At 71.8% G+C, this 114,341-nt stretch carries 103 protein-coding genes and 1 tRNA gene (1 of these 104 cut by a window edge); 71 read left to right on the top strand and 33 right to left on the bottom strand.

The window, feature by feature from the left end; all coding sequences use genetic code 11:
* Positions 1–13: 13 nt before the first annotated feature.
* Complete coding sequence (locus tag ACH4XV_RS08220) at positions 14–790, bottom strand: DUF4097 family beta strand repeat-containing protein (RefSeq protein WP_395787657.1); 777 nt, start codon at positions 788–790, stop codon at positions 14–16.
* Positions 791–1,057: 267 nt separating this feature from the next.
* Here ACH4XV_RS08220 and ACH4XV_RS08225 point away from each other — a divergent pair, with 267 nt between their 5' ends.
* A complete protein-coding gene (locus ACH4XV_RS08225) occupies positions 1,058–1,573 on the top strand; it encodes a DUF2231 domain-containing protein (RefSeq protein WP_395787659.1) in 516 nt (171 codons plus the stop codon).
* A gap of 26 nt (positions 1,574–1,599) precedes the next feature.
* Here the strand turns inward: ACH4XV_RS08225 and rsgA are convergent, their stop codons facing one another.
* Complete coding sequence (gene rsgA / locus ACH4XV_RS08230; protein ID WP_395787661.1) at positions 1,600–2,655, bottom strand: ribosome small subunit-dependent GTPase A; 1,056 nt, start codon at positions 2,653–2,655, stop codon at positions 1,600–1,602.
* Positions 2,656–2,668: 13 nt separating this feature from the next.
* Positions 2,669–3,946: a 3-phosphoshikimate 1-carboxyvinyltransferase gene (gene aroA / locus ACH4XV_RS08235; protein WP_395788640.1), complete on the bottom strand. Its 1,278-nt coding sequence runs from the start codon at positions 3,944–3,946 to the stop codon at positions 2,669–2,671.
* 69 nt (positions 3,947–4,015) lie between these two features.
* Between aroA and ACH4XV_RS08240 the strand changes: the two genes are divergently transcribed.
* From ACH4XV_RS08240 to ACH4XV_RS08265, 6 genes are all read left to right on the top strand, one after another.
* Positions 4,016–4,786, top strand: a complete 771-nt coding sequence (locus ACH4XV_RS08240; RefSeq protein WP_395787663.1) for an SOS response-associated peptidase — start codon at positions 4,016–4,018, stop codon at positions 4,784–4,786.
* Positions 4,787–4,811: 25 nt separating this feature from the next.
* On the top strand, positions 4,812–5,468 hold the full coding sequence (locus ACH4XV_RS08245) for an alpha/beta family hydrolase (RefSeq protein WP_395787665.1): 657 nt from the start codon (positions 4,812–4,814) through the stop codon (positions 5,466–5,468).
* Between the two features lie 58 nt (positions 5,469–5,526).
* On the top strand, positions 5,527–6,252 hold the full coding sequence (locus ACH4XV_RS08250; RefSeq protein ID WP_235618548.1) for a sigma-70 family RNA polymerase sigma factor: 726 nt from the start codon (positions 5,527–5,529) through the stop codon (positions 6,250–6,252).
* Positions 6,249–6,566, top strand: a complete 318-nt coding sequence (rsrA, locus tag ACH4XV_RS08255) for a mycothiol system anti-sigma-R factor (RefSeq protein WP_379994774.1) — start codon at positions 6,249–6,251, stop codon at positions 6,564–6,566. The genes ACH4XV_RS08250 and rsrA overlap by 4 nt, the downstream gene beginning before the upstream one ends.
* A 180-nt stretch (positions 6,567–6,746) precedes the next feature.
* On the top strand, positions 6,747–8,150 hold the full coding sequence (locus tag ACH4XV_RS08260; RefSeq protein ID WP_395787668.1) for an HD-GYP domain-containing protein: 1,404 nt from the start codon (positions 6,747–6,749) through the stop codon (positions 8,148–8,150).
* A complete protein-coding gene (locus tag ACH4XV_RS08265; RefSeq protein WP_395787670.1) occupies positions 8,147–9,502 on the top strand; it encodes an HD-GYP domain-containing protein in 1,356 nt (451 codons plus the stop codon). The genes ACH4XV_RS08260 and ACH4XV_RS08265 overlap by 4 nt, the downstream gene beginning before the upstream one ends.
* Before the next feature lie 233 nt (positions 9,503–9,735).
* Here the strand turns inward: ACH4XV_RS08265 and ACH4XV_RS08270 are convergent, their stop codons facing one another.
* The 6 genes from ACH4XV_RS08270 to ACH4XV_RS08295 all read right to left on the bottom strand — a co-directional run bounded on the left by ACH4XV_RS08270 (position 9,736) and on the right by ACH4XV_RS08295 (position 15,190).
* Positions 9,736–9,930: a hypothetical protein gene (locus ACH4XV_RS08270; protein ID WP_379994780.1), complete on the bottom strand. Its 195-nt coding sequence runs from the start codon at positions 9,928–9,930 to the stop codon at positions 9,736–9,738.
* A gap of 68 nt (positions 9,931–9,998) precedes the next feature.
* Positions 9,999–10,562, bottom strand: coding sequence for a GNAT family N-acetyltransferase (locus ACH4XV_RS08275; protein WP_395787672.1), 564 nt, complete (start codon positions 10,560–10,562; stop codon positions 9,999–10,001).
* Between the two features lie 23 nt (positions 10,563–10,585).
* Positions 10,586–12,277, bottom strand: a complete 1,692-nt coding sequence (locus ACH4XV_RS08280) for an acetolactate synthase (RefSeq protein WP_395787674.1) — start codon at positions 12,275–12,277, stop codon at positions 10,586–10,588.
* 138 nt (positions 12,278–12,415) lie between these two features.
* A complete protein-coding gene (bioB, locus tag ACH4XV_RS08285) occupies positions 12,416–13,459 on the bottom strand; it encodes a biotin synthase BioB (RefSeq protein ID WP_380042695.1) in 1,044 nt (347 codons plus the stop codon).
* 5 nt (positions 13,460–13,464) lie between these two features.
* Positions 13,465–14,190 (bottom strand): dethiobiotin synthase, encoded by a 726-nt coding sequence (gene bioD, locus ACH4XV_RS08290; protein WP_395787676.1) that lies wholly within the window; start codon positions 14,188–14,190, stop codon positions 13,465–13,467.
* 256 nt (positions 14,191–14,446) lie between these two features.
* Positions 14,447–15,190, bottom strand: coding sequence for a GntR family transcriptional regulator (locus tag ACH4XV_RS08295; protein ID WP_395788642.1), 744 nt, complete (start codon positions 15,188–15,190; stop codon positions 14,447–14,449).
* Positions 15,191–15,557: 367 nt separating this feature from the next.
* On the opposite strand from ACH4XV_RS08295, the gene ACH4XV_RS08300 reads away from it, so the two are divergent.
* The 5 genes from ACH4XV_RS08300 (at position 15,558) to ACH4XV_RS08320 (ending at position 21,656) form a co-directional block, all read left to right on the top strand.
* Positions 15,558–16,859, top strand: coding sequence for an extracellular solute-binding protein (locus ACH4XV_RS08300; RefSeq protein WP_395787678.1), 1,302 nt, complete (start codon positions 15,558–15,560; stop codon positions 16,857–16,859).
* 220 nt (positions 16,860–17,079) lie between these two features.
* A complete protein-coding gene (locus ACH4XV_RS08305) occupies positions 17,080–18,084 on the top strand; it encodes a carbohydrate ABC transporter permease (RefSeq protein ID WP_395787680.1) in 1,005 nt (334 codons plus the stop codon).
* Positions 18,081–18,914 carry a carbohydrate ABC transporter permease gene (locus ACH4XV_RS08310; protein ID WP_395787682.1) on the top strand — a complete coding sequence of 278 codons (834 nt, stop codon included), beginning with the start codon at positions 18,081–18,083 and terminating at the stop codon, positions 18,912–18,914. The genes ACH4XV_RS08305 and ACH4XV_RS08310 overlap by 4 nt, the downstream gene beginning before the upstream one ends.
* 6 nt (positions 18,915–18,920) lie before the next feature.
* Complete coding sequence (locus ACH4XV_RS08315) at positions 18,921–20,387, top strand: glycoside hydrolase family 3 protein (RefSeq protein ID WP_395787684.1); 1,467 nt, start codon at positions 18,921–18,923, stop codon at positions 20,385–20,387.
* Positions 20,388–20,585: 198 nt separating this feature from the next.
* Complete coding sequence (locus tag ACH4XV_RS08320; protein WP_395788644.1) at positions 20,586–21,656, top strand: SIS domain-containing protein; 1,071 nt, start codon at positions 20,586–20,588, stop codon at positions 21,654–21,656.
* Between the two features lie 145 nt (positions 21,657–21,801).
* Here the strand turns inward: ACH4XV_RS08320 and nagA are convergent, their stop codons facing one another.
* Positions 21,802–22,935: an N-acetylglucosamine-6-phosphate deacetylase gene (nagA, locus tag ACH4XV_RS08325; RefSeq protein ID WP_395787685.1), complete on the bottom strand. Its 1,134-nt coding sequence runs from the start codon at positions 22,933–22,935 to the stop codon at positions 21,802–21,804.
* A 179-nt stretch (positions 22,936–23,114) separates the two neighbouring features.
* Positions 23,115–24,293 carry an 8-amino-7-oxononanoate synthase gene (locus tag ACH4XV_RS08330; protein WP_395787687.1) on the bottom strand — a complete coding sequence of 393 codons (1,179 nt, stop codon included), beginning with the start codon at positions 24,291–24,293 and terminating at the stop codon, positions 23,115–23,117.
* Positions 24,294–24,371: 78 nt separating this feature from the next.
* Between ACH4XV_RS08330 and ACH4XV_RS08335 the strand changes: the two genes are divergently transcribed.
* Positions 24,372–25,841, top strand: coding sequence for a histidine kinase N-terminal domain-containing protein (locus tag ACH4XV_RS08335; protein ID WP_395788646.1), 1,470 nt, complete (start codon positions 24,372–24,374; stop codon positions 25,839–25,841).
* A gap of 173 nt (positions 25,842–26,014) precedes the next feature.
* Here ACH4XV_RS08335 and ACH4XV_RS08340 read toward each other — a convergent pair whose 3' ends face one another.
* Positions 26,015–26,269: a WhiB family transcriptional regulator gene (locus ACH4XV_RS08340; RefSeq protein WP_020557388.1), complete on the bottom strand. Its 255-nt coding sequence runs from the start codon at positions 26,267–26,269 to the stop codon at positions 26,015–26,017.
* A 315-nt stretch (positions 26,270–26,584) separates the two neighbouring features.
* A complete protein-coding gene (locus ACH4XV_RS08345) occupies positions 26,585–27,514 on the bottom strand; it encodes a diacylglycerol/lipid kinase family protein (protein ID WP_395787689.1) in 930 nt (309 codons plus the stop codon).
* A gap of 73 nt (positions 27,515–27,587) precedes the next feature.
* On the opposite strand from ACH4XV_RS08345, the gene ACH4XV_RS08350 reads away from it, so the two are divergent.
* Positions 27,588–28,022, top strand: a complete 435-nt coding sequence (locus ACH4XV_RS08350) for a hypothetical protein (RefSeq protein WP_379994807.1) — start codon at positions 27,588–27,590, stop codon at positions 28,020–28,022.
* A 109-nt stretch (positions 28,023–28,131) separates the two neighbouring features.
* Here ACH4XV_RS08350 and ACH4XV_RS08355 read toward each other — a convergent pair whose 3' ends face one another.
* The 3 genes from ACH4XV_RS08355 to ACH4XV_RS08365 form a co-directional block, all read right to left on the bottom strand.
* On the bottom strand, positions 28,132–29,016 hold the full coding sequence (locus ACH4XV_RS08355) for an RNA polymerase sigma factor SigF (RefSeq protein ID WP_395788648.1): 885 nt from the start codon (positions 29,014–29,016) through the stop codon (positions 28,132–28,134).
* Between the two features lie 92 nt (positions 29,017–29,108).
* Entirely contained in the window at positions 29,109–29,552 is a 444-nt protein-coding gene (locus ACH4XV_RS08360; protein WP_379994809.1) for an anti-sigma regulatory factor, read from the bottom strand.
* A 258-nt stretch (positions 29,553–29,810) separates the two neighbouring features.
* A complete protein-coding gene (locus ACH4XV_RS08365; protein WP_395787691.1) occupies positions 29,811–30,377 on the bottom strand; it encodes a CGNR zinc finger domain-containing protein in 567 nt (188 codons plus the stop codon).
* A gap of 377 nt (positions 30,378–30,754) precedes the next feature.
* On the opposite strand from ACH4XV_RS08365, the gene ACH4XV_RS08370 reads away from it, so the two are divergent.
* The 4 genes from ACH4XV_RS08370 (at position 30,755) to ACH4XV_RS08385 (ending at position 35,508) form a co-directional block, all read left to right on the top strand.
* Positions 30,755–31,918: an NADP-dependent malic enzyme gene (locus ACH4XV_RS08370; protein WP_395788650.1), complete on the top strand. Its 1,164-nt coding sequence runs from the start codon at positions 30,755–30,757 to the stop codon at positions 31,916–31,918.
* A 145-nt stretch (positions 31,919–32,063) separates the two neighbouring features.
* A complete protein-coding gene (locus ACH4XV_RS08375; protein ID WP_395787693.1) occupies positions 32,064–33,026 on the top strand; it encodes a zinc-binding dehydrogenase in 963 nt (320 codons plus the stop codon).
* Between the two features lie 79 nt (positions 33,027–33,105).
* Positions 33,106–34,704 carry an ABC transporter substrate-binding protein gene (locus tag ACH4XV_RS08380; RefSeq protein ID WP_395787695.1) on the top strand — a complete coding sequence of 533 codons (1,599 nt, stop codon included), beginning with the start codon at positions 33,106–33,108 and terminating at the stop codon, positions 34,702–34,704.
* Between the two features lie 630 nt (positions 34,705–35,334).
* Complete coding sequence (locus tag ACH4XV_RS08385; protein WP_395787697.1) at positions 35,335–35,508, top strand: hypothetical protein; 174 nt, start codon at positions 35,335–35,337, stop codon at positions 35,506–35,508.
* Positions 35,509–35,683: 175 nt separating this feature from the next.
* Here ACH4XV_RS08385 and ACH4XV_RS08390 read toward each other — a convergent pair whose 3' ends face one another.
* A complete protein-coding gene (locus ACH4XV_RS08390) occupies positions 35,684–36,577 on the bottom strand; it encodes a phosphatase PAP2 family protein (RefSeq protein ID WP_395787699.1) in 894 nt (297 codons plus the stop codon).
* A 315-nt stretch (positions 36,578–36,892) separates the two neighbouring features.
* On the opposite strand from ACH4XV_RS08390, the gene ACH4XV_RS08395 reads away from it, so the two are divergent.
* The 4 genes from ACH4XV_RS08395 to ACH4XV_RS08410 all read left to right on the top strand — a co-directional run bounded on the left by ACH4XV_RS08395 (position 36,893) and on the right by ACH4XV_RS08410 (position 43,028).
* A complete protein-coding gene (locus tag ACH4XV_RS08395) occupies positions 36,893–37,603 on the top strand; it encodes a response regulator transcription factor (RefSeq protein WP_078975482.1) in 711 nt (236 codons plus the stop codon).
* A gap of 20 nt (positions 37,604–37,623) precedes the next feature.
* Positions 37,624–38,661: an ATP-binding protein gene (locus tag ACH4XV_RS08400; RefSeq protein WP_395787701.1), complete on the top strand. Its 1,038-nt coding sequence runs from the start codon at positions 37,624–37,626 to the stop codon at positions 38,659–38,661.
* A gap of 239 nt (positions 38,662–38,900) precedes the next feature.
* On the top strand, positions 38,901–42,734 hold the full coding sequence (locus ACH4XV_RS08405) for a multifunctional oxoglutarate decarboxylase/oxoglutarate dehydrogenase thiamine pyrophosphate-binding subunit/dihydrolipoyllysine-residue succinyltransferase subunit (RefSeq protein ID WP_395787703.1): 3,834 nt from the start codon (positions 38,901–38,903) through the stop codon (positions 42,732–42,734).
* A 111-nt stretch (positions 42,735–42,845) separates the two neighbouring features.
* The gene (locus ACH4XV_RS08410) at positions 42,846–43,028 is read left to right on the top strand and encodes a DUF6104 family protein (RefSeq protein ID WP_078979233.1); all 183 of its coding nucleotides are present in this window, start codon (positions 42,846–42,848) and stop codon (positions 43,026–43,028) included.
* A 9-nt stretch (positions 43,029–43,037) separates the two neighbouring features.
* Here the strand turns inward: ACH4XV_RS08410 and ACH4XV_RS08415 are convergent, their stop codons facing one another.
* Positions 43,038–43,925 (bottom strand): DUF4184 family protein, encoded by an 888-nt coding sequence (locus ACH4XV_RS08415; protein ID WP_395787705.1) that lies wholly within the window; start codon positions 43,923–43,925, stop codon positions 43,038–43,040.
* A gap of 203 nt (positions 43,926–44,128) precedes the next feature.
* On the opposite strand from ACH4XV_RS08415, the gene ACH4XV_RS08420 reads away from it, so the two are divergent.
* The 10 genes from ACH4XV_RS08420 (at position 44,129) to ACH4XV_RS08465 (ending at position 55,019) form a co-directional block, all read left to right on the top strand.
* Complete coding sequence (locus tag ACH4XV_RS08420) at positions 44,129–44,995, top strand: DUF4097 family beta strand repeat-containing protein (protein WP_395787707.1); 867 nt, start codon at positions 44,129–44,131, stop codon at positions 44,993–44,995.
* Complete coding sequence (locus ACH4XV_RS08425) at positions 44,992–45,876, top strand: PadR family transcriptional regulator (protein ID WP_395787709.1); 885 nt, start codon at positions 44,992–44,994, stop codon at positions 45,874–45,876. The genes ACH4XV_RS08420 and ACH4XV_RS08425 overlap by 4 nt, the downstream gene beginning before the upstream one ends.
* 200 nt (positions 45,877–46,076) lie before the next feature.
* Positions 46,077–47,615, top strand: a complete 1,539-nt coding sequence (locus ACH4XV_RS08430) for an MFS transporter (protein WP_395787711.1) — start codon at positions 46,077–46,079, stop codon at positions 47,613–47,615.
* Positions 47,616–47,678: 63 nt separating this feature from the next.
* A complete protein-coding gene (locus ACH4XV_RS08435) occupies positions 47,679–48,497 on the top strand; it encodes an enoyl-CoA hydratase/isomerase family protein (RefSeq protein WP_395788652.1) in 819 nt (272 codons plus the stop codon).
* Positions 48,498–48,632: 135 nt separating this feature from the next.
* Entirely contained in the window at positions 48,633–49,832 is a 1,200-nt protein-coding gene (locus ACH4XV_RS08440; RefSeq protein ID WP_395787713.1) for a PucR family transcriptional regulator, read from the top strand.
* Positions 49,833–49,994: 162 nt separating this feature from the next.
* Entirely contained in the window at positions 49,995–50,804 is an 810-nt protein-coding gene (locus ACH4XV_RS08445; RefSeq protein WP_395787715.1) for an ABC transporter ATP-binding protein, read from the top strand.
* Positions 50,801–51,655 (top strand): ABC transporter ATP-binding protein, encoded by an 855-nt coding sequence (locus tag ACH4XV_RS08450; protein WP_395787717.1) that lies wholly within the window; start codon positions 50,801–50,803, stop codon positions 51,653–51,655. The genes ACH4XV_RS08445 and ACH4XV_RS08450 overlap by 4 nt, the downstream gene beginning before the upstream one ends.
* The gene (locus tag ACH4XV_RS08455) at positions 51,652–52,542 is read left to right on the top strand and encodes a branched-chain amino acid ABC transporter permease (RefSeq protein ID WP_395787719.1); all 891 of its coding nucleotides are present in this window, start codon (positions 51,652–51,654) and stop codon (positions 52,540–52,542) included. Before ACH4XV_RS08450 ends, ACH4XV_RS08455 begins: the two co-directional genes overlap by 4 nt.
* Before the next feature lie 37 nt (positions 52,543–52,579).
* A complete protein-coding gene (locus tag ACH4XV_RS08460) occupies positions 52,580–53,752 on the top strand; it encodes a branched-chain amino acid ABC transporter permease (protein ID WP_379997240.1) in 1,173 nt (390 codons plus the stop codon).
* A 4-nt stretch (positions 53,753–53,756) separates the two neighbouring features.
* Entirely contained in the window at positions 53,757–55,019 is a 1,263-nt protein-coding gene (locus tag ACH4XV_RS08465) for an ABC transporter substrate-binding protein (RefSeq protein WP_395787721.1), read from the top strand.
* A gap of 9 nt (positions 55,020–55,028) precedes the next feature.
* Here ACH4XV_RS08465 and ACH4XV_RS08470 read toward each other — a convergent pair whose 3' ends face one another.
* The gene (locus tag ACH4XV_RS08470) at positions 55,029–55,601 is read right to left on the bottom strand and encodes a hypothetical protein (protein ID WP_395787723.1); all 573 of its coding nucleotides are present in this window, start codon (positions 55,599–55,601) and stop codon (positions 55,029–55,031) included.
* Between the two features lie 127 nt (positions 55,602–55,728).
* Here ACH4XV_RS08470 and ACH4XV_RS08475 point away from each other — a divergent pair, with 127 nt between their 5' ends.
* The 3 genes from ACH4XV_RS08475 (at position 55,729) to ACH4XV_RS08485 (ending at position 58,626) form a co-directional block, all read left to right on the top strand.
* Positions 55,729–56,187 carry a MarR family winged helix-turn-helix transcriptional regulator gene (locus tag ACH4XV_RS08475; RefSeq protein WP_395787725.1) on the top strand — a complete coding sequence of 153 codons (459 nt, stop codon included), beginning with the start codon at positions 55,729–55,731 and terminating at the stop codon, positions 56,185–56,187.
* Between the two features lie 79 nt (positions 56,188–56,266).
* Positions 56,267–57,559 carry an acyl-CoA dehydrogenase family protein gene (locus ACH4XV_RS08480; protein WP_395787727.1) on the top strand — a complete coding sequence of 431 codons (1,293 nt, stop codon included), beginning with the start codon at positions 56,267–56,269 and terminating at the stop codon, positions 57,557–57,559.
* Positions 57,556–58,626, top strand: coding sequence for a phosphotransferase family protein (locus ACH4XV_RS08485; RefSeq protein ID WP_395787729.1), 1,071 nt, complete (start codon positions 57,556–57,558; stop codon positions 58,624–58,626). The genes ACH4XV_RS08480 and ACH4XV_RS08485 overlap by 4 nt, the downstream gene beginning before the upstream one ends.
* 226 nt (positions 58,627–58,852) lie before the next feature.
* Here ACH4XV_RS08485 and ACH4XV_RS08490 read toward each other — a convergent pair whose 3' ends face one another.
* The 4 genes from ACH4XV_RS08490 to ACH4XV_RS08505 form a co-directional block, all read right to left on the bottom strand.
* Positions 58,853–60,112, bottom strand: a complete 1,260-nt coding sequence (locus tag ACH4XV_RS08490) for an ABC transporter substrate-binding protein (RefSeq protein ID WP_395787731.1) — start codon at positions 60,110–60,112, stop codon at positions 58,853–58,855.
* Positions 60,109–61,491, bottom strand: coding sequence for a hypothetical protein (locus tag ACH4XV_RS08495; RefSeq protein WP_395787733.1), 1,383 nt, complete (start codon positions 61,489–61,491; stop codon positions 60,109–60,111). Before ACH4XV_RS08495 ends, ACH4XV_RS08490 begins: the two co-directional genes overlap by 4 nt.
* Positions 61,492–61,647: 156 nt before the next feature.
* The gene (locus tag ACH4XV_RS08500; protein ID WP_395787735.1) at positions 61,648–62,403 is read right to left on the bottom strand and encodes an SDR family NAD(P)-dependent oxidoreductase; all 756 of its coding nucleotides are present in this window, start codon (positions 62,401–62,403) and stop codon (positions 61,648–61,650) included.
* Entirely contained in the window at positions 62,400–63,143 is a 744-nt protein-coding gene (locus tag ACH4XV_RS08505) for an SDR family NAD(P)-dependent oxidoreductase (RefSeq protein WP_395787737.1), read from the bottom strand. Before ACH4XV_RS08505 ends, ACH4XV_RS08500 begins: the two co-directional genes overlap by 4 nt.
* Positions 63,144–63,305: 162 nt before the next feature.
* Here ACH4XV_RS08505 and ACH4XV_RS08510 point away from each other — a divergent pair, with 162 nt between their 5' ends.
* The 6 genes from ACH4XV_RS08510 (at position 63,306) to ACH4XV_RS08535 (ending at position 70,353) form a co-directional block, all read left to right on the top strand.
* Positions 63,306–63,587 carry an FmdB family zinc ribbon protein gene (locus ACH4XV_RS08510; protein ID WP_395787739.1) on the top strand — a complete coding sequence of 94 codons (282 nt, stop codon included), beginning with the start codon at positions 63,306–63,308 and terminating at the stop codon, positions 63,585–63,587.
* Between the two features lie 203 nt (positions 63,588–63,790).
* Positions 63,791–65,053 carry a formamidase gene (gene fmdA, locus ACH4XV_RS08515; RefSeq protein ID WP_395787741.1) on the top strand — a complete coding sequence of 421 codons (1,263 nt, stop codon included), beginning with the start codon at positions 63,791–63,793 and terminating at the stop codon, positions 65,051–65,053.
* A gap of 125 nt (positions 65,054–65,178) precedes the next feature.
* Positions 65,179–66,966 carry a hypothetical protein gene (locus ACH4XV_RS08520; protein WP_395787743.1) on the top strand — a complete coding sequence of 596 codons (1,788 nt, stop codon included), beginning with the start codon at positions 65,179–65,181 and terminating at the stop codon, positions 66,964–66,966.
* Positions 66,967–67,022: 56 nt separating this feature from the next.
* Positions 67,023–68,777, top strand: a complete 1,755-nt coding sequence (locus tag ACH4XV_RS08525) for a hypothetical protein (protein ID WP_395787745.1) — start codon at positions 67,023–67,025, stop codon at positions 68,775–68,777.
* A gap of 87 nt (positions 68,778–68,864) precedes the next feature.
* Positions 68,865–69,446 (top strand): putative glycolipid-binding domain-containing protein, encoded by a 582-nt coding sequence (locus ACH4XV_RS08530; RefSeq protein ID WP_395787747.1) that lies wholly within the window; start codon positions 68,865–68,867, stop codon positions 69,444–69,446.
* 76 nt (positions 69,447–69,522) lie between these two features.
* Complete coding sequence (locus tag ACH4XV_RS08535) at positions 69,523–70,353, top strand: sirohydrochlorin chelatase (RefSeq protein WP_395787749.1); 831 nt, start codon at positions 69,523–69,525, stop codon at positions 70,351–70,353.
* 85 nt (positions 70,354–70,438) lie between these two features.
* On the opposite strand, the gene ACH4XV_RS08540 is transcribed toward ACH4XV_RS08535, so the two are convergent.
* Together ACH4XV_RS08540 and ACH4XV_RS08545 are read right to left on the bottom strand one after the other, a co-directional pair.
* On the bottom strand, positions 70,439–71,293 hold the full coding sequence (locus ACH4XV_RS08540) for an amidohydrolase family protein (RefSeq protein WP_395787751.1): 855 nt from the start codon (positions 71,291–71,293) through the stop codon (positions 70,439–70,441).
* Positions 71,290–72,150, bottom strand: a complete 861-nt coding sequence (locus tag ACH4XV_RS08545; protein WP_395787753.1) for a fumarylacetoacetate hydrolase family protein — start codon at positions 72,148–72,150, stop codon at positions 71,290–71,292. The genes ACH4XV_RS08540 and ACH4XV_RS08545 overlap by 4 nt, the downstream gene beginning before the upstream one ends.
* 225 nt (positions 72,151–72,375) lie before the next feature.
* On the opposite strand from ACH4XV_RS08545, the gene ACH4XV_RS08550 reads away from it, so the two are divergent.
* Positions 72,376–72,687: an L-rhamnose mutarotase gene (locus tag ACH4XV_RS08550; protein ID WP_395787755.1), complete on the top strand. Its 312-nt coding sequence runs from the start codon at positions 72,376–72,378 to the stop codon at positions 72,685–72,687.
* A gap of 69 nt (positions 72,688–72,756) precedes the next feature.
* Positions 72,757–74,004, top strand: a complete 1,248-nt coding sequence (locus ACH4XV_RS08555) for a CapA family protein (RefSeq protein ID WP_395787757.1) — start codon at positions 72,757–72,759, stop codon at positions 74,002–74,004.
* 19 nt (positions 74,005–74,023) lie between these two features.
* Here ACH4XV_RS08555 and ACH4XV_RS08560 read toward each other — a convergent pair whose 3' ends face one another.
* Positions 74,024–74,662 carry a transcriptional regulator gene (locus tag ACH4XV_RS08560; protein ID WP_395787759.1) on the bottom strand — a complete coding sequence of 213 codons (639 nt, stop codon included), beginning with the start codon at positions 74,660–74,662 and terminating at the stop codon, positions 74,024–74,026.
* A gap of 306 nt (positions 74,663–74,968) precedes the next feature.
* On the opposite strand from ACH4XV_RS08560, the gene ACH4XV_RS08565 reads away from it, so the two are divergent.
* Positions 74,969–75,613, top strand: coding sequence for a Crp/Fnr family transcriptional regulator (locus ACH4XV_RS08565; RefSeq protein ID WP_395787761.1), 645 nt, complete (start codon positions 74,969–74,971; stop codon positions 75,611–75,613).
* A gap of 116 nt (positions 75,614–75,729) precedes the next feature.
* A complete protein-coding gene (locus tag ACH4XV_RS08570) occupies positions 75,730–76,428 on the top strand; it encodes a hypothetical protein (protein ID WP_395787763.1) in 699 nt (232 codons plus the stop codon).
* Between the two features lie 251 nt (positions 76,429–76,679).
* Here the strand turns inward: ACH4XV_RS08570 and ACH4XV_RS08575 are convergent, their stop codons facing one another.
* Both ACH4XV_RS08575 and ACH4XV_RS08580 read right to left on the bottom strand, forming a co-directional pair.
* Positions 76,680–77,342 carry a fasciclin domain-containing protein gene (locus ACH4XV_RS08575; protein ID WP_395787765.1) on the bottom strand — a complete coding sequence of 221 codons (663 nt, stop codon included), beginning with the start codon at positions 77,340–77,342 and terminating at the stop codon, positions 76,680–76,682.
* A gap of 112 nt (positions 77,343–77,454) precedes the next feature.
* Positions 77,455–79,047 carry a molybdopterin-dependent oxidoreductase gene (locus tag ACH4XV_RS08580; protein ID WP_395787767.1) on the bottom strand — a complete coding sequence of 531 codons (1,593 nt, stop codon included), beginning with the start codon at positions 79,045–79,047 and terminating at the stop codon, positions 77,455–77,457.
* 250 nt (positions 79,048–79,297) lie between these two features.
* On the opposite strand from ACH4XV_RS08580, the gene ACH4XV_RS08585 reads away from it, so the two are divergent.
* The 3 genes from ACH4XV_RS08585 to ACH4XV_RS08595 all read left to right on the top strand — a co-directional run bounded on the left by ACH4XV_RS08585 (position 79,298) and on the right by ACH4XV_RS08595 (position 81,287).
* On the top strand, positions 79,298–79,882 hold the full coding sequence (locus tag ACH4XV_RS08585; protein ID WP_379994892.1) for a sigma-70 family RNA polymerase sigma factor: 585 nt from the start codon (positions 79,298–79,300) through the stop codon (positions 79,880–79,882).
* Entirely contained in the window at positions 79,879–80,631 is a 753-nt protein-coding gene (locus ACH4XV_RS08590; RefSeq protein ID WP_395787770.1) for an anti-sigma factor domain-containing protein, read from the top strand. Before ACH4XV_RS08585 ends, ACH4XV_RS08590 begins: the two co-directional genes overlap by 4 nt.
* 125 nt (positions 80,632–80,756) lie before the next feature.
* Entirely contained in the window at positions 80,757–81,287 is a 531-nt protein-coding gene (locus ACH4XV_RS08595; protein WP_126637333.1) for a hypothetical protein, read from the top strand.
* A gap of 190 nt (positions 81,288–81,477) precedes the next feature.
* Here the strand turns inward: ACH4XV_RS08595 and recQ are convergent, their stop codons facing one another.
* From recQ to ACH4XV_RS08610, 3 genes are all read right to left on the bottom strand, one after another.
* Positions 81,478–83,565, bottom strand: a complete 2,088-nt coding sequence (gene recQ, locus ACH4XV_RS08600) for a DNA helicase RecQ (protein ID WP_395787772.1) — start codon at positions 83,563–83,565, stop codon at positions 81,478–81,480.
* A gap of 76 nt (positions 83,566–83,641) precedes the next feature.
* Positions 83,642–85,159, bottom strand: coding sequence for an aldehyde dehydrogenase (NADP(+)) (locus ACH4XV_RS08605; RefSeq protein ID WP_395787774.1), 1,518 nt, complete (start codon positions 85,157–85,159; stop codon positions 83,642–83,644).
* 130 nt (positions 85,160–85,289) lie between these two features.
* On the bottom strand, positions 85,290–86,345 hold the full coding sequence (locus ACH4XV_RS08610; RefSeq protein WP_395787776.1) for a LacI family DNA-binding transcriptional regulator: 1,056 nt from the start codon (positions 86,343–86,345) through the stop codon (positions 85,290–85,292).
* Between the two features lie 167 nt (positions 86,346–86,512).
* On the opposite strand from ACH4XV_RS08610, the gene ACH4XV_RS08615 reads away from it, so the two are divergent.
* From ACH4XV_RS08615 to ACH4XV_RS08645, 7 genes are all read left to right on the top strand, one after another.
* Positions 86,513–88,129, top strand: coding sequence for an ABC transporter substrate-binding protein (locus tag ACH4XV_RS08615; protein WP_395787778.1), 1,617 nt, complete (start codon positions 86,513–86,515; stop codon positions 88,127–88,129).
* Positions 88,129–89,079, top strand: a complete 951-nt coding sequence (locus ACH4XV_RS08620) for an ABC transporter permease (RefSeq protein WP_395787779.1) — start codon at positions 88,129–88,131, stop codon at positions 89,077–89,079. Before ACH4XV_RS08615 ends, ACH4XV_RS08620 begins: the two co-directional genes overlap by 1 nt.
* Complete coding sequence (locus tag ACH4XV_RS08625) at positions 89,076–89,963, top strand: ABC transporter permease (protein WP_395787781.1); 888 nt, start codon at positions 89,076–89,078, stop codon at positions 89,961–89,963. The genes ACH4XV_RS08620 and ACH4XV_RS08625 overlap by 4 nt, the downstream gene beginning before the upstream one ends.
* A gap of 7 nt (positions 89,964–89,970) precedes the next feature.
* Complete coding sequence (locus ACH4XV_RS08630) at positions 89,971–90,936, top strand: ABC transporter ATP-binding protein (RefSeq protein ID WP_395787783.1); 966 nt, start codon at positions 89,971–89,973, stop codon at positions 90,934–90,936.
* 98 nt (positions 90,937–91,034) lie between these two features.
* Complete coding sequence (locus ACH4XV_RS08635) at positions 91,035–91,883, top strand: ABC transporter ATP-binding protein (RefSeq protein WP_395787785.1); 849 nt, start codon at positions 91,035–91,037, stop codon at positions 91,881–91,883.
* 141 nt (positions 91,884–92,024) lie between these two features.
* Positions 92,025–93,467 (top strand): amidase, encoded by a 1,443-nt coding sequence (locus ACH4XV_RS08640; protein ID WP_395787787.1) that lies wholly within the window; start codon positions 92,025–92,027, stop codon positions 93,465–93,467.
* Between the two features lie 135 nt (positions 93,468–93,602).
* Positions 93,603–95,261, top strand: coding sequence for an amidohydrolase (locus ACH4XV_RS08645; protein ID WP_395787789.1), 1,659 nt, complete (start codon positions 93,603–93,605; stop codon positions 95,259–95,261).
* Between the two features lie 525 nt (positions 95,262–95,786).
* Here the strand turns inward: ACH4XV_RS08645 and ACH4XV_RS08650 are convergent.
* Positions 95,787–95,939: a hypothetical protein gene (locus ACH4XV_RS08650; protein WP_395787791.1), complete on the bottom strand. Its 153-nt coding sequence runs from the start codon at positions 95,937–95,939 to the stop codon at positions 95,787–95,789.
* Between the two features lie 90 nt (positions 95,940–96,029).
* Between ACH4XV_RS08650 and ACH4XV_RS08655 the strand changes: the two genes are divergently transcribed.
* The 3 genes from ACH4XV_RS08655 (at position 96,030) to ACH4XV_RS08665 (ending at position 98,342) form a co-directional block, all read left to right on the top strand.
* Positions 96,030–96,464 carry a MarR family winged helix-turn-helix transcriptional regulator gene (locus ACH4XV_RS08655; protein WP_395787793.1) on the top strand — a complete coding sequence of 145 codons (435 nt, stop codon included), beginning with the start codon at positions 96,030–96,032 and terminating at the stop codon, positions 96,462–96,464.
* Positions 96,465–96,777: 313 nt separating this feature from the next.
* On the top strand, positions 96,778–97,047 hold the full coding sequence (locus tag ACH4XV_RS08660; RefSeq protein WP_395787795.1) for a hypothetical protein: 270 nt from the start codon (positions 96,778–96,780) through the stop codon (positions 97,045–97,047).
* 1,100 nt (positions 97,048–98,147) lie between these two features.
* On the top strand, positions 98,148–98,342 hold the full coding sequence (locus tag ACH4XV_RS08665) for a hypothetical protein (RefSeq protein WP_395787797.1): 195 nt from the start codon (positions 98,148–98,150) through the stop codon (positions 98,340–98,342).
* Between the two features lie 280 nt (positions 98,343–98,622).
* Here the strand turns inward: ACH4XV_RS08665 and ACH4XV_RS08670 are convergent.
* Positions 98,623–98,694, bottom strand: a tRNA-Arg gene (locus tag ACH4XV_RS08670).
* A gap of 130 nt (positions 98,695–98,824) precedes the next feature.
* Between ACH4XV_RS08670 and ACH4XV_RS08675 the strand changes: the two genes are divergently transcribed.
* The 13 genes from ACH4XV_RS08675 to glyA form a co-directional block, all read left to right on the top strand.
* The gene (locus tag ACH4XV_RS08675; RefSeq protein ID WP_379994952.1) at positions 98,825–99,223 is read left to right on the top strand and encodes a response regulator; all 399 of its coding nucleotides are present in this window, start codon (positions 98,825–98,827) and stop codon (positions 99,221–99,223) included.
* A gap of 52 nt (positions 99,224–99,275) precedes the next feature.
* The gene (argS, locus tag ACH4XV_RS08680) at positions 99,276–100,928 is read left to right on the top strand and encodes an arginine--tRNA ligase (protein ID WP_379994955.1); all 1,653 of its coding nucleotides are present in this window, start codon (positions 99,276–99,278) and stop codon (positions 100,926–100,928) included.
* 127 nt (positions 100,929–101,055) lie between these two features.
* Entirely contained in the window at positions 101,056–102,444 is a 1,389-nt protein-coding gene (gene lysA, locus ACH4XV_RS08685) for a diaminopimelate decarboxylase (protein WP_395787799.1), read from the top strand.
* 241 nt (positions 102,445–102,685) lie between these two features.
* Positions 102,686–103,978 (top strand): homoserine dehydrogenase, encoded by a 1,293-nt coding sequence (locus tag ACH4XV_RS08690; protein ID WP_395787801.1) that lies wholly within the window; start codon positions 102,686–102,688, stop codon positions 103,976–103,978.
* A gap of 6 nt (positions 103,979–103,984) precedes the next feature.
* A complete protein-coding gene (gene thrC, locus ACH4XV_RS08695; protein ID WP_395787803.1) occupies positions 103,985–105,067 on the top strand; it encodes a threonine synthase in 1,083 nt (360 codons plus the stop codon).
* Positions 105,068–105,880: 813 nt separating this feature from the next.
* Positions 105,881–106,795 carry a homoserine kinase gene (gene thrB, locus ACH4XV_RS08700; protein WP_395787805.1) on the top strand — a complete coding sequence of 305 codons (915 nt, stop codon included), beginning with the start codon at positions 105,881–105,883 and terminating at the stop codon, positions 106,793–106,795.
* 574 nt (positions 106,796–107,369) lie between these two features.
* A complete protein-coding gene (rho, locus tag ACH4XV_RS08705; RefSeq protein ID WP_395787807.1) occupies positions 107,370–109,463 on the top strand; it encodes a transcription termination factor Rho in 2,094 nt (697 codons plus the stop codon).
* Between the two features lie 203 nt (positions 109,464–109,666).
* Positions 109,667–109,891, top strand: a complete 225-nt coding sequence (gene rpmE, locus ACH4XV_RS08710) for a 50S ribosomal protein L31 (protein ID WP_078975440.1) — start codon at positions 109,667–109,669, stop codon at positions 109,889–109,891.
* A gap of 180 nt (positions 109,892–110,071) precedes the next feature.
* The gene (gene prfA, locus ACH4XV_RS08715; protein ID WP_078975439.1) at positions 110,072–111,139 is read left to right on the top strand and encodes a peptide chain release factor 1; all 1,068 of its coding nucleotides are present in this window, start codon (positions 110,072–110,074) and stop codon (positions 111,137–111,139) included.
* A 10-nt stretch (positions 111,140–111,149) separates the two neighbouring features.
* Positions 111,150–111,995, top strand: a complete 846-nt coding sequence (gene prmC, locus ACH4XV_RS08720; protein ID WP_395787809.1) for a peptide chain release factor N(5)-glutamine methyltransferase — start codon at positions 111,150–111,152, stop codon at positions 111,993–111,995.
* Positions 111,996–112,122: 127 nt separating this feature from the next.
* The gene (locus ACH4XV_RS08725; protein WP_078975437.1) at positions 112,123–112,770 is read left to right on the top strand and encodes an L-threonylcarbamoyladenylate synthase; all 648 of its coding nucleotides are present in this window, start codon (positions 112,123–112,125) and stop codon (positions 112,768–112,770) included.
* Positions 112,767–113,429, top strand: coding sequence for a low molecular weight phosphatase family protein (locus tag ACH4XV_RS08730; RefSeq protein ID WP_395787811.1), 663 nt, complete (start codon positions 112,767–112,769; stop codon positions 113,427–113,429). The genes ACH4XV_RS08725 and ACH4XV_RS08730 overlap by 4 nt, the downstream gene beginning before the upstream one ends.
* A 138-nt stretch (positions 113,430–113,567) precedes the next feature.
* Positions 113,568–114,341, top strand: the 5' portion of a protein-coding gene (gene glyA / locus ACH4XV_RS08735) for a serine hydroxymethyltransferase (protein ID WP_395787813.1). Its footprint extends 510 nt past the window's final position; only the first 774 of its 1,284 coding nucleotides appear in the window; it begins with the start codon at positions 113,568–113,570; its stop codon lies off the right edge, out of view.

The raw sequence follows: 114,341 nt of genomic DNA on the forward strand, positions 1-114,341 counted from the left end.
CCGCGACCGCGACTCAGCGCGCCGGAGCGCGGTCGACGGTGATGCCGCCGTTGTCGGTGCGGATGTCGATCGAGCGGGTCGCCCGGGGATCGTCGCCGAGTTCGTTGTCGATGCCGCCGTTGCCGGACTTGGCGCTCACCCGGTACGTGTTCTCGTCGCCGGGCACGGTGACCCGCACGCCGCCGTTGTCGGTGGTCACCTTCACCTTCGCCGGCGCGGTGTCCAGGCGCAGCCGTACCCCGCCGTTGTCGGTGTCGACGATGACCGTGTCGGCGCGCACCCGCGACGTGGTCACGCCCCCGTTGTCGGTGGACAGTTGCAGGTTCCCGGTGCTGTCGGACACGTCGATGTGACCGTTGTCCGTGCTGAACTTCATGTTCTGGCGCAGTCCGCTGGCGCTGATCGCGCCGCTGTCCGAGGACACCTCCAGCGGGATGTCGAGCGGAACCTTGATCCGGTAGGACCCGTCGCACTCCACGTTGATGAAGGTCGGGCAGTTCAACCGCAGTTTGAGGCGGTTGCCGATCAGGCTCCAGGACGGTTCCGCGCCGTTGATGCTGTGCGTGATCTTGCTGTCCACGCTGATCGTCCCGGCCGCGCCCGCTTCGATGGTGACTCCGGCGTCGTCGGTGTCGATGATCAGATCACCGGTGGACAACGTGAAGTCGCGGTGGTCGCGGACGTCGTGGCTGGAGAGCAACGTGAGCCCGGTCCACGCGGCCATCAGGATCCCTCCGATGGCGAACAGCCCACCGAAGAAGATCAAAGACGTCCGAAGCGGCCTTTTCATGACACTCTCCCCGACAGGTGATCCGAAGCTGCCCAAACTGTATGAGCGAGCGTCCCGGGGCCGGCATCCGGCGGTCACCCGAACCCGGGGTAGGGCTGTCCCCCCTGCGCGGACGGTGACCGGCCCGTCGGGCGGGTGTTCGACGGCGGCTGAACCCGGGCAGTCTGGAAGCCGTTGATCTGTGCGAGGGTCGATACCTTCCTCCCGAGTGCCCCCACCCGCCCCGCGATTTCCCCGCGATCCCCGACCGTTCAGGAGAACCGCTTCATGTTCGACACCGTCTCCGGCCTGCCCGTTCACGTCCTGGTCGTGCACTTGGCGGTGGTCATCGTGCCGGCGGCGGCGGTCGCGAGCGTGCTCGTGGCGGTCCGGCGGCCCTGGTTGTTGCGCGTCGGCTGGTGGGTGGTCGGGCTGGACGCGGTCGCCGCGCTGACCTGCTTCGTGGCCAAGGAGAGCGGCGAGAAGCTGCTCGCCCGGCTCGACCGGCTCTCCGACGGCCAACGCGCCGCCGCCGTGCAGACGCACGTGGACCGGGGCTCGGACATGCTCTGGTACACCCTCGGTCTGCTCGGCGTCACGCTGGTGCTGCTCCTGGTCGCCCGGCACCGGGCCGCCGCCACCTTCCGGCCGCGGACGATACCGCCGATCGTGGTGCCGATCGTGGCCGTGCTGACCGTCGCCGCCGCAGTGCTCGCGGTGGTGCAGGTGGTGCGGGTGGGCGAGTCGGGCTCCAAGGCGGTGTGGCACGACACGGTGAAGAACAGCAGCGGTCCGCTGCACTGATCGCGCGGGGTCCGGGCAGGCGAGTGTCAGTCGCCCTCGTCGCGCTCGCGGGTGCGCAGCAGCCGGCGCAGCGAGTAGAGCCGGGCCGGGTCCGCGTGCCCGGCCTCGACCCACGCGTCGAGCCCGCAGTCGGGCTCGTCGTGCGAACACGCGCGCGGGCAGCCCTCGGTGCCGGCCGCGAGGTCGGGGAAGGCGTTGATCACCCGCCCGAGGTCGACGTGGTTGAGGCCGAACGAGCGCACGCCGGGGGTGTCGACCACCCAGCCCCGGTCGGCGCCCGGAGCGCTCGTGTCGCCCGCGAACGGGGGCAGCCGCAGGCTCAGCGCCGAGGTGGTGGTGTGCCGCCCGCGCCCGGTCACCTCGTTGACGTGACCGGTGGCGCGCCGGTGGTCCGGCACCAACTCGTTGACCAGGGTGGTCTTTCCGACGCCGCTGTGCCCGACGAAGACGGTGACCTTGCCAGCCAGCCGGGCCCGGATCGGGTCCAGGTCCCACGCGGACTCGCTCTTGGTGACCACGTGCTCCACGCCGAGGGCGCCGTACATCTCCAACAGCGGGTCGGGTGAGGCGAGATCGGCCTTGGTCAGCACCAGCAGCGGTTCCAGGCCCGCGTCGTAGGCGGCGACCAGACAGCGGTCGATCAGGCGCGGGCGCGGCTCGGGGTCGGCCAGCGCGGTGACGATCGCGAGCTGGTCGGCGTTGGCCACGATGATCCGCTCGTACGGGTCGTCGTCGTCGGCGGTGCGGCGCAGCGTGCTGCGGCGCTCCTCGACCCGGACGATCCGGGCCAGCGAGCCCTCCCCGCCGCTGAGGTCGCCGACGATGGCGACCCGGTCGCCGACCACGACGCCCTTGCGGCCCAGTTCGCGGGCCTTCATCGCGGTGATCGAGCGGTCGGGCGCGTCCTCGTCCTCCAGGAGGCAGGTGTAGCGGCCCCGGTCGACGGTGAGCACCCGGCCCTCGCGGGCGTCCTCGTGCTTGGGCCGGGTCCGGGTGCGCGGGCGTGAGCCGTGCTTGCCCGGACGGATCCGGATGTCGTCCTCGTCGAGGTCCCTGCGTCGGTTGGAGCCGAGTCCCGCCATCGTCCCCGGCCTCTCAGCCGCGGCGCGCGCCGAGCATGCGCGTCCACATGCCGGTGAAGTCGGGCAGGGTCTTCGCGGTGGTGGCCACGTTCTCCACCTCCACCCCGGGGACGAGCAGGCCGAGCACCGCCGCGGCGGTGGCCAGCCGATGGTCGTCGTAGGTGTGGAACACCCCGCCGTGCAGCGCGCGCGGCCGGATCTCCAGGCCGTCGTCGATCTCGTTCACGTCGCCGCCGAGGTCGTTGATCTCCTTGACCAGCGCGGCCAGCCGGTCGGTCTCGTGCAGCCGCAGGTGGGCCACGCCGGTCAGCCGGCTGGGGCCGTCGGCCAGCGCCGCCACCGCCGCGATCACCGGCGTCAGCTCGCCGACGTCGTGCAGGTCGGCCTCGATGCCGTGCACCGCGCCGCCGCCGGTCAGGGTCAGTCCCGCCGGGGTGCGCCGGCACGAGCCGCCCATCGCGGTGAAGATCGAGCGCAGCCGGTCGCCGGGCTGCGTGGTGTGCTCGGGCCAGTCGCGCACGGTCACCGAACCGCCGGTGACCAGCGCGGCGGCCAGGAACGGGCCGGCGTTGGACAGGTCCGGCTCGACCACCATGTCGCGGCCGAGCAGCGCGCCCGGGGCGACCCGCCACACGTTCGGCTCGCCGTCGTCGACCCGCGCGCCGGCCGCGCGCAGCATGTCCACGGTCATCGCGATGTGCGTCATCGAGGGCACCGAGGTGCCGGTGTGCCGGACCTCGACGCCGAGGTTGAAGCGCGGCCCGGACAGCAGCAGCGCGCTGACGAACTGGGACGAGGAGGACGCGTCGATGTGCACCACGCCGCCCTCGACCCCGCCGCCGCCCAGCACCGTCATCGGCAGCCGGGCCTCGCCCTCGTCGTCGATCCGGGTGCCCAGGTCGCGCAGCGCGTTGATCACCCCGTCGAGCGGGCGCTCGTAGGAGCGGGGGTCGCCGTCGAAGCGCACCGGCCCCGCGGCGAGCGCGGTCACCGGCGGCAGGAAGCGCATCACCGTGCCGGCGTTGCCGCAGTCCACCACGGCCGGGCCGGCCAGCCGCCCCGGCAGTACGTACCAGTCGTCGCCGCGGTCCTCGATCACCACGCCGAGCGCGCGCAGCCCGGCCGCCATCAGCAGCGTGTCCCGGCTGCGCAGCGGACGACGCACATACCCCGGCCCGCCGGCCAGCGCGGCCAGCACGAGGGCGCGGTTGGTCACCGACTTGGACCCGGGCACCTCGACGGTGGCGGTCACGGGAGCGAAGGCAACAGGGGCGGACCACAGCGCAGACATCACGAACCAAGCCTAGTGCGTTGCCGCCCCACCCCCGATTTCGTTTCGGTACGTGGCACTCTGGACGCCATGTGTGGCCGTTATGCGTCCAGCAAGAGCCCCGACGACCTCGTCGAGATGTTCGAGGTCGATCGTTTCGATCCCGCGGACGAGCTTCCGCCGGACTGGAACATCGCCCCGACCAAGCAGGTGTACGCGGTCCTGGAGCGCCCGGTGGAGTCCGGCGGCGCGCCCACTCGGCAACTGCGGTCGGTCAAGTGGGGCCTGGTGCCGTCCTGGGCCAAGGACCCCGGCATGGGCGCCAAGATGATCAACGCCCGCTCCGAGACGGTGCACGAGAAGCCGGCGTATCGGAAGGCGTTCGCCGCGCGGCGGTGCCTGCTGCCGGCCGACGGCTACTTCGAGTGGCACACCCCGGAGACCGCGCCCGACGGCCCCAAGGGCGGCTCGCGCAAGCAGCCGTACTGGATCCACGCGGCCGACGGCAGCGAGGTCGCCTTCGCCGGGTTGTACGAGTGGTGGCGCGATCGTGGGCGGGCCGAGGACGACCCGCTCGCGTGGTTGTGGACGTGCACGATCCTGACCCTGGACGCCGAGCCCGAGCTGGCCCGGATCCACCCGCGGATGCCGCTGGTGCTGACCCGGGACAAGTGGGACGGGTGGCTGGACCCGGCCTGGACCGAGCCGGAGGAGATACGCGGGCTGCTCGTGCCGCCGCCCGCCGGGTTCATGACGGCGCACCCGGTCTCCACGGACGTGAACAACGTGCGCAACAACGCGCCCCACCTGCTCGACGCGATTCCCCCGGACGAGGTCACCGTTGACGCGACGCTCTTCTGAACCGGCAGGACCCGCCACGGTCGCCGTGCCCGAGGTGTTCGAGGTGGCCACGCCGCCCGGCACCGCGCGGGTGACGCTGCGCCGGGCGACCGTCGCGGCGCGTGCCTGGTTCGTGGCGAGCCACGGCGCGGGTGGCGGGATCGAGGCACGCGACCTGGCGGCGCTGGCCGCCGCGCTGCCCGCTCGCGGGGTGCACGTGGCCCTGGTCGAGCAGCCGTGGCGGGTCGCCGGCCGCCGGCTCGCGCCGGCGCCCAAGACGTTGGACGCGGGCTGGCTTCCGGTGCTGGAGGAGATCGCCCGGCGCAACACCGCCGAGGCGCTGCCCGTGTTCGGGGCCGGCCGCAGTGCCGGCGCCCGGGTGGCCTGCCGCACCGCGGCGCAGACCGGCGTGGCCGGCGTGGTGGCGCTCGCCTTCCCGCTGCACCCGCCCGGTCGACCGGAGCGTTCGCGCTTGGCTGAACTGCTCGGGGCGGGCGTACCGACCCTGGTGGTGCAGGGCGAACGGGACACGTTCGGTGCGCCGAACGAGTTTCCGAAGGACGGTCCGACCGTGCTCCCGGTGCCCTTCGCGGACCACGGATTCGCCGTACCGAAGCGCGCCGAGATCACTCAGGAAGCGGCGTTGGCGCTGATCACGGCCGGTGTGGGCGATTGGTTGACGGTGCCGAGCACCCGGGAATGATCCGCTGCGGCGACGTGTTCCCACCACTGTCAAGCGTCGACGAGTGGAGGTCGCTCCCATGCTCAAGGCCGCCGGTTCGGTTGTCCGAAACGAGGCACCGTTTCTCGCCTGGCCCGAGTGGGGTGCGGGCACCGATCAGCCTCGGGCGATATCGTCGACTCCTGGCCTGAAGGAGGTGGGTCTCGTAACGGAGACCTTGGAGCAGCAAGACGCGCGGTTCGAGCGGGACGCCCTGCCGTTCCTCGATCAGTTGTACTCGGCGGCGCTGCGGATGACCCGTAACCCGGCCGATGCCGAGGACCTGGTCCAGGAGACGTTCGCGAAGGCGTACGCGTCGTTCCACCAGTTCAAAGAGGGCACCAACCTCAAGGCCTGGCTGTATCGCATCCTGACCAACACCTTCATCAACTCCTACCGTAAGAAGCAGCGGCAGCCGCTGGAATCGCATGCGGAGGAAATCGAGGACTGGCAGCTGCACCGCGCCGAGTCGCACATGTCCACCGGACTGCGCTCGGCCGAGGCACAGGCACTCGATCACCTGCCCGACTCCGACGTGAAGACGGCCCTCCAGGCCATTCCCGAGGAGTTCCGGATCGCGGTGTACCTCGCCGACGTCGAGGGTTTCGCGTACAAGGAGATCGCGGACATCATGGGTACTCCCATCGGGACCGTGATGTCGCGCCTGCACCGCGGGCGTCGCCAGCTTCGCGATCTGCTGGCCGACTACGCCCGCGAGCGCGGCCTCGTCCCCGCAGGCACCGACCGGAAAGGCTCGGACTCATGAGCTGCGGTGACCACCACGAGGTGGACTGCTCCGAGATCCTCGGGCACCTGTACGAGTACATCGACAACGAGTTGGCCGACGCGGACTGCACCAGCATCCGCACCCACCTCGACGAGTGCTCGCCGTGTCTGGACAAGTACGGCCTCGAGCAGCAGGTGAAGGAGTTGGTGCACCGCTGCTGCGGCCGCGACGAGGTTCCCTCGGAGCTGCGCAACAAGGTGTTGGAGCGGATCAAGCTGGTGCGCGTCGAAGTCGACGCCCAGCGGGTCTCGGTCGAGGAGTCCTCGATCGAGATGGAGCGACCGGGTCGTTGATCCGAGCGGGCTCGCAAGGCATCGGATCGCCGACCCGAACGGGCTGTCGAGGCGCGCGGATCCACTGACTCCATCGGGCTAAAAATGGGGCGCATGGTCGGGACAAACCGGGCATGCGCCCCTCCGTCGTTCCCGGGGCGGCCTATTCTCGGTGGTCCGAGCGACCAGTCGAGGAGTCGCATGCGCACGCTGCCGCCGAGCGCCCGGATCCACGTCGGGATCGTGGTGGGCGGGTCCGTGTCCGCGCTCGTCCTGCTTCCGTGGACCGGCGCCGAACCCGATCGACTGGGCGCGCTGGCGGTGTTGTTCGTCGTCTTCGGAGCCGTTGCCCGCGCCCGCCTGGGCGGTCTGTGCGGCGCCCCCGACGGGGTGCTCTTCCCGCTGGTGTGCGCGGGCGTGCTGCTGCTGCCCGCCGGGCCCGCCGCGGCCGTTGTGGTGCCCGGCGTGCTGATCGCGCGGTCGCGCACCGCGACCATGGTCACCCGTCTGGCGCACGCCGCCCACCTGGTGCTCGCCGTCGCGGTGGCCGCCCGGGTGTACGAACTCCTGGACGGATCACGGTATCCGTCCGCCGCCGAGCTGCCCGAGGGCTTGGTGCCGCCGGCCGCGGCGGGGGTGGCGCTCTACCTGGTGAGCGGACTGTTCGACACCGTCGCGGTCGGTGTGGCCGAGGGCGCCGTGCGACCGCAGGTGCTGCGCGAGGTGTTCGTGCGCTCGGCCGGCTGGCGACTGGGCTCGGTGCCGATAGCGCTGATGATGGCGGTGCTGTGGCAGCAGCGACTGGGCGTGTTCGCCGCCGTGTTGGTGCTGCTCCCGCTGTATGTGGCCTTTTGGGCCTATGTGCAGCAGGCCTGCGAGCGGGCGGCGCACGAGGCGACGGTGCGCACCCTGGTGCGGGCGGTGGAGATCAAGGACGGCTACACCCGCGGCCACAGTGAACGGGTTTCCCGCGCCTCGGTGTTGATCGGCCGCCGGCTCGGCATGCGCGAGGACCGGGTGCGCTGCCTGCGCTACGCGGGGATCCTGCACGACGTCGGCAAACTGGGGGTATCCACCCGGGTGTTGACCAAGCCGGGGCGGCTGGACCCCGACGAGGTGCGCGAGATGCAGCGGCACCCGGTGACCGGTGCCGCGATGGTGGCCGACCTGACCTTCCTCGGCGAGGCGCGCGCGGGCATCCTGCACCACCACGAACGGATGGACGGACGCGGCTACCCGGCGGGTCTGGCCGGCGCCGAGATCCCCGAGTTCGCGCGGGTGATCGCGGTCGCGGACGCGTTCGACTCGATGACCTCGACCCGGTCGTATCGGCCCGCGCGCGGCGCCGAGGCGGCGATGGCCGAGCTGCGCCGATGCAGCGGGACCCAGTTCGACCCGCGGATGGTCGAGGCGTTGGCCGAGGCGCTGGACCGACACGGTTGGCCGGAGGGGGAGGTGCGGGACCGGGTGCCCGCGCCGCGCGGGAAACCGCGTGCGGAGGGCCGGCCGGGGATCCCCTCGGCGGACACCTCCTCCGACGCCTGCCGGGACGGGGTCTCGGACACCCATTCGGTGGCGCGCGAGCGGGTCGGTGGCGGATCGTGATCGCGGTGACCCGGGTCCGGCGCGCGCCGGGCGGTCCGGCCGCGCGGTTGCGGGCGCATACCCGCACCCTCGTGCTCGGGCTCGGCGCGCTCGCGGCGGTGGCCGCGGTGGCCGGCACCGCGGCCCGGGGCGTGGTGCAGCCCTGGTACGCGCTGGTGTTCTGCGTGGTGATCGCGGTCGGCGAGGCGGCTCGGGTGACGCTGCCCGGCAGCCGGGAGAGCGCTCCACTGGGCGCGGCCGGCGCGCTGGCCTACGCCCTGCTGCCGGATGTGCACGGCACGGTGTCCCGGCATGGTGTGCTCCAGGTGATCGCGGTGGTCGGCGTCGCGCTGCTCGCGGGCGCGCTGCCGCACGTGGCGCGCGGACGGGCGCCGGATCCCGCGTATGTGGCCCGGCGCCTGCTCGCGGCAGTGTTCGCCGCGACGCTGTTCCGGCCGCTGTACGCGGCGGGCGGGCTCGATCCGGTGATGGCGCACGGCTGGGCGTACGGCACGTTCCTGGTCCTGGTGGTGCTGCTGACCGTGCTGTGCGACGCGGTGGTGGTGGCCATGGTCCGGGTGGGCGGCCCGTTCTGTCCCGCGCTGCTGGCCGAACTGCGGGCGCTCGGCGCGGGCCCGGGCACGCGCGGGCGGATCGGGGCGGACGGCGGGGACGGCGGTCGGGCGTCGGGCGGGCCGGCCGGGATCGGCACCGCCGTGGGCGCCACCGGGATGCTGATCGCGCTGTCCACCGGCGCGCTGGGGCTGTGGGCGGTGCCGGTGTTCTGCGTGCCCTCGCTGCTGGTGTTGCTGTCCTTCCGGCGCTGCGCCGCGATCGGGCAGGTGCACCGGCAGACCGTCGACGCGCTGTCCCGGCTGCCCGAGGCGGCGGGGTGCGGCTCGCCCGGACACGCGGCCCGGGTGGGCGAGTTGGCCCACGCGGTCGGGGTGGATCTGGGGCTGGGCGAGGTGGAACTGCGCGAACTGGCCTACGCGGCGCGGATGCACGACATCGGGCAGCTGGCGCTGGCCGACCCGGTGCCCGGCGGCACCACGCTCGACCTGCCCGTCGCCGAACAGCGTCGGATCGCCCGGCTGGGCGCGGAGGTGATCCGGGAGAGCGGCGTCCTGGACCGTGTGGCGACCATCGTGGCCGCGCAGGCCGATCCGTACCGCGACGAGAGCGCCGCGCCGCCGCCGCCCCTGGCCAGTCGGATCATCAAGGTGGCCAACGCCTACGACGACCTGCTCGCGTCCGCCGACGACCTCGGCGCGCGGCGCGAGGTGTTCGCCCGGCTGCGCGCGGACGCGGCCGGGGCCTACGACCCGCGAGTGGTCGAGGCACTGGCGCAGGTGCTCGAACGGGCCGGCTGAGCGCCGGGGCCTCCGGCCGAGTGCCGGCGCCTTTGGCCGAGTGCGCAAGCCGAGCCGCGATGGCCCCCGACCGGACCGAGACGAGTCCCGGTCGGACCGCGATGGGCGTCGGGCGGAGCGAGGCGCACCCGCCGGACCGCGGTGGACAACGGTGGGACCGGGCGAGTCCCGGTCGGGCTGCGGTGCGCACCGTCGGATCGGGGCGGACGTCCTCGGGTCGTGATGGGTGTTGTTCAGATCGCGGTGAGCACTCCGTGTTCGACGCACTTGGCGGTCCAACCGCGCGGGGTCACCTGTACGGTCATCCGCCGCCGGCACTGGCCGCAGTAGCGCGGCGGCTCGAGTTCGCGGCGCCGCACACAGTCGTCGTGCGCGGCGCCGGCAAGCTGCTCGCCGCAGTGGTCGCAGAAGGCTGCAATGGTGGTCACGGCCGTAGATTACGGCCCTGGTCCCGGCGGCCCGACCGGACACCCCCGGCCGCGACGGCCGGCCGCGGTCAGCCCTGCGGGGTCTCGCGCAGGTCCTTGAGGTAGCAGATCAGCTCCACCTCGGGCGCCGGCCACCAGTCCCGCTCGGGCGCGCGGTGGAAGCCCATGCGGCCGTAGAGCCGGTGCGCGGCGCGCATGTCCCACACGGTGGAGATCGCCACGGCGGTGAAGTGGTACTTGCGAGCGCGCTCCAGGCACGCCTCGACGAGCGCCTCGCCGATGCCGCGCCCGCGCGCGGACGGGGCGACCGCGAGCATCCGGAACTCGCCCTCGCCCTCGCGGGAGACCTCCGCGTAGGCGCTGCCGGGCAGGACAAACGCGACGGTGCCCAGGATCTCGCCGGTGCGCTCGTCCACGGCCACGAGCAGTTCGGAGTTCTCCGCGCGGTGCGCGGCCTTGCGCAAGTCGTTGACGTAGTCCTGGTCGGAGGCGACCAGTCCCGCGTAGCCGGCGATGGTCACCTCGCCGACCGCCTCGTACTCCTCCGGACGGGCCTGGCGGATGCGGACGCCGGTCGGCGCGGGGTGATGGTCGTGGGGTCGGGCCGCGGCGGCGGAGCCAGGGGGATTCATAGCCGTCCAGTTTACGCCGCGAATCACACGCCCATGGTCGAGCGTGGGTAGACCGCCTCCGGATCGGTGAGCACGTTCACCAGATAGGGCACCCCGGAGGCGAACGCGCGGCGCAGCGCGGGGGCGATCTGCTCGGGCCGGGCGACCGTCTCGCCCGCGCCGCCCAGCGCCCGCACCACGTCGTCGTAGCGGGTGCTCGGCGCCAGATCGGCGGCCACGTGGTGGCCGTAGAGCATCCGCATCGGGTGCTTCTCCAGGGCCCAGCACCCGTTGTTGCCGACGATCAGCACCACCGGCAGCCGATGCCGGACCAAGGTGTCCACGTCCATCAGCGAAAAGCCCGCCGCGCCGTCCCCGAGCAGCAGCACCACCTGCGCCGAGGGCCGGGCCAGCCGGGCGCCGAGCGCGTAGCCCAGGCCGGTGCCCAGGCAGCCGTAGGGGCCCGCGTCCAGCCAGCCGCCCGGGCGGGCGGGCTCGATGTACTTGCCCGCGTAGGACACGAAGTCGCCGCCGTCGCCGATCACCACCGCGTCCTCGTCGAGCAGGCGCAGCAGTTCGCCGTGCACGCGCGCGGGATGGATCGGTCGGCCGGCGCCGGCGAGCAGCGGCGCGTCGGACTGTGCGGCGGTACGGGCCGCGGCGCGCACGTGGGCGGCCCAGTCGCGGTACATGCCGACCCGCCCGACCCGCTCCCACGCTGCGGTGAGCGCGTCGAACAGGGCGCTCAGGTCGCCGCAGGCGCGTACCGCGCAGTGCCCGTGCCCGGTCGCCTCGGTCGGCGCGTCGGCCAGGTGCACCACCCGGGCGGGCGGCCCGCCGCCCTGCCCGCCGAAGCCGCCGTAGGACAGCCGGAAGTCCAGCGGCGCGCCCGCCACCAGGACCAGGTCGGCGCCGCCGAGCGCGCCGACCCGGGCCCGACCGGCGAGCAGCGGGTGGCCGGCGGGCAATACGCCCCGGCCCATGCCGTTGGCCACCACCGGCAGGCCGATCGTCTCGGCGGCCCGGCGGGCGGCGTGCTCGGCGCCGCCGATCCACACGTCCTGGCCGAGCACCAGGACCGGGCGGGCGGCGCGCACCAGCAGGTCGGCGATCACCGCGACCAGGTCCGGGTCGGGCAGTACGGGCGCGGGCCGCGCGGCGGCCGGCAGCGTCACCTCGGCCCGGTCGTAGAGCACGTCCATCGGCACGTCCAGGAAGACCGGGCCGCGGTGCGGGCTGTTCGCCAGGACCAGCGCGGCGTCCACCTCGGTGGCGATCCGGTCGGTGTCGTGCACGGTCGCCGCGCGTTTCGTGATCGACGCGAGCAGAGGGGGGTGGTCGAGTTCCTGGAGCGCGCCCGAGCCCCAGCGGAACGCCGGCGCCCTGCCGCCCAGGACCAGCATCGGCGAGCCGTTGAACCAGGCGGTGGCCACCGCGCTGATCCCGTTGGTGACGCCGGGGCCCGCGGTGAGCACGGCCAGGCCCGGTCGGCGGGTGAGCTTGGCGGTCGCCTCGGCGGCGAACACGGCGGTCTGCTCGTGCCGTACGTCGATCACCCGCAGCGCCGGCTCCGCGCCGACCGCGCCGTCGTAGAGCGGGAAGACGTGGCCTCCCGACAGGGTGAACATGGTGTCGATCCCGTGTGCCCGGGCGGCGGCGACCGCGAGCGCCCCGCCGTGCCCCTCGACCGTCCCGCTCGCGGGTACCCGGCCCCCGGCCCCTCGTCGTGCGCGCATGCCCGGCCTCCGTCGCCGTAGACGCCGCCACCCTCGTGTGCCGGGGGGAAACCTATCCGCGCGCGCCCGACGGGCAGTAGAGGGGCCGGCGCCGGCGGCCCCCGGGTCGGGGTGGGGGCCGCGGGCGGGGCGAGCCGGCTACAGGGTCTGGTTGAGCGCCTTGACCGGCATGCTCAGTTCGTCGAGCAGGGCCAGGTCGGCGTCGGCGGTGCGGCCCAGGGTGGTGAGGTAGTTGCCCACGATCACCGCGTTGATCCCGCCGAGCAGGCCGTCGCGCGTGCCGAGGTCGCCGAGCGCGATCTCGCGCCCGCCCGCGTAGCGCAGGATGGTCCGGGGCAGGGCGAGCCGGAAGGCGCCGATGATCCGCAGCGCCTCGCGCGGCTCCAGCACCTTCTGGTCGGCGAACGGGGTGCCCGGGCGCGGGTTGAGGAAGTTCAGCGGCACCTCGTCAGGCTCCAGCTCGGCCAGCTGGCCGGCGAACTCGGCGCGCTGCTCGACCGACTCGCCCATGCCGACGATGCCGCCGCAGCACACCTCCATGCCCGCCGCGCGCACCATCCGCAGGGTGTCCCAGCGCTCCTCCCACGTGTGGGTGGTGACCACGTTGGTGAAGTACGACTTCGCCGTCTCCAGGTTGTGGTTGTAGCGGTGGATGCCCATGTCGGCCAGCTCGTCGACCTGCTCCTGGGTGAGCATGCCGAGGGAGGCGGCGATGTTGATGTCGACGACCTCGCGGATCGCCGCGACGCCCTCGCGCATCTGCTTCATCAGGCGTGCGTCGGGGCCGCGCACCGCGGCCACGATGCAGAACTCGGTGGCGCCGGTCGCGGCGGTCTCCTTCGCCGCCTCCACGAGGGAGGGGATGTCGAGCCAGGCGGCCCGCACGGGGGAGGGGAACAGGCCGGACTGCGAGCAGAAGTGGCAGTCCTCGGGGCAGCCGCCGGTCTTGACCGAGACGATGCCCTCGACCTCGACCTCGGGCCCGCAGTGCCGGACCCGGACCTCGTGCGCGAGCTGGAGCAGTTCCTCCAGCCGGTCGTCGGGCAGGGTCAGCACGGCCAGCACCTGTTCGGCGCTCAGGCCGCGGCCCTGCTCCAGGACCTGGTGTCGGGCCACGGCCAGGATGTCGTCGGTCCCGGTCTGCGTACGGTCGTCGAGGGCGGTGTCGAGGGATTCCGTCATGTGGCTCACCTTGCGGTCGGATCCTGTGCGGCGCGGAACGCGGCCGGGTCGAAGGTACCCCCCAGGGCGGGGGCCAGACTCGCGCGGGCCGTGAGCAGGAAGTCGGCCGGGTGCAGCGAACCGGCGCCGGCGGGCAGTACGCCGGCCAGTGGCCGGGCGGCCAGCGTCTCCAGATCCCGGACGTTGCAGCGCATCGCCAGGTCGGGCTCGTTCGGCCAGGCTCCGATCACCACGCCGACCAGGTCGACTCCCCGATGGGCCAACGATTCCAGGGTGAGCGCGGTGTGGTTGAGGGTGCCGAGGTCGGGGCGGGCCACCACGAGCACGCCCGCCCTGAGCTCGTGCGCGAGGTCGGCGATCGTGGTGCCGTCGTCGTCGAAGCGCACGAGCAGGCCGCCCGCGCCCTCGACCACCACGAGGTCGGTCTCCTTGGCCAGCGCGCGGACCCGGTCGGCGACCCCGTACAGGTCCACCGGCGGCAGACCGGAGACCCGGGAGGCGGCGGCGGGGGAGAGCGGGTCGGGGTAGCGGGAGTATTCGTGCAGGTCGGTCACCCCGGCCAGGCGCCGTACGTCGGCGAGGTCGCCCGGCTCGTCGGGCGCCACGCCCGTCTGCGAGGGCTTGACCACCGCGACGGAGCCGCCGCGCACCGCGGCGATGGCGGCGACGGCCGCCGTGACGATCGTCTTGCCCACCCCGGTGTCGGTGCCGGTCACCACGAGAACGCTCATGACGGTCCAGGGTAGGGGGACCTTGGGCCCGCCGTTCGTGGACCTTTGTCGCCGGCCGCGAGGCGCGCCGGCGAGGCATGATCGAAGTGGTGGGTGCGTGGTCCGGCGGGGCCGCGCGCGACACCGTCAGCGGCCCTCTGCACGGGGCTGTGGGAGTGAACGGCAATCCTCCGGCGACCGGCCGGACGGTCCGGGTGGGCCCGGGCCGTCCGGCCGATCGCATGTGTTCGAAGGGGCCGCCGGCGCGCTCACCGGCTCATTCCTGGGGGCGGCGCAGGCGGGCGACGAACTTGTACCGGTCGCCGCGGTAGACGGATCGCACCCATTCGACCGGTTCGCCTTCGGTGTCGAAGCTGTGCCGGGACAGCAGCAGCAGCGGCAGGCCCACGTCGGTACCGAGCAGTCCGGCCTCGCGCGGGGTGGCCATCGCGGTTTCGATGGTCTCCTCGGCCTCGGCGAGATGGACGTCGAAACCGGCCGACAGGGCCCGATACAGCGAGTTGTGCTTGGCCAGGTGCTTGCGCAACCCGGGGAAGCGCTTGGTGGACAGGTGCGTGGTCTCGATCGCCATCGGCTCGGAGTTGGCCAGCCGCAGGCGCTCGATGCGCAACACGCGGTTGCCGGGTCGGATGGCGAGCCGCTCCGCGAGGTGGTCGTCGCAGGTGATGTAGCCGATCTCGATCAGCCGCGAGGTCGGTTCCAGGCCCTGGGCCTGCATGTCCTCGGTGTACGACGTCAGCTGGAGGCTCTGCGCCACCTTGGGCTTGGCGACGAAGGTGCCCCGGCCCTGGGCGCGCTCCAGGCGCCCCTCGATGACCAGCTCCTGAAGCGCCTGGCGCACGGTGGTGCGGGAGATGTCGAACTGCGCCGCGAGGGTGCGCTCGGGTGGCACGGGCGTGCCCGGTGGCTGGGTGTTGGTCAGCTCCTGAAGATGGCGCTTGAGGCGGTAGTACTTGGGCACGCGAGCACTCGGCTCGAGGCCGGCGTCGCCTCCCGCCATCGCACTGTCCGCCGTGGTCGTGATCACGTGTTCCGCCGTCACCGGTGCCCTCCTGACACGTTCGGTCCCCATCGTGGCACGACCACCGATCCCCCCAGGACCAGGAGCGCGGATGTCGGTCCGATAACGGCGTGCCTTCGCCGTCTACGGAACCTTGACACCCCAATTGGTCTATGCCAACCTCCGAAATGGTCTAAACCATTGATGGTCACCGCGCAACCCTCGTCCCTGGGGCGTCGGTGTTTTCCCATTTCGAGTCCCCTCCCCAGTGGGGGACTCGGTCGGTCCGCGCACCTCACGGATCCGACGGGCGAATATCGACGACTTCATACCGAACTGCGGTGCCCGACATCCTGAGGAGGATGTAGTGAAGCGTCGTCTTCTCGTCGCGGCCGGTGTCGCGGCGGCGCTGACCGGTGTTGCCGCCTGTGGGTCCGACAGCAGCAGCGATGACAACAAGAAGGAAACCAAGGCACCGGGCGCGAGCGCGCCGGCCGCGGGCAACGGCAAGACCGTTCGCGTCTGGCTGATGAAGGGCTCCGCCCCCGACGACTACATCGCCGCGCTGAAGACCAAGTTCGAGGCGGACCACCCGGGCGCCAAGCTGGACGTGCAGATCCAGCAATGGAACGGTATCGGTCAGAAGATCACCGGCGCCCTCGCCAGCAACGACGCCCCCGACGTCGTCGAGGCGGGCAACACCCAGATCGCCCAGTACGGCGCCTCGGGCGGTCTGAAGGACCTCAGCTCCAAGGTCAACGAGCTCGGTGGCAAGGACTGGCTGACCGGCCTGTCCGACCCGGGCAAGGTCGACGGCAAGACCTACGGCATCCCGTTCTACGCCGCCAACCGTGTCGTGATCTACAACAAGGACCTCTTCGCGAAGGCCGGCATCACCACGCCGCCGAAGACCCGCGCCGAGTGGCTCGACGTCACCACCCGCCTCAACACCGGCGACCAGCAGGGCATCTACCTGCCCGGTCAGAACTGGTACTTCTACTCGGGTCTGCTCAAGGACGAGGGCGCGGACATCGCGACCAAGTCCGGCAGCGCGTGGAAGGCCAACCTCGACGGCGCCCCGGCCGTGGCCGCCGCCGGCTTCTACAAGCAGCTCCAGGCGCTCGGCAAGGCCGCCAAGGACGGCGACGAGAAGACCCAGCCCGAGGTCCTCGCGGCCGACGGCGGCAAGATCGCCCAGTTCATCGCCGTTCCGGGCGAGGCCGAGACGATCATCAAGTCGAACCCGGCCCTGAAGGACAAGTTCGGCTTCTTCCCGATCCCGGGCAAGGACGCGAGCAAGGCCGGTGCCACCCTCACCGGTGGTTCCGACCTGATGGTCCCCGAGGCGTCGAAGAACCAGGACCTGGCCTACGACGTCATCAAGCTGATCAACAGCGACGAGTGGCAGAGCAAGCTCGCGCAGGCGACCAAGCAGCTCCCGAACAAGACCACGCTCGCCAGCGCGGTCACCGCCGACCCGGGCGGCGCGGCGATGATGGAGGGCGCGAAGAACGGCTTCGCCACCCCCAACTCGCCGAACTGGGCCTCCGTCGAGGAGAACAACCCGATCAAGGCGTACCTCACCAAGGTGATGACCGGTGGCGACGCGGCCGCGGCCGGCAAGGAAGCCAACGCGTCGATCGAGAAGACGCTGAACACCAAGAACTGACCCGCACCACCCGCCCGGACCGCTGAGCGGATCGGGTGATGAACAGTTCGGCCGAACGGTCGGCTCCCGCCGCGGGGTACTCCTCCGCGGCGGGACCGGCCCGGCCCACCCGGCGCGGCCCGCCGGCGGTCCCCCGTCGCCGGCTCCGCGCTCTCGCCACGTCCTGCCACCGGGCCGGACGGGCCGGAGACCCCCGACACCGAACCACGGGAAGGCAGCTGTGTCAGCCTCCAAGGCAGACGCGGTGGTCGCGACACCTACGCAGCCCCCGCGCAAGCAGGCACCATCGGGTGCCAGACGCGCATCGAAGCCCCCACGCAAGCCGTCGGGGATCGTCAAGTCGGTCACCCCATACCTTCTTGTCGCGCCCGCGATTCTCGGGATCGCCTTCCTGCTGTTCTATCCGGTGGTCCGGAACGTCATGTTGTCGTTCCAGCATTACCGCTTCAAGCAGCTGATCTCGCGGTCGGCCGATTATGTCGGCTGGGAGAACTACCAGGCCGTCTTCAAGGACGACGAATTCTGGGAGGTCACCCGGCGGACCTTCTATTTCACCGCGATCAACGTCGTGGCGATCATGGTGATCTCCACGCTGTGCGCGCTGATGCTGATGAAGCTCGGCAAGGCCATGCGCATCGTGGTGCTGATCGGCCTGGTCGCCGCGTGGGCGACCCCGGTGATCGCGGCCACCACGATCTTCAAGTGGCTCTTCCGCTCCGACAACGGCGTGGTCAACTGGGCGCTGGTCAAGCTCGGCTTCGACTACGAGGGCTACACCTGGTTCGCGCACGGAACCTCCACCCTGACCGTGGTCACCCTGCTCATCGTGTGGCAGTCGATTCCCTTCGCGACGCTGACCCTCTACGCCGGGCTGACCACCGTGTCGACCGACGTCTACGAGTCGGCCCGACTCGACGGCGCCGGTCCGGTGCGCATCTTCAGCTCGATCACCTTCCCGATCCTGCGCCCGATCTTCGCGCTGGTGACGTCGCTGGAAGTGATCTGGATCTTCAAGTCGTTCGCCCAGATCTGGGCGATCGCGGGCGAGAACGGGCCGATCAACGACGTCCGCACGCTGCCCGTGTACGCGTACCAGCAGGGCATGTCGCTCAAGTTGTTCGACATGGCCGGCGCGATCTCCACGATCACCGTGCTCATCCTCGTGGTGATGCTCGTCTTCTACTTCCGTCAGATGTTCAAGCAGGAGCGGGAGGCCGACAAGTGAAGGCGCGCACCCTGAAGCGGATTCCGCTCAACATCGCGGCGCTGCTGGTCTTCGCCGTGTCGATCTTCCCCGTCTACTGGATGATCCTCACCGCGTTCAAGCCGGCCAAGGACATCCAGTCGTCGACGCCGAAGTTCCTGCCGAGTTCGATCTCGTTCCACAACTTCGACACCGCGGTCAACACGCCGCACTTCTGGGACTACTGGCGCAACAGCCTGCTGGTCGCGGGCTGCGGCGTGCTCCTGGCGCTGGTCGTGGCGTGCTTCGCCGCGTTCGCGGTGGCGCGTATGCACTGGAAGGGCCGGGCGCCCTTCATCCTCATGGTGTTCATCGCGCAGATGGCGCCGTGGGAGGCGCTGATGATCCCGATGTACCTGATCGCGCGCGACAACGACCTGCTCGACTCGCTGCCGATGCTCACCGCGATCTACTTCGTGATGACGCTGCCCTTCTCGATCGTGACCCTGCGCGGCTTCCTCGGGGGCATCCCGGTGGAGCTGGAGGAGGCCGCCCGGGTGGACGGCTGTTCGCGCTTCACCGCGTTCCGCAAGGTCGTCTTCCCGCTGCTGGCCCCGGGTCTGCTCTCCACCTCGCTGTTCGGCTTCATCACCGCGTGGAACGAGTTCGCGTTCGCCAACGCGCTGCTGCTGAACAAGCCGGAGCAGCGCACGCTGCCGACCTGGCTCAACTCCTTCAGCAACGGGCTCACCATCGACTGGGGCGCCATCATGGCCGCCTCCACCCTCTTCATGCTTCCGGTGCTTGCGATCTTCCTGGTCTTGCAGGGCAAGGTCACCGGCGGGCTCACCTCCGGCGCGGTAAAGGGCTGATCAACCATGTCCGAACGTCTCGAGCGCCTGGCGCTCGCCGTCCTGCAGCCCGGTTTCGACGGCCTGACCGCGCCCGGGTGGCTGCGCCACCGGATCGCCGGCGGGCTGGGCTCGGTGGGCCTGTTCGGTCGCAACGTCGCGACCCCCGAACAGGTCACCGCCCTGACCGAGGAGCTGCGCCGGGAGAACCCCGACCTCATCGTCGCGATCGACGAGGAGGGCGGCGACGTCACCCGGATACACGTGAACACCGGCAGCCGCTGGCCGGGCAACCTGGCGCTGGGCGTGGTGGACGACACCGCGACCACCGAGGCGGTCGCGCGCGGGCTCGGGCGCGAGCTGGCCGCGTGCGGCGTCAACCTCAACTGGGCCCCGTCGGCCGACGTCAACTCCAACCCGGACAACCCGATCATCGGCGTGCGGGCCTTCGGCGCCGAGCCCGACCTGGTCGCGCGGCACACCGCCGCGTACGTCACCGGGCTCCAGGCGGCCGGCGTGGCCGCGTGCGTCAAACACTTCCCCGGACACGGCGACACCGCGATCGACTCGCACCACGGCATGCCGCTGGTGGACGTCTCGCGCGAGACGCTGGCCGCCCGGGAGCTGGTGCCGTTCCACGCGAGTATCGCGGCCGGCACCAAGGCGATCATGAGCGCGCACATCCTGCTGCCCGCGTACGACACCGAACTGCCCGCGACGTTGTCCCGGAAGATCATGACCGGGCTGCTGCGCGAGGAACTGGGCTACACCGGCCTGATCGTCACCGACGCCATCGAGATGGGTGCGATCGCCGACACCTACGGCATAGCCGACGGCACCGTCCGCGCGATCGCGGCCGGTGTCGACGCGGTGTGCGTGGGCGGCGGGCTGTGCGACGAGGACACCGTGCTGCACCTGCGCGACGCGCTGGTGGACGCGGTGCGCGAGGGCCGGCTCGCCGAGGAGCGGCTGGTCGACGCGGCCGGGCGGGTGCACGCGCTGGCCGCGTGGGCCAAGGTCGGCGCGGCCGAGCCGGTCGACTACGCGCTCGGGCTCGACGCGGCCCGCCGCGCGGTCCGGGTGACCGGTACGGTGACCCCGATCGACCGGCCCGCACACGTGGTGGAGCTGTCCCCCACCGCCAACATCGCGGTCGGCGAGCAGACCCCGTGGGGCCTGGCGCCGGTGCTGGCCGAGGCGCTGCCCGGGACCACGGTCACCCGAGCCCGGGCCGCCGAGCCGGGGCTGATCGACGAGGTGCTGCGCGCGGGGGCGGACCGTCCCCTGGTGCTCGTGGTGCGCAACCTGGAGCACCACGTCTGGGCGACCGAGATCGTGGCGGGCCTGCTCGCCGCGCGGCCGGACGCCGTCGTGGTCGAGATGGGCATCCCCGGAGCTGCCACTCCGGGCGCCGCCCATCTCGCCACGCACGGCGCCGCCACCGTGTGCGGGATCGCCGCCGCCGAGATCCTGACCGGCCGTCGGCTCGCCTGACGGCATCCCTCGACCAGGGGGCCGGACGCCCGGTATCCGTTCGACACCGAGCGTCCGGCCTCCGTGAACCCGCCCGACACCGGGAAACCGGACACTGGGGAGGCGGGCGTTCCCGGGCCCCGGCCCGCGGATCCGCCCGACCTCCGCATCCGTATGTGGAAACCGAATCAGCACATGGAATCAACGGAAGGCCGCACCATGTCCGCCACCGACGACCGTGACGTCCTGGCACCGAACCGGGGCACCATCATGTCCGCCGAGATGGCGGAGCAGCCTGCCGTGCTGCGCCGGATCCTGGCCGAGGGCGCGCCCTCGATCCGCGCCGTCGCGGCCGAGATCGCCGCGCGCAACCCGCGGTTCGTGCTGCTGACCGCGCGGGGCACCAGCGACAACGCCGCGTTGTACGCGAAGTACCTGATCGAGGTGCTGCTCGGCAAGCCCGCCGGGCTCACCTCCATGTCCACGACCACGGCGTACGGCGCAGAGCCGGACCTGACCGACTGCCTGGTGATCACCGTCTCCCAGTCGGGCGGCTCGCCCGACCTGGTGGCCTCCACCGAGGCGGCCCGCAAGGCCGGCGCGATCACCCTCGCGGTGACCAACAACGCCGACTCGGCGCTGGCCGCGGTCTCCGAGTTCCACATCGACGTGCTGGCCGGCCCGGAGAAGGCGCTGCCCGCGACCAAGACGTACACCGCGGAACTGCTCGCGCTGTACCTGTTCGTCGAGGGCCTGCGCGGCGGCGACACCTCGCCGGCCGACCAGCTGCCGGCGCTGGCGCAGGACGTGCTGGACCGCCGCGAGGAGGTCGCCGAGCTGGCGCAGCGCTACCGCTTCGCGCAGCGCCTGGTGATCACCTCGCGCGGCTACGGCTACCCGACGGCGCGCGAGGCCGCGCTGAAGATCATGGAGACCAGCTACATCCCGGCCCAGCCGTTCTCCGGGGCGGACCTGCTGCACGGGCCGCTGGCCATGGTCGACAACGTCAGCCCGGTGATCGCGGTGGTGCCGGACGGCAAGGGCGGCGACGCCCTCCAGCCGGTCCTGGAGCGGCTGCGCGGGCGCGGTGCGGACCTGATGGTGATCGGCAACGCGGACCAGGTCGGTCGGGCCTCGGCGGGCTTCGTGCTGCCGGAGGGTGTGGCCGAGGAGGTGCAGCCGATCCTGGAGATCATTCCGCTGCAACTGCTGGCGTACGAGGTCACCATGGCCCGCGGTCTCGACCCGGACGCCCCTCGGGCGCTGGCGAAGGTGACCGAGACGCGCTGACGTCGACGACCGGGGGCGGCCCGGGACGCGCTCGGCGAGGGCGCGTCGCGGGACCGCCCCGGGGCCGGAAAGCGCGGCCCGAACGTGCAAAAGCCCCCGACCCGGACCGGGTCGGGGGCTTTTGCACGTCGCGGGGTGGGGGTGGTCAGGCGGTGGTGGCCTCGTAGGCGACCACTCCGCCGATCCAGGTCTTGAGGATCGTCCACTCGTCGCTCCACCAGACCAGGTCGGCCGTGGCGCCGGGGGCGATGCGGCCGAGGTCGGTGCGGCCCAGGGCGTCGGCCGGGACCCGGGTCGCGGAGGTGAGCACCCGCGCCGGCGGGTTGCCCAGGCCGATCAGGTTGCGCACGGCCAGGTCCAGGGTCAGCGCCGAGCCGGCGATGGTGCCGTCGGGGTTGCGCGGCACGTCGCCCTCGACCAGGGTCACGTCCACGTCGCCGAGCCGGTAGCGGCCGGGCGGCATGCCCGCGGCCGCCATCGCGTCGGTGACCAGCGCGGTGCGCTCGCCCGCCACGCGCAGGACCAGCGAGCAGACCGGGCCCACCACGTGGTGCAGGTCGGCAATCAGGCCGGGGGTCAGGCGCGGGTCGCTCAGCGCCGCGCCGACCACACCCGGCTCGCGGTGGCCCAGGCCGCGCTGGGCGTTGAACAGGTGGGTGACCATGGTCGCGCCCGCGTCCGCGGCGGCGGACATCTCGGCGGCGGTCGCGTCCGTGTGTCCGGCCGAGACTCGGATCCCCGCGGCGACGATGCGTCGAATGGCCTCGAGCGCACCGGGAAGTTCGGGGGCCAGGGTGACCAGCGTCAGCGCCTCGCGGACGGCGTCGTCCAGGAGCAGCCGGTCGATCAGTTCGGGAGTGGGCTCGCGCAGGTACTCCGGCGGGTGGGTGCCGACCCGGGCGGGGGACAGGAACGGCCCCTCCAGGTGCACGCCCAGGTCGCGCGCGATGGGCTCCGTGGCGAGCTTGGCGCGCAACTCCGCGGCCCGTACGAGGGCCGCGGTGAGGGTGTCCAGGTCGCCGGTGATGAAGGTCGGGCAGAAGGCGGTGACCCCGGTCGACGGGAGCCGGGCGGCGACCTCACGCCAGGCGGTCGCGTCCGCGGCCACGAAGTCGTGTCCGAACGCGCCGTTGAGCTGCACGTCGATCAGGCCGGGCGTGAGCACGCCGTGCGGCAGCCGGAGCGTGTCGGGGCGGCCGGGTCCCTCGGTGACGCCGGTGATCCGGCCCTGCTCGACCCCCACCTCGGCCGGGCCCACGAGCTTCCCGTCCACAAGCACGCGAGGTGCCCCTATGCCGGCCACGCGTGCCCTTCCTTCCCTGCGGGACCGCTACGCGGCCGAACGTTCGGCGGCCTCCCGGTGCGGGCCGGGAGGCCGCCGCCCATTTTGGTTCAGACCAATCCCAGTTGTCTAGACCAATGTCGAGGGACATGACACGTATACCGGTTGTTATCGGGTCACGAAGTGGCGTATCGCAGTGCCGTCAGGGCCCGCTCCAGATCGGCCGGCGTCAGGTCCGCGCGGGCCGCGAGACGCAGTCGGGAGATGCCGTCGGGCACCGACGGCGGACGGAAGCAGCCGACCCGGACCCCGGCCTGCGCGCAACGCGCGGCGGTGTCGAACGCGAGCTGAGCCTCGCCGACGAGCACCGACGTCACCGCGCCCTCGGGCTCGGTCGCACGCAGCCCCGCCTCCCGGGCGCCGGCCGCGAGCGCGCGCGCGTTCGCCCGTACCCGCGCGGTCAGATCCGGCTCCGCGCGCAGGATCCGCAGCGCCTCCAGGGCCGCCGCGACGCTCGCCGGAGCCAGCCCGGTGTCGAAGATGAACGACCGGGCCGCGTCGACCAGGTGCTCGACCACCCGGCGCGGACCCAGCACCGCGCCGCCCTGCGCGCCCAGCGCCTTGGACAACGTCGCGGTCAGCACCACGTCGTCGGCCCCCGCGAGCCCGGCCGCGTACACCGCGCCCCGGCCGCCCGCGCCGACCACGCCGAGCCCGTGCGCCTCGTCCACGAGCAGGACGGCGCCATATCGCCGTGTGACGGCCGCGAGCTCCGCGAGCGGGGCGATGTCCCCGTCGACCGAGAAAACCGCGTCCACGGCCACCAGGGCCCGTTCCTCGGCCCGTTCCGCCAGCACCCGGGCCACCGCCTCGACGTCGCAGTGCGGGGTGATCGCCACCCGGGCCCGGGACAGCCGGCACGCGTCCACGATCGAGGCGTGGTTGATCGCGTCCGAGACGACCAGTCCGCCCTTGCCGATCAGGCCGCAGATCACCCCGAGGTTGGCCAGGTAGCCGGAGGAGAACACCAGCGCCGCCTCGGCCCCCATGTGCTCGGCCAGCTCCGCCTCCAGCGCGGCGTGCAGCGTCGTGGACCCGGTCACCAGGCGCGACCCGGTCGACCCGCCGCCCCAGGTGCGCAGCGCGCGTACGCCCGCCTCGATCACCCGTGCGTCGCGGGTCAGCCCCAGGTAGTCGTTTCCGGCCAGATCCAGCCCGTCGACCGTCGCCTCGCGCGGGCGCAGCCGGCGCCGCAGCCCCGCCTCCTCCCGTTCCTTCTCCCGCAGGTCCAGCCAGTCGAGCGGATGACCGCCGCCGGGGAGGGGCCGGCCGGGCGTGGGCGATTCGGTGGACATCCATACCTCACGGGTGCGGCGGAGTGGGGCGGCCAGGATCGCAGGCCGGGTGGAAAGTACGCTGCGCGTGTGCCCTCCATGAACGATCTCGTCCACCGCCACGGCGCACTGTCCGCCGCCGACCTGGAGTGGCTGCACCTGCTGGTGTCCGAGTGGCAGCTGCTCGCGGATCTGTCCTTCGCCGACCTGGTGCTGTGGGTGCCCACCGACGACGAGCAGTACGTGGCGGTGGCGCAGATGCGGCCGAACACCGGCGCCACCTCGCACCAGGACGACCTGGTCGGCGACTTCGTCCCGCGCGGCCGGCGGCCGATGCTGGACGCCGCCCTCGACGAGGGACGCATCGTGCGCGAGGGCGACCCGGAGTGGCGCGACGACGTGCCCGTGCGGGTCGAGGCGATCCCCGTCTCCCGCGAGGGGCGGGTGATCGGGGTGATCGCGCGCAACACCAACCTGCTCACCGCGCGCACCCCCAGCCGGCTGGAACTGACCTATCTGCAAAGCGCCGCGGACCTGGCGCAGATGATCGCCGCAGGGACGTTTCCGCATGCGGGCGAGCTGCTCGACATGGACGCCTCGCCGCGTGTGGGCGACGGCCTGATCCGGCTCGACGCCGACGGCATCGTGCAGTACGCCAGCCCCAACGCGCTCTCCGCCTACCACCGCCTCGGCCTGAGCACCGACCTGGTCGGCTGCCACCTCGGCCGGATCACCGCCGAACTGGCCCCGCACGAGGGACCGGTCGACGAGGCGATCTCCGCCGTCGCCAGCGGTTGGGCGCCGCGCGAGACCGAGGTCGAGACGCCGGCCGCGGTGGTGCAGCTGCGGGCGATCCCGCTCAAGCCGCGCGGTCAGCGGATCGGCGCGATCATGCTGCTGCGCGACGTGACCGAATTGCGCCGTCGCGAACGCGAGCTGATCACCAAGGACGCGACCATCCGGGAGATCCACCACCGGGTGAAGAACAATCTCCAGACGGTGGCCGCGCTACTGCGCCTCCAGGCTCGCCGGATGGACGCGCCACAGGCCCGCGCCGCGCTCGAGGAGGCGGTGCGCCGGGTCGGCTCGATCGCGATCGTGCACGAGACGCTGTCCCAGACGCTGGACGAGCGGGTGGACTTCGACGAGATCGCCGACCGGGTGTTGTCCATGGTCACCGAGGTCGCCGCGTCCTCGTTGCGGGTACGCACCGCCCGGCACGGCAACTTCGGCGAACTGATCGCGGAGACCGCCACGCCGCTGGCGATGGTGTTGACCGAGCTGCTGCAAAACGCCCTGGAGCACGCGTTCGAGGACCCGGCGTACGCGGAGCGGGTCAACACCCTGGAGGTGCACGCGGAGCGGTGGGCGGAACGACTGCTGATCACCGTCACCGACGACGGGATCGGCCTGCCCGACGACTTCGATCCGCAGACGTCCGGCAATCTCGGCCTGCAGATCGTGCGCACCCTCGTGGGCAGCGAACTCGCGGGCCGTTTCGACATGGTGCCGAATCCGGCCGGCGGCACGATCGTCAGGCTGGACGTACAACTGCGCCGGCGCCGCTGAGCGCCGCCGCCGAATCTTGGATCGGTTCGGATCCCGCGTAAGCGAGGAACACCCGCACGAGAAAAAGCAGTTGCCCCGCCTCGGTCCGATCGGACCCCGGCGGGGCAACTGCGGTAAAGCTCTTTTGTTTTCCGGCGATCCAAGTCTCCGGAGAGTTCAGCCCGTCGTGGTGATCAGGCGGAGGCGCGAGCGCGGTTGCGGGCGGCGCGGCGCTTGAGAGCGCGACGCTCGTCCTCGCTCAGACCGCCCCACACACCCGCGTCCTGACCGGACTCGAGAGCCCAGCCCAGGCACTGCTCCATCACGGGGCAACGGCGGCAGACCGCCTTCGCCTCCTCGATCTGAAGCAGAGCGGGACCGGTGTTGCCGATCGGGAAGAACAGCTCCGGGTCTTCGTCACGGCAGGCAGCAACGTGGCGCCAGTCCATGCGGTCCAACTCCTCGTGGGTCAGCAAGGGCTTCCGGCCCCGCTGTGGCTTGTGAATGTGAACGCTTTCACGAACCCCCCGACAAGCATGGGGCCGACGGAGTCGGTCCCCAGGTTTGGCAGTGGATTCGGGCGGTGAAGATGACCTTTCGGCCACGTCCCTGCCGCCTCGTAGAGCCTTACAAACCTCGGCCGCCGATACAACCCCCTTGGGCCAGGATTTTTTAAATCATCGGTGTCGACTAGGTCACACCACTACATCGAAGGGATGAACGGGGTATTCGCGTTCGAGTGAAAGGCCAAAAGGCCCTTCCACTCACACAATCACACGCAGTGCACGGGGAACCCCCCTGAAGGTCACACTCCGATGTTCTCCCAGATGGTCCCCATCGACCTGAAGGGAAACAGGTTCTTCAGCCCGAAGAGTGAACGCATCGCAGTCGTGCAGGGACACGACGTGACGTCCGTGTGGAGCATTACCCGTGGAGCCCAGCATCTGGGCCAGATGGCGCAATGTGGGCAGTGTTGTCATCCGGGTGAGCGCGAAGAGGTCCAATCCGGTGTCATATGACGCTTGCGGACAGGGATTCAGCGGCCGATCGCGCAAAAACGTCCACGGGACCGTGTTCTGGACTATGCCGAGGCAGATTCCCCCGATCGGGTCCATGCCCGGGACCTCCAGCGTGAGCGGCCCGTTCCTGCGGGCGTCCCGACCGCCGAGGAAGTGGTGCATCGCGGAGCGTACGTACAACCCGGGGGTGGCCCGCCGGCCGCCGGCCCGGCGGTGCTCCACCCGTCCGACCACATCGGCGTCGAAGCCGAGCCCGGCGCAGAACAGGAACCAGCGCTCGTCGGCCAGGCCCAGGCCGATCTCCCGACTACGACCCGCGCGCAGCGCGTCGAGCAGCAGGCCGGTCGCCTCGACCGGGTCGTTGGGCAGTCCGAGCGAGCGGGCGAAGACGTTGGTACTGCCGCCCGGGACCACCGCCACCGCCGGCAGCGAGGGGGCCGGCCCCGCCGCCAGGAGTCCGTTGGCCACCTCGTTGACCGTGCCGTCGCCGCCGAGCGCGATCACCAGGTCGATGCCGTCGTCGGCCGCCTGTCGGGCCAGCTCCGCGGCATGGCCGCGGTGCTCGGTGCTCACCACGTCGAGCTTGAGGTCGCCGCCGAGCGCGTGTGCCAGCACGTCGCGGGTCCGCTCACTGGTGGTCGTGGCCTTGGGGTTCACGACGAGAAGGGCACGCATGACGACAGGGTATCTACCGGCGGGTAGGACGCCCCCGGCCCGGAGCACACCGGCCCGAGGTTACAGTCTTGGGGTGACCGAGAGCCCTTCCGCCCAGGACCAGCCGGACCCCGCCGGGGCCCTCCCGCTCACCTGGCGCATCTGTACCGCGGTGGTCGGTGTCGAGGCGTTCGCGCTCCTCGGCTACGCCCTCTACCTGACCTTCCGCAGCGAGTTCGGCCATCCGACCAACTCGTCGGAGGGCGTGGCGATCGGCATCTACCTGCTGATCCTCGCCGCCGGGATAGTCGCCGCCTTCGTCGGCATGGTGCGCGGCCGGCGCTGGAGCCGATCGCCGGCGATCACCGCCAATCTGATCGTGGTCGGCATGGGTTGGTATCTGATCAAGGCGGATCAGATGGCGATCGGGATCCTGACGATGATCGTGGGCGCGGCCACCATCGGCACGCTCGCCACCCCCGGGATGTACAAGGCCCTCGAAACGCGGCACCAGGCCCGGCGGGCCTGAGCGCGCGGACACCGGCTCGACGAAGCGGGCGGCCCCGGACCGACATCGGTCCGGGGCCGCCGCACTTCCACGCCCGCGCGCACCCGGTGTAACCGGTCCCGCTCCGGTGCTACTCCTCGACCAGCAGGCGCTCGCGCAACTGCGCGAGCGTGCGCGCCAACAGCCGCGAGACGTGCATCTGGGAGATGCCGACCTCCTGCGCGATCTGGGACTGGGTCATGTTGCCGAAGAAGCGAAGCAGCAGGATCTTCTTCTCCCGCGGCGGCAACTGCTCCAGGAGCGGCTTGAGCGACTCGCGATACTCGACCCCCTCCAGCGCGTCGTCCTCGGCGCCCAACGTGTCGGCGACGGCCGGCGAATCGTCGTCGGTGTCCGGCACGTCCAGCGACAGCGTGCTGTAGGCGTTGGCCGATTCGAGGCCTTCGAGCACCTCCTCCTCGGAGATCCCCAACTGCACGGCGAGTTCGGCGACCGTGGGGGACCTGCCGTTGCGCTGGGACAACTCGGCGGTGGCCGAGGTCAGCGCGAGCCGCAGCTCCTGGAGTCGGCGCGGCACCCGTACCGCCCAGCCCTTGTCCCGGAAGTGCCGCTTGATCTCGCCGACGATGGTCGGCGTCGCGTAGGTCGAGAACTCGACCCCACGATCCGAGTCGAACCGGTCCACCGACTTGATCAGGCCGATGGTGGCCACCTGGATCAGGTCGTCGAGCGGCTCGCCGCGATTGCGGAACCGGCGGGCGAGGTGCTCGACCAGCGGCAGATGCATCTCCACCAGTCGATCGCGCACCGCGGCCCGGGCCGGCGGATCCGATTCCAGCTCCGCCAACCGCGCGAACAACCCCCGCGCGACCTCGCGGTCGTGGGCGTGGCGTTCGGAACCGGCCCGCCGCCGATTCGGCACCGCGGGACCCGTGGGCCCGGCGGCTCCGGCAGGCTGCGCCGACCCCGCCGCCTCGACGCCACCGTCCATCGTCATACTCGCGTCGCTCACCATGCCCTCACCCTCCCCTCGGCCGCGCCCGGCGGCCTCGTCGGGTGAGGCCGCGCTCGGCTGCGGTTCGTTGGCCGCGCCTTCAACACCACTGCTCACGTCTGCTCCGGCCCGCCACCGCGCTTCTTGTGCAGGCTGATGGCGACCACCTTGTCGTCACTCACCGTGGCGTCCACCTCGCCGGCCAGCGCCGACAGGACGGTCCAGGCGAACGTGTCGCGCGCGGGTGTTCGACCGTCGGTGGTCGGCGCGGACACGGTCACGTGCAACGCGTCGCCCACCAGGTTGAACACGCAGGAGAGGATCCCGCCGGCCACCGCCTGATCGAGCAACATCGCGCACGCCTCGTCCACCGCGATGCGCAGATCCTCGATCTCGTCCAGGGTGAAGTCGAGGCGGGCCGCGAGGCCCGCCGTGGCGGTGCGCAGGACGGAGAGATAGGCACCTTCGGCAGGCAGTCGGACCTCGACGAAGTCACGCTGCCCGGTGCCGGCTTCGTCCGCGGTGTGTGCGGATCGCTGGGACACCCTCACCTCCAAGGTGCTGCTGTGGGTGGCCGCCGGAGGCGGTCACCACCGATGTCGGGGAACCCCAGCGACGCTACCGCGCCGGCCGACAACTGTCGTCATCGATGCGCGAACGTGGGCGGGAACGACCGGGGAGCCGTCCACCCGACGCTACGTCACGATATGTGATTTGACGAGTACGTAGTGTACCCGACTTCGGTAATTTCGCACCGGGAGATCAAGCCGTCCATGTACATGTCCCACAGTCGACGGCGCGCCAACCCGCAAATGTCAGGTATGTCGGTCGGGCTGCGGCTCCCGGGCCCGGCGTCTGGCCCGGTACAGGGCCACGTTGGCGCGCGAGGTGCAGCGGTCCGAACAGTGCCGGCGGGAGCGATTTGCGGACATGTCCAGGAACACGTTCCGGCACGGGAGGGCCTGGCAGACGCCGAGTCGGTCGATACCGTGCGTAGTCAACTGCACGGCCAGGCCCATGCCGGCGATGGCGGCGAAGCCCTCGGCCGCGCCGACCGCGTCGCCCGCCAGGTGTAGATGCCACGGACTGGCGTCGTGGCCGGTCAGACGCGGATGTACGGGGAATTCGGCGAGCAGTCCGTTCAGCGTCGCCACCGCGTCCGCCTCGCGTCCGGCCGCGGCGGCCGTGAAGACCGCGCGCAGGCGGGTGCGGACCGAACGCAGCCGGGCCACGTCACCGTCGGTCACCCGGGACGGGATCCGCCGAACGGGTGCGATCAGCGCGGGCACGTCGTCGGGGGAGCGCAGCAGATCCTCGCCGCGGGCCGGCTGTTCGGTGTTGACCAGGCGGACCGCGTGCTCGGCATACGCGGAGAGGTCCAACGGCTGCCCTTCCTCGCGCGGACGATTCGGCGCGCGATTCGCCCGGAACGACCCGACGGATGTGGCGGCGGTTACTGTCAGCGTACCGCCCGTGGCACTAGCGTCTGGGCCGGGTGCACCAGGGTCTGACGGTCCATCACAAAAAGGTGGTAATCGGTTCATCGCCCCGGCGTACCCCCGTTCGGGGGGTGTGCCAAAATCGGCGTCACGGGTGACCCCCGTACCCTCAGCCGGATCATGTGCGCTGCACGAAGCGCCGATGCCGCTGAGGTAGGCAGCCGGCGCTCGCGCTCCGAGAGCTGCACTTCCACTGAGCAATGTCGATGAAGTCGATAAGAGGGGTCACTGTGGCAGCGGAGATCATCCCGACGGACAGCATGGCGACGGACGAACTCGATCCGGTCTTCGCCCTGCACCGGGGCGGGAAAATGGAAGTTCGCTCGACCGTCCCGGTGCGCAACCGCGACGACCTGTCCCTGGCCTACACGCCCGGTGTGGCACGTGTCTGCACGGCCATCGCGGAGAACCCGGAGCTGGTCCACGACTACACGTGGGTGTCCAACACGGTCGCGGTCGTCACCGACGGCACCGCCGTGCTCGGCCTGGGCGACATCGGCCCGGCCGCCTCCCTGCCGGTGATGGAGGGCAAGGCGATCCTGTTCAAGCAGTTCGGCGGCGTCGACGCGGTGCCGATCGCGCTCGACTGCACCGACGTGGACGAACTGGTGGACACCATCGCCCGGCTCGCGCCCTCGTTCGGCGGGATCAACCTGGAGGACATCAGCGCCCCGCGCTGCTTCGAGGTCGAGCGCCGGCTCCAGGAGCGGGTGTCCATCCCGGTCTTCCACGACGACCAGCACGGCACCGCGATCGTCGCGCTGGCCGCGCTGCGCAACGCGGCCACGGTGACCGGGCGCGGCCTCGGCGACCTGCGCGCGGTCATCTCGGGCGCGGGCGCGGCGGGCATCGCGATCGCCAAGATCCTGATCGAGGCGGGCATCGGCGACCTGTGCGTGGTGGACAGCCGGGGCATCGTGCACGAGGGACGCGACGACCTGACGCCGATCAAGCGGATGATCGCCGAACTGACCAACAAGGCCGGGCTGCGCGGCGGCATCGAGGTCGCGATGAAGGGCGCCGACGTCTTCCTCGGGGTCTCCGCGGGCAAGGTGGCCGAGGAGGTCGTGGCGACGATGGCGCCCGAGGCGATCATCTTCGCTATGGCCAACCCGAACCCGGAGATCGACCCGGACCTCGCGCACAAGTACGCGGCCGTGGTCGCCACCGGGCGCAGCGACTACCCGAACCAGATCAACAACGTCCTGGCCTTCCCGGGTGTGTTCGCCGGCGCGCTGTCGGTGCGCGCCAAGCGGATCACCGAGGGGATGAAGGTGGCCGCCGCCGAGGCGCTGGCCGCGGTCGTCGCCGACGAGCTGGCGCCCGACCGGGTGATTCCGTCGCCGTTCGACGAGCGGGTCGCGCCGGCGGTGACCAAGGCGGTGGCCGAGGCCGCGCGCCGGGACGGTGTGGCGCGCATCTGAGCCGCGGTCCGTGGATCGGTGATCGTCCGACGGCTCCTCGCCGACCGTTCGACGATCGACGCGCGGCCACGGCTGCCGAGAGCCGAGGGGCCCACCCGGGCGGGTGGGCCCCTCGGCTCGTCGCCGGCGTCAGTAGGGTGCCTGCATGTTTGCCGTGAGTGCCGTGCGCATCGATGCCCAGGACCCGCTGTCCGGTCTCCGGCTCGGGGAACGACCCGAGCCCGGCGCGGACGGGGCACTGCCGCCGGGATGGACGACCGTCACGGTCAAGGCCGCCTCGCTGAACCACCACGACCTGTGGTCCCTCAAGGGCGTGGGCATCACCGAGAAGCAGCTGCCGATGATCCTGGGCTGTGACGCGGCCGGGATCGACGAGGACGGCAACGAGGTCGTCGTGCACTCGGTGATCGGCGGGCTCGGGACGGACGAGCCCCGGTCGATCCTGACCGAGCGCTACGACGGCACCTTCGCCGAGAAGGTCGCCGTACCGCGCTGGAACCTGCTGCCCAAGCCGGCCGAACTGAGCTTCGAGCAGGCGTGTTGCCTGCCCACGGCGTGGCTGACGGCGTATCGGATGTTGTTCACCAACTCGGGAGTGCGGCCGGGCGGCACGATCCTGGTCCAGGGCGCCGGCGGCGGGGTGGCCACCGCGCTGGTGGTGCTCGGGAAGGCGGCCGGGTACCGCGTGTGGGTGACCAGTCGGGACGAGGCCAAGGGCGCGCGGGCGGTGGAGCTGGGCGCGGACGCGGCGTTCGCCTCGGGCGCGCGGTTGCCCGAGCGGGTGGACGCGGTGATGGAGACGGTCGGCGCGGCCACCTGGTCGCACTCGATCAAGAGCCTGAAGCCGGGCGGCACGATCGTGATCTCCGGCGCCACCTCGGGCGACCGGCCGCCGGCCGCGGAGTTGACCCGGATCTTCTTCAACGAACTGCGCGTGGTCGGTTCGACGATGGGCGACAAGGACGAACTCGCGGGGCTGCTTCGGCTGTGCGCGCATGGTGGGGTGCGGCCGGTGATCGACTCGGTGCTGCCGTTGCGCGAGGCGGTGGAGGGGTTTCGGCGGTTGGCGGAGGGCGAGTTGTTCGGGAAGATCGTTTTCGCTGTTTGATTCGGTTGATTCGGCTGTTGGTTGCCGGTTGCCGGTTGCCGGTAGTTGGTTGCTTGGGTTGTTTCGGAAGGACCTTCGGATGCCGTTGTCCCGTCGCCGTGTGCTTGCCCTGGGGGCCGGTACGGGGGTGGTCGCGGTGTCCGCGGGCCTGCTCGCCGGCTGTGGCGGGCGCGAGTCGCGGTCGGGGGGCACGCTCGTGGTGGGCCTGCCGCGGCTGCCCGACGTGCTCAATCCGGTGCACTCGACGGCCGAGGCGACCCGGTGGATCGCCGACCCGGTGGTCGAGGCGCTGTACACCTACCGGGACGACACCACGATCGGGCCGGTGCTGGCCGCGGCCGATCCGCTGATCGCGCCGGACGGGTTGAGCTGGACCGTGCGGCTGCGGGCGGATGTGCGCTTCCACAACGGGGATCCGTTCACCGCCGAGCATGTGGCGGCGTGTCTGCGTCGGGTGAACGATCCGGCGACGGCGGGGGACTGGGCCCCGTGGCTGGCGGGGCGGTTCGGGGCGATCGAGGCGCCGGACGCGCGGACGGTGCGGATCGAGCTGCCGCGTGCGTTCGGGGCGCTGCGGGCGTTCCTGGCCTGTCTGCCGATCCCGCATCAGGCGAGCCTGGGGGATCCTCGGGCGCTGGTGGGCACCGGGCCGTTCCGGCTGGCGAGCGCGGACGGCGGTGCGGTCGTGTTGCGCCGGGACGCCGGGTATCGGGACGAGGCCGCGCCGGCGGACGCGTGGGAGTTCCGCGCCTCGGCCGATCCGGTGGCCGATCTGAAGGCGCACCGGCTCGCGGTGTACCCGCACCCGACGCCCGATCAGGCGCGGCGGTTGCGCAAGGCGGACGACACGTACGTGCAGACCGCGAGCGGGCCGGCCGACCTGGTGGTGCTGCCGAACCTGCGCCGGCCGCCGTTCGACGACGTCGCGGTGCGGCGGGCGCTGGGGTTCGGGATGGATCGCACCCGGGTGCTGCGGGACGTGTACCGGGGCGACGCGGTGATCGGGCAGGGGCCGCTGGGTCCGGGCAACGAGGGGTGGGACCCGGAGTACACCCCGTACGGGCGGGGGGTCAGCCCGACCGCGTCGCCGAAGCCGAGTCCGAGCGCGACGGCGGGGCCGACGGTGGAGCCGGAGCGGGTCACCGCGATGTTGGGCGAGGCGCCGGTGCCGTTGCCGCGGGACGGTGTGCGGTTCACGCTGCTGGCGGTGGTCGGGGATGCCGGGGAACTGCCGGAGGTGGCACGGGTGTTGGCCGAGGGGTGGAACCGGGTCGGGTTCACCGTCGTGGTCGAGCAGGTGGACGCGGCGACGTGGGCGGCGCGGCGGCGGGTCGGTGACTTCGACGCTGCGCTGGTGGACCGGCGCGGGTCGGGGTACGCGGTGGGGCGCACGGGCTTCGCGGCGTTGGCGCCGGCGGTGTCGACCGGGGGCGAGAGCACGGGGTATGTGAACCCGGAGCTGGATCGGCTGGTCGAGGAGGCGGGGGCGACGCCGGACAACGCGCGGCGGGCGCGGCTCACGCGGGTGGCGGGCGAGATCGTCGCGCGGGACGCGGTGGTGCTTCCTCCGGTGTATCCGAAGGTCGTGGTGGGGCGGACGGGGCGGGTCGAGTCGGTGAACACGCGCGCGCTGGCGGCGGGGCGGTTGTCGCTGGCGCGGCTGCATCGCCGGGGGTAGGGGCTTCGGGGCGGGGCGGCCCGGGGCGGTGGGGCGCTGGAGTGGCGTGGTGCGCGGAGCAGGGCCGGGATCGGGACGTGGGCGGGCGTCGGGGTCGTGTCGGCGGCGTTGCTTTTTGTTGGGCGCTTCGCGGGACGTACGTCAAGCGCGACCAGGACGCCGAGGTCGACGGGCCGGGCCGGCCCACGCAATGCCGAAGCCCCGCCCGTGGCCACGTGGTTCGGGTGGGGCTTCGCGTGTTTCAGCCGATGGTGCCGGACCACGGCAAGTCGTTGCGCCCGCTGCTGCCAAATCACGGGAACTGCTACCAGTTGTCGAGACCATCGGGGGTGCAGTAAGAGGGCGTGCACGATTCCGTGCCAGAGGGGTCACAGTCGTTCGTGTCGTCGGGCTGACACGCCACGTCGGCGCGGGCCGGGATTCGGGCCACGGCGGCGCACCACTCGGGTCCGCCCACGATTTCCGCGAGCGGCCGATCCCGAACGGTGAGCACGGGCATGAACCGCGAGAGAACACACAGAGCGAGCGAGCCGTCCGGCCGTACGGCGGCGCGATCGGTTCCGCAGCGTCCGCACAGCGTGTCCGGCGTCGGTGTGACACCGGGCAGGGCTGCCGGCCGACGGACCGCACATGATCGACACCGATCCGGGCGGGGTCGATGCCCGACTCGATCAGCTCGGCGCGAGCTTCGGCCCTGTTGTCGACACCGCGCACGGTCTGACGCTCGCCCCTCGAAGCTCCGTCACCACCTCCGACGGGTGGCGGGGCTTCGTCTTGCCCTATGCGGCTCGCGCGTGCCCGTAGTCGCATGCGCGGAAGTGCTGACGTTCCTGCCATTGGCGCGTATCCGGGTCGCACGCTCGCGCGCCATGAGCCGGAAGGCGCGCCCTTGGCCCGGTGCCACTACCCGACGCGGACACCGCCGAAAGATTGGTCAAGGGAACGCAAAAAAGCCCCCGCCGGAGCGGGGGCGATCTTGCTAGCGGGCTATCCGCGGCGCCGGGATCGCGCGCGGCGTTTTTTCGCGCCGCGGTTCACGATCCGGCCCGGGCAGTACGGCCATCGCGAAGATCATCAGCAGCACCGCGACCACGGCGTCCATCCAGTAGTGGTTCGCGGTCACCACGACCACGAGCAGCGTGATCGCCGGATGCAGCCACATCGCCCAGCTCGCGATCTTGCGACCGGTTCCGGCCGCGCGCCAGACCGAGGCCACCCCGAGCGCGACCACCACCGCCCAGCCCACATGCAGCGACGGCATCGCGGCGAACTGGTTGGCGATCTTGGCGCCGGCGCCGGCGTACGGCGAGTCGCCCGCGTCCATCCCCGTGTCGGTGAAGCCCGGCATCTTCCGCGGCGGCGCCAGTGGCACCAGGATGTGGATGATCAGCGCGGCGCCGGTCATCATCGCCAGGATGTTGCGCACCCACTTGTAGTGCTCGCGATGGCGGATCCACAACCACAGCAGGAACCCGACGGTCGCCGGGAAGTGCACGTAGGCGTAGTACTTGTTGCAGAACGTGATGGCCGCGTGCGACTGCATGAACCAGTGCTGGATCGACGCCTCGTCGGGCAGTCGCAGGTCCTGCTGCATGGTCAGCAGCTGCTTCGCGTTCGAGAAGGCGGTGGACGTCTCGCCCGAGGCCAGCCCGCGACCGAGCTTGTACACCCCGAACAGCAGCGCGACCAGCAGCAGCTCGCGGGCCGCGTCCTTGATCGTGCGCATCCGGCGGGCCTTGGCCGCGGCCGCCTCGTCCGGAACCGTCGCCGCCCCGCCGGCCTTCGTCACCGACCCCGCCTGCGTGGTCGGCGGCGACTGCTCGCGCCCCTCGACCTCGTGGGAGGGATCCTCCGTGACGTTGCCCTTCACCACGTCCCCCAAGCTGTCGGTTGAGCCGTCGGTCGGCCGATTCGATCGGATCCGTCACCACCCGGGTCGTGGACCACTCCCCGGATCCGCGCGGCGGATCGAGGGGTGCGTTGTCCGGCGGCAACGCTTCAGCCAGGGTAGACGGATCAGGTTAGACCGATCCTCCCCCTGAAGTACCAATCGGGGCCGGCTCGCGGGGGGTACCTCGGTACCTTGTCCCGGCCCCTTCTCCTCTGGACGTCGTAGGGGGTCTCCCCGGTTCGGGCGAGCCTGGCCAACTCGCGCACACCGCCCGCCGACGGTACGTAGGCTGCGGGTATGACCGACGCGACGGGGGAAAAGCGGCTCGTACTCGTGGTCGAGGACGAGCCCATGATCGCCGACGCGGTGGCCGCCCGGCTCCGGGCGGAGGGGTTCGGCGCGATCACCGCGCCCGACGGCCCCTCGGCGCTGACCACGGCCGCCGGCACCCGTCCCGATCTGGTCGTGCTCGACGTGATGTTGCCCGGCCTCGACGGCCTGGAGGTGTGTCGCCGGCTCCAGGCGCTGCACCCGGGGCTGCCGGTGCTGATGCTGACCGCGCGTGACGACGAGACCGATCTGCTCGTCGGCCTGGCGGTGGGCGCCGACGACTACATGACCAAACCGTTCTCGATGCGCGAGCTGGTGGCCCGGGTGCACGTGCTGCTGCGCCGGCTGGAGCGGGCCGAGGCGGCGGCCCGGGCGGTCTCCCCCGAGGCCGCGCTCCAGTTGGGCGTGCTGCGGATCGACCGCACCCAGCGCCGGGTCCGGCTCGGCGTCGACGAGGTGCACCTGACCCCGACCGAGTTCGACCTGCTGGTCTGCCTCGCCTCACGACCACGGGCGGTGCTCTCGCGCGAGCAGTTGTTGGCCGAGGTGTGGGACTGGGTGGACGCGTCCGGGACGCGCACAGTGGACAGCCATGTGAAGGCGTTGCGCCGTAAACTCGGCGCCGAGTGGATCCGCACCGTCCACGGTGTGGGCTACGCGCTGGAGGCACCGTCCTGAACACCGCCGACCTCCGCCCCGTGCGGTCGCGCCGCCTGCGGCTCGGCCGCGGCAACCTGCGGCCGCTGGATCGATTGCGCTCGATCAAGGCCAAGCTGGGCGTGCTGGTGATCGCGTCCGTCTTCGTCTCGACGCTGCTGATCATCCTGGGGCTGCGGGCCGAGGTGCGGTTTCGGTACATGCTCGTGTTCACCTCGCTGGCCTGCCTGGCGGTCACCCTCGTGCTCGCGCACGGGATGACCTCGCCGCTGCGCGAAATGACCGCCGCCGCGCAGGCGATGGCGCGCGGCGACTACTCGCGCCGGGTACGCGCGACCTCGCGCGACGAGGTGGGCCGGCTCGCCGGCGCGTTCAACCACATGGCGGCCGACCTGGAGGCGGTGGACCGACACCGCCGTGAGCTGGTCGCCAACGTCTCGCACGAGTTGCGCACGCCCATCTCCGCCCTGCACGCGGTGCTGGAGAACCTCGTGGACGGCGTGCAGAAACCCGATCCCGACACGCTGGGCCTCGCGCTCACCCAGACCGCGCGATTGGGCCGACTCGTGTCACAACTTCTCGACCTTTCCCGACTGGATTCGGGGGCGGTCCCGCTCCAGGCGCGCGAATTCGCCGTACGGCCCTTCCTGGTCGCGCTCACCCAGGAGACCGGGGCGCTGGGCGGCGACGTTCGCTTCGAGGTCGACGTCCAGCCGGTGGAGCTGACCGCACGGGCCGACCCCGAGCGGCTGCATCAGGTTGTTACCAATCTGGTGGCCAACGCCTGCCGGCACAGCCCGTTCGGTGGCACGGTGAGTCTGCACGCACGACGCGACGACGGCATCGGCAGCCTGCGCCTGGAGGTCCTGGACGAGGGTCCGGGAATTCCGTCCGCCGAGCGCGGCCGGGTGTTCGAACGTTTCACCCGCGGCGGCGGAAGTTCGTCCACCGACGGGGGAACCGGACTCGGGCTGGCGATCGCCCGCTGGGCCGTGGATCTGCATGGGGGTGATATTTCCGTAGCCGAATCGAGCCATGGGTGCCGAATCCGAGTGCTCCTGCCCGGTGACCCGACGTAATCGGGTGATCGGCCACTAACTGCACGGGACGATCCCGACATGACGTTCCGTGACCACCAATACGGCGGGAAGCAACAAACGCGACTAAACAGTCAACCGTTTGTGATCTACGCGACGCGGAGGCCGAGGGGCCTGCGCGACACCGGTCAAAGGGCGTAGCCTTGTTTCCCGCTGTCCACCACCCCAGGAAGCGGAAGAGGGCGGTTGCCGCCGTGTCGTCACAGTCCCCTAGCAACCCGATGGCCAGCTTCGGCCCCAACGAGTGGCTCGTCGACGAGATTTACCAGCAATATTTGCAAGATCCCAACTCGGTGGATCGTGCTTGGTGGGACTTCTTCGCCGATTACAAGCCCAGCGAGTCGTCGACGCCGTCGACGTCCGCCGGTCAAGCCACCGTGGCAAGCCCGAGCGGCCCCACACCAGTGAGCGGTACCACGAACAACTCTGGAAGCATCCCCGCGCCGAGCACGGCGCAACCCCCGGTGTCGGCGGCGATTTCGTCGACCGCGACGGGGACGACGACTCCGGCCCCGGCCCCGAGCCACCCGATGATGACGACCGGTGTACAGGACGCGGCGCCTTCGCCGACTCCGATCCCGGCCGGCACTCCGGCCCAGCCCGCGCCCGCGAAGGCCGCCCCCGCGAAGGCCGCCCCCGCGGCGCCGGCCAAGCCGCCGGTCGCCAAGGCGCCCGCCGCGCCGAAGCAGCCCACCGCGTCCCCCGAGGCCGTCCAGCTCAAGGGCCCGGCGGCACGTGTCGCGATCAACATGGACTCGTCGCTCACTATTCCGACCGCGACCAGCGTGCGGGCCGTACCGGCCAAGCTGCTGATCGACAACCGGATCGTGATCAACAACCACCTCAAGCGTGCTCGCGGTGGCAAGGTCTCGTTCACCCACCTCATCGGCTACGCGCTGGTCCAGGCGGCGAAGTCCATGCCGTCGATGAACCACGCGTACGAAGAGCGTGACGGCAAGCCCTTCCTGGTCAAGCCGGCCCACGTCAACCTCGGTCTCGCGATCGACCTGACGAAGGCCAACGGTGACCGCCAGCTCGTGGTGGCGGCCATCAAGAAGGCCGACGAGATGGACTTCTTCGCCTTCTGGCAGGCGTACGAGGACATCGTCCGGCGGGCCCGGTCGAACAAGCTCACGGTGGACGACTTCGCCGGAGTGACGATCTCGCTGACCAACCCGGGCGGCATCGGCACCGTGCACTCGGTGCCGCGCCTGATGCCCGGTCAGGGCACGATCGTCGGCGTGGGCGCGATGGACTACCCGGCGGAGTTCGCGGGGGCGTCCGCGGACACCCTCTCCCGCCTCGCGGTCAGCAAGACACTCACGCTGACCAGCACCTACGACCACCGCATCATCCAGGGCGCCCAGTCGGGCGAGTTCCTGCGTCGGATGAACCAGCTGCTGCTCGGCGAGGACTGCTTCTTCGAGGAGATCTTCCGTTCGCTGCGCATCCCGTACGAACCCGTGCGCTGGGTGCAGGACATCTCCGCGACACACGAGGACGACGTCAACAAGACGGCACGTGTGCAGGAGCTGATCCACTCCTACCGGGTCCGCGGCCACCTGATGGCCGACACCGACCCGCTGGAGTACAAGCAGCGCCGGCACCCGGACCTCGACGTGGTCGAGCACGGGCTGACGTTGTGGGACCTGGAGCGCGAGTTCGCGGTCGGCGGCTTCGCGGGGCAGTCGCTGATGACGCTGCGCGACGTGCTGGGCGTGCTGCGGGACACCTACTGCCGCACCGTCGGCATCGAATACATGCACATCCAGGACCCGGACCAGCGCCGCTGGATCCAGGAGCGGGTGGAGGTGCCGCACGCCAAGCCGGACCGCGAGGACCAGCTGCGCATCCTGCGCCGGCTGAATGCGGCGGAGGCGTTCGAGACCTTCCTGGCCACCAAGTACGTCGGCCAGAAGCGCTTCTCCCTGGAGGGCGGCGAGACCACCATCCCGCTGCTCGACGCGATCATCTCGGCGGCGGCCGAGGACGGCCTGGACGAGGTCGCGATCGGCATGGCGCACCGCGGCCGGCTGAACGTGCTGACCAACATCGTCGGCAAGTCGTACGCGCAGGTCTTCCGCGAGTTCGAGGGCAACATCGACCCCAAGTCGATGCACGGCTCGGGCGACGTCAAGTACCACCTCGGCGCCGAGGGCACGTTCTCTTCCGAGGACGGCGCCCAGGTCAAGGTCTCCCTGGTGGCGAACCCCTCGCACCTGGAGGCGGTCGACCCGGTCCTGGAGGGCGTCGTGCGCGCCAAGCAGGACATCATCGACATGGAGGGCGCCGACTTCCCGGTCCTGCCGCTCCTGCTGCACGGCGACGCCGCGTTCGCGGGTCAGGGCGTGGTCGCCGAGACGCTCAACATGTCGCAGCTGCGCGGCTACCGCACCGGCGGCACGATCCACGTGGTGATCAACAACCAGGTCGGCTTCACCGCCTCCCCGGCCGCGTCCCGCTCGTCCATCTACGCGACCGACGTCGCGCGGATGATCGAGGCGCCGATCTTCCACGTCAACGGTGACGACCCCGAGCAGTGCGTGCGGATCGCGCAGCTCGCGTTCGAGTACCGGCAGACGTTCCACAAGGACGTGGTGATCGACCTCATCTGCTACCGGCGCCGGGGTCACAACGAGGCCGACAACCCGTCGTTCACCCAGCCGCTGATGTACGACCTGATCGACAAGAAGCGTTCGGTGCGCAAGCTCTACACCGAGGCCCTGATCGGTCGTGGCGACATCACGGTGGAGGAGGCCGAGCAGGCGCTCAAGGACTACCAGGACCAGCTGGAGAAGGTCTTCTCCGAGGTCCGGCAGGCCACCGCGCCGCAGGCCCCGCAGGTGGCCCCGGCCGCCCCCGCGGCCGACATCGCCTTCCCGCGGATCGACCCGACCGGCATCGCGCACGAGACGGTCAAGCGGATCGTCGAGTCGCAGGTCTCGCTGCCCGAGGACTTCGCCGTACACCCGCGCCTGCAGCCGCAGTTGCAGCGTCGGGCGGCGATGGTCGAGGACGGCACGATCGACTGGGCGATGGGCGAGACGCTGGCGTTCGGTTCGCTCCTGATGGAGGGTCGCCCGGTGCGGCTCGCCGGTCAGGACAGCCGGCGCGGCACCTTCGGCCAGCGGCACTCGGTCCTGGTGGACCGCACCTCGGGCGCCGAGTACACCCCGCTCGCGCACCTGTCCGAGGACCAGGCCAAGTTCACCGTGTACGACTCGCTGCTCAGCGAGTTCGCCGCGATGGGCTTCGAGTACGGCTACTCGCTTGCCCGGCCGCAGTCGCTGGTGTTGTGGGAGGCGCAGTTCGGCGACTTCGCCAACGGCGCGCAGTCGATCATGGACGAGTTCATCTCCTCCGCCGAGCAGAAGTGGCACCAGCACTCCGGTGTGGTCCTGCTGCTTCCGCACGGCTACGAGGGCCAGGGCCCGGACCACTCGTCCGCGCGCATCGAGCGCTACCTGCAGATGTGCGCGCAGAACAACATGACGGTGGCCGCGCCGACCCTGCCGAGCAACTACTTCCACCTGTTGCGCTGGCAGGCGCTCAACCCGCACCACAAGCCGCTCGTGGTGTTCACCCCGAAGTCGATGCTGCGCCTGAAGGCCGCCGCGTCGAAGATCGAGGAGTTCACCACCGGGCAGTTCCGGCCGGTGATCGGGGACACCACGGTGGACCCGGCCAAGGTCAAGCGCGTGGTCATGTCCTCCGGCAAGTTCCACTACGACCTGGCCGCGGGCCGGGCCAAGGCGGGCCGCGACGACGTCGCGCTGGTCCGCGTGGAGCGGCTCTACCCGCTGCCGGTGGCCGAGCTGAAGGCGGAGCTGGAGCGCTACGGCCTCGACCGCTACGGCAAGGACCTTGAGCTGGTCTGGGCCCAGGAGGAGCCGACCAACCAGGGCGCGTGGCCGTTCATCGCGCTCAACCTGGTCGAGTACGGCCTCCCGGCGCCGCGGCGGATCGCGCGTCCGTCGTCCTCGTCGCCGGCGGTCGGTTCGGCCAAGCGGCACGAGGCCGAGCAGCAGGGTCTGGTCGAGGAAGCGATGAGCTGATCCACGGCTCGTAGGTCGATTCACCGGCTCCGCCCCGGCGCACGTACGATGCGCGCCGGGGCGGAGCCGCGTTCGGCGGTGGATCTCGCACACATATCGGAGTCGGAGAGCATGTACTTCACGGACCGTGGCATCGAGGAGCTGGAGAAGCGGCGCGGCGAGGAGGAGGTGTCCCTGGCCTGGCTCGCCGAGCAGCTGCGCACGTTCGTGGACCTCAACCCCGAGTTCGAGACGCCCGTCGAGCGGTTGGCGACCTGGCTGGCGCGGCTGGACGACGAGGACGACGACGAGTAGCGGGCTCGGTCAGGTCCCGGTGTCGGCGCGGCGCGGCGCGCGGGTGTGCCACGCGGCCCAGCCGAGGGCGTAGAGCACCAGTCCGACGGCGAAGCCGCGGCCGAATCCGGTCGCGGCGTCGAACCCGAGCACCTCGAAGGCCGGTACCCGCCCGTCGGGGAACGGCAGCAGCGCCCTGGCCGCCCCGATCGCACCGACCAGCACCAGGGCGCCCAGCACCGCCCAGCGCCCCGCCACGGGCATGCGGGGGCCCGTGACGGGGCGTTGCGGCAGGCGGCCGATCCACCGCCACGTCCACACCGAGCAGGCGACGAGCCCGACCACCGTGCTGATGTGCTGGAGCAGCACGTATCCCGGCCGCAGGCCCAGGAACTCCCGGCGCAGCTCGGGCAGTACGTGTGCCACCCCCGGGTCGTCGTGGTGCGTCCAGGCGTCCCAGGCCAGGTGTGAGAGCCCGCCCAGCACGGCGGAGACCACGAACCACGCGCACACCCCGAGCATTTCCCGCAGGAAAGGCCGTCGGGCCCGCGCGGCGGCGTACCACCGGCCCGGCACGCGCGGGCGCAGCGGCTCCTCCAGGGCCGCCCGGATCCGGTCCGGAAGCAGTACGAGCAGTGGCCGCGCAAGCAGGTGGAACGCGAGCACGAGCAGCGCGGTGAGCACGATGTCCAGGCCCAGCACCCCGGGCCACACCTCGTGGGTGGCTCGGCGGTCGGCGCGCATCGGCAGGAAGTCCAGGTTCACGAACAGGATCACGTCCGGTGCCATCGCGCCGAAGGCGAGCGCCGAGGCGATCAGCGGGCCGTGTCGACCCGCCCCGGCGCCGACCGTGGTGCCGGTGCGGGTCGCCCCCTGCAGCGGCAATACCGCGGCGATGTGGCTGAGCGTGAATGGCATGCGTGGCGCCCCCGAGTGCGATGCGGGCCCGCCGCGCGCGGGCCGCGCGGCGGGGCAAGGTCCGTCGGCATCGAAGAACGCCGAAAGCAGACCGGATGGTTCCCTTGACCTCCGGGACACGCGATATATCGTGAGTAGCAGAGCTTCGCGATATATCGCGTCCGGCGCATCGCGTCCGGCACACCGACCCCAAGGGAGGGTCCATGTCCCGATGGATGATCGAGGGACCGCAAGACCTCACACTCGACACCGTGCGGGTGCTGCGAGTGCGCACCATCGGCGGGCTGGTCGACGTCGTGGGCACCGACGGCCCACCGCGCCTGGAGGTGCACGCCGTCGAGGGTCCACCGCTGCAGGTGACCCACGACGAGGTGAGCGGCGAACTCGTCGTCTCCTACCCGGACCTGACGGCCAAGCACCTGATGGACCGGTTCCAGAACGCCGGCAAACGCTCCGACCTGCGCGCGTTCGTGACCGAGGGGCGCGCGCTCGGTCGGCGGCACGCCGAGGTCTCGCTGGCCGTGCCGTGGGACTGCACGGTCGAGATCGGCGTGGTGTCCGCGCACGCGACCGTGTCCGGGATGCACGGCACCACCACGGTGCGCAGCATCGGCGGCGACGTGACCCTGGTCGGGCTGACCGGTACGGTCGACGCGAACACGATCTCCGGATCGGTCGACGCCGAATCGCTGGCCGGCGACCTCGGGGTGGTGACGGTGGCCGGCTCGCTCACCGTGATCGAGGGCACCGGCGGCCGGGTGCGGGCCAACTCGGTCTCCGGCTCGATGACCCTGGACCTGGACGAGGTCGGCCGCAGCCACGTGCAACTGACCACGGTATCCGGCGAGTTGACCGTGCGCCTGCCGCACCGCGGCGACATGCGCGTGGACGTGCGCACCGCGGCCGGCTCCGTCGACTCGGTCTTCGACGAGCTGACCACGAGCGCCAAATTCGGCGCGAGCCACGTGACGGGCAAGCTCGGCGAGGGCTCGGGCCGGCTGCGGATCAACTCGGTATCGGGCGACGTGACGCTGCTGCGCCGCGCGCCGGAGGGAAAGGTGAGCGCATGAACCCCGTCTTCGGCCACGGCCGGCTACGGCTCTACCTGCTGAAGCTGCTCGACGAGAGCCCCCGTCACGGCTACGAGGTCATCCGCCTGCTCCACGACCGCTTCCTGGGCCTCTACTCGCCCTCCGCGGGCACCGTCTACCCGCGCCTGGCCAAGCTGGAGCAGGAGGGGCTGGTCGAGCACGACGTCGAGGGCGGCCGGAAGGTCTACCGGATCACCGACGCCGGCCGCGCCGAACTGGCGGCCCGCCAGGAGGAGTTGACCCAGCTGGAGGCGCAGATCCGCGAGTCGGTCTACGAGCGGGCCCGGGAGATCCGGGACGAGGTGCGCACGTCGGCGCAAAACCTGCGGGAGGAACTGGGCCGCGCGGCCCGCGAGGTCCGCAAGTCCCCGCGCCCCGCCGTCGAACCGGAGGCGGCGGCCGAGGACCCGGACACCGACGACTGGTCCGACTCCCCCAGGGCCGGCCGCCGCTCCTGGGAACCGATGTTCTCCCAGCGCATGGCCGACCTCGCCGAGGGCCTGGCCCACAACCTGGTCGACCTGGCCGCCAAACCCGGCCTGTTCGACCTGGAACGCGAACTCCGCCGCCGCTTCGGCACCGACCCGGAGCCCACCTCCGCCCGAGCCCGAGCCACCGACGCCTGGTCCAAGGAAACCGACCGCCCTACCCGTGACCAGGAGTCCCTGGACCTGGAGTCGATCATCGACTCCATCCGTACAGAGGTAACCCCCTGGGCCCACCGAGCCGGCGTAACCCAGGACCAACTGACCGAAGCCCGCGACATCATCAAGACGGCGATCAAGGACCTGAAAAAGGTCTTCGACCCTCAACCCCCCTCCGACAAGCCGCACAAAGACCCCGAAGCCCCCATCGAGTAGACGACCCGATTCCGCGCCACACGCACAACCACGGGCCGGCCCGCCCGGACACACCCACGGGCCGGCCCGCCCGACACTCCCGGCAAACCCAACACCCACCAGGTGGCATCGAACCCGCAAGGGCGGGCCTCGATCGGCCGTTCGGCGCAGGACGCGCGTGCGGCGGCTTTCGGCGGAGCGTCGAGGGGCATGATGCCCGGGTGTCCGTCTCCCTCCCCTCCGGGGGCATCCGCGCCAAGACTCCCGCCGCTCGATGGGTGCTGCTCGCCACCGTGCTCGGCTCCGGCATGGCGATGCTCGACTCGACCGTCGTCAACGTGGCGCTGCCGAGCATCGGACGCTCCTTCGACGCCTCGCTCGCGGCGCTGCAGTGGACGGTCAACGCGTACACCCTCACCCTGGCCGGGCTGATCCTGCTCGGCGGCGCGCTGGGCGATCGTTACGGGCGGCGTCGCGTATTCGTGATCGGGGTGGCCTGGTTCGCGCTGGCCTCGCTGCTGTGCGGGATCGCGCCGAACGTCGAGACGCTGATCGCCGCCCGCGCGCTCCAGGGCATCGGCGGCGCGCTGCTGACCCCCGGCTCGCTGGCGATCATCCAGGCCACGTTCCACGCCGACGACCGGGCCCGGGCGGTGGGCACCTGGTCGGGGCTCGGCGGCGTGGCGAGCGCGATCGGGCCGTTTCTGGGCGGCTGGCTGGTGGACGCGGTCAGTTGGCGATGGGTCTTCCTGATCAATCTGCCGTTGGCGGTGGTGACCATCGTGGTGGCGCTGCGCACCGTCCCGGAGACCTTCGATCCGCAACCGCGCGGCCGGTTCGACGTGAGCGGCGCGGCGCTCGCCGCGCTGGCCCTGGCGGGGGTGACGTGGGCCCTGGTGGAGGTGCAGACCAACCCGACCTCGGCGGTGCTCGCGGCCGCGGCCGGGGTGGTGGCGGGTGTGGCGTTCGTCCTGGTGGAGAAGCGCTCGCGCGAGCCCATGCTGCCGCTGGACATCTTCCGCATCCGGCTGTTCACCTCGGTCAACGTGGTGACGCTGTTCGTCTACGGCGCGCTGGGCGCGTTCATGCTGCTCCTGGTGCTCGAATTGCAGACGGTGGCGGGCTATTCGGCGCAGGAGGCCGGTCTGGCGCTGTTGCCGGTCACCGTGGTGATGCTGTTCCTGTCCGCCCGGTCGGGCGATCTTGCCCGGCGGATCGGGCCGCGGTGGCAGTTGTCCGTGGGGCCGCTGGTGTGCGCGGGCGGGCTGCTGACGCTGCTGCGGGTCGGTCCGCACTCGTCCTATGCCACCGACGTGCTGCCCGGGGTGGTGGTGTTCGGTCTGGGCCTGGCGATCCTGGTCGCGCCGCTGACCGCGACCGTGTTGGCCTCGGTCGACGTCGCTCGGGCGGGCATCGCGAGCGGGGTCAACAACGCGGCGGCCCGGGCGGCGGGACTGCTCGCGGTGGCCGGTCTGCCGGCGCTGGTCGGGTTGTCCGGTGACGGCTACCGGGACCCGGATGTGGTGGACACCGGCTTCGGCCGCGCGTTGTGGATCTGCGCGGCGCTGCTTGTGGTCGGCTCGGCGGTGGCCTGGTTCACCGTGCCGAGCGGGGCGCTGGCCGCGACCGAGCCGGACGTCCCGGGCGGGCGCGCCGCGCCGTGTGTGCGGGTCGGCTGCGACATGGCGGGGCCGCCGCTGGATCCGGGGCACGAGCGGGTACCGGGGGGCGTGCCGGGGCGGGACCGGCCGGCACCGTAGCGTGGCCTCGCGACGTGGGTCGGCGGCGCGGGTCGGCGTGGGAGAGGCGGCGGGATGGGCACCATGGACACCGGGGTCGACGGGCTCGTGGTCGAGGCGGAGGGCCCGATCGCCACGCTGCGGATCGATCGCCCGCACGCGCGCGGGGCGCTGACGGCGGCGATGTGGGCGGCGCTGCCGGGTACCCTGGCCGCGCTCGACGCCGACCCCGAGGTGAGCGTGCTGGTGCTGACCGGCAGCGGCGGGGTGTTCTCGGCGGGCGCCGACATCCGCGAGCTGCGCGGGCACTACGCCACGGCCGAGGCGGCGGACGCCTACCACGCGCTGAACTCGGCCGCGGAGCGGGCGCTGGCCGGCTTCGGGAAGCCGACGATCGCCTTCGTCCAGGGCCCGTGCGTGGGTGGCGGATGCCAGCTCGCCGCCGCCTGCGACCTGCGCTTCGCGGACACCACCGCCCGGTTCGGGGTGACGCCCGCCAAGCTCGGCATCGTCTACGACGCGGGGTCGACCGCGCGGCTGGCCCGGCTTGTGGGTGTCTCCACGGCCAAGTACCTGTTGTTCTCCGCCGAGCTGATCGACGCGGCGCACGCGCTGCGGGTGGGTCTCGTGGACGGGGTGTTCGGGCCGGAGCAGGCGCACAAGAGTGTGTACGACCTCGCCCGCACGATCGCCTCGCGCTCGCAGCTGACGGTACGCGCCGCCAAGGACCTGTTGGCGATGGACCTTTCCGGTGTCCCGGGCGCGGATCCGGGGGCCGACGGCGACCCGGTCGAGGCCTGGCGCGAGCGGTGGGAGCGGGAGTCGCGCGGCTCGGCCGACGTCCGCGAGGGGTTGGCGGCCTTCACCGAGCGCCGCGCGCCGCGCTTCGCCTGGAACGGCTGAGGCGCGGGGGCGCCCGCCCTCCGTCTTTGGCACATCACAGCTCGGCGGCGGCCCGTTCGTCCCCTGCCTGCCGGGCGTTTCGATCTGCCACTGTTGCCCCGGACGGCGTCCTTTGACCTTGTGGGGTGGGGTTCCATGGTCGATGCGGAGGGGTCCGACGGGCCGAAACACAGCGCGCTGCTGCGGCGGGCGGCACGAGCCCTGCCGGGGCGGTTGCCGGAGCTGACCGATCGGCTCGTGGCGGAGTTGCAGGAGCTCGAACCCGCCTACGTGGCGGGCGGGGTGCCGCCGGACGAGTTGTGGCAGAGCACGCACGAGGCGCTTCGGGTCGCGGTCGGCGCGCTCGCGGTCTGGCCGCGCGAACTGGAGGGCAGCCGCTGGGCGTCGGGGCGCCTGGCCCGACGGCGGGCCGAGCAGGGGGTGCCGCTGGAGGCGCTGCTGCACGCCTACCGGCTCGGCGGGGTGATGTTGTGGCAGACGCTCGTCGAGGTCGCGGCGGAGCAGGAGCCGGACGAGGTACGGCTGTTGGTGCACGTGGCCACCGACGTGTGGAACTTCGTCGACCGGCACGCGAGCGCGATCGCCGACGAGTATCGGCGGGTCCAGAGCGAGCTGACCAACCGTCACGACGAGCGGGTGCACGCCCTGTTGGACACGCTCCTGGACGGCCGGGCGCCGGAGGCGGACCTCGCCGCGGCGGCGGGGGTGTTGGACCTGCCCGAGAGGGGCCGCTACGCCGTGGTCGCGGTGCGCCATCCGCTGCCCGGCACCGGCGTGCACGACGCGCCTCGGCGGGCCGCGCCGAACGGGGTGCGGGTGGTCTGGCGGGCGCGCGCGGAGGGGGAGTTCGCGGTGGTCCTGCTCGGCACCTCGGGGTTGGACGAGATTGCCGAAACGTTCGACCCGGTGGCCGGGTCGCGGACCGGGATCAGCCCGATCGTGGACGGGTTGGCCGCGTTGGGGCGGGCCCGGCGGCTCGCCGAGATCGCGCTGCGCACGTGTACCGCCGACGGTGAATGCGCGCGCCTGGACGAGCGGTTGCCCGCCGCCCTGGTGGCCTCGCAGCCCGATCTGGCGCGGGATCTGGCGGCCCGGGTGCTCGGGCCGATCCTGGCCCTGGACGCGGTGGACCGGGACCTGCTGCTCGGCACGTTCGGTGCCTGGCTCGACTCGGGCGGCTCGGCGGTGCGCGCGGGCCGGCGGTTGTTCTGTCATCGCAACACCGTGCTCAATCGGCTGCGTCGGATGGAACAGCTGACCGGGCGCGAACTGGGCCTGCCGCGCGACCTGGTGGAGTTGGCGTTGGCCCTGGACGCGCATCGACTGAGCGCCTGAGGAGGGGCCCGGGACACCGTGTGCCGCGCGGTCCGGGCTGTGCCGCTGCACAAGGCGTGCGCCGCCGCGTTGGTCGGCTGCCCCGACCTCGCGGGCGGATCTGGACTCCGCGCACCCCCCGTGCTGTGATCGCGGTCACTCCAACAGCGGGGGAGGGGTGCGATGGAACCGGGAGCGCTCCTCGTCGAGGGCCTGGAGGTCGTCTACGGCCGGTCCGTCCGGGCCCTGCGCGGCGTCTGCCTCGACGTGCCCGGCAGCGGCGTGGTGGCCGTGCTCGGCGCGAACGGGGCGGGCAAGAGCACCCTCCTGCGGGCCGTGTCGGGCACGCTGCCCCTGCATCGGGGCACGATCGCCGGCGGCTCCATCCACTACGACGGCGTCCGGCTCGGCGGCCGCGACCCGGCCGCGATCGTGCGCGCCGGGGTGGTGCAGGTCCCGGAGGGCCGGCGGGTGTTCGCCAACCTGACGGTCGCCGAGAACCTGCGCGCGGGCACGCTGGGCCGGCGCGGGCGGGCGGCGCGGATGCGCGCCGAACACGACCGGGTGCTCGACCTGTTCCCGGTCCTCGCCGAGCGGCACGAGCAGCGCGCCGGCCTGCTCTCCGGCGGCGAACAGCAGATGTTGGCGATCGGTCGGGCGCTGATGGCCGCACCGCGCCTGCTGCTCCTGGACGAACCCTCGCTCGGCCTCGCGCCGCGCATGGTGGGTCGGATCGCGGGGGTGATCAGGGAGATCGCCGCCCGGGGCACGGCCGTGCTGCTGGTCGAGCAGAACGCGAGGATCGCCCTCGACCTGGCCGAGAAGGCGTACGTGCTCGACGTCGGCGAGGTGCGGCTGGCCGGTGCGTCGGCCGACCTCGCCCGCACCGACGAGGTGCGCCGGTTGTACCTGGGCGAGGCGGTGGAGACGGAGGGCGCACCCGCACCGGTCCGGACCGCTCCGCCCCGGGCGCTCGGACGGTGGACCGGATGAGCGGCGCGGCGACACCGGACGTGCCCGAGCTGACGCTGCGCGCGGTGACCGTACGCTTCGCCGGCCTGCTCGCGCTGGACGCGGTCGGCTTCACCGTCGCGCCGGGCACGATCCACGCGGTCATCGGCCCGAACGGCGCGGGCAAGTCGACCTGCTTCAACGTGCTTTCCGGGGTGTACCGGGCCGAGCGCGGCAGCGTGCGGCTCGGCGCGCACGACCTGACCCGGCTGCCCCCGCACAGGATCGCCGGTCTCGGCCTCGCCCGTACGTTCCAGAACATCGTGCTCACCCGGGGCACGGTCGCGGACAACCTGATGCTCGGCCGGCACGTGCTGACCCGCTCCGGCTTCGCGGCCACCGCGCTGCGCCTGCCGAGGGTGGTCCGCGAGCAGCGCAGGCATCGCGAACGGGCCCGGGAGATCGCCGAGTTCATGCAGCTGGGCGCGGTCTTCGACACCTCCGTCGCGCTGTTGCCGTACGGCATGCGCAAGCGGGTGGAGATGGCCCGCGCGTTGTGCATGGAACCCGGGGTATTGCTGCTCGACGAACCGGTGGCCGGGATGAACGCCGAGGAGCGGGCGCAGACCTCGGACACGATCGCCTCGATCCGGGACTCGCTCGGCATCTCGATCGTGCTGGTCGAGCACGACATGGGGCTGGTGATGCGGATCGCCGACGCGGTGACCGTGCTCGACTTCGGCCGGCGGATCGCGAGCGGCACACCGGCCGAGGTGCGGCGCGACCCCGCGGTGATCCGCGCCTACCTCGGCGCGGGCGACGAGGGCGAAGACGGCGAGCACGACCCGGGCGGCGACGGCGGCCGGAGCGAGAGTCACGAGGAGTCCCGATGACCAAACTCGCCGAGATCGTCCTCAACGGCTTCGCGCTCGGATCGGTCTACGCGCTGATCGCGCTCGGCTTCGTGGTGATCTTCAAGGCGTCGGGCGTGATCAACTTCGCGCACGCGTCGCTGCTGCTGCTCGGCGGGTTCACCGTGGCCAAGCTGCACGACGACCTCGGCTTCACGCTCGCGCTGCTCGTCGCGGTGGTGGTGACGGCCGCGGTGGCGGGCCTGGTCGAGATGGTGTTCATCCGCGGCCTGGGCCGCACCGAGGTGCACACCCTGACCATCCTCACCATCGGCGTGGACATCCTGCTGACCACCGAACTCACCCGCCGGATCGGCTCCGACGTGCTGAGCCTGGGCGATCCGTGGCAGGCGGGCGTGCGGGACTGGGGCGGCGTGCACATCGCCGACGCGCGGATCGCCTGCGTCGTGGTGGCCGTACTGCTGATCGGCGCGTTCTTCGCGGCGTTCCGCTTCACCGCCTGGGGGTTGTCGATGCGTGCGGCGGCCGAGGACCGGGAGGCGGCGGCGCTGATGGGGGTGCGGCTCGGTCGCGTGCAGTTGATCGCCTGGTGTGTGGCGGGGGCGCTGGCCGCGGTCGCGGCGGTGTTCCTGGCCGCGTTCCCGTCCGCGGGCCTGGACCGGTCCACCGGGCAGATCGCGCTCGCCGCGTTCCCGGCGGCGATCCTGGGCGGCATGGACTCGGCCGCCGGAGCCCTGCTCGGCAGCCTGTTGGTGGGGCTGACCTCGGCGCTGACCGCGGGCTACCAGAGCGAGCTGAGTTGGCTCGGCGCCAACCTCGGCGATGTCGCCCCGTACGTCGTAATGTTGCTCGTGCTGATCTGGCGGCCGACCGGCCTGCTCGGCTCGAAGGAGCGTGCCCGTGTCTGAGCGCCTGTCCGCGCCGGAGAGCCGGGCCGCAGAATCGATTCCGGCCCGACACGCCGCGGCGGCCCGCCCGGGGCCGCGCCGGTGGTTTCGGCCCGGCGCGGTGGTCGTGGTCGTCGGGGTGCTGCTGGTGCTGCCGTTCTACGTGACCGCGTTCTGGTTGCAGACCGGCCTGTTCGCGATGGCCGCCGCGATCGGTGCGATCGGGCTCAACCTGCTGTCGGGCACCACCGGCCAACTCTCCCTCGGGCACGCCTTCTTCCTGGCCTTCGGCGCCTACGGCTACGTCTGGCTCGCGGGCGACTCGGGGCGGGTGGGGGTGCACCACCTGAGCGGCGCGGGCCTGCCGCCGCTGCTCGCGCTGGTCCTGGCGGTGCTGCTGACCGGTGTGGTGGGCGGCCTGTTCAGCCCGATCTCCGGGCGGCTGCGCGGGATGTACCTCGGCGTCGCCACGCTGGCCCTGGTGTTCATCGGACACCACGTGATGCTCAACGCGACGTCGGTGACCGGCGGCTTCAACGGGCGTTCGGTGCCCTCGATGGGGGTCGGCGACTTCACCCTCACCGACGGCCGGCCGGACGGCCTGGAGGTGCTCGGCATTCCTTTCGGTCGGCTCGAACGGCTGTGGTACTTCGCGCTGATCCTGGTCCTGGTCGCCGCGCTGACCGCGCGCAACCTGGTGCGCGGGCGGCCCGGACGGGCGCTGGGCGCGGTCCGGGACAGCGAGATCGCGGCCGCGGTGATGGGCGTCGCGCCGGCCCGGTACCGCTCCGCCGCGTTCGTGGTGTCGTCGATGTACGCGGGTCTCGCGGGCGCGCTGATCGCGCTGATCTTCAACCGGGTGGTGCCGGACTACTTCGGCCTCGCGCTGTCCATCGACTACCTCGCGATGATCGTGATCGGCGGCCTCGGTTCGGTCACCGGCGCCGTGGTGGGCGCGGCGTTCGTGACGATGTTGCCGCAGGTGCTGAGCAAGTACGCGGACACGCTGCCGCTCGTGGTGGCGCCCGGCAGCCCGGAGTCGGGGGTGGGGCCGGGCGAGGCCGCGCGCTACCTGTACGGCGCGGCGATCGTGCTGGTCCTGCTGTTCGCCCCGGGCGGCCTGGTCGGCCTGCTGCGCGGTCGAGCGGGCGGTGGCCCCGGCGGGCGCGGCGAAGGACTCGGACGACTCGGACGTACCCAGGGCTCCATCCGTATCGGCTCCAAGGAGTAGCACCGTGAGGCTTCGGAACGGCGTGCGTGTGGGGGCGGCGCTCGCGGCGCTCGTGCTGGCGGCGACGGCGTGCAGCACCAAGGGCGACGACGACAAGAAGGACAAGCAGTCGGGCGGGGTCAAGTCCGGCCCCGGGGTCACCGATACGACGATCACGCTCGGCGCGCTGACCGATCTGTCCGGTCCCTACGCGCCGTTGGGCAAGAGCATCGTCAACGCCCAGCAGTTGTACGTGGACGAGATCAACGCGCAGGGCGGGATCTGCGGACGCAAGTTGGCGATCACCGTGCGCGACCACGGCTACGACGTGCAGAAGGCGGTGGCCGCCTACACCGAGATCAAGGGCGGCGTCGCGGGCTTTCCGCAGGTGATCGGCTCGGCCGTGGTCACCGCGTTGCAGGACAGCCTGAAACAGGACCGGATCCTGACCTTCCCGCAGGCCTGGCCGGCGACCCTGCTGAACCGGTCGGAGATCCAGATCGTCGGCACCACCTACGACATCGACATGATCAACGGGATGGACTTCCTGGCCCAGGCGGCGCAGTTGAAGTCCGGGGACAAGGTCGGGCACGTCTACTTCGAGGGCGAGTACGGCGAAAACGCGCTGGCGGGCTCGAAGTTCGCGGCCGGGAAGCTCGGCGTGCAGATCGTCGAGCAGAAGATCAAGGCCACCGACACCGACCTCACCGCGCAGATCGCCGCACTGCGCGGCGCGGGCGTCAAGGCGATCCTGATCAGCGCCGGGCCGACGCAGACCGCGACCCTGGTCGGCTTCGGCGCGGTGGCCGGGCTGCGGGTGCCGGTGCTCACCAGCGCGCCGGGCTTCCACCCGCAGGTGATGGCGAGCGCGGCGGCCGGGGCGCTGGAGCAATTGTTGTACGTGGTGAGCGCGGCGCCGGCGATCGGCGCGGACATCCCGGCGGTGAAGAAGCTCGCCGCCGACTACAAGGCCAAGTATCCGGACGGGACCCTGGACCAGGGGGTGATCTCCGGGTACAACGCGATGAAGATCTTCGGCGAGGATCTGAAGGCGGCGTGCGCGGCGAAGGACCTGTCGCACGCCGGGATCATCGCCGCGCACCGGCAGCAGAAGCAGATGGACACCGGCCTCGGCACGCCCGAGGACTTCTCCGACGTGACCAAGCCGGCCACCTACAAGTCGTACATCCTCAAGCCGAGCAAGGCCGCGCCGGGCAACCTGGTGGTGGCCAAGGACGCGTACGAGGTGCCGGCGGCGCGGGAGTACAGGCTGCCGGCGGCGGGGTAGCGGCCCGCCCTACCGGATGGGCGGCGAGGGCGGGCCGAAGGTCAGGGTGATCCCGGCCGGCGGTCGGGCGGTGGCGTCGGCGGCCAGGGAGGCGCCGCTGAGGCTGTACAGGCGGGCGGTGCCGACGCCGGCGTAGGCGGCGATGCCCGGGCGGGCCCGGGCGGCGGCCAACGGGCCGTCGGGGCCGGTCATCCGGCTGCTCGGGCCCCGGTCGTGGTGCAGGTGGACCACGCCGGGGCCGAGCACCAGGTATTGCAACTCGTGGTCCAGCACCCGACAGGCGACCACCGTGGCGGCCGGGGTGGCCTCGTGCCCGAGGTCGCAGCGGGCCCCGTGCAGCGCGGCGGTCTCGGCGATTGTGTCGGCCAGGCAGTCGGCGATGCCGCGCTCCGGCCGATCGGTCAGCCGGGCGAGCAGGTGCACCCCCAGCCGCCGCAGGAACCACCCCATGCCGTGCCCGCACCCGCCCACCGGCTCGGTCGACGCGGCGGCCACCACGACCCCGGCCTCGGGCGTGGCGAGCGCGAACGCGCGGTCTGCGGAATCGTTTTTCGGGCCTTCGACGACCACCTCGGCATGCACGAAGATCAGTCTTGGGGACGAACGTCGGTGGGGACAGGGGTACGGGGCCGATTGGCTCGAAGGAGTGGGCGGCGGGCCGCCGACGGGTGGCCGTCGCGGCTCCCGTCGGCCCCCGTACGCTGACGCCATGACCGACGAGGCGAGCCGACGCAGGATCAACGAGGCGATCAGCTCGGTCCGCAGGCTGATGAGCAGTCGGCGGCTGGACGCGCTGCACATGGAGCGGTCCGGGGTGCCGTTGAGCCTGGTCGCGATCGGGGTGTTGCACCGCATCATCGACTTCGGGCCGATTCGGCCGACGGAGTTGGCGGAGCGGGCCGACATCCAACCGGCCGCGCTGAGTCGGCAGATCCGCATTCTGGAGGAGGGCGGCTACACGGTTCGGGTCACCGCTCCCGAGGACGGTCGCGTGGCGCTGCTTGAGGCGACCGCGCGCGGGCGCGAGGCGTACCGGCTGTTCGTGGCCGCCAACGACGCGATGCTGGCGCGGCAGTTGTCCGGGTGGACGGCGGAGGAGCTGAACGACCTGGCCGATCGTATGCAGCGGTTGGTGGCCGACCTGCGCGGGCCGCTGGACGAGGAGTGAGCGGTGCGGCCGGGCGCGCGTGGTCGGCGCCGCGCGCGAGATGATTGACTCTGTTAATTAACAGAGTTAACGTCCCGTCATGGCATGGGATTTCAGTACCGATCCGGAGGTCGCCGCCGAACTGGCGTGGATCCGGCGGATGGTGGTCGACGAGATCGAGCCGCTCGACCTGGTGAAACACCGGATGAGCGCGGACAACTGGCGCGCCGTCACCGACCCGCTCAAGCAGGCGGTCAAGGACCGGGGCCTGTGGGCCGCGCACCTGGACCCGGCCCTGGGCGGCGGCGGGTTCGGGCAGGTCCGGCTCGCGTTGATGCACGAGATCCTGGGGCGTACGCCGTCCGCGCCGGCCGTCTTCGGCAATCAGGCGCCCGACTCGGGCAACGGCGAACTGCTCGCCGTGGGTGCGTCGAAGGCGCAGAAGGAGCGCTGGTTGTGGCCGCTGCTGGACGGCCGGCTGACCAGTTCGTTCTCGTTGACCGAACCGCACACGGCCGGCTCCGATCCGACCGGGATCCGGACCCGGGCGGTGCGCGACGGCGCGGACTGGGTGATCGACGGGCACAAGTGGTTCGCCTCGAACGCGCGCCGGGCCGACTTCGTGCTGGTCTTCGCGGTCACCGACCCCGATGCCGAACGCCACAGGCGGGCCTCGATGTTCGTGGTCGAGCGGGGGACGCCCGGGATGCGCGTGGTGCGCGACGTGCCCACCATGCACCACCCGTACGACGGCGCCGCGACCCACCACCTCGGCGGCCACGCGGAACTGCTCTTCGAGGGTTGCCGGGTGCCGCACGAGAACCTGATCGGCGCGCCCGGGGACGCGTTCGTACTCGCCCAGAAGCGGCTGAACGGCGGTCGGATCCAGCACACGATGCGCTGGATCGGCCAGTGCCGGCGGGCCTTCGACATGCTCTGCGAGCGGGCCCTGTCCCGGCGTTCGCACGGCCGGCCGCTGGCCGAGCACCAACTGGTGCAGGCGATGGTGACCGAATCCGCGATCGACATCCGGGCGTTGCGGCTGATGACCCTCGAAGCCGCCTGGATCTGGGACCACCAGGGGCCGGCGGCGGCCCGCCAGGCGGTGTCGGAGGTCAAGTATCGGGGCGCGCGGATCCTGCACGACGTGGTCGATCGGGCGATCCAGGTGCACGGCGCGCTGGGCTACTCGGCCGACCTGCCGCTGGAGGAGATGTACCGAATGGCCCGCAACTTCCGGTTGTCGGACGGCGCGGACGAGGTGCACGTCGCGCAGGTGGCCAAACTCGCGCTGCGCGGCCGGCGGGCGGTCGAGGGGTGGCCGAGCGAGCACATCCCGACCCGTCGCGCGGCGGCCGAGGCGCGCTTCGCGACGCTGCTGGACCTGCCGTGAGCGGGCCGGGGGTGGTGGACACGCGGGCACTCGCCGACTGGATGGCCGGGCGGGGGCTGTTTGCGCGGGGGACGGAGTTGCGGGTCCAGGCGTTGGCGGGCGGCTCGTCCAATCCCACCTACCGGGTGTGCGGCGGCGGTGTCGACCTGGTGTTGCGCACGCCGCCTCGGCGCGGCGGGCTGCCCACCGCGCACGACATGGACCGGGAGTACCGGTTCCAGGCGGCGCTCGCGGGCGGTGCGGTCCCGGTCGCGCCGATGGTCGCGCTGTGTCCGGATCCGGCGGTGATCGGGGTGCCGTTCTACCTGATGGGGCGGCTGGACGGGGTGGTCTACGGCCGGGCCGAGTCGGTGCGGGGGTTGGCCGCGGACACGGCGGCGGCGGTCGGCGGCGAACTGGCGCGCACCCTGGCCCGGTTGCACGCGGTGGATCCGGTGGCGGCGGGGCTCGGCGACTACGCCCGGCCCGAGCCCTATCCGGTACGCCAGTTGCGGCGGTGGCGGCGGCAATGGGGGGCCTGCGCCGCGGGGTCGGTGCCGGCGGTCGACGAGGTGTTGGCCGCGCTGGCCGCACGGGTGCCGGAGGTGGGTCCGGACCGGATCGTGCACGGCGACTACAACCTGGCCAACGTGATGTACGAACGGGCCCGCCCGGAGCGGGTGCTCGCGGTGCTCGACTGGGAACTGGCCGCGCTCGGCCCGGCGGCGGCGGACGTCGGTCAACTGCTCGCCTACTGGGGGCCGGCGGGACGGTTGTTGGCGGCCGGGCGGGGCGGGCACGCGCCGGACGCCCATCCGGGGTTGCCCACGGCGGACGGGTTGCTCGCCGCGTACCTCGCCGAGCGCGCGGCCGCCGAGCGTGCTGCCGACGGTGCCGACCGCAGCGCCCGGGATGAGCTGAACACCCGTCATATCCCGTTCTGGGAAGCCTTCGCGGTGATCAAGCTCGCGATCGTGTGTGCGGGTGCGCTCGGTCGCGCGGCGGATCCGTCGGGTGAGCGTCGGCAACGCATCGGGTCCCTCGTGACCGGTTTGACGGCCATTGCCCGGGACACGCTGGAGGAGTGAGGTTCCGCCTGGAACGAACCCCGAGAATCGGGGCAAATCCCTCGATGGTTGTGCGGAGAAAAGTAAAATTCTCAAGAACTTCGCCTCGGATACGCATGAGTAGCCGGTCGAGGGGCCAAGATTGCAGGTGTTCGCCAGGGAGCGTGGCGAACACTTCGAGACGAGGCGGGCCCGGCCGGGGCGGGCCCGCCGCGTCCCTCCCGGAACCGAACGACCTCCGACCCGATCAGTACGCGGTGGCCCGCACCCGTTCGAGGTCGTCGAGGATGCGGTCCAGGGCCGACGGATCCGACACGTAGGCCGACACCGCCCGTTGGAACGCGCTGCGCATCGTGGTGGGCATCAGGTCCGATCCGTCGAAGCGGATCGACCGCGCCCCGGCCAGCTCGGTGCCGAGCCGCCTGGTCACCTCGTCCTGATAGGCGTCCGGCGGCACGTTGCGGTCCGGGGACAGCGCGGTGCCCGACTTGACCCACAACGCCTGCGCCCGGGTGCCCGTCAGGTAGTTGAGCAGGTCTCGGGCTGCCGGGGTCGGATGGAACATCGCCGCGACGTCGCCCGCGACCTCGCGCGCGGGCGGTGTGTCGAACCCGGGGAACGCGAACGTGTCGTAGCCGCGGGCCGCGCCCGGCGGGGTGCGCCCCGCGTAGGTGCCGGCCACGAACGAGCCCTGGTGGTCGAACACACAACCGCCGCGGGCGTCGAGCACCTGCTCCGACTTGTCGAACCCGCTCAGCAGGACGTTGATCGGCCCGCCCCGGACGCTGTCCTGATTGGTCACCAGCTCCCCCCAGCTCTGCCAGGCCGACTTGATCTCCGGTGCCTCCCAGGGCAGTGTCCCGCGCACCCAGGCGTCGTAGATGTCCGGCCCGGAGCGGGCCAGCACCAGATCCTCGATCCAGTCGGTGCCGGGCCAGCCGGACGTGCTGCTGGAGGCCAGCCCCATGCACCATGGAGTCGTGCCCGCTGCCCGCAACTTGGCTGTGGTGGACTTCAGTTGCTCCCACGTGGTGGGCACCGGTTCGTGGATCGAGTCGAGTTTGGCCCGGTTGTACCAGATCGTGCTCTTGAGCGCGGCCTTGAGCACCACCGCCACCTGACGGCCGTTCACCTGTCCCGGCGCCAGCCACTCGGGCGCGTATTGCGGGTGCACCCCGTCCAGCGGCGCGAGTTTGTTCGTCTTGACGTAGTGCAGCAGGTCGCCCGGCGAACTGAGCACCGCGATCTCCGGCGGATCGCCCTCCTCCACCCGAGCGGCCACCACCGCCGCCACGTCCCGGGTTCCCTTGTAGCGCACGTCGATCCCGGTCTCCCGCTCGAACGGCGCCACCACGTCCTCGAACGCCCGCTGCTCGGCGTCCTCCCACGTGCCCAGCACGTTCACCACGCGCGCCGGCGGCGCGGTGGTGCACGCCACCGGGGTCAGCGCCGCCCCGATCAGGAGCAGTACGCCGAAGGCCGCTCGCCGCCGGCCGCCAGTGATCACCGAAGCCTCCCGTATTCGAATCGGCGCACCAGCACCCCCGCCAGGGCGAGGACCAGCACGGCCGCGCACACCACCGGGCCACCCACGGTCAGCCCGCCGTCGTCGGCCGCCTCGGCCAGCGCCGCGTCGGCCTCCCGGCGGCCGGCGATCAGCGCGTCGGTCAACGCCGCCTCGGCGTCGTCCGCCGCGCCCGACATGAGCCCCTCGGACCGGCCGGTCACCGTGGCCGCCCCGGCACCGCCGTCCCGGGTGCCCCCACGCGGCGCCTCGGCCCGCGCCCGCTCGCCCGCCTGGCGCAGCGCGCCGAGCGCGGTCAGCGCCCGCGCGCCCGCCGCCCGCAGCGGCACCGATCGGTCCTGGGCCAGCGCGGTGGCGATCAGGCCGCCGAACCGGGGGTCGGCGCCGGTGCGCACCGCGTCGATGTCGCCCGCCGACGGCAGCGGCTCGGCCAGGTCCCGCAGGGTCAGTCCGGCCTTGACGTCGCTCGTGCGCGGCACCCCGCCCGAGGCGAGGTCCAAGGCGGTGCTGCCGACCACCTCGTGGACCGCGGTACGCGCCTGCCACAGTGCGGACTGGCCGGTGAGCCCGCGCCCGGCCGCGTCGGCCAGCCGGTCGTGGGTGGTCTGTGCGTGCAGCACGGTCCAGGCGATCAGCGCGGCCAGCGCGGCGGCGCCGAGCAGCAGCGGCGGACTGGTGCGGCGGCGGAAGCGGCGGCGCAGGTACCTGTGCGCGAACAGCAGGAGCAGCAGGGCCAGGAACGCGGTCGCGCCGAACGGCACCGCCACGTACGTACCGACCCACCAGGTCGAGCGGGCCGCCCGGATGTCCTCCAGGTCGGCCCGACGCTGGTCGTAGAGCCCGGTGACGATCGACCGCCGCAGATCGGACGCGTAGAACACGTTGGCCAGGGACAGCGGCCCGTCGCCGCCGGTCTGGGCCAGGCCGACCATGATCGTGTACTCGACCATCAGCGCGTTGACCCCGGTCAGCCGCGCGCGGGCGCCCGGATCGTCGCGGTGCAGGTCGGCGGCCACGGTGAGGTACTGGTTCGCCCGCTTGACCGCGTCCTGGTAGTCCTGCCCCGGACCGGTCAACGAGAACGCGCCCGACACCAGGCTCGTCGCCGTCGCCCGGTCGGCCTCGGTCAGCGCGGCGGCAGCCTGGTCGAGGGCCAGCGCCGCCGGGATGCGCCGGTCGCGCAATTCCGCCGTGGTCGCCCGGGAGCGGTCCGCTATCAGCACGGACAGCGTGCAGACCGGGATCAGCGCGAGCACCAACAGCACTGCCAGCGCGACCAATCGGCTCGGCGTGGAGGCGGGCAGCCGGGGCCGGACCCGCGACGGACGGTGTGCGATCGAGCCTGCTGTGGTGCTGGACATGGAACGGGCGCCCCCTCGTTCCGCTCGGCAACCCGGTCAGGTTAGACGCGTGATCGACCGGTTACCACACGGTGTTGGCCCTTGTCGGAAAAGGGTGCCGTGTGCTAAGTACGGGCTGATTGAGGGGATTTGGCAGAGATCACCGCCCGGTCCGGCTCACAGGAACGTGTCCCGACCCCCGTTGACGATCAGGGTCTGGCCGGTGACGTAGCGGGAGGCGGGCCCGCACAGGAACACCGCGGGCGCCCCGATGTCGCTCTCCGGATCGCCGACCCGGCGCATCGGCACCTTGTCCGCGATCCGCCCCTCCATGGTCGGATCCGCCTCGAACGCGGCCGCAAGCGCGGGTGTCACGGCCAGCGGCGCCAGCCCGTTGACCCGGACACCGGTGGGGCCCCACTCGCGGGCCAGCGCCTTGACGAAGCCCCGCTGGGCGCCCTTGACGCCCGCGTAGAAGGACAGGTTCGCGCTGCCGCGCATCCCGGCCGGGGAGGTCAGCAGCAACAACGCGCCCTCGGTGGCGCGCAGATGCGGGTACGCGGCGCGGGCGACGGTGAACGAGCCGGTGAGCGAGACGTCGGCGTGCTCGCGCCACAGCGCCGGGTCCGCGTGCTCCAGGTCCACCGGTTCGCTGGAGCGCCGCGACGTGGCGTTGTGCACCACCGCGTCCAGCCGGCCGAAGCGGGCCGCGGTCGCCTCGATCGCGGCCCGGACCGACTCCGCCGAGGTGACGTCGCACGTGGTCGCCCACGCGGTGCCGCCGCGCGCGGCGATCTCGTCCACCACCTCGGCGCCGGCCGCGAGTCGGCGCGCGGTCACCACGACGGTGGAGCCGGCCGCCGCCAGGGCCAGGGCGATGCCCCTGCCGAGGCCCGCCGCCGCACCCGTCACCAGGGCCACGTGTTCGGTCACGGCGTCATCAGCGCTCCTCCGTCGACGATCAGGGTGGTGCCGGTCAGCCGGGCCGCGGCCGGGTCGAGCAGCAGCGCCACGGCGTCCGCGACGTCGGCCGGCGTGATCGGGCCGGGCAGGACCGCCTCGCCCCGGTCCACGTCGGTGCCGCGCAGGTGCTCGGCGCCGTAGGCGAACACGTCCGGGGTGACGAGGTTGACGGTGATCCCGTCGGCGGCCCAGCGGCGCGCGGCCGACTTGGCCAGCGCGCGCAGCGTCTCGGCGGCGGTGGCGAGCGGGACCAGGTCGGCGGCGCCTTCGAGGGCGATCGCGGGCACCACCAGGACGAGGCGGCCCCGGCGCGGGGCGAGCAGTTCGCGGGCGGCCTGGAGCGCCGACAGGCCGTGCCGGACCGGGTCCTCGGCCAGCCGCCGCCACTGCTCGTCGGTCAGCGCGGCGAGCGGGCGCGGAGTGAACGCGTCGTCGGGCAACAGCGTGTACACGAGCGCGTCGACCGCGTCGTGGCCGGCCTGGCGCAGCAGGTCGGGGAGGGCGTCGTGGAAGACGTCCGGGGTGTCCAGGCAGACCCGGGCGGTGACCACGCGCGCACCCGTGGCGGCGGCGGTCTCGGCGAGTCGATCCGACGCCCGCGCCTCCTCCCGGTCGCACAGGACCAGGTCGCGGCCGTCCGCGACGAGCCGGTGCGCGACGGCCTCGCCGAGGCCGGTCGCACCCACGACGAGGGCGACTTGTTCCGCCACGGGACCTCCGAAGGTGGGGCGACTGGTGATCGACAGCGCGATGGAACCACGGAGCAGGCGAATTGACCATGCGTCAGGTGCGATCCGCGTGTCGTCCGTTTCCTTTTGCCCGGCGCTGTGTTGTGCTTCCGGCAGACCCGGTGACCAGGTGAGGAGGCGATCGTGGCGACCTACGTGTACCGATGCGCGGACTGCGGTGACTTCGAGCTGACCCGCCCGTTGGGCGAGGCCGGCCCGAGCGAACGATGTCCCGCCTGCGCGGCGCCCGGTCGGCGGGTGTGGACCGCACCGCGACTGGCCGGCAACGGCGTCCGGATGCGCGCCGCCGCCGCCGAGGAGCGCTCGGCCCACGCCCCCACCGTGACCTCGGGCCCACCACCCCGACGCGGAGTACGCGCGCCCGGCGACCCCCGGCACGCCCGACTGCCCCGGGGCGGGTCTTGAGCCTCCCGCCGAGCACCACGACGCCCGGCACCGCACCTCGCCGCCCCGGCGAAGCACCCGAATAGAACCACTACGCAGGTGCTCCGCCGGCACGCCGATGCACGGCGCCGGACGCCGCGGAGCCCGACGGGGGACCCAGAGACCCGCCCCGGCCCTGACACACCGTCACCGGCCGCCGTCACCAAGAGGCTTCGAGGAGTCACATGCCCGAGATCGTGTTCGGTGTCGACCAGTCCCGCCCCTTCCGGGAGCAGAAGACGCTCGGCCACAACCGATGGCACCCGGACGTGCCGCCGGTGACCGTGGTCAAGCCCGGCGCCGAGTTCCGGATCGAGTGTCGCGAGTGGTTCGACGGCACGATCGGCAACAACGACAGCGCCGACGACGTGCGCGACGCGGACCTGACCATGGTGCACCAGCTCAGCGGCCCGATCGGGGTCGAGGGCGCGCGGCCGGGCGACCTGCTGATCGTGGACATCCTCGACGTCGGTGCCTGCCCGCAGGACGACACCTTCGCGGTGACCGGCCCCGTGGCCGGCCAGGGCTGGGGCTACACCGGCCTGTTCGCGAAGGAGAACGGCGGCGGCTTCCTCACCGACCACTTCCCCGGCGCGTACAAGGCGGTCTGGGACTTCCACGGGCAACGCGCCACCTCCCGGCACGTCCCCGGGGTCGAACTGACGGGCATGATCCACCCCGGCCTGATGGGCACCGCCCCCTCGGCCCGACTGCTCGCCGAGTGGAACGCCCGCGAGGGCGCGCTGCGCGCGACCGACCCGAACCGGGTGCCGCCGCTCGCGCTGCCGCCCGAGCCGATCGCCGCCGTGCTCGGCTCGATGGACGCCGCACGCGCCGCCGAGGCCGCCCGGGAGGCCGCGCGCACCGCGCCGCCGCGCGAGAACGGCGGAAACCAGGACATCAAAAACCTGACCGCGGGATCCCGGATCTTCTATCCCGTATTCGTCGACGGCGCCAAACTCTCCGTGGGCGACCTGCACTTCTGCCAGGGCGACGGCGAGATCACCTTCTGCGGCGCGATCGAGATGGGCGGCTTCATCGACCTGCGCGTGGACGTGATCAAGGGCGGTATGGAGACCTACGGGGTGACCACCAACCCGATCTTCATGCCCGGGCGGTCGGCGCCGCAGTACAGCGAATACCTGACCTTCACCGGGTTCTCGGTCACCGAGGACGGCGAACAGCGCTACCTGGACTCGACGTTGGCGTATCGGCGGGCCTGCCTGAACGCGATCACCTATCTGACCAAGTTCGGCTACACCCCCGAGCAGGCGTATCTGATCCTGGGCGCGGCGCCGATCGAGGGCCGGTTCTCCGGCGTGGTGGACATCCCGAACGCCTGCGCGACGCTGTATCTGCCGACGGAGATCTTCGACGTCGACATCCGCCCGTCGGCGGCCGGACCGGTGCGTGTGGACCGGGGGCAGTGCGCCACGACGAGCGACTGAACCGGGGGTCGGCGAACCGAGGGAGAGGGCACTCCGCGCGCTTGGGCGCCGGGGTGCACCTCGGCCGAGTGGTTGTCGGCCGGACCCCGTAGCTTCCTGGTGAGGACGCCACGGAGGGTGCACGAGTGTCGAAGACCGCCATCATCGCGCTGCTGGCCGAATTGAACGATGTCGACGGATCGATCTTCGCACGGATGCGGGAGGAGATGCCGGCGGCACTCCGGGAGACCGAGACGCTGCCGCCGGCCCTGGTACGCGACGCGCTGCGCCGGGCGGACGAGGCCGCGCTGTTCGCGATCGCCGGCAACCTGGGGCTGCCGCGCGGCGCGCTCGCCGGGTTGTACACCGGACCGGCCCTGCCGGCGCTGCGCGCGCTGCGGGCACTGGCCCCGAAGAATCCCCGCACCTACGCCGAAGTCACGCGCGGGCTCGGCGAGTTGATCGAGCGTCACCTCGGCGGCTCGACCGCCGCCTGGGGCCGACTGCTGGCCGCGTTGCCGACCTGTACGACCTCCCTGGGCGCGGCCATCGAGGCGGCGGGGGCGGGCGAGGCGGCGGCGGGACCCGGCGAGGAGGCGGCCGATCTGCGCGTTCCGGCGGATCTGCGCGCTGATTTCCGCCAGTTGTCGCTGCTCGCGCCCGCGGAGGTATTGGCCGAACTTTTGCCCGCGCTGCGCCCGCACACCGTGCGCGACCTGCTGCGGTTCGGCGCCGAGATGCCGCCGGCCGTGCTGACCGAGCTGATCGCCCGGGCGACGCCGGCCCAGCGGCTCGCGCTGGCCCGGGCCAGGCGGGCCCGCCCCGAGGTGGCCGGCGCGCTGATCGAGCTGGGCGATTCGGCGCTGAACGCGGCGGTCTACCTCAACCCGCGCACCGGCCCGGCGATCCGGGCCCGGATCATGGCTTCGGCGACCCCGCTGCACCCGACCGTGGCGGAACGGGTGTGCCGCGACTGGGCGATCACGATCCGGCTGCCCGCGCTGTGGTCCGGCGACCCGCTCCTGGTCCGCTCCGCGCTGCTGCGGCGCGGCGCGCTGGGCCTGCCCCTGTCCGAGTGCCTGGCGATCTGGCAGGAACGCGGCGTGGAGGGGCTGCGCCCGTACACCCACCACGTGGTGCCGATGCCGACCGGGCGGCAGGCGCAGCCGTTTCGGGCCCCGCGCTACCGCATGGTGCTGCTGATCACCCTGCTGCGGCTGGCCGAACGATCCGGTCCGCGCGCCGCTTTGGACCTGGTGGCCGACCTGGGCCTGCCGGAACCCCTGGCCGCCCGCTGCCGCGAACTGCTCGCCGAACCGGGCGCGCTCGACCGACTGCGGGCCGAGGTCGCCGCCGCCGGCGGCACCCGCCGACTCGCCCGGCGGCTGCGCGGCCACCTGCCGGCGGTCGGCTGGCCGATGATCGAGACACCCGTCGTGGACTGGGCCGAGATCCGCCGGGCGCACCGGCGCAACCCGTTCGGCGACCGGGCGCTGGCGCTCCTGCTCGACCAGGACGGGTGCCCGAACGAGCTGCGCCGCGCCGCCGAGGCCGTGCCGCGCTCCCCGTACCGCCCGCGCCCCGGCCGTTGGCCGACGCCGGTGACCTGGACCGATCCACGCGGCGTGCACTGGCGCACCCCCGAGGAGCAGACCACCGCGACCGCGTTGGCGACCGGGCGGATGCCGCTCGCCGAGGTGCTGACCCGGCCGCGCGCGGTGGCCGCCGCCGAACTCCTCGGCCGCTGCGAGGCGATCGCCCCCGACGCAGCCGCCGCTCGTGAACTCCGGGAGCGTTTTCGGGCCCTGATGGCGGATCGGGTCGCCCCGGCGGACCGCGTGCCGTTCGCCGTGGTCGCGCTGCGGCTGCTGCCGGACTTCGAGGGCAGCCTGGCCGAACTGGTCACCACCGCGGCCGGCGCCGCCCGTACCTGACCACGCCCGGCACCGGCCGTCGCCGGGTGGGCCACGACCCCGAGAGGGCCTTCGAGATGGAATACCCCGCCGCGTTCGCGCTGCTGGCCGCGCTGGACAACGCCGAGGGCGAGGTGTTCGCCCGGGTGCGCGGCACCTACGCCCCGCACCTGAACAAGACGCGCGGCCTTCCGGTCGCGCTGATCCGCTCGGTGATCCGACACGGCTCCGGCGCGGACCTGATGAAGGCCGCGGCGCGCAGCCCGCACGAGCGGGTCACCGCCGAGGTGTTCGCCGACGCGCGACCGGCCGTCGCGGTGTTGCGCTTCCTGCGCCACTGCGGCTCCCACGACGAACTGTCCTATCTGCGCCCGATGGCCGAGGTCACCGCGCTCCTGAACCGGCACCTGGGCGCCGACCCGCGCGCCTGGTCGCGGCTGCTCGCACTGCTGCCGAACGCGCGGGGCACGGTCGCCGAGACCATCGAGGAGGCGGGCGCGGGGTCGGGCGGTCGCGAGGCGATTCCCGCGCCGCCGGCCGCGATCGCCGTCGAGTGGCGGCAACTGCTGCTGAGCGCCCGCCCCGAGCACCTGGTCGCGCTGATCCCGCACCTGCGCCCGCGTACCCTGCTCGACCTGGCGCACTTCGGCGCCGCGTTGCCCGTCGAGGTGGTCGCCGAGACGGTGCGCCGCGCGACCGCCCGACAGCGCCGGACGCTGGCCGCCGCCGCATACCCGCGCGCCGAGGTGTTCGACGCGCTGATCGAGCTGGGCGACCCCGGGCTGAACGCGGTCGTCTACGCCAACTCCCGGGTGGGCGACCGCGAACGCAACCTGATCATGGCCGCCGCGGGCACGGTCCCGCTGGATCCGACCACGGTGGCGCGGGTGATCCGCTCGGACAACGCGCGCTACCGGCGCCCCGCGGTGTGGTCCGGCGACCCGGCCCTGGTGCGCGCCGCGCTGTTGCGGGTGCGCTACTCGAGCGTGGTGGTGTCCAAGGCGGTCGAGGCGTGGGAGCGCGGCGGGATCGCGGCGCTGCGCCCGCTGTTCCACAACAGCTACCAGAACAAGCAACACGAGCCGTTCGTGCCGCCGGTGCAGCGCGGTGTGCTGCTCGGCGCGCTGCTGGGCCTATGGGACCGGCACGGGCCGGCGGAGGCGGAGCGGCTGATCGACGACCTGCCGCTGCGGCCGGGTGTGGCCGCGAAGTTGCGGGCGATGTGCGCGGACGGTGACGCGGGCCGGGCGCGGATGCGGGAGGAGTGTCGACGGGCGTTCGACAAGCGCACCCCGCACGCGGTGCTCCGGGAGCCGATGGGCTTTCGAGCCGGCGCCCCGGGCTATCCGCGAACGGGGTGGCCGCTGCTCCTGGCGGCGCACGCCGAGGAGCCGTTGGCCGGCGCGACGGCGCGCACGCTGAGCGTGTTCCCCGGCTGCCCGGCGGAGATACTCGCCGCCGCCGAGGACGGCACCGTCCTGCGGGCGATCTGGCCGGTTCGCGACCGGTGGTGTGCCAAGACCGGGCACGACCACGTGTACACGCACGAGGCGCGTCGACTGCGCGCCGAGCTGGCGAAGATCCCGGGACTGGCCGAGCAGGTGTTCTCCGGCCTGGTGCCCGCCGGGAAGGCACTGGACGTCTACGACCGGATCCAGCGGTACGGCGCCGACGCGTCGCTGGTCGACAAGCATCGGGAGCGCATGCCCGCGTATCTCCGCGAATACCTGGGCGAGGGCATCGAAGCCCGGGTGGTCGCGGCCCGACTGGCTCCCTCGTTCGCCGGGACGCTGCCCGAGTTGTTGGCGACCGCGGCCGCCGCGGCGGGCTGAACGGGAGGGGGTCGGTGGTGTGCGAGTCGTGTGCGGGTCCGGGAAAAGCGTTGGTGCGCGCGGCCGATTCGGGGTACCGATGCACACGTGACGGATGAGCGCGTACTGACGTGGCGGGTGACCGAGAGCGGCGGGCAGGAGACCTCGTGGGTCGAGTTGGGCGCGACCCGGCTGAGCGCGCGGGGCGAGGCCCTGGGCACGTCGCCCCGGTCCTATCGGCTCACCTACCAGTTGGAGACGGCGGAGGAGTTCGTGACCACCCGGTTGCGCGTGGTCGCGCAGGGTGCGGGCGAGACCAGGCGGCTGGACCTGCGGCGCGCGGCCGAGGGCTGGACGGTGGACGGCGTCCCGCGCCCGGATCTGGCCGACGCGCTGGACTGCGACCTGGGCCTGTCCCCGCTGACCAACACGATGCCGATCCGGCGCCACGGGTTGCACGAGGGGCCGGGCAGGCACCGGTTCCTGATGGCCTTCGTGGCCGTGCCGGAGTTGGTGGTGCACCCGTCCGCGCAGACCTACACGCACCTGGAGACGACCCCCGACGGGGCTCGGGTACGGTACGAATCGGGCGACTTCGCCAGTGATCTGTCCGTGGACCGCGACGGATTGGTCGTGGACTATCCGCAATTGGGCACCCGAATCCGGGCCGAGCGCACGCAGTACCGGTGATCATGGCCGTAACAGTCCTGTTGCTCTTGGCGTCCGGCTGTGAAGGCTTTGGCCGGATTCCATAAAATCCGATCCCATGAGCTCCTCCTCGGACGCAGCGTCCCCGCTGCCCGCCCGCACCCCAGGTCTGCCCACCCGGGTGCCGCAACCCCGTCAGGGCGGACGGCACCGTCGGCCCGACTCCCATGAACTCCCGGAGGCCGCCAAACCGTTGATTCTCGCCGTGCCCGGACCCGCGAACGGCGAACTGCTCGCCCTCGTGGGCGAGGTCGCGCTGTTGGCCGGCGCCGATCTGCCCGGTCTCGACCTTCGACCGGTGGTGATAGAGGAGGACGGCGCCGATCTGGCCGCCGTCCTCAACGGTGCCCCGGAGGCGGTCGTCGTCCCGCTCCTGCTCGGCCCGAACGCCGCGGCCACGGCCCGTACAGAGGCGGCGCTCGCCGCCTCGGAGGGGGAGTTCCGGCACTGCGGCGTGCTCGGCCCGCACCCGCTGCTGGCCGAGGTGCTGCACGAGCGGCTGTCCGAGGCCGGCCTGGCCCGGGCCGACCGGGCCCGACTGTTCAGTGTGGCCACCGCAGCCGAGGGCATCGTGCTGGTCACCGACGGGGGCCCCGAGGCGGTGGCCGCCGCCGAGGTGACCGGTGTGCTCCTCGCGGCCCGACTGGCGCTGCCGGTGATGACCGCCGACCTGGGCGATCCCAAGACGGTGGTGGCCGCGGCCGAGCGGCTGCGCGAGATGGGCGCGGCGTCGATAGCGCTCGCGCCGCACGTACTCGGACCGGACGTCGAGACGGGCCGGATCGCCGAGGTCGCCGAACAGGCCGGCTGTACCGCGGCCGAGCCGATCGGCGCGCACACCGCGGTGGCCAAGCTGATCCTGCACAAGTATCTGGAGGCCTGCGGCTAGTCGCGGGCGACACTCGTGTCGCACCCGACGGCGCATGGCTCCCCCCGTGCCATGCGCCGTCGAAAGCGACCGGCCCGACGTGCCGTCAGAGGCCGTACACCCGGCGGGCGGTCGCGCCGAACACCAGGTCCCGCTCGGCGTCGGACAGCTCGGCGCACGCCTGGTCGGCGATCGAGACCACCGTGTCGTAGGACGCGGCCAGGGTGCACACCGGCCAGTCCGAGCCGAACATGGTGCGTTCCGGGCCGAAGCAGGCCAGTGCGTGCCGGGCGTACGGGAGGATCTGCGCCGTCGTCCAGTCCCGCCAGTGCGCCTCGGTGACCAGGCCGGACAGCTTGACCGCGACGTTCGGCAGCGCGGCCAGGCGCTCGATCGTGTCCGCCCACGGTTGCCACGCGCCCGCGCCGATCGCGGGTTTGCCGAGGTGGTCCAGCACGAAGGACACCCCGGGATGCCGCTCCGCGACCCGCACCGCGGCGGGCAACTGCGGTTCGCGCACCAGCAGATCGTAGGTCAGCCCGGCGGCGGCCAGCGCTTCCAGCGAGCGGGCCACGTCGGGGCGCGCCAACCACTGCGGATCCGCCTCGTCCTGGACGAAGTGCCGCACGCCGACCAGCAGTTCACCACCGGGCGCGGCCCGCAGCGCGGCCGCCCGCCCGGCCGGGTCGGGGGCGGTCAGGTCGATCCAGCCGACCACGGCGACCACCGGCGTACTCGGATCGGCGGCGATCGCGAGCAGGTCCAGGGTCTCCTGGGTGTCGGTGCGCGCCTGGACCGCGACCGTGCCGACCGGGCCCGCCGCCCGGGCCAGTTCGTCCGGCCCGAACCGGCCGCGCAGCGGGTCGGCCCACGGGCCGTCCATCCACCCGTACGCGTCGGGGTGGGCGTCGGTGTCCCACAGGTGGTGGTGGGCGTCGATCCGCCGCGCGGCCTCGCTCACGCCTGTCCGATCCGCTGCCGCTGCCGGCCGAGCGAGCCGCCCGGTCTGGTGATCTCCACCTCGACCACGCTGCCGGCACGCAGGTAGGGCGTGCCCGGCAGGCCGAGGGCGACGCCGGCCGGTGTGCCGGTGTTGATCACGTCGCCGGGCTCCAGGACCATGAACCGGCTCAGGTAGCGGACCAGGTGATGCACGCCGAAGATCATCTTCGCCGTCGAACCGTCCTGCCGCAGCACCCCGTCGACCCACAGCCGCAGCTCCAGGGCCTGCGGGTCGGCCACCTCGTCGGCGGTGACGAACCAGGGGCCGAGCGGGTTGAACGTCTCGCAGGACTTGCCCTTGTCCCACTGCCCGCCGCGCTCCAACTGGAACTCGCGCTCGGAGACGTCGTTGCTGATCGTGTAGCCCGCGATGCAGGCCGCGGCCTCGGCGTCGGACTCCAGGTAGCGGGCCCGGGCGCCGATCACCACCGCGAGCTCCACCTCCCAGTCGGTCTTGTGGCTGTCCCGGGGGATCAGGACCTCGTCGTCGGGGCCGATCACCGTGCCGGGGTCCTTCATGAACACGATCGGCTCGGCCGGCACCTCGGCGCCGGTCTCCTCCGCGTGGTCGAGATAGTTCAGCCCGATGCACACCACCTTCCCGGGGCGGGCCAGGGCCGCGCCGATCCGACCCGGTTCGGCGATCGGAGGCAGTTCGCCGGCCGCGAGCGCCGCGCGGGCCCGGGCGATACCGTCACCGGCGAGGAACGCGCCGTCGAGGTCGGCGGTGATCGACGACAGGTCGTGCACCGCCCCGTCCGGGCCGAGCACGGCGGGACGTTCGAGGCCGGGGGCGCCGACCCGCAGGAATTTCACGGAAGGTCACTCCAGAGGTACGGAAAGGTCTGCATGCGACTCAGTCATCGGACCAATGGGATTCGATTTTCCGGAACCCTGGCCTTGATACTGCCGATATGCAAGATTGACTCGACCACTGAAACTTAATGATCGGATCAATGTCAAGGTTGGGTCGGGTCGGAGGGAATCCGTCCGCACCACGACCCGCCGCCGGCGTCGATCCGGGACCCGAAGGGCGCCGACATGCGCGTGGCACTGCACACCCGACTGCGGGCGGGACACGAGGACGAGTACGAGCAGGCCCACCGCGAGGTGCCGGCGGAGTTGACCGCGGCGATCCGGGCGGCGGGAGTGCGCGAGTGGAGCATCTGGCGCAGCGGCTCGGAGCTGTTCCATGTGATCGACTGCGAGGACTACTCTCGGCTGCTCACCGAACTGGCCGAACTCCCGGTCAACGTCGCCTGGCAGGCCCGGATGGCGGAGCTGACCGAAGTCGGTCACGACTACTCGGCGACAGGCACACAGGCGAGCCTCCCCGAGGTGTGGCGGCTCTGAGCGCCCCGGCGCGTTCGGCCGAACGGTCGCTCTTCGGCTGCGGTCGCGCCTGGGGGGGAACACGGGGCCATGGATACGTCACGTACGAGGGACACGGCACGCACGAGACGCCGGGCCGGGGTCGCGCTGGTGGTGGTCGGCCTGCTCACCGGGCTGATCACCCTGGTCTGGGACGCGGACCGCACCGAGGGCAGCGCGCGGCGGGATGCGATCGCGGCGCCGAGCGCGACCGCGGGCGGGCCGTCCGGATCCGAAGCGCCGGGGAGCGGGCCGGCCGGGAAAGCACCGACGAGCTTCACCCTGACCACCACGGGCGACGTACTCGCCTACCCGACGATCATCGCCCAGTCGCAGCAGGACGCGGGCGACTCGGGGTACGACTTCCATCGCATGTTCGCCGACGTCCGGCCGCTCGTGCAGGGATCCGACCTCGCGTTGTGCCACATGGAGACCCCGTACGGGCCGCCCGAGGGGCCGTTCACCGGGTATCCGATCTTCGCCGCGCCGCCGCAGATCGCCGCGACGCTGGCGGACACCGGCTACGACGGCTGCTCGACCGCGTCCAACCACACGCTGGACGGCGGCTTCGCCGGGGTTCGGCGCACCCTGGACACGCTGGACGCGGCGGGCGTGCGGCACGCCGGGAGCGCGCGCACCGAGGAGGAGGCCGCGCCGACCATCCTGGAGGTCAAGGGGGTCAAGGTCGCCCATCTGTCCTGGACCTACGACACCAACGGGATCCCGCTGCCCGACGGCAAACCGTGGTCGGTCAACGTGATCGACAAGCAGCGGATCATCGCCCAGGCCCGGGCCGCCCGCGCGGCCGGCGCCGAGGTGGTCCTGCTCAGCCTGCACTGGGGCACCGAGTGGCAGCGCGAGCCGGACGAGCAACAGCGCACGTTGTCCCGGGAGTTGACCGCATCGACGGACAACGGGGTCAAGGACGTCGACCTGATCGTCGGCACCCACAACCACGTGCCGCAGGCATATGAGAAGGTCAACGGCACCTGGGTGATCTACGGCATGGGCGACGAACTGGCCAACTTCCCGGACAAGCCGCGCGGCAACTACAGCTCGGCCGGGATGTTCACCTTCACGCGCGACACGGCGGGGCGGTGGAGCGTGACCCAGGCACGGTTCCGGCCGCTGTACTCCCACCCCGGCCCGCCGTTTCGGATCCTGGACGTGAACCGGGCGCTCGCCGACCCGGGCACGCCGGCCGCCACGCGGGCGCTGCTGGAGACGGCGCGGTCGACGGTGGTCGACGCGGTGTTGTCCGAGGGTGCGGCGGGGGCGGGGCTGGTGGAGGACCGGTAAGGGCCGGCGCGGGGGTCGGCTACGACGTCGGGAGGGCGTCCCAGAAGGCCAGTTCGTAGCTCTGCATCAGTCGGGCGGCGGTTTTGGCGCCCTCCTGGTCGTCGCCCCCGTCGAGGCCGGTCTGCAACAGGGTCAGCGCCGCGTCCTCGAAGCCCGGGGGCAGCGCCGAGAAGAAGGTGAAGAAGGCCACCTGATCCTCGGTCAGATCGTGGTGGGTGCGCAACGCCTGCGCGAAGCGGCCGCAATAGCCGCCCCAGAAGCCGAAGTTGACCAACAGGGCGAGCGCCACCTCGGCCCGCGAGCCGAACTGGGCCAACCAGGCCAGGTGATGCGGATACCCCTGAGCGGCGGCCACCGGCGGGTAGCCGAGCAGTTCGGCGCCGCCCATGCCGACCGCCTCGGCGTACGGCGTCAGCAACTCCAGCGCCTGTGCCTCGCCGCTCGCGAGCGCCAGGAACAGCGGCGCGGCGTCCGGGAAGCGGGCCGCCAGGAGGGCGAAGGAGCGCCCGTCACTGGAGATGATCCGGTACTCCTCGCCCGCGATCCGGCGCAACGCCTCGACATCGACCGGGCCGGCCTCGGCGCGGTCCACGAACCGGTTCGCGGCGCCCTCGGTCAGGTCCTGGACGACCTGGGTATAGAGCTTTCGTGCGTCCATCGTCCACCGTTTCACTCGTCGGTCCCGGCGCTCACGCTCACGCGACCTCGGCGCGGCCCTCGCGCGGGAGCCGTATCCCTCCCCGGCAACGGGCCGTTTCACTCCCCGATCGTGGCGGCGAGCGCGAAAGCCCGTCGGGAAACCGTCGGAAATCCATCGAAGGGGTGACCGGTAGGCGGGGCGGATCATGCGCCGCGCGCGGGGCGACGCACGGTCGGTTGGGCCGGTTCGGCGGGATCGCCGAACGCCTGCCCAACCCCGATACGCGTGATTAAGCTCTGGCGGCACGGCGACGGAGGAGCGGGTGTGGCGGAGGAAGACAGGGCGTTGCCCAAGGAACTCCGGGACGTGCTGCGGGAATCGGGCCGCCGGTTGGGCTACGACCGGGGTGACGCGCTGTTCATGGAGGGCGATCACCCGCGCCACGTGGTGCTGATCGAACACGGCCAGGTCAAGATCGAACGGGCCACCTCGGACGGGTCGGCGGTGACCATCGCGGTACGCGGGCCGGGTGAGCTGGTGGGCGAACTCGCGTGTATCGACGGGCGCGGCCGCTCGGCGACGGTGGTCGCGCTCGGCCCGGTGGTGGCGGTGCTCGTGCCGCTGTCCCGATTTCGCGAACTGCTCAGTACGAACGCCCCGTTGGTGTACGCGGTGTTGATCCGCACGGTGTTGCGGATCCGCGAGTCGGACCGCTGGCGGGTCGAGTACGGCGCGCTGGCCACCGGGCGGCGGGTGGCCCGGGCGCTGGCCGATCGTACGTTGGGCCGGGCCGAGGGTCCGTGTGTGATCCGGACCACCCAGCAGGAACTCGCGGACGCGATCGGCATCTCCCGGGAATCGGTGGTCCGGGCGCTGCGCGTGCTGCACGAGTCGGACCTCGTGCAGACCCGGCGCGGCAGCATCGTGGTGTCCGATCCACCCGCTCTACGGGAATGGGCCGACGGATAACGCGTTGTGTGTCATCTGACGCGTACAAGCGGCCGGCGCCGGAGTACTCCTTGAGGGGCAGGAGGCAGGGAGTGGCGAGCGGGGCGCGCGAGCGCACGGCCCGATAGGGGGATTCCGTGGGAGCCAAGTCGCGATACATGTCGATCCTGGTGCTCGACGTCGAGCGATTCGGCAGGCGCTCGGACGTGACGCAGGAGTGGGTACGGGGACGTCTGTACGAACTGCTGCACTCCGCCCTCGAATCGGCGGGCATCGCCTGGGACGCGTGTGTGGTCGAGGACCGTGGTGACGGGGCGATCCTGCTGATCCCGGCGAACGTGCCGAAGGAGGATCTGACCGACCTGTTCATCGATCGCCTGCACGCAGGCTTGCGCAACCACGACCGGCACGCGAGCGACGAGGCACGGATCCGGCTGCGGGTGTCGCTGCACGCGGGGGACGTGGTGCAGGACACCCGGGGCTGGTCGGGCAGCGCGATCAACACCGCCTGCCGGCTGGTCAACGCGGACCCGCTGCGCGACGTGTTGGCCGCCGCGGAGCGCGCGTGTCTGGCGCTGATCGTCTCCAAGCCCTGGCACGAGGCGGTGGTCGTCCCGGAGCGGGGCGGCCTGGAGAGCGCGGCCTACGGGGAGGTCCACGTGCGGGCCAAGGAGGTCGACGAGACGGCCTGGGTGTACGTACCCGGGTATCAGCGCCCACCCGCCACGGACACCGAGCGGGCGGCGAATCCGCCGCGAGGGAAGAAGACGACTGTCCGGCGCGGGGGGCTGGACAGGGGCTTCACCTTCGACGGGGAGGTTCGCTCGCCCGGGTGACGTGGTGGGTGGCGACGAACCGGGTCGGGTCCGCAAGCCCCCGACGAAGCCGACGGGGGTTTGCGGACACGACTCGGGGCGCGAGGTCGATGTGGCCGACCGATGGGGGCGGTTTCGACCGGCGCGGCGGCCGGCACCCCCGGGCCTGGGAGGGAGAGGCCCGACAGTGCACGGCACCCGCGTGGACGGTCGCGCCCCACGCACGGGGCCGACCGTCCACCGGCTCGCCCCGGGGCGGGCGTGTGGACCGGTCAGGAGGCCGGCGGCATCAACACGGTGTCCACGATGTACACGGTCGCGTTCGCGGTCGACACGTTGCCGCAGACCACCTTCGAGGTGTCGTTGACGGTGTACGCGTCACCCGAACCCTTGGTGCTCAGCGGCTGCTTCTCCAGCGTCTCGAACGAGCCGCCGGCCAACCGGGCGGGAGCCAGGCGTTGTCCCACCACGTGGTAGGTCAGGACCTTGGTCAGCGTGTCCTTGTCGGCGAGGAGCTTGTCCAGGGTGTCCTTGGGGATCTTCGCGAACGCGTCGTTGGTCGGCGCGAACACCGTGATGTTCTGCGCGGTGTTGAGCGTGTCCACCAGGCCGGCCGCCTTGACCGCGGCCACCAGCGTGGACAACACGGGGTTGTTCGAGGCGGCGGTGGCGACCGGGTCCTGGGCCATGCCGGTGAAGCTGCCCGCGCCGGTGACGGGGACCGCGCTACATCCGGCGCCGAAGGGCGCGGCGGCCGAGGTGGTGGTGCCGGGGCCGCCGGCCGCCGTCGAGGGGGCCGCTGCCGGTGCGGATGCCGCCGTCTTCGAGGCGGATTCGTCCTTCTTGTCGTCGCTGCCGCAGGCGGCCAGCGGGAGGGCGAGCGCGGCCACGGTCGCGACGGTGGCGATGCTGCGGGGGAGACGGATGACGGTCATGGCGTGACTTCCTTGGTCGAGTTGCTGCGGATCGCATCCGCGACGGATGCGCCGCGGAATCGAACGGGTGACGGGATCGGTGGAGCCGACAGGCGGCGAGGGGGATGGGTGATCAGGCGACGGTGACCACCACCGAATGTCGTCCGGTGGCACCGTCCGGCACCGTGCCGACCCGCTTGTCGGTCTGCACCGCGCCGGTGGCGTCGGTCGCGCGGACCTCGATCCGCTGCGAGCCGGTCCGGGTGGGCGTCCACTCCCACACCCACTGCCGCCAGGTGTCGGGGCCGGGCACCTCGGCCGACCGGGCCGGTTGCCACGGCCCGCCGTCCACGCTCACCTCGACCCCGGCCACGCCCCGGTGCTGCGCCCACGCGACGCCGGCGATCGGCACCGGAACGCCCACCCGCAGGCGGGCGAACGGCTTGGGCGTGTCGATCCGCGACTGGGTCTTGATCGGCGCCTCCCGGGCCCAGGTGCGCTTGACCCAGTAGGCGTCGTAGCCGGCGAACGTGGTCAGTTCGAGGTCGACGAGCCACTTGCACGCGGACACGTAGCCATACAGTCCGGGCACCACCATCCGGACCGGATAGCCGTGTTCGAACGGCAGCGGTTCGCCGTTCATGCCCACTGCGAGCAGCGCGTCGCGCCCGTCCATGGCCACCTCGACCGGGGTGCCGATGGTCATCCCGTCGATGGACCGGGAGACCAGTTGATCGGCGGGCCCGCCCCGGCTCGGGGGACGCACGCCGGCCTCGCGCAAGAGGTCGACCAGGCGTATCCCGAGCCAGCGGGCGGTGCCCGTGTACGGCCCGCCGACCTCGTTCGACACACATGTCAGGGTGAGGTCGCGCTCGATCAGCGGGCGGCGCAACAGGTCGTCGTAGGAGTAGCGCAGCGGGGTGCGGACACCCTTGCCGTGAATCCGCAACGACCAGTTCTCCACATCCACGCGGGGGACCACCAGGGCGGTGTCCACGCGGTAGAAGTCGGCGTTGGGGGTGGTGAAGGCGGACAGTCCGGGCAGGCGCAGGTCGCTGCCCGGCGGGAGTGGTGCGGCCGGCTCCGCCGCGGCGGGCAGCCGGATGCGGTCGCGGAAGGCGGCGATCGAGGCCCGCCTGCCGTTGGTGACGATCCGACCGGTGGTACCGGCCACCGCCGAGCCGAGGGCCAGTGCGCCGGCGGTGATCAGGAACGCCCGGCGGTCGAACGCGCGATCCTCCGCGCGCACTCGTACCACCGGCTCGGTCGACCACCACAGCGCGGCCGCGCCGAGCACGCCGCCCAGCAGGGAGGGCACCGTGTCGACGAGGCCGGCGCCGGCGCGATGTACCGCCGCGTATGCGCCGACCAGGCCGAACGCGAACACTCCGACCATCGCCGTGCGGCGCAGCCGCAGCGACAGGACGCCCAGGCCCATCGCGATCAGGCCGAGGATCACCAGGATCCCCGTCTGCAGGACGAGTTTGTCGTCGGTGCCGAAGTGGCGGACGGCCCAGTCCTTGACCGCCGGCGGAGTGCGGTCGATCACCGCTCCGCCGACGGCCGGGAGGGGGCCCGCCTCGGGCCGAATGAACGCCGCCGTGAACTCGGCGACGGCCAACGCGGCGCCGGCGGACAGCAGTCCGCCGAGCGCGCCTGCTCCGGCCCGGAGCCATCGGCGGGTTTCGTTTGCCTTCACGTGGGGCCATTCGCCGCCGTCGGCCATTCGGATTGGTCGTTCACTCGAACGGGTCGGGGTGGCGATCCGGCCCGGAAATCGACGGGTGCGGGGACCAATCCGGGCGGTCCGCGGCGCCGAATGTGGCTTGGATGGCCGTGTGCGGTGACGGGGCCGGGCGGGACCCGGATGCCCGGCGCGGGTGTCCGCCTCGGGATCGGCGCGAGTGGGAGTGGAACATGGACGATCGGCACGGACACCGCCGCCGGGACGGGCTCGGGCAGGGGGGTGAGGCCGGGTGAGGACCGTCGTACACATCGCCGCGCCGGGTGGGCGCGGGCCCACGCTGGAGGACCGGCTCGCCCTCGTTGCGCAGGGTGACCAGGAAGCGTTCTCGTTCGTCTACGACGCGGTGATCGGCGCGGTGCTCGGCGTCGCCCGGCGGGTGGTCCGCGATCCCGCGCAGTCGGAGGAGGTGGCACAGGAGGTGCTGCTCGACGTCTGGCGCGGCGCCGCGCGTTTTCGCCCCGATCGGGGCAGCGCGATGACCTGGATCCTGACGATGGCGCACCGTCGCGCCGTCGACCGGGTGCGCTCGGCCCAGGCGGCCACCGATCGGGAGCACCGCACCGCGCTTCGCGAGCACACGCCGGAGTACGACGAGGTGATCGAGGAGGTCGAGGCGCGGCTGGAACGCGAGCAGGTACGGCGCTGCCTGCGCACGCTCACCGAGTTGCAGCGCCAGTCCGTGACCCTGGCCTACTACCGGGGCTGTACCCACCGTGAGGTGGCCGGCCTGCTCGACGTACCGCTGGGCACGATCAAGACCCGCCTGCGGGACGGTCTGATCCGCCTCCGCGACTGCCTGGGAGTGGGCGCATGACCTCCGCCGACTTGCACACGATGACGGGCGCGTACGCCCTGCACGCCCTCGACGAGGACGAACGGCGGGAGTTCGAGAGCCACTTGGCCGAGTGTCCGGCGTGTGCGCGGGAGGTGCGCGAGTTCCGGGAGACCTCGGCACGACTGGCCCTCGCGGTCGCCGAGACGCCGAGCCCGGAGCTGAGGCGGCGGGTGATGGACCAGATCGTGACCGTGCGTCAACTGCCGCCGGAACTGCCCGATCGGCCCTCGCCCACCCCGGTGGAGCCGCGCCGGACCCGGCGGGTGATGGCCCTGGTGCTGGCGGCCTGCCTGGCGGCGATCGGCGCGCTGGGCGCAGTGGCGATCGATCAGTACCGGGACGCGCGCGACGCCGAACGGGCCGTGGCCCAGCAGCGGGCCCGGGGTGCGGCGATCGAGGCGGTGATCACCGCGCCGGACGCGGTCGGGGGGTCGGCGCCGGTCGATGGCGGCGGGACGGTGCGGGTGATCGCCTCGCCCGCGCTGGACCGGACCGTGGTGCTGACCTCGGGGCTGCCGGCGCTGCCGGACGCGCGGGTGTACCAGGGGTGGTACAACGACCACGGCCGGATGCGCTCGATCGGCCTTATCCGGCCGGGGACGGCGCTGTTGGCGTCGGGGCTGGACCGCGCGTCGGGGGTCGGGGTGACGGTGGAGCCGGCGGGCGGCTCGGCGCAACCCTCCGGGGCGCCGATCGCGCTGATCGATTTCCCGGTGGGGCGGTCGTGAGCGGTGAGTCGGGCGGCTCGGGCGACCTTTTCGGAGTGCGGATAGAAGTCACTGTGTCACGGTGGGTGATCGGCGATGTGGGCGTGACTTGATTTGTGGTCCGTCGTGTTCGAGGATTTCGGACCATGGGACCTCTCAAGCCGGATGTCGGCGAACTGATCTTCGGAGTCATCGTTTTCGGGCTGGTCTTCGCGGTCTTCGCGAAGGTCCTGCTGCCGCGGATCGGGAAGACGCTCGCCGAACGGCACGACGCGCTCGAAGGCGGCTTCGACCGCGCGACCGACATCCAGGCCGAGAGCGAGGCCGCGCTGGCCGAGCTGCGGGCGCAGATGGCCGAGACCCGGCGCGAGACCGCGCTGGTTCGGCAGCAGGCGGCCGAGGAGGGGGCCCGGCTGATCGCGGAGGCGCGCGCCGAGGGGCAGCGCATTCGTGAGGAGCTGGTGACCACCGGCCACGAGAAGCTGAACGGCGACGTCACGCTCGCGACCGCCTCGCTGCACGCGGAGCTGGGTCTGATCGCGACCGAGCTGGCGAGCAAGGTCCTGGGCGAGCCGGTCGGCACGCTGGTGGCCGACAGCGACGTGATCGAGCGCTTCATGGCGGAGCTGGCCGAGCTCGACGAGACGCCGGAAGGCGGCGCGGCGGACAAGGGCTGACCGACACGTCTTCGAGGCGACCGGTTCCGGGGTGCACTCCCCGGGGCCGGTCGTCTCGTTTTCGGGGTGGGCCTGTGGTGTGAGTTTTTTCGGATGGCGAGGCATTCGGGCCGGGCCGCGGTGCTCCCCTGCGGCCCGGCCCTCGGCTCGGTACGGGTGATCCTCGCGGATCGGCCCTCGGCTCGGTTCGTCAGCCCCGGTAGTCGGGATCCGGGTCGAAGTCCGGGTCGTATTCCGGGGTGGGCTCGAAGTCCGGCTCGTAGTCGAGCGGGTAGTCGGCCTGATAGTCCGGCTGGTAGTCCGGGAGGGGCTCGCGGATGAGTTCGGGCACGGGCTCGCGGGTGAGCTCGGCCGCCGGCCGCGCCGGCTTCGTCGGTTGTGCGGGCACGGTGGGCGCAGCCGCCGGGGCCGCGCCGGTCGGGGCCGAGCCGGCCAGCGTGTCCAGGATCGGCTGCCCGTACTTGGCCAGCTTGTTCTCGCCGATCCCGCTGATCGTGCCCAACTCGGCGAGCGTGGTCGGCAGGGCCGTCGCGATCTCGCGCAGCGTCGCGTCGTGGAAGATCACGTAGGCCGGGACGCCCTGCTCCTTCGCGGTCGCCCCGCGCCACGCCCGCAGCGCCTCGAAGATCGGCGCGGCCGCCGCCGGCATCTCGACCGGCGCCGCCTTGCCCTTGGCGGTCTTGGCCGCCTTCGCGGCCTTCGCCGCGCGCGCCGGCCGCTCGGGCTCACGCCGCAACATCACCTCGCGCTTGCGGCCCAGCACCTCGTCGCTGCCCTCGGTGAGCACGAGGGCGTTGTACGACGGCTCCACGGCGAGCAGCTTCATCGCGAGCAACTGCCGCACCACGCTCATCCATTCGGTCCGGCTCAGCTCGGTACCGATGCCGAACACGCGCAGCGTGTCGTGGTCGAACTGGATCACCTTGGCGGTCTTCGCGCCGAGCAGGATGTCGACGATCTGGCCCGCGCCGAACTTCTGCCCGCGCCGCTCGTTCTTCAGCCGCCACACCGTCGACAACACCTTCTGCGCCGCGATCGTGCCGTCCCACGCGGCGGGCGGGGACAGGCAGGTGTCGCAGTTGCCGCACGCGGTGCTCTGCTGGCCGAAGTAGGCGAGCAGGCGCACCCGGCGGCACTCGACCGTCTCGCACAGCGCCAACATCGCGTCCAGGTGGGTGCCGAGTCGGCGGCGGTGGGCCGCGTCGCCCTCCGAGCCCTCGATCATCTTGCGCTGCTGTACGACGTCCTGCAGGCCGTAGGCCAGCCACGCGGTGGACGGCAGCCCGTCGCGCCCCGCGCGGCCGGTCTCCTGGTAGTAGCCCTCGACCGACTTCGGCAGGTCCAGGTGCGCGACGAAACGCACGTCGGGCTTGTCGATACCCATGCCGAAGGCGATGGTCGCCACCATCACCATGCCGTCCTCGCGCAGGAAGCGGGCCTGGTTGGCGGCGCGCACCCGCGAGTCCAGGCCCGCGTGGTACGGCAGCGCGTCGATGCCGTTGTCGACGAGGAAGGCGGCGGTCTTCTCCACCGAGGCCCGGGACAGGCAGTAGACGATGCCCGCGTCGCCCGCGTGTTCTGCCCGGAGCAGGTCGAGCAGCTGCTTCTGCGGCTTGTCCTTGTGGGCGATCCGGTACTGGATGTTGGGCCGGTCGAAGCTGGCCACGAAGTGCCGGGCCTGCTGCAGGTTCAGCCGGGAGGCGATCTCGGCGTGGGTGGCCTCGGTCGCCGTCGCGGTGAGCGCCACGCGCGGCACGTCGGGCCAGCGCTCGTGCAACTGGGACAGGGTGAGGTAGTCGGGCCGGAAGTCGTGGCCCCACTGCGCCACGCAGTGCGCCTCGTCGATCGCGAACAGCGAGACGACGCCCCGGTCCAGGAGCCGCAGGGTGGCGTCGACCTTCAGCCGCTCGGGCGCGAGGTAGAGCAGGTCCAGCTCACCGGCCAGGAACTCCGCCTCGACCATGCGACGCTCGTCGGGGTTCTGCGTCGAGTTGAGGAATCCGGCCCGCACGCCGAGCGCGGTCAGCGCGTCGACCTGGTCCTGCATGAGCGCGATCAGCGGGGAGATCACCACCCCGACGCCTTTGCGCACCAGCGCGGGGATCTGGTAGCAGAGCGACTTGCCGCCACCGGTGGGCATGAGCACGAGGGCGTCGCCGCCGCCGATCACATGCTCGATGATCTCCTGCTGGCTGCCGCGAAAGGAGTCGTAGCCGAAGACGCGATGCAGAACCTGCAGCGCTTCGCTGATCTGGGGACCGTCGTCGAGCGCTGTCATCCGAGCAGTCTAAGAGCTTGTGGCGACAGCCGAGTGCGGTCTGTGGACAAGTGGTCGGGTTGGGGTCGTCGACGGGTCAGGGCTGGATTTCGCGGGGTACGCCCAGCGGGTTGGCGTCGCGCAGTTCCGGGGGCAGGAGGGCGTCGGGCCAGTCCTGGTAGGCGGTCGGGACGAGCCAGCGCCGCAGTGCGGTGCCGCCGACAGAGGTGTGGCCAGGGGCGGTGGTGGCGGGCCAGGGGCCGCCGTGGTGCATGGCCCAGCACACCGCGACCCCCGTGGGCCAGCCGTTGTGCACGAGCCTGCCGACGCGCGGGCGCAGGACGGCGGCGACCCGGGCGGCGAGCGGGTGGTCGGCCTCGACGGCGTGGACCGAGCCGGTGAGGCTGCCCGGTAGCACGGCGAGGGCGGCGAGGAGGGCGTCCGGGTCGGGGTAGGTGACGACCAGGCCGGCCGGGCCGAAGGTCTCCTCGGTCAGCTCGGCGGCGCGCGCGACGAACTCGGCGAGGTCGGCGCGCCGGACCACGGGGGCGACCGCCCAGGCGCCTTCGCCGGCGGTACCTCGGGCCGGTTCGCGCCCGGTGTGCGTCGCCGTGTCCCGCTCGTACGCGTCCCGGATGCGCTCGGACAACATCGGGCCGCCGGTCGCGGTGCGGGTGTGCGCGGCGATGGCGTCGGGGAGGCCGCCGGCCTCGGGGACGAACAGCAGGCCGGGATTGGTACAGAACTGGCCGGTGCCCAGGGTGAGCGAGCCGAGGTAGCCCCGGGCCAGCTCGTCGGCCCGCTCGGCCGCCGCGCCGGGCAGCACCACGACCGGGTTGACGCTGCCGAGTTCGCCGAAGAACGGGATCGGGTCGGGCCGGCCGGCGGCCAGGTCGAACAGGGCCCGGCCGCCCGCGAGCGAGCCGGTGAAGCCGACGGCCGCGATGTCCGGGTGGGTGACCAGCGGAGCGCCGGAGGCGGGGCCGACGACCAGGCCGAGCAGGTCCTCGGCGGCACCGGCCGCGGTCAGCGCGGCGCGGACCACCCGGGCCACCGCGATCGAGGTCGCCGGGTGCGCCTCGTGCACCTTGACCACGACCGGACACCCCGCCGCCCACGCGGACGCGGTGTCGCCGCCGCCCACGGAGAACGCGAACGGGAAGTTGCTCGCGGCGAACACCGCGACCACGCCGATCGGGTGCAACATGCGGCGCACGTCGGGCCGGCCGAGCGCCGGATCGGCCGGGCTGAGCACCGCGCCCACGTGCGCGCCGGCCCGGAGCAGCCCGGCGAACATGCGCAGTTGGCCCGAGGTACGCCCGACCTCCCCGCCCAGTCGGACCACACCCAAAGCGGTCTCCCCGTCGGCGATGGCCACCAACTCGTCCCGCGCCGCATCCAACGCATGGGCGACGGCCTCCAACACCGAGGCCCGCTCGGCCCCGCTCCGTGCCGCCCATTCGGGCAGCGCGGCCCGAGCCGCCGTGACGACGCGATCCACCTCCGCCGCGGAACTCGCGGGTACGGGCTCGCCGATCGGCTTTCCGGTGCGCGGACTGAACCCCTGCACGGCGGTGGGCACGATGGCGCCGGCAGTCGAAGTCGACTCGATCACGGCATCTCCTCCGGGCGACGAATGAACGAGCGAGGGCGCGAGCGGCGTTCGGGAGACATCGAACCACGCCCATCCGCGTGGTTCCGGGTCGGTAGGACGAGGACCACGCCGTGCGCGGTCGACCAGGGGATCAGTCGTGACCGCCGCTCCGGCGTGACGTTCCGCGTATTTCCAGGCGGGTTTCGATGGTTCGGCCCGTCGGGGACTGGTCGCCGGATTCCAGTGCCTTGATCAGCAACTCCATTCCCGCGGTTGCGATTTCGACGGGACGCAGGCTCAGGGTGGTGATGGGTGGGTCGGTCTGGGCGGCCGTCGGGTCGTCGCTGACGCAGACGATCAGCAGGTCGTCCGGGGTGCTCAGGCCGTGGGCGCGGATCGTCTCCAGGATCAGCGGCGGGTTGGCCTCGGTGAGCACGAACAGCGCGTCGGGGCGGTCGGATCGAGCCAGCATGACGTCGATCGCGGCGCGGGTGGCCCGGCTCCCGGGACGCTCGCTCAGTTCCACGAGGGGGGCGAACCCTCGTGCCGCGCACCATTCGTGATAGGTCGTCAGCGCCAATTCGTAGAACAGCGACGTGGTTCCCGCGCCGATCACGCCGATCCGTCGCGCGCCGCCCGCCGCCAGGTGATCGAGCACGCCCCGCACCGCGATCTCGTGGTCGATGTCCACCCAGTGCGCCCCCGGCTTGCCCCGCACGCGCCGGTCCGAGACGACCGGGATGCGCGCCGCCAGGAAGTCCTCCACCAGCGGGTCGTCGGCGAGCGGATCGGCCAGCACGGCGGCGTCGAGCGGCAGATCCGCCCACTCGTCGCGGGCCGATTGGGTGGGCAGCAGGACCAGCGCGTAGCCGTGGGCGAGCGCGGCCTGCGCGGTGGCACTGGTGAGCTGGGCGAAGTAGGGCGACTCCATGTACGACCACGGAGTGTCCACGTACTCGCGTACCGCGTAACCGATCAGCCTGGCGTGTCCCGCGCGCAGCAGCCGGGCGGTGGCGTTGGGGCGGTAGCCGAGCCGGCGGGCGGTCTCCTGCGCGTGCAGGCGGACCGCGTCGGACAGCCGGCCGGTGCCGTTCAGGGCGGCCGAGACGGTGGTCTTGGACAGCCCCGCCTCGCGGGCGACGTCGACGAGGCGGACCCGGGGTACGGGCGCAGGTCGTTTGCCGCCGCTTCGCGGTGAAGTGGTCATGTCGCCACATGCTGCCGGCCGGACGGCGCTGCGTCACGTCTTCCCACCCCGCTGCGACCTCCAGAAAACCGTTCCCGCAAAGTCTTGTGCGGGAACGTTCCCGCATCAATACTCCAGACGACCCCAGCGTCCCCGCTACCCCCTGGAAGAGGTGGGTTCCCTTGCGCATGCTCCGATCCGTCGCGGCGGTTGCCGTCATGGCCGCCGCCGTGGCCGGGTGCTCCGGTGGTTCCAACGACTCGGCCAAGCCGGCCGGCGGGTTCAAGATCAGCCCGGACACCCCCGCGGCCAAGGGCAACATCCCCTCGGTCACCTGGTCGCTGTACGCCGAGCCGCAGACGCTCGACTACCTCTACGCCTGGGACTTCCCGATCAACACCGTGCTCGCCAACGTCTGTGAGCAGTTCCTGCGTACCACGCCGGACATGAAGATCGAGCCGGGACTGGCCGCTTCGTACACCAACCCGGACCCCCTCACCTGGGTCTACGAACTGCGGCCCGGGGTCACCTTCCACGACGGCACGCCGATGACCTCTGCCGACGCGGTGGCCAGCCTCAAGCGGCACATGGACCCCGAACTCGCCTCCGCGTGGGGTACCGCGTTCCGCAACGTCGCCTCGATCGACGCCACCGGCCCGCTCCAGGTCACCATCAAGCTGAACAAGCCGGACGCGCTGCTCAATTCGCTGCTCGCCGCCTCGCCCGGCACGGTGGAGAGCGCCGCCTCGATCGCCAAGGCCGGGAAGGACTACGGCAATCCGCAGGGCGGGGTGAACTGCACCGGCCCCTACTCGCTGGACAAGTGGACCGCCGGCGACTCGATCGTGCTCAAGAAGAACCCGAACTACTGGGACCCGAAACTGGCCCCGAAGAACGACCAGTTCAAGTTCGTCTTCATCCAGGACCCGGCCGCCCGGGTGAACGCGCTGCTGTCCGGCTCGGTCGACGGCGGCTACACCGTGCCGTCCAACGCGTACGGCCGACTGCTCAACTCTCCCCAGGGCAAGATGTACTTCGGCCCCGGCACCGGCGCCTACCTGCTCGGCGTCACCAACATGCAGGGCCCGATGGGCGACCTGAGGATGCGTCAGGCGCTGTCCATGGCGATCGACCGGCCCGGCCTGATCAAGGCCGCGGCCAGCGGCTACGCCAACGAGGCCAAGAGCCTGCTCCCGATCACCGCCTGGGGCCTGGCCCCCGACCGGGCACAGGGCTATTACGCGACCCTGCCGCCCGTCAAGCAGGACCTCGCCGCGGCCAAGAAGCTGGTCGCCGAGGCGGGCGGCGCGAACAAGAAGATCGTGCTGGCCACCAGCGTGCTCGCCCCCGAGATCTCCGTCTCGTCCACCGCGATCCAGGCCGCCGGCAAGTCGATCGGCCTGGACATCGAGCTCAAGACGGTCACCCCCGACGCCTACACCGCGCTGTTCACCGACCCCGAGGCACGCAAGGGCATCGACCTCGTGGTGACCAACGGATACACGAACACCCCCGATCCGCTGGAGTTCTACGAGTCGTTCGTCACAGGGGCGTTCGCCAACTACGGCAACTACTCCAACCCCGAGTACGACAAGCTCTACGACCAGGCGGCGGCCACCGCCGACCCCGGCGCCCGCTCGGACCTGACCGGCAAGCTCCAGGACATCGCGATGCGCGACCTGGCCTCGATCCCGCTCTTCGAGCAGCCGTCGAACCTGTACATGAACAAGCGGATCACCGGAGCCACGGTCAGCAGCGCCGCGCTCTACTGGCCGTGGGCCGCGACCGTCGGGGCCGCAGGCTGATGGCGCGTTACTTCCTGGGCCGTTTCCTCGGGTTGGCGATGGTGCTGCTGGCGACCTCGTTCCTGGTCTTCAGCGCGATCCACCTCGCCCCCGGGGATCCGGTGACCTTCCTGCTCAAGGGCCACCCGGCGACGCCGGAGGCCAAGGCAGCCGTGCGCGCCCAGTACCACCTGGACGACCCGTTCCTGTCCCAGTACGCGCAGTGGCTCGGCGACGTGTGCACCGGCGATTTCGGCCGCTCGGTGCAGTTCCGGCAGGACGTCGGCGCGCTGATCTCGTCCCGGCTGCCCACCACGTTGTTCCTGATCGGCTACGCGGCGCTGCTGATCGTGCTCGCCGGCGTGCTCCTGGGCATCCTGGCCGCGCTGCGCCCGGGATTCGTGGACAGGTTCGTGCTGATCGGCACCGGAGTGGCCACCGCGACACCGTCGTTCGTCGCCGCGATCGGGCTGGTCTCGCTCTTCTCGGTCAAGCTCGGCTGGTTCCCCACCTTCGGTGGCGGCCAGGGCTTCGGGGGCCGCGTCGAGCACCTGACCCTGCCGGCCGTGGCGCTCGCGTTCACCCTGTCCGGGTTGTTGGCCCGGGTGACCCGGGCCTCGATGCTGGACGAACTGGCCCGGGAGCACGTCGAGGTGGCCCGCGCCCGCGGCGTCGCGGAGACCGACGTGGTGCGCCGACACGTGCTGCGCAACGCGCTCGGCCCGATCGTCACGGTCGTCGGCACCATGATCGCGGGCCTGTTGGTGACCACGTCGATCGTGGAGACGGCGTTCTCCGTACCGGGCGTCGGCGGGCTGTTGGTGTCGTCCGTGAACGTCAAGGACTTCCCGGTGGTACAGGCCATCACGCTGCTGACCGTGGCCGCGTTCGTTCTGGTCAACCTCGTGGTGGACCTGCTGCAGCCGCTGGTGGACCCGCGGCTTTCCCTGACCGGGCGAGGTGCCTCGTGAGTACGATCCCCATCGACCGCAAGGCCGCCGGCGGCGGGATGGTCCGGCGGCCCGGCTTCGGGGTGTTGCGCGCGCTGCGGCAGGGGCCGCTGTTCGCCGGCGCGGCCGTGATCCTCGTACTGCTCGTGCTGATCGCGGTGTTCGCGCCGCTGATCGCGCCGTACGACCCCGACGCCGTGGACCTGACCGCCACGCTCGCCGGTTCGTCGTCCGATCACCTGCTCGGCGCCGACCAGTCCGGCCGGGACATCCTGTCCCGCGTCATCCACGGCGCCCGCACCGGTCTGCTCGGCCCGCTGCTCGTGGTCGGCATCTCCACGATCCTGGGCATCGTGCTCGGCGTCGCCGCCGCGTGGCGCGGCGGGTGGATCGACGCGATGCTGTCCCGCTCGATGGACCTGATCTTCGCGTTCCCGGGCATGCTCGTGGCCATCCTGTTCGTCGCCGTCTTCGGGTCCGGACTGACCGCGCCGGTGATCGCGATGAGCGTCGCGTACACGCCGTACGTCGGCCGCCTGGTGCGCTCGATCGCCGCGCAGGAGAAGGCGCGGCCGTACATCGAGTCCTACCGCGTCCAGGGCTGGTCGGGATGGACCATCTGCGTGCGGCACCTGATCCCCAACATCACCCCGACCGTGCTGGCCCAGTCGGCGATCAACTTCGGCTACGCGCTGATGGACCTGGCCGCGCTGTCCTACCTCGGCTTCGGCGTGCAACCACCCGACTCCGACTGGGGATCGATGATCAACGAGGGTCAGGCCGCACTGCTCCAGGACGCCATGCTGCCGTCGTTCGCGCCGGGCCTGTGCATCGTCGTCGCGGTCGTGGCGTTCGGCATCGTCGGCGAGGGCATCGCCGACCGAGTCGCGAAGCGGGAGCGCTGATCCGGCCATGGCATTTCTGGAAATCGACGAGTTGACCGTGCGGTTGCCCAAGGGACGGGCCGCCCGGCCGATCCTGGACGGCGTCTCGCTGCGGGTGGACGAGGGCGAAAGTGTGGGCCTGGTCGGCGAGTCCGGCTCGGGCAAGTCGGTCGCGTGCCGCTCGGTGCTCGGGCTGCTGCCGGAGCATGCCTCGGTAAGCGGCGCGGTGCGGGTGGGTGGACGCGACGTACTGGGATTGCGTCGCGCCGAGTTGCGTTCGCTGCGGGCACGCGAGGTGGCGATGGTCTTCCAGGACCCGAGGGCGTCGGTCAATCCGATGCGCCGGGTCGGCGACTTCCTCACCGAGGGGCTGCGCGCGGCCGGGACCGCTCCGGCGGTCGCCGCGCGGCGTGCGGTCGAACTGCTGGAAGCGGTGGGCATTCGCGACCCCGAGGGCGCGATGCGCCGCTATCCGCACCACTTCTCCGGCGGCATGCTCCAGCGGGTGGTGATCGCCGCGGCGCTGGCCGGGGAACCGTCGTTGTTGCTGGCGGACGAGCCGACCACCGCGCTCGACGTGACCACGCAGGCCGAGGTGATCGGGATCCTGACCCGGCTTCAGGCCGAGCGCGGGACCGGCATGTTGTTCGTGACGCACGACCTGGAGCTGGCCGCGGCGGTGTGCGACCGGGTCTACGTGATGTACGCGGGGCGGATCGTGGAGACGCAGACCGCGGCGGGGTTGTTCGCGCGACCGAGGCATCCGTACACGGCCGGACTGCTCGCGTCCACGCCGCGCCTGGAGCCGGACGCCGGGCCGCCGAAGCCGATCCCGGGACGCCCGGTATCGCTGGCCGAGGCGCCGACCGGGTGCGCGTTCGCGGCGCGCTGTGCGCGGGTGGGGCCGGAGTGCCTGGTCGAGCCGCCCGCGCTGGTGCGGGCCGACGACGCGTACGCGGCTTGTTTTCGGGTCGACGAGGGGATTGTGACGTGACCGGCTCGGTGGCCCGGAAGGCCGGGGGCAAGGGCGGGGGAGTCGTGGGGGCCGGGGAGTCGGGAGGCTCCAAGGAGTCCACAGGTGCCAGGGGTTCCATGCGCTCCGAGGGTTCCGTCGATTGCACGCTCGAAGTCGCCGACCTGTGCAAGGCGTTCGGAGGGCATCGGGCCGTGGACGGCGTGTCGTTCACGCTCCCGCCCGGCGGCTCGCTCGGCATCGTCGGCGAGTCCGGATGCGGCAAGACCACGACGGCGCGGATGCTCGTGGGGCTCGTCTCGCCCGACTCGGGCAGCATCCGCATCGGGGGTCGGGAACGGGCGGCGCGCACCCGCAATCGGGCCGAACGCCTGGCCCGGGCCCGGGAGATGCAGATGGTGTTCCAGGACCCCTACCTGTCCCTGGATCCGCGCATCGTGGTGCGCGAGTGCATCGACGAGGTGCTGCGCCTGCACTTCGACCTGACCCGGGATCAGCGGTCGGCGCGCGTCGACGAGTTGCTGGACCAGGTGGGGCTGGGCGAGCGCGAGGCGGGGGCGCTGCCGAAGGCGCTGTCGGGTGGACAGCGCCAACGGGTGGCGATCGCCCGGGCGTTGGCCGCCGAGCCGAAGGTACTGATCCTGGACGAGGCGGTCGCCGCGCTGGACGTGTCCATCCAGGCGCAGATCCTCGACCTCCTGGCCGGGATTCGGCGCGACGCGGGAGTCGGCTTCCTGTTCGTCAGCCACGACCTCGCGGTCGTCCGGCACATCACGGAGGACGTGGTCGTGCTGCGCGCCGGGCGGGTGGTGGAGGCGGGACGGACGGCCGATGTGCTGACGGATCCGCAGCACGCCTACACGCGGCTGCTGCTCGATTCGGTGCCGCGGGTGGGGTGGGATCCGGCGCGGATCGCCGCGGATCGGCGGGCGTTGGAGCGGGAAGCAGGGGGCTCGTCGGGGGCCTGATCCCCGGTCGACGGAGCCGAACTCGTCGTTCGACGAACCCGCACTTGTCGTCGACGAACCCGCCCTTGTCGTTCGACGAACCCGAACCTGTCGCGTGCGCCGGCCGCGACGCAAACACAACGAAAGGATCCGGAACCTCCCATGTCCGATCACACCGTCGATGAACTCGCCTATCTGCCCGCGACCGAGGCCCTGCGTCGTTTCCGGGACCGATCCCTGTCGCCCGTGGAACTGATGAACGCGGTGATCGCGCGCGCGGAGGCGGTCGAGCCCGTCGTCAATTGCCTCGCCGAGCGGATGTACGACGAAGCGCTGTCCGCGGCGCGGGAGGCCGAGGCCCGCTACACCGGCAAGGGCGACGCGCCACGGCCGTTGGAAGGGCTCGCGGTGGCGACCAAGGAGGAACAGCCGATCGCCGGCCGGATCATCGCCGAGGGCTCGTTGCCCTTCGCGACCGAGATCGCCGAGACGACCCATCCCGTGGTCGAGCGGGTGATGGCGGCCGGCGGCATCGTGCACGCGCGCACCACGACCCCGGAGTTCAGCTGCGCGGCATTCACCGACTCGAAGTTGTGGGGCGTGACCCGCAATCCGTGGAACCCGGCCTATTCGCCCGGTGGTTCCTCGGGTGGCGCGGGCGCGGCGCTGGCGGCCGGGAGTACGACGCTGGCGACCGGTTCGGACATCGGCGGCTCGATCCGCATCCCCGCCTCGTTCACCGGCACGGTCGGCTACAAGCCGCCCTACGGGCGGGTGCCGGCCCTGCCGCCGTTCAACCTCGACACGTACTGCCACGACGGCCCGATGACTCGCACGGTCGCCGACTGCGTACTGCTCCAGAACGTGATCGCGGGTCCGCATCCGCTCGACGGTGTCGCGCTCAGCCCCAAGCTGACCCTGCCGACAGTGCCGGAGGACGTCGCGGGGCTGCGGGTGGCGTTGTCGATCGGGCTGGGCGACTGGCAGATCGACCCCGAGGTGGAGGCCAACACCCGAGCGGTCGCGGACGCGTTGCGCGAGGCCGGTGCGATCGTCGAGGAGGTGGCGGTCGACATCCGCCGGCGCGACGTGATGGACACCGCGATGATCCACTTCGGCGCGATCTTCGGCTCGTGGGTGGCCGGGGTCGCGAACGACTACGGCGATCAACTCAACGCGTACACGCTCAGGTTCGCGGAGGAGACGGTCGCGGCGGCGGACCGGCGCGGACTGCTCTCGGGCCTGGAACGCGAGGCGGCGATCCAGGCCGAGATCGGCGGACTCCTTGACCGATACGACGTGTTGCTGTGCCCGACGGCCGGCATTCCCGCGTTCCTCGCGGACGACGACTACACGTCGACCAAGGTCACGATCAACGACGTCGAGTTGGAGCACTACCTGGAGGCGTCGCTCACGACGGTATTCAACATTGCGAGCCGGTGCCCGGTGTTGAGCGTGCCATCGGGGCGGGCGGCGAACGGGGTTCCGACGGGGGTGCAGATCGTCGGGCGGTTCTACGACGACGCGACGGTGTTCCGGGTGGCGGCGGCGGTGGAGCGGGTTCGGCCGTGGGACTACGCGGGGGTGGGGACGCCGGGGCGTTGAGGGGGCGCCTGCGTTTTGCCCTCTGAATCGTCTGCTCCCGCTTCGCCCCGTCACCCTCTCAGCTTCTTCCTTCCCTTCCCTTCCCTTCCTTCCTCTCCATCGTCTGCTTCTCCGTTACAGCGCCGGGAGTTCCGCATGTCTGCCTTCGCCGATCTCGTTTTCCGAGGTGGTGCGGTCCATACGATCGATGCCGTGCGTCGCCGGGTCACGGCGGTGGCCGTGCGGGATGGGCGGATCGTGGCGGTGGGCCATGATCCGGACGTGCGGGAGCTGATCGGGCCGCGTACCGACGTGATCGACCTGGCGGGGCGGGCGTTGGTGCCCGGGTTCCAGGACGCGCACGTACACCCCGCCCTCGCGGGGATGACGCTGATCCGCTGCGACCTTTCCGAAGCTCGGGACGCCGACGCGACGTTCGCGCTGATCCGGGCGTACGCGACCGATCGGCCCGACGAGGAATGGATCACCGGCGGCGGGTGGAACATGGAGGCGTTCGCCGGCGGCACGCCGAGTCGGCAGCAGTTGGACGCGCTCGTACCGGATCGGCCGGCGTTCCTGATCAACGCCGACGGCCATGGCGCGTGGGTCAACACCCGCGCGCTCGAACTCGCCGGGCTCGACCGGCACACCCCGGATCCGGCCGACGGGCGGATCGAGCGCGAGCGGGACGGGACGCCGCAGGGCACCCTGCACGAGGGCGCGGCCGCCCTGGTCGGCGACCTGGTACCGGGTCTGGACGCGGCGGACGGCCTGCGCGCGCTGCTCGCCGGCCAGGCACGGATGCACTCCGTCGGCGTGACGTCGTGGCAGGACGCGATGGTCGGCTCCGCGCATCCGGGCCTGGATCCGCTGGAGGCCTACCTGACGGCGGCCCGCTCGGGGCAGCTGACCGCGCGCGTCGTGGGTGCGCTGTGGTGGGAACGCGACCGCGGCGCCGAGCAGTTGGAGCGCCTACTTGAGCTCCGCGCGTCCTCGACGGTCGGCCGGTTCACCGCGACGAGCGTGAAGATCATGCAGGACGGCGTCGCGGAGAACTTCACCGCCGCGCTGAACGAGCCGTACTTCGACGGTTGCGGCTGCCACACCGGCAACAGCGGCCTGAGCTTCGTCGACCCGGCCGAACTGCGCGAACACGTCACGCTCCTCGACGCGCACGGGTTCCAGGTACACGTACACGCGGTCGGCGACCGGGCGGCGCGCGAGGCCCTGAACGGCTTCGCCCAGGCGCTCGCCATCAACGGCCCCGGCGACCGGCGGCACCACATCGCGCACCTCCAGGTGGTCCACCCCGACGACATCCCGCGCTTCGCGGCACTGGGTGTGTCCGCCAACCTCCAGCCCCTGTGGGCCGCCCACGAGGCCCAGATGGACGAGCTGACCATCCCGTTCCTGGGCGACGAACGAGCCGCCTGGCAGTACCCCTTCGGCGACCTCCTGCGTTCCGGCGCGACCCTCGCCGCCGGCAGCGACTGGCCGGTGAGCGCCCCCGACCCGATGTGGGGCATCCACACGGCGGTCAACCGAGTGCTGCCCGCCTTCGCCGAGCCGTCGGACACGATCTTCCTGCCCGAACAGCGCATCGACCTGACGGCGGCCCTGGCGGCCTACACGATCGGCACGGCGTACGTGAACCACCGCGACCACGACACCGGCACGATCGAGGCCGGCAAACTCGCCGACCTGGTGGTCCTCGACCGCGACCCATACGCGGCCTCGCCAACCGAAATCGCCGAGGCCCGGGTACTGGCCACCTTCGTGGAGGGCAAGGCGGTGCACACGGCAGAGGGCCTGTAGGGCAGGGCCGAGTGCGCGAGAGGGCGATGGCCGCCAGGTAGTCCTTGTAAAGATTATCCCCGCGCAGATAATCTGCCCTCGACGGCTCGACGGCTCGACGGCTCGACGGCTCGACGGCTCGACGGCTCGACGGCTCGACGGCTCGACGGCTCGACGGCTCGACGGCTCGACGGGCTGCTGCTCGGTCTGTCAGCCGGTGTGGTGAGTTGGGTGGACAGCCGGCCACCTGGATGGCCCGCGCGTGCCGTCGGCGGGCTTGTCGATCAGCTGGTCGATTGCCCGAACGCCCAACGAGCCACCCGTTCGCGGGCCGCGGGCTTGGTCGGGCCGGCGATGTCCGGCCGGTGGTCCGATCGTTCGGTTGGTCGGAGGCGTCGATGAGCTGATCGACCGCCGGCCGGACGGCATACATGGTCAGGCGGTCGATGGGTCTGTCCGGGGAGTCGGATGGTCAGCGGTTCGGTGGTTTGTCCGATCGACAGGGGCTTGTCGATCCCCCGGCCGTCCGGCCGACAGCCGGGCGTACTACCGACTGCCGACTGCATGCCGCACGCGCCCGCCGATCAGCCGGCGGAGCAGCCGCCCAGTGGCTTCGCTCATCAGCGCGACGCCGCGCCGCAACGCGCTCGCCGGGTGGCCGCCCGACTCGCCGCACAACCGGACGCCTGCGTCGACCATCGGGCGTTCGGCCCCGATCGCCCTCCATCCTCCGCCCTGCCCCAACACCCCCACCCCACCCCACCGCACCGCTGCCCACGGAGGCCCACCATGCCGCTCGCCCCTGACGACAGTCCGGGCTTCCTGCTCTGGCACACAACCCTCCGCTGGCAGCGCACAATGGCCGCCACGCTCGGCCCGCTGGACCTGACCCACCCTCAATTCGTGCTGCTGGCAAGCCTGTGGTGGCTGGAAGGCCAAGACGTACGCCCCAACCAACTCACCCTCGCCAACCACGCGGGCATGGACGTCAAGACCGCCTCCCAGGTCCTCCGCCGCCTGGAAGCCAAGTCCCTCCTGGTCCGGGCCACCGACCCGACCGACACCCGCGCCAAGCTGCTGCACATCACCGACACCGGCGCCCGCCTGGCCGCCGAAGCCATCGAGGCGGTGGAAGCCGCCGACACCACCTTCTTCGCCACCACCCCGGACCGCCCGGCCCTCCTCGCAGCCCTACGCCACCTATCGACCGGGAACGACGCATAGCCAGTCGACCATGGCCCGAGCCGGTCGGCAGTCGGCCCGTGGCCGGATCGTCGTCACGGATATCGCATATCGACCATTCGACACCAGATCATCAGGTCTTCGGATCGCCAGATCACTCGATATCCGCCGAATCTTCGCATCATGCCGCTCTATTACGTGGTGCTCGCAGTAATCGTTGTAGGAGCCTAAAAAGGCCGCTCATGGGCCCTGTTGAAAGAGCGCTTCCCGAACTACTCGGGCTTGCCGCGCGGATTCGTCCTGTTCGGCCCGCTCACCCACCCCGCGTCCCGGCGCAATCGTCGGCGCGGGCTTCGTGACCTCGCACCTGAACCTCAAAAACCTCGTCGAATACCTCGACGACGAACACCCGGTAGTCCTCCTCTACGGCGTCGCGGTGGCCATTTTCCTCCCCGCCCTGCCGGACCCGGGCATTGGCAAATGGACCTTGACCCTCCGCCCCCCGGTATTCGCCGGCGAACGCTCCTACGGCCTACACCTGATCCAGGGCCCCGCCGAGGTCGCCGTGGTCGCCGTCACGGCCCCACCCCCGCCCCGGTACGGTCCTGTTCGCCCGTCGCCGTAACCCCGGTCGCACTCTTCGCCGCCGAAGCCCTCCACCACCGCCTCGAAAAGCCCATGGTCGAAGCGGGCCGCCGCCTCATCAAAACCCTCGACGCCCGGAAGCCCACCCCCACCAACCAGCCCCCACCACACCCCCCAAAAAAACCGAACCCCAAATCCCCGCCCACCAACCACCTAACCGCAACACCCCACCCTTCGCCGAAGAGCCGGGCCTCCCGAACCCGACATCAACCCTTGGTCACTTCGCCGGCCCCCAAGGCCACGCATCCACGGCAAAACACCAACCCGGCGCCCTTTGCACGTCTGGCCATTCACCCCAAACAACGCACAAGCCAAGGCACCAACAGCCGCCGCCCGCGCCCGGCCAATCTGAATAATCCGCCTCCAACAGTCCGGAGCCAGCAGCCCCCAGCCCCGCGGATGCGCCCGACACCGACCCCACCAACAAGGTGAACCCCCACGTCGTGCCCAACCCACATCAAGCCCGACGTACGACGAGCCGGTCTACGCAACCGACCTTCCACCGGTCCGGGATCCGGAGGTCGGCACGTATCCAGACCCAACGAGCGGCGCCGGACTACCCACCTGGGAGGCTGCGTTGGACGCCCTCGCCAACAAAGCCGAACCGATCCACATCGCCCGCTTCGGAACCCAGATCGACGCGAAGGGCATCCTGGCCAACCCACCCGACGCGCAGCGTTGCATCGGCCATCCGAACAGGTTCGCTCACGCGTCGCACGAAGCCCAGAGCGGCCCAGAACGCCCATGTGGACCCGCCCCGTGGAAGCCCTGCGCCACGAGCCCTGCTCCCCCTCCACGCCATCCGCCCCACCGCGTGCAACGCGTGAACCGACAGCGGACAGACCCAGGGGACGCACGCACCTCGAGCAGCGGCCAGACAAGGACACCGGCTCGCGCCGACCCCCCCGCAACCCGTCAAGACCCTCTCCGAGCACATCAGGGATTCCGAACTCCCGGCCGCCGGCGCGCTCTTCCCGAGCGAGCGCAAGGGCGTCACGTCCTGGCCTCTTCCACCCACCCCCGCGCGTGCAGGCAGGCCCGCCGACTTGCGCAGACCGAGCACCGAGTGACGTCTGCGCTTTGCCGCTCGCCCGTACGCCCCCGCCACGCCTGTGCATCGCTCTGACTGGACTCCCGAGCGCCAGTCACGGGGAGGCCGCAGAACGGCTCGGACACGCGGTCGACGTACTCCTGAAGATCTACACCAAGTGCATCGACGGCCAACGCAACTCGATCAACCAGCGCATCCCGGATGGTCTCGGTGACGTCGCCTGACCAGCCGGCATCCCCCGGACCAAGATCCCCGGACAACTCCCGAGGCTCTCGTCGCGTCCGGTGTCGGTCTCTGTCGCCCCTCAGCCACCAGGTCGCGCAGATACGGTGCGCGACCTGCGGGAAACGCCTTCAAGATCACCGCACCTATGACGTACAACCGCCGACTCACCCCTGCGTCCGGCCACTCACCCCCGCACGGAAAGTGAGCACCGCCCACGCGCCCCAAAACAAAAACAGCAGCTCACGAGTGATCGTGGCTGCTGAGACTGTTCACGCTGTGTGCCCCTGGCAGGATTCGAACCTGCGCACACGGCTCCGGAGGCCGTTGCTCTATCCCCTGAGCTACAGGGGCTCGGGTGACGTGAACATTACCAGTTCTTCGGGGGCGGTTGCGAAGGGGTTGGGGTTGGGGGGCGGCGGGGTGGGGACGAGATGTGCGGATCGGGCCCCCTCGTGGGTGTGGGGGGCCTAACCTCACTGGCGTGGGCGGGATTGGTGGTGAGGCGGCGCGGGTCCTTGTCGTGGATGACGACGAGGTGATTCGGCAGCTGATCGCGGTCAATCTGCGGCTGGAGGGGTTCGTGGTGAGCACCGCCCGCGATGGGGAGGAGTGTCTGCGGCTCGTGCACGAGGTGCGGCCGGATCTGGTGACGCTCGATGTGGTCATGCCGCATCTGGACGGGATCGGGACGGCTGCGCGGTTGCGGGCGGATCCGCGGACCAAGGGGTTGAAGATCCTGATGATCAGCGCCTGTGCGCAGGACGAGGATTTTTCCCGGGCCCGGGCGGTGGGCGTGGACGGGTATCTGACCAAGCCGTTTCATCCCGAGCAGTTGATTCGCCTCGTGCGGGCGTTGTCGCCGGAACTGTCACCCGAATGACCTACCCCGCCCGCCGGGCGGGTCGGTCGGCGGGTCGCCTACCCTTGTGCGCGTGACCCCCGCAGAGCTTTCGCAGTCAGTGTTGTCCGCGGTTCGTGCCGCCGTCGAGGCGGGCGAGCTCGCCGTTGCCGTGCCCGAGAGCACGACGGTGGAGCGACCGAAGAACCGCGAGCACGGCGACTATGCGACGAACATCGCGCTGCAGCTCGCGAAGCCGGCGAAGCGGGCGCCGCGGGAGATCGCCGAGCTGTTGGCCGCGCGCATCGCGCAGGTGCCCGGCATCGCGAAGGTCGACGTGGCCGGTCCCGGGTTCCTCAACATCACGGTCGACACGGCCGCCCAGGGCGAGCTGGCCCGCGCCATCGTCGAGGCCGGCGCCGACTACGGCAGCAACAACGCGTTCGACGGGCTGAAGATCAACCTCGAATTCGTGTCCGCCAACCCGACCGGGCCGATCCACATCGGCGGGGTGCGCTGGGCCGCCGTCGGCGACTCGCTCGGGCGGATCCTGCGCGCGTCCGGCGCCGACGTCACGACCGAGTACTACATCAACGACGCCGGCGTACAGATCGACAAGTTCGGCAAGTCGCTGATGGCGGCGGCGAACAAGCGGCCCGTGCCCGAGGACGGCTACGTCGGCGCGTACATCAACGACATCGCCGCCGACATCCTCGCCGAGCACCCCGACGTGCTCGGCATGGACGAGGCCCTCCAGGAGAAGATCTTCCGGGCCACCGGACTGCGGCTGATGGTCGCCGAGATCCAGCGCTCCATGGAGAACTTCGGCGCGCACTTCGACGTCTGGTTCTCCGAGACCACGCTGCACGCGTCCGGCGCGGTGGAGAAGGCGATCGAGCGGCTGCGCGAGCAGGGCCACGTCTACGACGACAACGGCGCCATCTGGCTGCGCACCACGGACTACGGGGACGACAAGGACCGCGTCCTGATCAAGTCCGACGGCGAGAAGACCTACTTCGCCTCCGACGCCGCGTACTACCTGAACAAGCGCGACCGCGGCAACGAGGTCGCCGTGTACATGCTCGGCGCCGACCACCACGGCTACGTCGGGCGGCTCAAGGCGATCGTGGCCTGCGCGGGCGACGACCCCGAGCACAACATCGAGGTCATCGTCGGCCAGTTCGTGAAGATGATGCGCGCCGGCGAAGAGGTCCGGATGTCCAAGCGCGCGGGCAACATCATCACCATCGACGACGTCGTGGAGTGGATCGGCGTCGACGCCGCGCGCTACTCGCTGGCCCGCTCGTCCACCGACTCCACCATCACGCTCGACATCGACATCCTCACGTCGCACAAGAACGAGAACCCGGTGTTCTACGTTCAGTACGCGCACGCTCGGATGTCCTCCGTCGAGCGCAAGGCGGCCGAACGCGGCATCGTCAAGGGCGAGTTCAAGCCGGAACTGCTCTCCACCGAGTGGGAGTCCGACCTGCTCGGCATGCTCGGCGAGTTCCCGCGTGTGGTCGCCAAGGCCGCCGAGATGCGCGAGCCGCACCACGTCGCGCGCTACCTCGAGCAGTTGGCCGGCACGTACCACCGCTTCTACGACCACTGTCAGATCCTGCCGAAGGGCGAGGAAGCGGTCACCGACCTGACGTACGCCCGAATGTGGCTGGCCGAAGCCGCGAAAACCGTGGTGGCCAACGGCCTCGCCCTCCTGGGGGTGTCCGCCCCCGAGCGCATGTGACGGATCGTCACAACGCAACAGGCGACAGGTCGAAGGCCGGGCGGAAGTACTTGCCCGGCCTTCGGCCGTATCTGCCCCGCGACCCCCACCCCCACCGACGCCCTGACTCCAAGGGGAGCACCACGACATGAGCCGCTCCGCCCACCCCGCCGGTCCCCGCCACGCGGACGTCCTGCCCGACGGCGCACCGCCCGTCGCGCCGGAGGACCTGGCCCTGCTCGACCCGAAGATCTGGCCCACCACCGCCGCCCGCGGGGCCGACGGCGTGGTCACCGTCGCCGGCCTGGACGTACGCGACCTGGCCCGCGAGTTCGGCACCCCCGCCTACATCCTGGACGAGGCCGACTTCCGGGCCCGCTGCCGGGACTGGCGCGAGGCGTTCGAGGGCGCCGACGTGTTCTACGCCGGCAAGGCCTTCCTCTGCCGGGCACTCGTGCGCTGGATCGCCGAGGAGGGCCTGAACCTGGACGTGTGCACCGCCGGCGAACTCGCCATCGCGCTGTCCGCCGGCATGGACCCGGCCCGGATCGCCTTCCACGGCAACAACAAGTCCACCGACGAACTCGACCGCGCCCTGGAGGCCGGCGTCGGCCGGATCGTGGTCGACTCCTTCGAGGAGATCAGCCGCCTCGCCTTCCTGGCCGACCGTCGCGGCGTCCGGCAGAAGGTGCTGGTCCGGATCACCGTCGGGGTCGAGGCGCACACCCACGAGTTCATCGCCACCGCGCACGAGGACCAGAAGTTCGGCTTCTCGCTCGCCGACGGGCAGGCCGCCGAGGCGGTGCGCCGGATCCGCAAGCTCGACTCGCTCGAACTGATCGGCCTGCACTCGCACATCGGCTCGCAGATCTTCGACACGGCCGGCTTCGAGGTCGCCGCGCGCCGCGTGGTCGCCCTGCTGGTCGCGGTCCGCGACGAGCACGGGGTCGAGCTGCCCGAGATCGACCTCGGCGGCGGCCTCGGCATCGCCTACACCTCCGCCGACGACCCGCAGCAGCCCGCCACCATCGCCGCCTCGCTCCTGGACATCGTGCGCCGCGAGTGCGCGGCGTCCGGCCTGGCCGCGCCCCGGCTCTCGGTCGAACCCGGCCGGGCGATCGCCGGACCGGGCACGTTCACCCTGTACGAGGTGGGCACCATCAAGCCCCTGGAGGGCCTGCGCACCTACGTCAGCGTCGACGGCGGGATGTCGGACAACATCCGCACCGCGCTCTACGACGCCGAGTACACCGTGACGCTCGTCTCCCGGACCAGCGACGCCGCGCCGATGCTCTCGCGTGTGGTCGGCCGGCACTGCGAGTCCGGCGACATCGTCGTGCGCGACGCGTACCTGCCCGCCGACCTGGCCCCCGGCGACCTGATCGCGGTGCCCGCCACCGGCGCCTACTGCCGGTCGATGGCGAGCAACTACAACCACGTGACCCGCCCGCCGGTGATCGCGGTACGAGACGGTGAGGCGCGCGTGATCGTGCGCCGCGAGACCGAAGCGGACCTGCTGGCCCTCGACGTCGGCTGAGCGGGACACCTCGTGCGGGGCCGCCGCTCGGCGGCCCCGCACACGGAAGAACATGACGGCAGAAAATCACGGGAGAAAATCCCGTCGACACCGAGTCGAACCGCAAGAATTCCCGTCTCGGATCCTGGACCGCAGCCGGTTCGGGGTCTGATCCGAGCGACACTTGTCGGCACTGCCCGTCGCCGGAAACCCGCCGGGACGGCAGACTCGGACAACCTTTGTCTTCGAGAAGTGAGGTCGGATGATGCGTACGCAGCCGCTGAAGGTGGCGCTGCTCGGTTGTGGTGTGGTCGGCTCCGAAGTGGCCCGCATCATGACGACGCACGCGACCGACCTCGCCGCCCGGATCGGGGCCCCCATCGAACTCGCCGGCGTGGCCGTACGCCGGGCCGGGCGCGAGCGCGCGGGCATCGACTCCGCGCTGATCACCACCGACGCCGTCGAACTCGTCAAACGCGACGACATCGACGTGGTGGTCGAGGTGATCGGCGGCATCGAGCCGGCCCGCGGGCTGATCCTGTCCGCGATGGAGCACGGCGCCTCGGTGGTCTCGGCCAACAAGGCCCTGCTCGCCGAGGACGGCTCGACGCTGCACGCCGCCGCCGCGAAACACGGCGTGGACCTCTACTACGAGGCCGCCGTCGCCGGCGCCATCCCGCTCCTGCGCCCGCTGCGCGAGTCGCTGGCCGGCGACAAGGTCGAGCGGGTGCTCGGCATCGTCAACGGCACCACCAACTTCATCCTGGACCGGATGGACACCACCGGCGCCGGCTTCGCCGAGGCGCTGGACGAGGCCACCGCGCTCGGCTATGCCGAGGCCGATCCGACGGCCGACATCGAGGGCTTCGACGCCGCCGCCAAGGCCGCGATCCTGGCCGGCCTGGCGTTCCACACCCGGGTGACCGCGGCCGATGTGTACCGCGAGGGGATCACCGAGGTCAGCGCCGCCGACGTGGCCTCGGCCAAGGCGATGGACTGCGTGGTGAAGCTGCTCGCGATCTGCGAGCGCGGCGCCGACGGACAGAGCGTGAGCGCTCGGGTACACCCCGCGATGATCCCGCGCTCGCACCCGCTCGCCTCGGTGCGCGAGGCGTACAACGCGGTCTTCGTCGAGTCGGAGGCGGCCGGGCAGTTGATGTTCTACGGCCCCGGCGCGGGTGGCGCGCCGACCGCCAGCGCGGTCCTGGGCGACCTGGTCGCGGTCTGCCGCAACAAGCTCTCCGGCACCACCGGGCCCGGCGAATCGGCCTACGCGGCGCTCACCCCGCAGCCGGTGGGCATCGCCCGCACCCGCTACCACCTGAGCCTGGACGTGGCCGACCGCGCCGGTGTCCTGGCCCAGGTCGCCGCGGTCTTCGCCCAGCACGACGTGTCCATCGACACGGTGCGTCAGCAGGGCCGGGACGGGGATGCCACACTCGTGATCGTCACCCATACCGCCACCGACGCCGCGCTCGCGGCGACCGTCGCCGATCTGCGCGGTATGGACATCGTCCGTGACATCGCAGGCATCATGCGGGTCGAAGGGGAGTAGAGGACCGTGAGCGCGCTCAAGGAAGGCGTCCGCACCACGCAGTGGCGCGGGGTCATCGAGGAATACCGCGACCGACTGCCGGTCTCGGCGAGCACACCGGTGGTCACCCTGCGTGAGGGTGGCACGCCGCTGGTCCCGGCCCAGGTGCTCTCCGAGCGCACCGGATGTGATGTTCACCTCAAGGTCGAGGGGGCCAACCCGACCGGGTCCTTCAAGGACCGCGGGATGACGATGGCCATCTCCAAGGCCAAGGAGGCGGGCGCCCAGGCGGTCATCTGCGCCTCCACCGGCAACACCTCGGCCTCCGCCGCGGCCTATGCGGTGCGTGCCGGCATGGTGTGCGCCGTGCTCGTCCCGCAGGGCAAGATCGCGCTCGGCAAGATGGGCCAGGCCCTCGTGCACGGTGCGCGCATCCTGCAGGTCGACGGCAACTTCGACGACTGCCTGACCCTCGCCCGCGATCTGGCCGAAAAGTATCCGGTCGCGCTGGTGAACTCGGTCAACCCGGTGCGCATCGAGGGCCAGAAGACCGCCGCCTTCGAGATCGTGGACATGCTCGGCGACGCGCCCGACATCCACGTGCTGCCGGTCGGCAACGCGGGCAACATCACCGCGTACTGGAAGGGCTACAACGAGTACGCCGCCGACGGCCTCGCCGCCCGCCGCCCGCGCATGTGGGGCTACCAGGCGGCCGGTTCGGCGCCGCTGGTCACGGGCGCGCCGGTGCTCTCGCCGCAGACGATCGCCACCGCGATCCGGATCGGCAACCCCGCCTCGTGGGACCTCGCGATCGCCGCGCGGGACGAATCCGGCGGCCACATCGAGTCGGTGACCGACCGTCAGATCCTGTCGGCGTACCGGCTCCTGGCCGCGCAGGAGGGCGTCTTCGTGGAGCCCGCGTCCGCCGCGAGTGTGGCCGGATTGCTCCAGGCGGCCGAACAGGGCCGGGTCGACCCGGGCCAGCGGATCGTCTGCACGGTCACCGGCAACGGCCTCAAGGACCCCGACTGGGCCGTCGCCGGCGCGCCCAAGCCGGTCGTCGTCCCGATCGACGCCGCCGCCGCGGCTGCGCAACTCGGCCTGGGCTGACCGCACCGCACCGCGCCCGCAGCGACCACGACGCGTCGGCCACCCACGAAAGCGGGTGGCCGACGCGCACGCGCGCCGACGCCACGCGCGCCACGACGACGCACACGCGCCATGGCCGACACGCACGACAACCACCGACTCCGGTACGGATACGTGTAACGCCCACACAGGCCGCGTCGCACCCGCGAAGCCGATACCCGCGCGGCCGACACACCCGAAGTCGAATTCCCCCCGAAGCCGCGCACCCGCCGAATATCCGCCGGGAAAGCCGCCGACCAAGCGTGCGACTCGGGAAAATTCACACGTCGAGGGACCGGGCGGGACACCCCTGGGCGAGCCCCACCGCGGCCCCGTCGAGCCATTCGGCGGGCATACCCGATGCCGCCACCCGCCCGGGCGCTCCGTCGGCGCACCCGCCCGAAGTGCCTGGTCGGCGCCACGATCCGATCCGCACGACGGCCGTCCGGCGCAGCCATTCGGGCGCGCCGCCGGCAGGAACACCCGATCGGCGCACGATCGGCGACAAGATCGAATCAGGTCGGCCCATGATCGACCGTCGACCGCCCTCGGTCCTTTTCGATCCCATTTCCGGTACCAATCCCACGACGCGGTGGTTACGGTGTCCCGCGAGGGAACGCACCTTCGGTAGGCTGATCACCGGACGCGACCTTCCACTCGTTCCGCGGCGCATGCCGCCCGAGTCTCGCGTCTGTTCCTGCCGTTCCGCAGCACCCGCGATTTCCCGAATGCGTCACCGGTTCGGACCGCCCCGCGAAGGTGCCCGGAACTCCACGAGGAGGAGTGTCCACGCGTATGGCCGGCCCCGCATTCCGTGCCGCCCCCGTCCGGGTTCGCGTCCCGGCCACGAGCGCCAACCTGGGTCCCGGGTTCGACGCGTTCGGACTCGCGCTCGGACTGTACGACGACGTCGCGATCCGGGTCGCGGACGAGGGCTTGTCGATCGACATCGCAGGTGAGGGCGCCGACGACCTGTCCCGTGACGAGAACCACCTGGTCGTTCGCGCGGCCCACGCCGCGTTCGAGGCGATGGGCGGCCGTCCGCCCGGCCTGGACGTCGTCTGCGCCAACCGCATCCCGCACGGCCGCGGCCTGGGCTCGTCGGCCGCCGCCATCTGCGCCGGGGTGATCGCCGCCCGGGCGCTGACCATAGGCGGCGCCGAGCGGCTCGACGACGAGGCCGCGCTCGCCCTGGCCACCGAACTCGAAGGCCACCCCGACAACGTCGCGGCGTGTCTGCTCGGCGGCTTCACCATCGCGTGGACCGACGAGGACGGCCCCCGGGCGGTGCGATCGAGCCTCGACCGGGGTATATCTCCCGTCGTGTTCGTACCTTCCACCCCGCTGTCCACCGAGGTCGCGCGCGGTCTGCTGCCGGCCAAGGTGACCCATCGCGACGCCTCGGCGAACGCGGCCCGCGCCGCGCTGCTGGTCACCGCGCTCACCTCGCGGCCCGACCTGCTCTTCGCCGCGACCGAGGATCGACTGCACCAGACGTACCGGGCGCCCGCGATGCCGGCGAGCGCCGAATTGATCGACAAGCTGCGCGCACAGGGGATGGCCGCGGTCGTCTCCGGCGCGGGGCCGACCGTGCTCGCCCTGGTCACACCGGACCGCGTGGACGAGGCGATCGGCACTGCCGGGCCCGATTGGGTGGTTCGGCAATTGGACGTGGACGGGGCCGGAGCAAGCGTCATGCCACTGGCGTGACCTGCGTACTCGCCGTTCGTTGGCAGTACGCCCGGTAGGTCGGAACCGGACCGACGGCATACTCGGCGCAGCCGGGCGGCGGGTCGGCGACGGCGGTGGATCCGTTCACTCCACTGCACTACCGCAGGAAAAATGGGCTGCGCCGGGGGAGCGATGGGGTGGGGGAATGTCTCTTGGGTCCGGTAGTGTTAGCGTCATCACCGCACCAGATCCCCCGCCCGCATAGGGTTGGGCGCGTTCGGTGCTCTGTGGCCACGATCCTTTGGGAGTTTCCCCTCCTGCCTGTCCTTCGTGACGAACGTGGCTCCCCGATACAGACCGGCGGGACCACCGCGCCGCGTCGAGCTCATCCCGGGGACCCGAGGGCTGTTCCTTCGCAGGAAATCGAGCCCCTACAGGAATACGAGCCCCCACAGGCATACATGAGCCCGATCCTCGCAGTACCGGGCACATTTTCGACGATTCCCGCCATCCGGCGGACCACCGCACCGGACCGCACTGGAAGCGGGACGGACAGCACAACCGGTCGCCGAGCCCCCTCAAGGCCGACGCCCGCTCCAGGGAAGGACCCTTCGTGAGCGACACCACCGAACTCATGGACGCAACGCCGCAGGCCGCGTCCGCCTCGGGTGACGCGGCTGCCACCGCGGACGCCCCCGCTCCCGCCACGCGGCGCCGCCGCTCGACGGGCACCGGCCTCAACGGCATGGTGCTGGCGGAGCTGCAGCAGGTCGCCACCGGTCTCGGCATCAGCGGCACCGGCCGCATGCGCAAGAGCCAGCTGATCGAGGCCATCCAGGCGAAGCAGGGTGGTTCGGACGCCGCTCCCGCCGCCGCTGCCGCCACGAAGCCGGCCCGGGCGACCAGGGCCAAGGCCGCCGCCACCGCGGCGGACAACGGCGCGGCGCCCGCCGAGGCCCCCGCCGTCGCCGCCGAGGCGCCGGCCGCGGAGGCGCCCACCCGGACCCGCCGGGCCGCCCGCACGCGGGTGGCGGTCGAGACCGCCGCACAGATCGAGATCCCGGAGCAGGCCGCCGCCGAGGCGCCCGCCAACGGGCGTGGACGGCGTGAGCAGGGCGAGCCGACCGCCGAGGTCGCCGAGACCGGCACGCGCCGTCGTGGCGAGCGGGCCGAGCGCGCCGAGCGCCCCGCAGAGGAGCAGGGCGAGCAGCGCGAGGGCGGCGAGCGTGAGGGCCGCCGCGAGCGGCGCGAGCGCGGCCAGAACCGGCGCGACCGCGGCGAGCGGGGCAACGAGCGCGGCGAGCGGACCGAGCGCGGTGAGCGTGCGGAACGCGGCGAGCGTGGCGACCGCGGCAACGAGCGCGGCGAGCGCGGCAACGACCGCGGCGACCGGGCCGAGCGCGGCGAGCGCGGCAAGCAGCAGCAACAACAGCAGCAGCAGGACAACGGCCCGCTGGACGACGACGACTTCGAGGGCGGCGGCCGTCGGCGTCGTGGCCGCTACCGCGACCGCAACCGTCGTCGCGGCGGCCGTGAGGGCTTCGAGACCAACGAGCCCGTGCTGGCCGACGACGACGTCCTGGTCCCCGTCGCGGGCATCCTGGACATCCTCGACAACTACGCCTTCGTGCGGACCTCGGGCTACCTGCCCGGCTCCAACGACGTGTACGTCTCGCTCGCCCAGGTCCGCAAGAACGGCCTGCGCAAGGGTGACGCGATCGTCGGCGCGGTGCGTCAGCCGCGCGACGGCGAGCGCCGGGAGAAGTTCAACGCCCTCGTGCGGCTGGACACGGTCAACGGCATGGAGCCGGAACAGGCCCGCCAGCGCGCCGACTTCAACAAGCTGACCCCCCTGTACCCGCAGGACCGGCTGCGCCTGGAGACCGACTCCAGCGCGCTGACCACGCGGATCATCGACCTCGTGTCGCCGATCGGCAAGGGCCAGCGCGGTCTGATCGTCGCGCCGCCGAAGGCGGGCAAGACGATGGTGCTCCAGGCGATCGCCAACGCGATCACCGTGAACAACCCCGAGTGCCACCTGATGGTCGTGCTCGTGGACGAGCGCCCCGAAGAGGTCACCGACATGCAGCGGTCGGTGAAGGGCGAGGTCATCTCCTCGACCTTCGACCGTCCCGCCGAGGACCACACGATCGTCGCCGAGTTGGCCATCGAGCGGGCCAAGCGCCTGGTCGAGTTGGGCCACGACGTGGTCGTGCTGCTCGACTCGATCACCCGCCTGGGCCGCGCGTACAACCTCGCGGCACCCGCCTCCGGCCGCATCCTGTCCGGTGGTGTCGACTCGACCGCGCTGTACCCGCCGAAGAAGTTCTTCGGCGCCGCGCGCAACATCGAGAACGGCGGCTCGCTGACCATCCTCGCCACCGCGCTCGTCGAGACCGGCTCGCGCATGGACGAGGTGATCTTCGAGGAGTTCAAGGGCACCGGCAACATGGAGCTCAAGCTCGACCGCAAGCTCGCCGACAAGCGCATCTTCCCGGCGGTGGACGTGGACGCGTCCAGCACCCGCAAGGAAGAGATCCTGATGGCGCAGGACGAACTCGCGGTGGTCTGGAAGCTGCGCCGGGTGCTGCACGCGCTCGACCAGCAGCAGGCGATCGAACTGCTCCTGGACAAGATGAAGAAGACCAAGAGCAACGGCGAGTTCCTCATGCAGATCCAGAAGACCACGCCGATGCCGAACGACTAGTCGAGCCGACTGGTCGTCGTACGTAAGACATGGCAGCGCGTTTGCCGGGAGGGAATGCCGCGACCCCGGTCGTGGTTGGGCGGTACAGACCCTGATTTGGGTCCGGTCGCCCCCTCCTGGCAGACTGCTCTGTCGGCCCCGGTTCACGTGATGCCCATTCGGGCGTACGACCCGGCGCCCTCCCGAACCTCAAGGAGACTCCCGTGAAGCCCGACATCCACCCCGAGTACGTGGAAACCACCGTCACCTGTGGCTGTGGCTCGACGTTCACCACGCACAGCACCGCGACGAGCGGCCAGATCCGCGTCGAGGTCTGTTCGCAGTGTCACCCGTTCTACACGGGGAAGCAGAAGATCCTCGACACGGGCGGCCGGGTGGCGCGCTTCGAGAAGCGTTTCGGTACGCAGCCGGTGGCCGGCAAGAAGTAGCGACCCTGCGGCGCCGGAGGAGCGGTGGGCCTTGTCCAAGGTCCGCCCCGCCCCTCCGGCGCCGTTCGTTTGTCTCCGGAAGCCGTACTCCGGAAGCCGGTCCCGAAAGCCCGTCCGGCTCCGGTAGCCCCGTCGTCACCGATCCCGCCGAGTTCGCGGCCACAACCAGAGGAGCCCCCAGTGTTCGAGGCGATGGACGACCTGCTCGCCGAGCACGCCGACCTGGAGCGGCAACTCGCCGACCCGGCCGTGCACACTGACCAGACGCGCGCCCGCACCCTCGGGCGGCGCTACGCCGAACTGGGGCCGATCGTGGACGCCTACCGGCAGTGGTCCAGCGCCGCCGACGACGTCGAGGCGGCCCGCGAACTGGTCGCCGAGGACCCGGACTTCGCCGCCGAGGCGGCCGAGGCCGAGGAGCGCCGCGAGGAGTGCGCGGAGAAGCTGCGCCGACTGCTCGTGCCGCGCGACCCGGCCGACGACAAGGACGTGATCCTGGAGGTCAAGGCGGGCGAGGGCGGTGAGGAATCCGCCCTGTTCGCGGGCGACCTGCTGCGGATGTACCTGCGCTACGCCGAACGCGCGGGCTGGAAGACCGAGATCCTCGAGTCCAACGAGTCCGACCTCGGCGGCTACAAGGACGTCCAGGTCGCGGTGAAGACCAAGGGCAACCCCGCGCCCGGCGAGGGCGTCTACGCCCGGCTGAAGTTCGAGGGCGGCGTGCACCGCGTACAGCGGGTCCCCGCCACCGAGTCGCAGGGCCGCATCCACACCTCCGCGGCGGGCGTCCTGGTCCTGCCCGAGGCGGAGGACGTCGAGGTCGAGATCAACGCCAACGACCTGCGCATCGACGTGTACCGCTCGTCCGGTCCCGGCGGCCAGTCGGTCAACACCACCGACTCCGCGGTGCGCATCACGCACCTGCCCACCGGCATCGTGGTCTCCTGCCAGAACGAGAAGAGCCAGCTCCAGAACAAGGAGTCGGCCATGCGCATCCTGCGCGCGCGGATGCTCGCCGCGGCCCAGGAGGAGGCCGACAAGGAAGCCTCCGACGTGCGCCGCAGCCAGGTCCGCACGGTGGACCGCTCCGAGCGCATCCGGACGTACAACTTCGCGGAAAACCGGATTTCCGACCACCGCGTGGGCTACAAGGCGTACAACCTGGACCAGGTGCTCGACGGCGATCTCGATCCGGTCATCCAGGCGTGTGTGGACGCCGACATGGCCGCCCGGCTCGCCCACCAATAACGGAGACGAGATGAATCTGCTGCTCGCCGAGGTGGCCCAGGCCACCCTGCGACTGGCCGACGCGGGCGTTCCCTCTCCGCGCTTCGATGCCGAGGAACTGGCGGCGTACGTGCACGGCGTCAAGCGTGGCGCCCTGCACACGGTCGCCGACGGGGACTTCGACGCGCGGTTCTGGGAGGCCGTCGCGCGCCGTGAGGCCCGCGAGCCGCTGCAGCACATCACCGGGCGCGCCTTCTTCCGCTACCTCGAACTCGAGGTGGGTCCGGGCGTGTTCGTACCCCGCCCGGAGACCGAGGTGGTGGTCGGGTGGGCGATAGACGCGCTGCGCGCGATGGACGTGGCCGAGCCGCTCGTGGTGGACCTGTGCACCGGCTCCGGCGCGATCGCGCTCGCGGTCGCGCAGGAGGTGCCGCGCTCCGTGGTGCACGCGGTCGAGCTGGACCCGGGCGCCTACGCCTACGCCGAACGCAACGCGAGCGGGTCGCGGGTGGTCCTGCACCGGGGCGACGCGCTCTTTGCGCTGCCGCAGCTGGACGGCACGGTCGATCTGGTGATCAGCAATCCGCCCTACGTGCCGCTGGAGGAGCGGGACGAGATGGCCCCCGAGGCGCGCGACCACGATCCGGAGCTGGCGCTGTTCTCCGGGCCGGACGGGCTCGACTTCATCCGGGTCCTGGCCAAGACCGCCTACCGCCTGTTGCGGCCCGCGGGGCTCGTGGTGGTCGAGCACGCGGACACCCAGGGCGGCGCGGTGCCGTGGATCTTCAACGAGGAGGCCGGCTGGGTGGACGCGGCCGACCACCGCGATCTGACCAACCGCCCCCGCTTCACCACCGCACGCAAGGAAGGCGCGTGAACCGCGCGCCCCGCCCGGCGGCCGGATCCGCGCGGCCCGCATCACCCGTACCACCGGCACCACCCGCATCACTCGTACCCCCCGCTTCGCCCGTACCGCCCGTACCGCTTCTGGAGGTAAGTGCCCGATGAGCCGACGCTACGACTGCTCCGACGCGATGGACCGCGGGCTCGGGCTGCGGGAGGCGACCGGGTCGATCAAGCGCGGCGATCTGGTCGTGCTGCCGACGGACACCCTGTACGGCATCGGCGCGGACGCCTTCACCCCGCACGCGGTGCACGCGCTCCTGGACGCCAAGGGCCGCGGTCGCAACATGCCCTCGCCCGTCCTGGTCGGCTCGCCCAACACGCTGCACGGGCTGGTCACCGGCTTCCCCGAGGTCGGGTGGGAACTGGTCGACGCGTTCTGGCCGGGGGCGCTGACCATCGTGGCCTTCCACCAGCCGTCGCTGATGTGGGATCTGGGCGATACGCGCGGCACGGTCGCGGTGCGCATGCCGCTGCACCCGGTGGCGATCGAGCTGTTGACCGAGACCGGGCCGATGGCGGTCAGCAGCGCGAACCGGTCCGGCAACCCGGCGGCGACCACGGTCGACGAGGCCGAGGCGCAGCTCGGCGATTCGGTGTCGGTGTACCTGGACGGCGGCAGTTGCCCCTCCACCGCGCCGTCCTCGATCGTCGATCTGACCGCCGGCCGCCCCCGGCTGCTGCGTGAGGGTGCCCTGTCGTTGGAGACGTTGCGCGAGGTCGTTCCCGACCTGGAGGGCGTGAATTGACCGCGCCCCCTCCGGTCGGCCGGCCCCTCGGGCACACCTACGGGCCCTACGGCTCCACGGCCGACTCGTTCCGGATCCTGTTCGTGTGCACGGGGAGCATCTGCCGCTCCCCGATCGCCGAACGGCTGGCGCGGCTCGGCCTGCAGCGCCGGCTCGCCGCGGACGACGCGGTGCGGCTGAGCGTGCAGAGCGCCGGGACCTGGGGCCACGAGGGCGCGCCGATGGAGCCGCACGCGGCCGAGGTGCTGCTCGAATACGGCGCCGATCCGGGCGACTTCCACGGGCGCGAGCTGCTCGACGAGCATGTCGCCGAGGCGGACCTGGTGCTCACCGCGACCCTGGACCACCGCGCGCACGTGGTGTCCATGGGGCACGCGTCGGGCCTGCGCACCTTCACGCTGAAGGAGTTCACCCGCCTGGTCGCGGTGCTGGAACGGGCTCCCTACCCCGAGCGCGACCTGGTCCAGCGCGGGCGTTCGCTCGTGCGGGCCGCCGCGGCGCTGCGCGGGCGGTTGGCCGCGCCCGATCCGGAGTGGGACGAGGTGGCCGATCCGTACGGCGCGCCGCTGAGCGTGTTCCGGGCCTGCGCCTCCGACATCGGCTCGGCGCTGGACCCGGTCCTGACCGCGCTCACCGGGCACCCCGCGCACACGCACTGACCGGCGCGCCCCCACGGGCCCCGGAGCGTTGACGCGCACGGCCCGACAACGGCGCGGAATCGCCCCCGGAAGGCCCTGTCCGTGTCCGGGCCCCCGCCCTATCGTGGAGAGGTCCCTGCGGCCTTGAGGAGCGATGCCATGGGCACTCCCGACGCCCCGTCAACTCCCTTCTGGGGACCGGACTTCCTCGCGCTGCGGCGAGAGGATCCGGAGATCGCCGAGGTGTTGCTCGGCGAGTTGGCCCGGCAGCGCGGCGGCCTCCAGTTGATCGCCGGGGAGAACTTCACCTCCCCGGCGGTGCTCGCCGCGCTGGGCAGCACGCTCGCCAACAAGTACGCCGAGGGTTATCCGGGGCGGCGCTACTTCGGCGGTTGCGCCGAGGCGGACCGGGCCGAGCGGCTCGCGGTGGACCGGGCGCTGGCCCTGTTCGGCGCGGAACACGCCAACGTGCAGCCGCACTCGGGCACCGCCGCGAACCTGGCGGTGTACGCGGCGCTGCTGAGCCCGGGCGAGACGATCCTGGCCATGTCGCTGCCGCACGGCGGGCATCTGACCCACGGCTCGCGGGTGAACTTCTCCGGTCGTTGGTTCCACGCGGTGGCCTACGGGGTCCGCGAGGGCGACGAGCGGATCGACTACGACCAGGTCCGGGACCTGGCCCGGGCGCATCGGCCCCGGCTGATCGTGTGCGGTGCGAGCGGATATCCGCGCCTGGTCGACTTCGCCGCCTTCCGCCGCATCGCCGACGAGGTGGGCGCCTACCTGATGGTGGACGCGGCGCACTTCGCGGGACTGGTCGCGGGCGACGCGACGGCCTCGCCGATCCCCTGGGCCGACGTGGTCACCGCGACCACGCACAAGGTGCTGCGCGGGCCGCGCGGCGGGCTGATCCTGTGCCGCGAGGAGTTCGCC

Source organism: Embleya sp. NPDC020630 (assembly GCF_044334985.1).
Classification (GTDB): domain Bacteria; phylum Actinomycetota; class Actinomycetes; order Streptomycetales; family Streptomycetaceae; genus Embleya.

Excerpts from the sequence above, each read along its gene's own strand:
- ACH4XV_RS08220 (WP_395787657.1), bottom strand. The coding sequence starts at position 790 with ATGAAAAGGCCGCTTCGGACGTCTTTGATCTTCTTCGGTGGGCTGTTC.
- ACH4XV_RS08225 (WP_395787659.1), top strand. The coding sequence starts at position 1,058 with ATGTTCGACACCGTCTCCGGCCTGCCCGTTCACGTCCTGGTCGTGCAC.
- rsgA (WP_395787661.1), bottom strand. The coding sequence starts at position 2,655 with ATGGCGGGACTCGGCTCCAACCGACGCAGGGACCTCGACGAGGACGAC.
- aroA (WP_395788640.1), bottom strand. The coding sequence starts at position 3,946 with ATGTCTGCGCTGTGGTCCGCCCCTGTTGCCTTCGCTCCCGTGACCGCC.
- ACH4XV_RS08240 (WP_395787663.1), top strand. The coding sequence starts at position 4,016 with ATGTGTGGCCGTTATGCGTCCAGCAAGAGCCCCGACGACCTCGTCGAG.
- ACH4XV_RS08250 (WP_235618548.1), top strand. The coding sequence starts at position 5,527 with ATGCTCAAGGCCGCCGGTTCGGTTGTCCGAAACGAGGCACCGTTTCTC.
- rsrA (WP_379994774.1), top strand. The coding sequence starts at position 6,249 with ATGAGCTGCGGTGACCACCACGAGGTGGACTGCTCCGAGATCCTCGGG.
- ACH4XV_RS08260 (WP_395787668.1), top strand. The coding sequence starts at position 6,747 with ATGCGCACGCTGCCGCCGAGCGCCCGGATCCACGTCGGGATCGTGGTG.
- ACH4XV_RS08275 (WP_395787672.1), bottom strand. The coding sequence starts at position 10,562 with ATGAATCCCCCTGGCTCCGCCGCCGCGGCCCGACCCCACGACCATCAC.
- ACH4XV_RS08280 (WP_395787674.1), bottom strand. The coding sequence starts at position 12,277 with ATGCGCGCACGACGAGGGGCCGGGGGCCGGGTACCCGCGAGCGGGACG.
- bioB (WP_380042695.1), bottom strand. The coding sequence starts at position 13,459 with ATGACGGAATCCCTCGACACCGCCCTCGACGACCGTACGCAGACCGGG.
- bioD (WP_395787676.1), bottom strand. The coding sequence starts at position 14,190 with ATGAGCGTTCTCGTGGTGACCGGCACCGACACCGGGGTGGGCAAGACG.
- ACH4XV_RS08295 (WP_395788642.1), bottom strand. The coding sequence starts at position 15,190 with ATGGCGGGAGGCGACGCCGGCCTCGAGCCGAGTGCTCGCGTGCCCAAG.
- ACH4XV_RS08315 (WP_395787684.1), top strand. The coding sequence starts at position 18,921 with ATGTCCGAACGTCTCGAGCGCCTGGCGCTCGCCGTCCTGCAGCCCGGT.
- ACH4XV_RS08320 (WP_395788644.1), top strand. The coding sequence starts at position 20,586 with ATGTCCGCCACCGACGACCGTGACGTCCTGGCACCGAACCGGGGCACC.
- ACH4XV_RS08330 (WP_395787687.1), bottom strand. The coding sequence starts at position 24,293 with ATGTCCACCGAATCGCCCACGCCCGGCCGGCCCCTCCCCGGCGGCGGT.
- ACH4XV_RS08335 (WP_395788646.1), top strand. The coding sequence starts at position 24,372 with ATGAACGATCTCGTCCACCGCCACGGCGCACTGTCCGCCGCCGACCTG.
- ACH4XV_RS08340 (WP_020557388.1), bottom strand. The coding sequence starts at position 26,269 with ATGGACTGGCGCCACGTTGCTGCCTGCCGTGACGAAGACCCGGAGCTG.
- ACH4XV_RS08345 (WP_395787689.1), bottom strand. The coding sequence starts at position 27,514 with ATGCGTGCCCTTCTCGTCGTGAACCCCAAGGCCACGACCACCAGTGAG.
- ACH4XV_RS08355 (WP_395788648.1), bottom strand. The coding sequence starts at position 29,016 with ATGGTGAGCGACGCGAGTATGACGATGGACGGTGGCGTCGAGGCGGCG.
- ACH4XV_RS08370 (WP_395788650.1), top strand. The coding sequence starts at position 30,755 with ATGGCGACGGACGAACTCGATCCGGTCTTCGCCCTGCACCGGGGCGGG.
- ACH4XV_RS08375 (WP_395787693.1), top strand. The coding sequence starts at position 32,064 with ATGTTTGCCGTGAGTGCCGTGCGCATCGATGCCCAGGACCCGCTGTCC.
- ACH4XV_RS08380 (WP_395787695.1), top strand. The coding sequence starts at position 33,106 with ATGCCGTTGTCCCGTCGCCGTGTGCTTGCCCTGGGGGCCGGTACGGGG.
- ACH4XV_RS08385 (WP_395787697.1), top strand. The coding sequence starts at position 35,335 with ATGATCGACACCGATCCGGGCGGGGTCGATGCCCGACTCGATCAGCTC.
- ACH4XV_RS08395 (WP_078975482.1), top strand. The coding sequence starts at position 36,893 with ATGACCGACGCGACGGGGGAAAAGCGGCTCGTACTCGTGGTCGAGGAC.
- ACH4XV_RS08405 (WP_395787703.1), top strand. The coding sequence starts at position 38,901 with ATGGCCAGCTTCGGCCCCAACGAGTGGCTCGTCGACGAGATTTACCAG.
- ACH4XV_RS08410 (WP_078979233.1), top strand. The coding sequence starts at position 42,846 with ATGTACTTCACGGACCGTGGCATCGAGGAGCTGGAGAAGCGGCGCGGC.
- ACH4XV_RS08415 (WP_395787705.1), bottom strand. The coding sequence starts at position 43,925 with ATGCCATTCACGCTCAGCCACATCGCCGCGGTATTGCCGCTGCAGGGG.
- ACH4XV_RS08420 (WP_395787707.1), top strand. The coding sequence starts at position 44,129 with ATGTCCCGATGGATGATCGAGGGACCGCAAGACCTCACACTCGACACC.
- ACH4XV_RS08425 (WP_395787709.1), top strand. The coding sequence starts at position 44,992 with ATGAACCCCGTCTTCGGCCACGGCCGGCTACGGCTCTACCTGCTGAAG.
- ACH4XV_RS08435 (WP_395788652.1), top strand. The coding sequence starts at position 47,679 with ATGGACACCGGGGTCGACGGGCTCGTGGTCGAGGCGGAGGGCCCGATC.
- ACH4XV_RS08440 (WP_395787713.1), top strand. The coding sequence starts at position 48,633 with ATGGTCGATGCGGAGGGGTCCGACGGGCCGAAACACAGCGCGCTGCTG.
- ACH4XV_RS08445 (WP_395787715.1), top strand. The coding sequence starts at position 49,995 with ATGGAACCGGGAGCGCTCCTCGTCGAGGGCCTGGAGGTCGTCTACGGC.
- ACH4XV_RS08450 (WP_395787717.1), top strand. The coding sequence starts at position 50,801 with ATGAGCGGCGCGGCGACACCGGACGTGCCCGAGCTGACGCTGCGCGCG.
- ACH4XV_RS08455 (WP_395787719.1), top strand. The coding sequence starts at position 51,652 with ATGACCAAACTCGCCGAGATCGTCCTCAACGGCTTCGCGCTCGGATCG.
- ACH4XV_RS08475 (WP_395787725.1), top strand. The coding sequence starts at position 55,729 with ATGACCGACGAGGCGAGCCGACGCAGGATCAACGAGGCGATCAGCTCG.
- ACH4XV_RS08480 (WP_395787727.1), top strand. The coding sequence starts at position 56,267 with ATGGCATGGGATTTCAGTACCGATCCGGAGGTCGCCGCCGAACTGGCG.
- ACH4XV_RS08495 (WP_395787733.1), bottom strand. The coding sequence starts at position 61,491 with ATGTCCAGCACCACAGCAGGCTCGATCGCACACCGTCCGTCGCGGGTC.
- fmdA (WP_395787741.1), top strand. The coding sequence starts at position 63,791 with ATGCCCGAGATCGTGTTCGGTGTCGACCAGTCCCGCCCCTTCCGGGAG.
- ACH4XV_RS08525 (WP_395787745.1), top strand. The coding sequence starts at position 67,023 with ATGGAATACCCCGCCGCGTTCGCGCTGCTGGCCGCGCTGGACAACGCC.
- ACH4XV_RS08535 (WP_395787749.1), top strand. The coding sequence starts at position 69,523 with ATGAGCTCCTCCTCGGACGCAGCGTCCCCGCTGCCCGCCCGCACCCCA.
- ACH4XV_RS08550 (WP_395787755.1), top strand. The coding sequence starts at position 72,376 with ATGCGCGTGGCACTGCACACCCGACTGCGGGCGGGACACGAGGACGAG.
- ACH4XV_RS08555 (WP_395787757.1), top strand. The coding sequence starts at position 72,757 with ATGGATACGTCACGTACGAGGGACACGGCACGCACGAGACGCCGGGCC.
- ACH4XV_RS08560 (WP_395787759.1), bottom strand. The coding sequence starts at position 74,662 with ATGGACGCACGAAAGCTCTATACCCAGGTCGTCCAGGACCTGACCGAG.
- ACH4XV_RS08575 (WP_395787765.1), bottom strand. The coding sequence starts at position 77,342 with ATGACCGTCATCCGTCTCCCCCGCAGCATCGCCACCGTCGCGACCGTG.
- ACH4XV_RS08580 (WP_395787767.1), bottom strand. The coding sequence starts at position 79,047 with ATGGCCGACGGCGGCGAATGGCCCCACGTGAAGGCAAACGAAACCCGC.
- ACH4XV_RS08590 (WP_395787770.1), top strand. The coding sequence starts at position 79,879 with ATGACCTCCGCCGACTTGCACACGATGACGGGCGCGTACGCCCTGCAC.
- ACH4XV_RS08595 (WP_126637333.1), top strand. The coding sequence starts at position 80,757 with ATGGGACCTCTCAAGCCGGATGTCGGCGAACTGATCTTCGGAGTCATC.
- recQ (WP_395787772.1), bottom strand. The coding sequence starts at position 83,565 with ATGACAGCGCTCGACGACGGTCCCCAGATCAGCGAAGCGCTGCAGGTT.
- ACH4XV_RS08610 (WP_395787776.1), bottom strand. The coding sequence starts at position 86,345 with ATGACCACTTCACCGCGAAGCGGCGGCAAACGACCTGCGCCCGTACCC.
- ACH4XV_RS08615 (WP_395787778.1), top strand. The coding sequence starts at position 86,513 with ATGCTCCGATCCGTCGCGGCGGTTGCCGTCATGGCCGCCGCCGTGGCC.
- ACH4XV_RS08620 (WP_395787779.1), top strand. The coding sequence starts at position 88,129 with ATGGCGCGTTACTTCCTGGGCCGTTTCCTCGGGTTGGCGATGGTGCTG.
- ACH4XV_RS08630 (WP_395787783.1), top strand. The coding sequence starts at position 89,971 with ATGGCATTTCTGGAAATCGACGAGTTGACCGTGCGGTTGCCCAAGGGA.
- ACH4XV_RS08635 (WP_395787785.1), top strand. The coding sequence starts at position 91,035 with ATGCGCTCCGAGGGTTCCGTCGATTGCACGCTCGAAGTCGCCGACCTG.
- ACH4XV_RS08640 (WP_395787787.1), top strand. The coding sequence starts at position 92,025 with ATGTCCGATCACACCGTCGATGAACTCGCCTATCTGCCCGCGACCGAG.
- ACH4XV_RS08645 (WP_395787789.1), top strand. The coding sequence starts at position 93,603 with ATGTCTGCCTTCGCCGATCTCGTTTTCCGAGGTGGTGCGGTCCATACG.
- ACH4XV_RS08650 (WP_395787791.1), bottom strand. The coding sequence starts at position 95,939 with ATGGTCGACGCAGGCGTCCGGTTGTGCGGCGAGTCGGGCGGCCACCCG.
- ACH4XV_RS08655 (WP_395787793.1), top strand. The coding sequence starts at position 96,030 with ATGCCGCTCGCCCCTGACGACAGTCCGGGCTTCCTGCTCTGGCACACA.
- lysA (WP_395787799.1), top strand. The coding sequence starts at position 101,056 with ATGAGCCGCTCCGCCCACCCCGCCGGTCCCCGCCACGCGGACGTCCTG.
- ACH4XV_RS08690 (WP_395787801.1), top strand. The coding sequence starts at position 102,686 with ATGATGCGTACGCAGCCGCTGAAGGTGGCGCTGCTCGGTTGTGGTGTG.
- thrB (WP_395787805.1), top strand. The coding sequence starts at position 105,881 with ATGGCCGGCCCCGCATTCCGTGCCGCCCCCGTCCGGGTTCGCGTCCCG.
- prmC (WP_395787809.1), top strand. The coding sequence starts at position 111,150 with ATGAATCTGCTGCTCGCCGAGGTGGCCCAGGCCACCCTGCGACTGGCC.
- ACH4XV_RS08725 (WP_078975437.1), top strand. The coding sequence starts at position 112,123 with ATGAGCCGACGCTACGACTGCTCCGACGCGATGGACCGCGGGCTCGGG.